Source organism: Actinoplanes sp. NPDC049668, from assembly GCF_044465445.1.
Taxonomy (GTDB): domain Bacteria; phylum Actinomycetota; class Actinomycetes; order Mycobacteriales; family Micromonosporaceae; genus Actinoplanes.
In genome coordinates, this window is record NZ_JBITLR010000012.1 from 1 (window position 1) to 112,663 (window position 112,663).

The 112,663-nt window shown below is 72.5% G+C and carries 108 protein-coding genes, 1 pseudogene and 1 riboswitch (1 of these 110 cut by a window edge); of the genes and pseudogenes, 35 read left to right on the forward strand and 74 right to left on the reverse strand.

Going from position 1 to position 112,663, the window contains the following annotated elements; all coding sequences use genetic code 11:
- Positions 1 to 342: 342 nt before the first annotated feature.
- From ACIBSW_RS38735 to tyrS, 3 genes are all read right to left on the reverse strand, one after another.
- Positions 343 to 1,188 (reverse strand): hypothetical protein, encoded by an 846-nt coding sequence (locus ACIBSW_RS38735; protein ID WP_354728635.1) that lies wholly within the window; start codon positions 1,186 to 1,188, stop codon positions 343 to 345.
- Positions 1,181 to 1,678 (reverse strand): SigE family RNA polymerase sigma factor, encoded by a 498-nt coding sequence (locus tag ACIBSW_RS38740; protein ID WP_354728633.1) that lies wholly within the window; start codon positions 1,676 to 1,678, stop codon positions 1,181 to 1,183. The genes ACIBSW_RS38735 and ACIBSW_RS38740 overlap by 8 nt, the downstream gene beginning before the upstream one ends.
- Before the next feature lie 110 nt (positions 1,679 to 1,788).
- Complete coding sequence (gene tyrS / locus ACIBSW_RS38745) at positions 1,789 to 3,048, reverse strand: tyrosine--tRNA ligase (RefSeq protein ID WP_404799597.1); 1,260 nt, start codon at positions 3,046 to 3,048, stop codon at positions 1,789 to 1,791.
- A 91-nt stretch (positions 3,049 to 3,139) separates the two neighbouring features.
- Here tyrS and ACIBSW_RS38750 point away from each other — a divergent pair, with 91 nt between their 5' ends.
- Entirely contained in the window at positions 3,140 to 3,901 is a 762-nt protein-coding gene (locus tag ACIBSW_RS38750) for a UDP-galactose-lipid carrier transferase (RefSeq protein ID WP_354728629.1), read from the forward strand.
- An 11-nt stretch (positions 3,902 to 3,912) separates the two neighbouring features.
- Here ACIBSW_RS38750 and ACIBSW_RS38755 read toward each other — a convergent pair whose 3' ends face one another.
- From ACIBSW_RS38755 to ACIBSW_RS38765, 3 genes are read right to left on the reverse strand one after another with little or no spacing between them, the layout of a single operon-like run.
- Positions 3,913 to 4,566, reverse strand: a complete 654-nt coding sequence (locus ACIBSW_RS38755) for a nucleoside monophosphate kinase (protein WP_354728628.1) — start codon at positions 4,564 to 4,566, stop codon at positions 3,913 to 3,915.
- 18 nt (positions 4,567 to 4,584) lie between these two features.
- Entirely contained in the window at positions 4,585 to 5,166 is a 582-nt protein-coding gene (locus ACIBSW_RS38760; protein ID WP_354728626.1) for a hypothetical protein, read from the reverse strand.
- A complete protein-coding gene (locus ACIBSW_RS38765) occupies positions 5,166 to 5,636 on the reverse strand; it encodes a type II toxin-antitoxin system PemK/MazF family toxin (protein WP_404799598.1) in 471 nt (156 codons plus the stop codon). The genes ACIBSW_RS38760 and ACIBSW_RS38765 overlap by 1 nt, the downstream gene beginning before the upstream one ends.
- A 148-nt stretch (positions 5,637 to 5,784) precedes the next feature.
- Between ACIBSW_RS38765 and ACIBSW_RS38770 the strand changes: the two genes are divergently transcribed.
- From ACIBSW_RS38770 to ACIBSW_RS38825, 12 genes are all read left to right on the forward strand, one after another.
- Entirely contained in the window at positions 5,785 to 6,573 is a 789-nt protein-coding gene (locus ACIBSW_RS38770; protein ID WP_354728624.1) for a CAP domain-containing protein, read from the forward strand.
- Positions 6,570 to 6,731, forward strand: a complete 162-nt coding sequence (locus ACIBSW_RS38775; RefSeq protein WP_354728622.1) for a hypothetical protein — start codon at positions 6,570 to 6,572, stop codon at positions 6,729 to 6,731. Before ACIBSW_RS38770 ends, ACIBSW_RS38775 begins: the two co-directional genes overlap by 4 nt.
- A 43-nt stretch (positions 6,732 to 6,774) precedes the next feature.
- Positions 6,775 to 7,410, forward strand: a complete 636-nt coding sequence (locus ACIBSW_RS38780) for a DNA-3-methyladenine glycosylase (protein ID WP_354728620.1) — start codon at positions 6,775 to 6,777, stop codon at positions 7,408 to 7,410.
- Between the two features lie 11 nt (positions 7,411 to 7,421).
- Entirely contained in the window at positions 7,422 to 7,886 is a 465-nt protein-coding gene (locus tag ACIBSW_RS38785) for a hypothetical protein (protein ID WP_354728618.1), read from the forward strand.
- Between the two features lie 115 nt (positions 7,887 to 8,001).
- A complete protein-coding gene (locus ACIBSW_RS38790) occupies positions 8,002 to 11,097 on the forward strand; it encodes a GH92 family glycosyl hydrolase (RefSeq protein WP_354728616.1) in 3,096 nt (1,031 codons plus the stop codon).
- Between the two features lie 183 nt (positions 11,098 to 11,280).
- Entirely contained in the window at positions 11,281 to 11,949 is a 669-nt protein-coding gene (locus ACIBSW_RS38795; RefSeq protein ID WP_354728614.1) for a hypothetical protein, read from the forward strand.
- 112 nt (positions 11,950 to 12,061) lie between these two features.
- The gene (locus ACIBSW_RS38800) at positions 12,062 to 13,381 is read left to right on the forward strand and encodes an extracellular solute-binding protein (protein ID WP_354728612.1); all 1,320 of its coding nucleotides are present in this window, start codon (positions 12,062 to 12,064) and stop codon (positions 13,379 to 13,381) included.
- Positions 13,382 to 13,392: 11 nt separating this feature from the next.
- A complete protein-coding gene (locus ACIBSW_RS38805; protein ID WP_354728610.1) occupies positions 13,393 to 14,328 on the forward strand; it encodes a sugar ABC transporter permease in 936 nt (311 codons plus the stop codon).
- A 4-nt stretch (positions 14,329 to 14,332) separates the two neighbouring features.
- The gene (locus ACIBSW_RS38810) at positions 14,333 to 15,175 is read left to right on the forward strand and encodes a carbohydrate ABC transporter permease (RefSeq protein WP_354728608.1); all 843 of its coding nucleotides are present in this window, start codon (positions 14,333 to 14,335) and stop codon (positions 15,173 to 15,175) included.
- Positions 15,176 to 15,177: 2 nt separating this feature from the next.
- Positions 15,178 to 16,659 carry an alpha-N-arabinofuranosidase gene (locus ACIBSW_RS38815; RefSeq protein WP_354728606.1) on the forward strand — a complete coding sequence of 494 codons (1,482 nt, stop codon included), beginning with the start codon at positions 15,178 to 15,180 and terminating at the stop codon, positions 16,657 to 16,659.
- A gap of 113 nt (positions 16,660 to 16,772) precedes the next feature.
- Positions 16,773 to 17,153, forward strand: coding sequence for a hypothetical protein (locus ACIBSW_RS38820; protein WP_354728605.1), 381 nt, complete (start codon positions 16,773 to 16,775; stop codon positions 17,151 to 17,153).
- A 134-nt stretch (positions 17,154 to 17,287) separates the two neighbouring features.
- Positions 17,288 to 18,070, forward strand: coding sequence for a transposase family protein (locus ACIBSW_RS38825; protein WP_354728603.1), 783 nt, complete (start codon positions 17,288 to 17,290; stop codon positions 18,068 to 18,070).
- Positions 18,071 to 18,153: 83 nt separating this feature from the next.
- Here ACIBSW_RS38825 and ACIBSW_RS38830 read toward each other — a convergent pair whose 3' ends face one another.
- The 4 genes from ACIBSW_RS38830 to glpK (ACIBSW_RS38845) form a co-directional block, all read right to left on the reverse strand.
- Positions 18,154 to 18,873 (reverse strand): SMI1/KNR4 family protein, encoded by a 720-nt coding sequence (locus ACIBSW_RS38830; protein ID WP_354728601.1) that lies wholly within the window; start codon positions 18,871 to 18,873, stop codon positions 18,154 to 18,156.
- A 540-nt stretch (positions 18,874 to 19,413) separates the two neighbouring features.
- Positions 19,414 to 19,989, reverse strand: coding sequence for a hypothetical protein (locus ACIBSW_RS38835; RefSeq protein WP_354728599.1), 576 nt, complete (start codon positions 19,987 to 19,989; stop codon positions 19,414 to 19,416).
- 117 nt (positions 19,990 to 20,106) lie between these two features.
- Entirely contained in the window at positions 20,107 to 21,822 is a 1,716-nt protein-coding gene (locus tag ACIBSW_RS38840; RefSeq protein WP_354728597.1) for a glycerol-3-phosphate dehydrogenase/oxidase, read from the reverse strand.
- 29 nt (positions 21,823 to 21,851) lie between these two features.
- Entirely contained in the window at positions 21,852 to 23,339 is a 1,488-nt protein-coding gene (gene glpK / locus ACIBSW_RS38845) for a glycerol kinase GlpK (RefSeq protein ID WP_404799599.1), read from the reverse strand.
- Positions 23,340 to 23,424: 85 nt separating this feature from the next.
- Here glpK (ACIBSW_RS38845) and ACIBSW_RS38850 point away from each other — a divergent pair, with 85 nt between their 5' ends.
- The 3 genes from ACIBSW_RS38850 to ACIBSW_RS38860 all read left to right on the forward strand — a co-directional run bounded on the left by ACIBSW_RS38850 (position 23,425) and on the right by ACIBSW_RS38860 (position 27,219).
- Positions 23,425 to 24,192, forward strand: a complete 768-nt coding sequence (locus ACIBSW_RS38850; RefSeq protein ID WP_354730819.1) for an IclR family transcriptional regulator — start codon at positions 23,425 to 23,427, stop codon at positions 24,190 to 24,192.
- Positions 24,189 to 25,697, forward strand: coding sequence for a glycerol kinase GlpK (glpK, locus tag ACIBSW_RS38855; protein WP_404799600.1), 1,509 nt, complete (start codon positions 24,189 to 24,191; stop codon positions 25,695 to 25,697). The genes ACIBSW_RS38850 and glpK (ACIBSW_RS38855) overlap by 4 nt, the downstream gene beginning before the upstream one ends.
- Before the next feature lie 181 nt (positions 25,698 to 25,878).
- Positions 25,879 to 27,219, forward strand: a complete 1,341-nt coding sequence (locus ACIBSW_RS38860) for an NAD(P)/FAD-dependent oxidoreductase (protein WP_354725829.1) — start codon at positions 25,879 to 25,881, stop codon at positions 27,217 to 27,219.
- Between the two features lie 55 nt (positions 27,220 to 27,274).
- On the opposite strand, the gene ACIBSW_RS38865 is transcribed toward ACIBSW_RS38860, so the two are convergent.
- The gene (locus ACIBSW_RS38865; RefSeq protein WP_354725831.1) at positions 27,275 to 28,288 is read right to left on the reverse strand and encodes a LysR substrate-binding domain-containing protein; all 1,014 of its coding nucleotides are present in this window, start codon (positions 28,286 to 28,288) and stop codon (positions 27,275 to 27,277) included.
- A gap of 262 nt (positions 28,289 to 28,550) precedes the next feature.
- On the opposite strand from ACIBSW_RS38865, the gene ACIBSW_RS38870 reads away from it, so the two are divergent.
- On the forward strand, positions 28,551 to 29,474 hold the full coding sequence (locus ACIBSW_RS38870; RefSeq protein ID WP_354725833.1) for a sulfite exporter TauE/SafE family protein: 924 nt from the start codon (positions 28,551 to 28,553) through the stop codon (positions 29,472 to 29,474).
- Between the two features lie 24 nt (positions 29,475 to 29,498).
- Here ACIBSW_RS38870 and argH read toward each other — a convergent pair whose 3' ends face one another.
- Positions 29,499 to 30,929, reverse strand: a complete 1,431-nt coding sequence (gene argH, locus ACIBSW_RS38875; RefSeq protein ID WP_354725835.1) for an argininosuccinate lyase — start codon at positions 30,927 to 30,929, stop codon at positions 29,499 to 29,501.
- A 69-nt stretch (positions 30,930 to 30,998) separates the two neighbouring features.
- Between argH and dapE the strand changes: the two genes are divergently transcribed.
- Positions 30,999 to 32,066, forward strand: a complete 1,068-nt coding sequence (gene dapE, locus ACIBSW_RS38880; RefSeq protein ID WP_354725837.1) for a succinyl-diaminopimelate desuccinylase — start codon at positions 30,999 to 31,001, stop codon at positions 32,064 to 32,066.
- Between the two features lie 6 nt (positions 32,067 to 32,072).
- On the opposite strand, the gene argG is transcribed toward dapE, so the two are convergent.
- The 8 genes from argG to argC are packed head-to-tail and all read right to left on the reverse strand — an operon-like array spanning position 32,073 to position 39,837.
- Complete coding sequence (gene argG / locus ACIBSW_RS38885) at positions 32,073 to 33,323, reverse strand: argininosuccinate synthase (protein WP_354725839.1); 1,251 nt, start codon at positions 33,321 to 33,323, stop codon at positions 32,073 to 32,075.
- Positions 33,324 to 33,336: 13 nt separating this feature from the next.
- Positions 33,337 to 34,227 carry a hypothetical protein gene (locus ACIBSW_RS38890; RefSeq protein WP_354725841.1) on the reverse strand — a complete coding sequence of 297 codons (891 nt, stop codon included), beginning with the start codon at positions 34,225 to 34,227 and terminating at the stop codon, positions 33,337 to 33,339.
- Positions 34,224 to 34,724 (reverse strand): arginine repressor, encoded by a 501-nt coding sequence (locus tag ACIBSW_RS38895; protein WP_354725843.1) that lies wholly within the window; start codon positions 34,722 to 34,724, stop codon positions 34,224 to 34,226. The genes ACIBSW_RS38890 and ACIBSW_RS38895 overlap by 4 nt, the downstream gene beginning before the upstream one ends.
- On the reverse strand, positions 34,721 to 35,656 hold the full coding sequence (argF, locus tag ACIBSW_RS38900; RefSeq protein ID WP_354725845.1) for an ornithine carbamoyltransferase: 936 nt from the start codon (positions 35,654 to 35,656) through the stop codon (positions 34,721 to 34,723). The genes ACIBSW_RS38895 and argF overlap by 4 nt, the downstream gene beginning before the upstream one ends.
- The gene (locus ACIBSW_RS38905) at positions 35,653 to 36,810 is read right to left on the reverse strand and encodes an acetylornithine transaminase (RefSeq protein WP_354725847.1); all 1,158 of its coding nucleotides are present in this window, start codon (positions 36,808 to 36,810) and stop codon (positions 35,653 to 35,655) included. The genes argF and ACIBSW_RS38905 overlap by 4 nt, the downstream gene beginning before the upstream one ends.
- Complete coding sequence (gene argB / locus ACIBSW_RS38910; RefSeq protein ID WP_354725849.1) at positions 36,807 to 37,673, reverse strand: acetylglutamate kinase; 867 nt, start codon at positions 37,671 to 37,673, stop codon at positions 36,807 to 36,809. The genes ACIBSW_RS38905 and argB overlap by 4 nt, the downstream gene beginning before the upstream one ends.
- The gene (gene argJ / locus ACIBSW_RS38915; protein WP_354725851.1) at positions 37,670 to 38,842 is read right to left on the reverse strand and encodes a bifunctional glutamate N-acetyltransferase/amino-acid acetyltransferase ArgJ; all 1,173 of its coding nucleotides are present in this window, start codon (positions 38,840 to 38,842) and stop codon (positions 37,670 to 37,672) included. Before argJ ends, argB begins: the two co-directional genes overlap by 4 nt.
- On the reverse strand, positions 38,839 to 39,837 hold the full coding sequence (gene argC, locus ACIBSW_RS38920) for an N-acetyl-gamma-glutamyl-phosphate reductase (protein WP_354725853.1): 999 nt from the start codon (positions 39,835 to 39,837) through the stop codon (positions 38,839 to 38,841). Before argC ends, argJ begins: the two co-directional genes overlap by 4 nt.
- A gap of 256 nt (positions 39,838 to 40,093) precedes the next feature.
- Here argC and ACIBSW_RS38925 point away from each other — a divergent pair, with 256 nt between their 5' ends.
- The 7 genes from ACIBSW_RS38925 to ACIBSW_RS38955 all read left to right on the forward strand — a co-directional run bounded on the left by ACIBSW_RS38925 (position 40,094) and on the right by ACIBSW_RS38955 (position 48,424).
- Positions 40,094 to 42,376 (forward strand): glycoside hydrolase family 3 N-terminal domain-containing protein, encoded by a 2,283-nt coding sequence (locus ACIBSW_RS38925; RefSeq protein WP_354725855.1) that lies wholly within the window; start codon positions 40,094 to 40,096, stop codon positions 42,374 to 42,376.
- 43 nt (positions 42,377 to 42,419) lie between these two features.
- Positions 42,420 to 43,265 carry an NAD(P)-dependent oxidoreductase gene (locus ACIBSW_RS38930; RefSeq protein WP_354725857.1) on the forward strand — a complete coding sequence of 282 codons (846 nt, stop codon included), beginning with the start codon at positions 42,420 to 42,422 and terminating at the stop codon, positions 43,263 to 43,265.
- A 49-nt stretch (positions 43,266 to 43,314) separates the two neighbouring features.
- Positions 43,315 to 43,953: an ElyC/SanA/YdcF family protein gene (locus tag ACIBSW_RS38935; protein ID WP_354725859.1), complete on the forward strand. Its 639-nt coding sequence runs from the start codon at positions 43,315 to 43,317 to the stop codon at positions 43,951 to 43,953.
- A 76-nt stretch (positions 43,954 to 44,029) separates the two neighbouring features.
- Complete coding sequence (locus ACIBSW_RS38940) at positions 44,030 to 45,277, forward strand: sensor domain-containing protein (RefSeq protein WP_354725860.1); 1,248 nt, start codon at positions 44,030 to 44,032, stop codon at positions 45,275 to 45,277.
- Position 45,278: 1 nt separating this feature from the next.
- Positions 45,279 to 45,923, forward strand: a complete 645-nt coding sequence (locus tag ACIBSW_RS38945) for a response regulator transcription factor (RefSeq protein ID WP_354725862.1) — start codon at positions 45,279 to 45,281, stop codon at positions 45,921 to 45,923.
- A 46-nt stretch (positions 45,924 to 45,969) separates the two neighbouring features.
- On the forward strand, positions 45,970 to 46,956 hold the full coding sequence (locus ACIBSW_RS38950) for a serine hydrolase (protein ID WP_354725864.1): 987 nt from the start codon (positions 45,970 to 45,972) through the stop codon (positions 46,954 to 46,956).
- A 61-nt stretch (positions 46,957 to 47,017) separates the two neighbouring features.
- Positions 47,018 to 48,424, forward strand: a complete 1,407-nt coding sequence (locus ACIBSW_RS38955) for a M28 family metallopeptidase (protein WP_354725866.1) — start codon at positions 47,018 to 47,020, stop codon at positions 48,422 to 48,424.
- Between the two features lie 17 nt (positions 48,425 to 48,441).
- Here the strand turns inward: ACIBSW_RS38955 and ACIBSW_RS38960 are convergent, their stop codons facing one another.
- The 3 genes and pseudogenes from ACIBSW_RS38960 to ACIBSW_RS38970 form a co-directional block, all read right to left on the reverse strand.
- Entirely contained in the window at positions 48,442 to 49,233 is a 792-nt protein-coding gene (locus ACIBSW_RS38960) for an SDR family oxidoreductase (RefSeq protein WP_354725868.1), read from the reverse strand.
- 29 nt (positions 49,234 to 49,262) lie between these two features.
- Complete coding sequence (locus ACIBSW_RS38965) at positions 49,263 to 49,616, reverse strand: TetR/AcrR family transcriptional regulator C-terminal ligand-binding domain-containing protein (protein ID WP_354725869.1); 354 nt, start codon at positions 49,614 to 49,616, stop codon at positions 49,263 to 49,265.
- Between the two features lie 6 nt (positions 49,617 to 49,622).
- Positions 49,623 to 49,956: pseudogene (locus ACIBSW_RS38970) on the reverse strand (ArsR/SmtB family transcription factor).
- Between ACIBSW_RS38970 and arsM the strand changes: the two are divergent.
- On the forward strand, positions 49,955 to 50,641 hold the full coding sequence (gene arsM, locus ACIBSW_RS38975; protein WP_354725905.1) for an arsenite methyltransferase: 687 nt from the start codon (positions 49,955 to 49,957) through the stop codon (positions 50,639 to 50,641). The pseudogene ACIBSW_RS38970 and the gene arsM sit on opposite strands and share 2 nt — an antisense overlap.
- A gap of 47 nt (positions 50,642 to 50,688) precedes the next feature.
- Here the strand turns inward: arsM and pheT are convergent, their stop codons facing one another.
- Complete coding sequence (pheT, locus tag ACIBSW_RS38980) at positions 50,689 to 53,166, reverse strand: phenylalanine--tRNA ligase subunit beta (RefSeq protein ID WP_354725871.1); 2,478 nt, start codon at positions 53,164 to 53,166, stop codon at positions 50,689 to 50,691.
- Between the two features lie 2 nt (positions 53,167 to 53,168).
- Positions 53,169 to 54,230, reverse strand: coding sequence for a phenylalanine--tRNA ligase subunit alpha (pheS, locus tag ACIBSW_RS38985; RefSeq protein WP_354725873.1), 1,062 nt, complete (start codon positions 54,228 to 54,230; stop codon positions 53,169 to 53,171).
- 280 nt (positions 54,231 to 54,510) lie between these two features.
- Here pheS and ACIBSW_RS38990 point away from each other — a divergent pair, with 280 nt between their 5' ends.
- Positions 54,511 to 55,794, forward strand: coding sequence for a methyl-accepting chemotaxis protein (locus ACIBSW_RS38990; protein WP_354725875.1), 1,284 nt, complete (start codon positions 54,511 to 54,513; stop codon positions 55,792 to 55,794).
- Between the two features lie 2 nt (positions 55,795 to 55,796).
- On the opposite strand, the gene ACIBSW_RS38995 is transcribed toward ACIBSW_RS38990, so the two are convergent.
- The 7 genes from ACIBSW_RS38995 to ACIBSW_RS39025 form a co-directional block, all read right to left on the reverse strand.
- Positions 55,797 to 56,597, reverse strand: a complete 801-nt coding sequence (locus tag ACIBSW_RS38995; RefSeq protein WP_354725877.1) for an RNA methyltransferase — start codon at positions 56,595 to 56,597, stop codon at positions 55,797 to 55,799.
- Between the two features lie 46 nt (positions 56,598 to 56,643).
- Complete coding sequence (rplT, locus tag ACIBSW_RS39000; protein WP_184991627.1) at positions 56,644 to 57,036, reverse strand: 50S ribosomal protein L20; 393 nt, start codon at positions 57,034 to 57,036, stop codon at positions 56,644 to 56,646.
- A gap of 39 nt (positions 57,037 to 57,075) precedes the next feature.
- The gene (gene rpmI, locus ACIBSW_RS39005) at positions 57,076 to 57,270 is read right to left on the reverse strand and encodes a 50S ribosomal protein L35 (protein ID WP_125806262.1); all 195 of its coding nucleotides are present in this window, start codon (positions 57,268 to 57,270) and stop codon (positions 57,076 to 57,078) included.
- A 24-nt stretch (positions 57,271 to 57,294) separates the two neighbouring features.
- Positions 57,295 to 57,915 carry a translation initiation factor IF-3 gene (gene infC / locus ACIBSW_RS39010; RefSeq protein WP_354725880.1) on the reverse strand — a complete coding sequence of 207 codons (621 nt, stop codon included), beginning with the start codon at positions 57,913 to 57,915 and terminating at the stop codon, positions 57,295 to 57,297.
- 310 nt (positions 57,916 to 58,225) lie between these two features.
- Positions 58,226 to 58,684, reverse strand: a complete 459-nt coding sequence (locus ACIBSW_RS39015; RefSeq protein WP_404799601.1) for a PH domain-containing protein — start codon at positions 58,682 to 58,684, stop codon at positions 58,226 to 58,228.
- Between the two features lie 11 nt (positions 58,685 to 58,695).
- Positions 58,696 to 59,541, reverse strand: a complete 846-nt coding sequence (hisG, locus tag ACIBSW_RS39020) for an ATP phosphoribosyltransferase (RefSeq protein ID WP_354725884.1) — start codon at positions 59,539 to 59,541, stop codon at positions 58,696 to 58,698.
- Between the two features lie 43 nt (positions 59,542 to 59,584).
- On the reverse strand, positions 59,585 to 59,848 hold the full coding sequence (locus ACIBSW_RS39025; RefSeq protein WP_184991619.1) for a phosphoribosyl-ATP diphosphatase: 264 nt from the start codon (positions 59,846 to 59,848) through the stop codon (positions 59,585 to 59,587).
- A 78-nt stretch (positions 59,849 to 59,926) separates the two neighbouring features.
- Between ACIBSW_RS39025 and ACIBSW_RS39030 the strand changes: the two genes are divergently transcribed.
- Genes ACIBSW_RS39030 through ACIBSW_RS39040 form a run of 3 tightly spaced genes read left to right on the forward strand, consistent with a single transcriptional unit; the run spans position 59,927 to position 62,387 of the window.
- Positions 59,927 to 60,802: an ABC transporter substrate-binding protein gene (locus ACIBSW_RS39030; protein ID WP_354725887.1), complete on the forward strand. Its 876-nt coding sequence runs from the start codon at positions 59,927 to 59,929 to the stop codon at positions 60,800 to 60,802.
- A complete protein-coding gene (locus tag ACIBSW_RS39035) occupies positions 60,799 to 61,647 on the forward strand; it encodes an amino acid ABC transporter permease (protein ID WP_354725889.1) in 849 nt (282 codons plus the stop codon). The genes ACIBSW_RS39030 and ACIBSW_RS39035 overlap by 4 nt, the downstream gene beginning before the upstream one ends.
- A complete protein-coding gene (locus tag ACIBSW_RS39040) occupies positions 61,647 to 62,387 on the forward strand; it encodes an amino acid ABC transporter ATP-binding protein (RefSeq protein ID WP_354725891.1) in 741 nt (246 codons plus the stop codon). The genes ACIBSW_RS39035 and ACIBSW_RS39040 overlap by 1 nt, the downstream gene beginning before the upstream one ends.
- A gap of 4 nt (positions 62,388 to 62,391) precedes the next feature.
- Here ACIBSW_RS39040 and ACIBSW_RS39045 read toward each other — a convergent pair whose 3' ends face one another.
- The 7 genes from ACIBSW_RS39045 to rpe form a co-directional block, all read right to left on the reverse strand.
- On the reverse strand, positions 62,392 to 63,495 hold the full coding sequence (locus ACIBSW_RS39045) for a PQQ-dependent sugar dehydrogenase (RefSeq protein WP_354725893.1): 1,104 nt from the start codon (positions 63,493 to 63,495) through the stop codon (positions 62,392 to 62,394).
- Positions 63,496 to 63,533: 38 nt separating this feature from the next.
- Positions 63,534 to 64,007 (reverse strand): 6,7-dimethyl-8-ribityllumazine synthase, encoded by a 474-nt coding sequence (gene ribH / locus ACIBSW_RS39050; protein WP_354725895.1) that lies wholly within the window; start codon positions 64,005 to 64,007, stop codon positions 63,534 to 63,536.
- A gap of 55 nt (positions 64,008 to 64,062) precedes the next feature.
- On the reverse strand, positions 64,063 to 65,268 hold the full coding sequence (locus ACIBSW_RS39055) for a bifunctional 3,4-dihydroxy-2-butanone-4-phosphate synthase/GTP cyclohydrolase II (protein ID WP_354725897.1): 1,206 nt from the start codon (positions 65,266 to 65,268) through the stop codon (positions 64,063 to 64,065).
- A complete protein-coding gene (locus ACIBSW_RS39060; protein WP_354725899.1) occupies positions 65,258 to 65,860 on the reverse strand; it encodes a riboflavin synthase in 603 nt (200 codons plus the stop codon). The genes ACIBSW_RS39055 and ACIBSW_RS39060 overlap by 11 nt, the downstream gene beginning before the upstream one ends.
- Complete coding sequence (gene ribD / locus ACIBSW_RS39065) at positions 65,860 to 66,915, reverse strand: bifunctional diaminohydroxyphosphoribosylaminopyrimidine deaminase/5-amino-6-(5-phosphoribosylamino)uracil reductase RibD (protein ID WP_354725907.1); 1,056 nt, start codon at positions 66,913 to 66,915, stop codon at positions 65,860 to 65,862. The genes ACIBSW_RS39060 and ribD overlap by 1 nt, the downstream gene beginning before the upstream one ends.
- Positions 66,916 to 67,043: 128 nt before the next feature.
- Positions 67,044 to 67,229, reverse strand: a riboswitch (FMN riboswitch).
- A gap of 61 nt (positions 67,230 to 67,290) precedes the next feature.
- Positions 67,291 to 68,328, reverse strand: coding sequence for a response regulator (locus ACIBSW_RS39070; RefSeq protein ID WP_354725901.1), 1,038 nt, complete (start codon positions 68,326 to 68,328; stop codon positions 67,291 to 67,293).
- Positions 68,325 to 69,002 carry a ribulose-phosphate 3-epimerase gene (gene rpe / locus ACIBSW_RS39075; protein ID WP_354725903.1) on the reverse strand — a complete coding sequence of 226 codons (678 nt, stop codon included), beginning with the start codon at positions 69,000 to 69,002 and terminating at the stop codon, positions 68,325 to 68,327. Before rpe ends, ACIBSW_RS39070 begins: the two co-directional genes overlap by 4 nt.
- Positions 69,003 to 69,068: 66 nt before the next feature.
- On the opposite strand from rpe, the gene ACIBSW_RS39080 reads away from it, so the two are divergent.
- On the forward strand, positions 69,069 to 69,935 hold the full coding sequence (locus ACIBSW_RS39080) for a septum formation family protein (protein ID WP_404799602.1): 867 nt from the start codon (positions 69,069 to 69,071) through the stop codon (positions 69,933 to 69,935).
- Positions 69,936 to 70,160: 225 nt separating this feature from the next.
- Here ACIBSW_RS39080 and ACIBSW_RS39085 read toward each other — a convergent pair whose 3' ends face one another.
- The 17 genes from ACIBSW_RS39085 to pyrR all read right to left on the reverse strand — a co-directional run bounded on the left by ACIBSW_RS39085 (position 70,161) and on the right by pyrR (position 90,912).
- A complete protein-coding gene (locus ACIBSW_RS39085; RefSeq protein WP_354721856.1) occupies positions 70,161 to 71,681 on the reverse strand; it encodes a transcription antitermination factor NusB in 1,521 nt (506 codons plus the stop codon).
- The gene (gene fmt, locus ACIBSW_RS39090) at positions 71,678 to 72,607 is read right to left on the reverse strand and encodes a methionyl-tRNA formyltransferase (protein ID WP_354721857.1); all 930 of its coding nucleotides are present in this window, start codon (positions 72,605 to 72,607) and stop codon (positions 71,678 to 71,680) included. Before fmt ends, ACIBSW_RS39085 begins: the two co-directional genes overlap by 4 nt.
- A 4-nt stretch (positions 72,608 to 72,611) precedes the next feature.
- The gene (gene def / locus ACIBSW_RS39095; protein ID WP_354721858.1) at positions 72,612 to 73,169 is read right to left on the reverse strand and encodes a peptide deformylase; all 558 of its coding nucleotides are present in this window, start codon (positions 73,167 to 73,169) and stop codon (positions 72,612 to 72,614) included.
- Positions 73,170 to 73,939: 770 nt separating this feature from the next.
- Positions 73,940 to 76,417, reverse strand: coding sequence for a primosomal protein N' (locus ACIBSW_RS39100; RefSeq protein WP_354721925.1), 2,478 nt, complete (start codon positions 76,415 to 76,417; stop codon positions 73,940 to 73,942).
- A gap of 152 nt (positions 76,418 to 76,569) precedes the next feature.
- A complete protein-coding gene (gene metK, locus ACIBSW_RS39105) occupies positions 76,570 to 77,760 on the reverse strand; it encodes a methionine adenosyltransferase (RefSeq protein WP_354721859.1) in 1,191 nt (396 codons plus the stop codon).
- Positions 77,761 to 77,837: 77 nt separating this feature from the next.
- Positions 77,838 to 79,061 carry a bifunctional phosphopantothenoylcysteine decarboxylase/phosphopantothenate--cysteine ligase CoaBC gene (gene coaBC, locus ACIBSW_RS39110; protein ID WP_354721860.1) on the reverse strand — a complete coding sequence of 408 codons (1,224 nt, stop codon included), beginning with the start codon at positions 79,059 to 79,061 and terminating at the stop codon, positions 77,838 to 77,840.
- A 67-nt stretch (positions 79,062 to 79,128) separates the two neighbouring features.
- The gene (gene rpoZ / locus ACIBSW_RS39115; RefSeq protein WP_015623990.1) at positions 79,129 to 79,392 is read right to left on the reverse strand and encodes a DNA-directed RNA polymerase subunit omega; all 264 of its coding nucleotides are present in this window, start codon (positions 79,390 to 79,392) and stop codon (positions 79,129 to 79,131) included.
- 21 nt (positions 79,393 to 79,413) lie between these two features.
- A complete protein-coding gene (gmk, locus tag ACIBSW_RS39120) occupies positions 79,414 to 80,016 on the reverse strand; it encodes a guanylate kinase (RefSeq protein ID WP_354721861.1) in 603 nt (200 codons plus the stop codon).
- 32 nt (positions 80,017 to 80,048) lie between these two features.
- Positions 80,049 to 80,366, reverse strand: coding sequence for an integration host factor, actinobacterial type (mihF, locus tag ACIBSW_RS39125; RefSeq protein ID WP_023560715.1), 318 nt, complete (start codon positions 80,364 to 80,366; stop codon positions 80,049 to 80,051).
- 183 nt (positions 80,367 to 80,549) lie between these two features.
- Positions 80,550 to 81,380, reverse strand: a complete 831-nt coding sequence (gene pyrF, locus ACIBSW_RS39130) for an orotidine-5'-phosphate decarboxylase (protein WP_354721862.1) — start codon at positions 81,378 to 81,380, stop codon at positions 80,550 to 80,552.
- 22 nt (positions 81,381 to 81,402) lie between these two features.
- Complete coding sequence (locus ACIBSW_RS39135) at positions 81,403 to 82,674, reverse strand: adenosylmethionine--8-amino-7-oxononanoate transaminase (RefSeq protein ID WP_354721863.1); 1,272 nt, start codon at positions 82,672 to 82,674, stop codon at positions 81,403 to 81,405.
- Positions 82,671 to 83,687: a quinone-dependent dihydroorotate dehydrogenase gene (locus ACIBSW_RS39140; RefSeq protein WP_354721864.1), complete on the reverse strand. Its 1,017-nt coding sequence runs from the start codon at positions 83,685 to 83,687 to the stop codon at positions 82,671 to 82,673. The genes ACIBSW_RS39135 and ACIBSW_RS39140 overlap by 4 nt, the downstream gene beginning before the upstream one ends.
- The gene (gene carB, locus ACIBSW_RS39145) at positions 83,684 to 86,995 is read right to left on the reverse strand and encodes a carbamoyl-phosphate synthase large subunit (RefSeq protein ID WP_354721865.1); all 3,312 of its coding nucleotides are present in this window, start codon (positions 86,993 to 86,995) and stop codon (positions 83,684 to 83,686) included. The genes ACIBSW_RS39140 and carB overlap by 4 nt, the downstream gene beginning before the upstream one ends.
- Positions 86,995 to 88,122: a glutamine-hydrolyzing carbamoyl-phosphate synthase small subunit gene (gene carA / locus ACIBSW_RS39150; RefSeq protein WP_354721866.1), complete on the reverse strand. Its 1,128-nt coding sequence runs from the start codon at positions 88,120 to 88,122 to the stop codon at positions 86,995 to 86,997. The genes carB and carA overlap by 1 nt, the downstream gene beginning before the upstream one ends.
- Before the next feature lie 20 nt (positions 88,123 to 88,142).
- Complete coding sequence (locus ACIBSW_RS39155) at positions 88,143 to 89,408, reverse strand: dihydroorotase (RefSeq protein ID WP_354721867.1); 1,266 nt, start codon at positions 89,406 to 89,408, stop codon at positions 88,143 to 88,145.
- Positions 89,405 to 90,328, reverse strand: coding sequence for an aspartate carbamoyltransferase catalytic subunit (locus tag ACIBSW_RS39160; protein ID WP_354721868.1), 924 nt, complete (start codon positions 90,326 to 90,328; stop codon positions 89,405 to 89,407). The genes ACIBSW_RS39155 and ACIBSW_RS39160 overlap by 4 nt, the downstream gene beginning before the upstream one ends.
- Positions 90,325 to 90,912, reverse strand: coding sequence for a bifunctional pyr operon transcriptional regulator/uracil phosphoribosyltransferase PyrR (pyrR, locus tag ACIBSW_RS39165; protein WP_354721869.1), 588 nt, complete (start codon positions 90,910 to 90,912; stop codon positions 90,325 to 90,327). Before pyrR ends, ACIBSW_RS39160 begins: the two co-directional genes overlap by 4 nt.
- A 290-nt stretch (positions 90,913 to 91,202) precedes the next feature.
- On the opposite strand from pyrR, the gene ACIBSW_RS39170 reads away from it, so the two are divergent.
- Complete coding sequence (locus ACIBSW_RS39170) at positions 91,203 to 91,691, forward strand: transcriptional regulator (RefSeq protein WP_015624001.1); 489 nt, start codon at positions 91,203 to 91,205, stop codon at positions 91,689 to 91,691.
- A gap of 223 nt (positions 91,692 to 91,914) precedes the next feature.
- Here the strand turns inward: ACIBSW_RS39170 and nusB are convergent, their stop codons facing one another.
- The 4 genes from nusB to aroB form a co-directional block, all read right to left on the reverse strand.
- The gene (gene nusB / locus ACIBSW_RS39175; RefSeq protein ID WP_354721926.1) at positions 91,915 to 92,325 is read right to left on the reverse strand and encodes a transcription antitermination factor NusB; all 411 of its coding nucleotides are present in this window, start codon (positions 92,323 to 92,325) and stop codon (positions 91,915 to 91,917) included.
- A gap of 23 nt (positions 92,326 to 92,348) precedes the next feature.
- Complete coding sequence (gene efp, locus ACIBSW_RS39180) at positions 92,349 to 92,906, reverse strand: elongation factor P (protein WP_354721870.1); 558 nt, start codon at positions 92,904 to 92,906, stop codon at positions 92,349 to 92,351.
- Between the two features lie 77 nt (positions 92,907 to 92,983).
- Positions 92,984 to 93,412 carry a type II 3-dehydroquinate dehydratase gene (gene aroQ / locus ACIBSW_RS39185; protein WP_354721871.1) on the reverse strand — a complete coding sequence of 143 codons (429 nt, stop codon included), beginning with the start codon at positions 93,410 to 93,412 and terminating at the stop codon, positions 92,984 to 92,986.
- Entirely contained in the window at positions 93,409 to 94,485 is a 1,077-nt protein-coding gene (gene aroB, locus ACIBSW_RS39190; protein WP_354721872.1) for a 3-dehydroquinate synthase, read from the reverse strand. Before aroB ends, aroQ begins: the two co-directional genes overlap by 4 nt.
- 71 nt (positions 94,486 to 94,556) lie before the next feature.
- On the opposite strand from aroB, the gene ACIBSW_RS39195 reads away from it, so the two are divergent.
- Positions 94,557 to 95,264, forward strand: a complete 708-nt coding sequence (locus tag ACIBSW_RS39195) for a Clp protease N-terminal domain-containing protein (protein WP_354721873.1) — start codon at positions 94,557 to 94,559, stop codon at positions 95,262 to 95,264.
- Positions 95,265 to 95,275: 11 nt separating this feature from the next.
- On the opposite strand, the gene ACIBSW_RS39200 is transcribed toward ACIBSW_RS39195, so the two are convergent.
- On the reverse strand, positions 95,276 to 96,334 hold the full coding sequence (locus ACIBSW_RS39200) for a YafY family protein (protein WP_354721874.1): 1,059 nt from the start codon (positions 96,332 to 96,334) through the stop codon (positions 95,276 to 95,278).
- A gap of 64 nt (positions 96,335 to 96,398) precedes the next feature.
- Here ACIBSW_RS39200 and ACIBSW_RS39205 point away from each other — a divergent pair, with 64 nt between their 5' ends.
- The gene (locus ACIBSW_RS39205) at positions 96,399 to 97,100 is read left to right on the forward strand and encodes an alpha/beta fold hydrolase (protein WP_354721875.1); all 702 of its coding nucleotides are present in this window, start codon (positions 96,399 to 96,401) and stop codon (positions 97,098 to 97,100) included.
- Here the strand turns inward: ACIBSW_RS39205 and ACIBSW_RS39210 are convergent.
- The 12 genes from ACIBSW_RS39210 to ACIBSW_RS39265 all read right to left on the reverse strand — a co-directional run bounded on the left by ACIBSW_RS39210 (position 97,071) and on the right by ACIBSW_RS39265 (position 111,524).
- Entirely contained in the window at positions 97,071 to 97,580 is a 510-nt protein-coding gene (locus ACIBSW_RS39210; RefSeq protein WP_354721876.1) for a shikimate kinase, read from the reverse strand. The two genes, ACIBSW_RS39205 and ACIBSW_RS39210, sit on opposite strands and share 30 nt — an antisense overlap.
- Positions 97,580 to 98,758 (reverse strand): chorismate synthase, encoded by a 1,179-nt coding sequence (gene aroC / locus ACIBSW_RS39215; protein WP_354721877.1) that lies wholly within the window; start codon positions 98,756 to 98,758, stop codon positions 97,580 to 97,582. Before aroC ends, ACIBSW_RS39210 begins: the two co-directional genes overlap by 1 nt.
- A 90-nt stretch (positions 98,759 to 98,848) precedes the next feature.
- Positions 98,849 to 99,688, reverse strand: a complete 840-nt coding sequence (locus ACIBSW_RS39220; RefSeq protein WP_354721878.1) for a shikimate dehydrogenase — start codon at positions 99,686 to 99,688, stop codon at positions 98,849 to 98,851.
- On the reverse strand, positions 99,685 to 100,872 hold the full coding sequence (gene mltG / locus ACIBSW_RS39225; protein ID WP_354721879.1) for an endolytic transglycosylase MltG: 1,188 nt from the start codon (positions 100,870 to 100,872) through the stop codon (positions 99,685 to 99,687). The genes ACIBSW_RS39220 and mltG overlap by 4 nt, the downstream gene beginning before the upstream one ends.
- Positions 100,869 to 101,330 carry a Holliday junction resolvase RuvX gene (gene ruvX / locus ACIBSW_RS39230; protein WP_354721880.1) on the reverse strand — a complete coding sequence of 154 codons (462 nt, stop codon included), beginning with the start codon at positions 101,328 to 101,330 and terminating at the stop codon, positions 100,869 to 100,871. The genes mltG and ruvX overlap by 4 nt, the downstream gene beginning before the upstream one ends.
- A gap of 16 nt (positions 101,331 to 101,346) precedes the next feature.
- The gene (gene alaS / locus ACIBSW_RS39235) at positions 101,347 to 104,031 is read right to left on the reverse strand and encodes an alanine--tRNA ligase (protein WP_354721881.1); all 2,685 of its coding nucleotides are present in this window, start codon (positions 104,029 to 104,031) and stop codon (positions 101,347 to 101,349) included.
- Positions 104,028 to 104,330, reverse strand: coding sequence for a hypothetical protein (locus ACIBSW_RS39240; RefSeq protein ID WP_354721882.1), 303 nt, complete (start codon positions 104,328 to 104,330; stop codon positions 104,028 to 104,030). The genes alaS and ACIBSW_RS39240 overlap by 4 nt, the downstream gene beginning before the upstream one ends.
- Positions 104,331 to 104,359: 29 nt before the next feature.
- Positions 104,360 to 104,824, reverse strand: a complete 465-nt coding sequence (locus tag ACIBSW_RS39245) for a DUF948 domain-containing protein (protein ID WP_354721883.1) — start codon at positions 104,822 to 104,824, stop codon at positions 104,360 to 104,362.
- 77 nt (positions 104,825 to 104,901) lie between these two features.
- Complete coding sequence (locus tag ACIBSW_RS39250; RefSeq protein ID WP_404799603.1) at positions 104,902 to 109,122, reverse strand: hypothetical protein; 4,221 nt, start codon at positions 109,120 to 109,122, stop codon at positions 104,902 to 104,904.
- Positions 109,119 to 110,606, reverse strand: a complete 1,488-nt coding sequence (locus ACIBSW_RS39255) for a replication-associated recombination protein A (protein WP_354721885.1) — start codon at positions 110,604 to 110,606, stop codon at positions 109,119 to 109,121. The genes ACIBSW_RS39250 and ACIBSW_RS39255 overlap by 4 nt, the downstream gene beginning before the upstream one ends.
- A 78-nt stretch (positions 110,607 to 110,684) precedes the next feature.
- On the reverse strand, positions 110,685 to 110,894 hold the full coding sequence (locus ACIBSW_RS39260; protein ID WP_354721886.1) for a hypothetical protein: 210 nt from the start codon (positions 110,892 to 110,894) through the stop codon (positions 110,685 to 110,687).
- Positions 110,895 to 110,957: 63 nt separating this feature from the next.
- Entirely contained in the window at positions 110,958 to 111,524 is a 567-nt protein-coding gene (locus ACIBSW_RS39265) for a helix-turn-helix domain-containing protein (protein ID WP_354721887.1), read from the reverse strand.
- Between the two features lie 57 nt (positions 111,525 to 111,581).
- Between ACIBSW_RS39265 and ACIBSW_RS39270 the strand changes: the two genes are divergently transcribed.
- A complete protein-coding gene (locus ACIBSW_RS39270) occupies positions 111,582 to 112,040 on the forward strand; it encodes a GNAT family N-acetyltransferase (RefSeq protein WP_354721888.1) in 459 nt (152 codons plus the stop codon).
- Here ACIBSW_RS39270 and ACIBSW_RS39275 read toward each other — a convergent pair.
- Positions 112,024 to 112,663, reverse strand: the 3' portion of a protein-coding gene (locus ACIBSW_RS39275; protein WP_354721889.1) for a hypothetical protein. 38 nt of this gene lie beyond the right edge of the window; only the last 640 of its 678 coding nucleotides appear in the window; the start codon falls outside the window, past its right edge; the stop codon is at positions 112,024 to 112,026. The two genes, ACIBSW_RS39270 and ACIBSW_RS39275, sit on opposite strands and share 17 nt — an antisense overlap.

A 112,663-nucleotide genomic window follows, 5' to 3' on the forward strand; every position in this document is an offset into this window, starting at 1 on the left:
TTGGCAGGACGGCCGGTAGCTGATCTCCCCGATCTCTCGGTTCGTTCTGCTTGCCTCGCCCGTTTCCCTGCCGGCTCGCAAAACATTACCCGGTCCGTCCCAGAGCGCCAAATCGGCCCCCCGTGTCCCGAACCACACGCCCTCGCCCGACCCGCCGATGCCTCGCCAGACCCTTTCTGACCTGGCCCTGAAGCCACCGCGAGCACCGTCCAGGACTCCGTCGGCCGGTGAGCGGTCGTCAACCTGGCCTCGGGACAGCGGCATCCGGGCCGCTGACCGCCGTCAGGAGCGTCCGTCCGGGCCGCGTCGAAAGGCTCACCGGTGCTCCTGGAGCGCGGTGATTCAGCAAGGGGGATCGGCGGTCGCGCACAGCCGCTGAGCGGCGGTGGCGGCGAATCGGCGCAGGTCATCGGCGGAGGTGCCGATGCGGGGGACCAGCACCGTGACCAGGTCGCCGACCCGCAGGAACGCCGATGGCCGGCTCGACTCCCCTATCACCTCGCCGGTTTCCGCGTCGCGCACGACGGCGACGCCCCGTACCAGGATCGACTCGTCGCCTGCGAAGCCGCTCGCCAAGATCGACCAGCTGTTCTGGCTGCGCACCTTGACCCTGCCGCCCGGCGGTTCGATCTCACCGGTCTGGAAATAGTCGGCACAGGCCTCGACCGCCACGCGCAGGTCCCGGACGAAGACCGCGGCCTCCGGTGCGGAGAGCCGGTACACCGTCTGATTGAGGAGGCCGGCCCGGGCCGGCCGGTGGGCCTCCGTGCCCAGCATCAGAGTCTGGCCCTGGGAATAGCGTGGGCGCAGGGCGAGCAACCCGGGGGCGCGCTCCCGGAAGCAGCTGTCGAGCATGACCTCGAACTGGATCGGCTGGAACGCGTCCGCCGGGTAGACCTCGCTGTCCGGCCCGGCGCCGACGTCCTCGGGCCGCAGCAGGACGGACGGGGGGATCCGCACCGGGGGCGCACCCACGGTCGGCGAGGTCGCGGGCCTCGGGGGCGGCTCCCGGTCGGGCCGGGCCAGGCTGGCGGCGCCGGCCGTCACCGCGGTCACCAGCGCCACGGCGGCGGCGATCGTGCGCTGCCGCCGGCGACGGGCCCGGCGGCGCAGTTCCTCGGCGGGCGGCCACCGGACGTCGGCGAGGTCGCTCGCCACGCTGTCGATGAGGTCACGCATCTCAGGCATCGGCGGGCTCCCCGGAGTCCACGGCCAGCAGGTCGGCGAGCGCCGCGCGGCCCCGGTGCAGCCGTGCCTTGACCGTGCCGACCGGCGCACCGACCTCCCGGGCGATGTCGGCGACCGGCATGCCGAGCAGGTAGTGCAGCGCGATCGCCACCCGTTGCTCGGTCGGGAGACGGCGCAGCGCCTCGACCACCGCCACCGTGTCGAGGCTGGGTGCCGGCACGGGGCCGGCCGCGCCGTGGCGCAGATACGCCCTGGCCCGGCCGCGCACCCGCCGCCACCGGGAGACCGCGATCCGGTTGGCCACGATCCGCACCCAGGCTTCCGAGTCGTCGTACCGGTTGATCGTGGACCAGTGCTGCCAGGCCCGCATGTACGCCTCCTGGACCACGTCCTGTGCCTCGGCCAGGTCGCCGGTGAGCAGGAAGACGTACCCGAGCAGCCGTTGCCGGCTGCCCTGGTAGAACTCGTCGAACCCTGCGATGTCCGCCAACGCACCTACCTCCGCGTGTTGATGCAAGGGAACACGCGCGGCGCCGGGAACGGGTTGCCGGGTGACGCACAACTTTTCCGCGATGTGCGGATGGCACGACGAGCCGGTTGTTACCTGACCGACTCGACGCCGGCGAAGGTGCGCTTGCCGCGGCGCAGGACCAGGAAGCGGCCCTGCAGCAGCGCCGACTCCGGGACCGTGGCCTCCGGGTCGGTGATGCGCTCGTTGTTCAGGTAGGCGCCGCCCTCGGCGATCGTCCGGCGCGCCTCGCCACCGCTCTTGACCAGCCCAGCGTTCTGGAGCAGCACCGTCACGGTCGGGAGCTCACCGCGTACCTCTGTGAGACCGGCCTCGGACAGTGCGGCCCGCAGCGTGTCCGCCGAGAGGTCGTCCAGGGATCCTCGGCCGAAGAGCGCCTGGCTGGCCGCGACCGCCTGGCGGGCCTCCTCCTCGCCGTGCACCAGGGCGGTGACCTCCCAGGCCAGCTCGCGCTGCGCCAGGCGGGCCTGCGGCCGCTCGGCGGTGGCCTTCTCCAGCTCCTCGATCTCCTCGCGGGTCTTGAAGCTGAAGTAGCGCAGGTAGCTCGACACGTCGCGGTCGTCGGCGTTGACCCAGAACTGGTAGAACGCGTACGGGGTGGTCATGGCCGGGTCGAGCCAGGTGGCGCCGCCCTCGCTCTTGCCGAACTTGGTGCCGTCGGCCTTCAGCACCAGGGGGGTGGTGAACGCGTGCACCGGGCCCGCGCCGCGCCGGCGGACGAAGTCGACGCCCGCGGTGATGTTGCCCCACTGGTCCGAGCCGCCGAACTGCAGCGAGCAGTCGTGGCGGCGGTGCAGCTCGTAGAAGTCGTTGGCCTGCAGCAGCTGGTAGCTGAACTCGGTGTAGCTGATTCCGGTCTCGAGGCGGTTCTTGACGACGTCGCGGGCCAGCATCTTGTTGATGGGGAAGTGCTTGCCGACGTCACGCAGGAAGTCGATCACCGACAGCTCGCCGGTCCAGTCCAGGTTGTTGACCAGCGTGGCCGCGTTCGCGCCCTCGTAGGTGACGAACGGGGAGAGCTGTTCGCGGATGCGCAGCACCCAGCCGGCGGTCACCTCGCGGGGGTTGAGCACGCGCTCGGCGGACTTGCCGCCCGGGTCGCCGATCTGGCCGGTCGCGCCGCCGACCAGCAGCAGCGGGCGGTGTCCGGCCAGCTGGAGGCGGCGGGCGGTGACGACCTGCATCAGGTTGCCGACGTGCAGGGACGCCGCGGTCGGGTCGAACCCCACGTAGAACGTGATCGAGCCGCCGTCGAGGTGCTTGCGCAGCTCCTCGGGGTCGGTGGAGTCCTGGATCAGTCCGCGCCACTGCATGTCGTCAACGAGAGTCACCGTCGAATTGTCGCGCATCCGGTAGACACGGTCACATCGGGTTTCGGGATGCGCCCTCCCCAGGAGCCCGCCGGGCGGGGAGGATGGCGGCATGACGCGCCTCGAACAGGTCGATCTGTCGGCCCGGCTCCCGAAGAAGGACGCCCTGCTGCGGCTGGAGGCCGCGCAGCAGCGCCTGCTGCGACTCCGGCTGCTCCTGGGCGGCCAGCTCGGCGAGCACCGGATCGGGCCGCCGCTGTGCGTGCTGTTCGAGGGCTGGGACGCCTCCGGCAAGGGTGGCGCCATCAAACGCCTGGTCGCGCCCCTGGATCCCCGGCACGTCCGGGTATCCCAGTTCGCCGCGCCGACCTATGACGAGAAGCGGCACCACTTCCTGCAGCGGTTCTGGCCGGTCCTGCCCGGCTGGGGCGGCATGACCGTCCTCGACCGCTCCTGGTACGGCCGGGTCCTGGTCGAGCGGGTCGAGGGCTTCGCCACCAAGGAGCAGTGGACCCGCGCCTATGACGAGATCGTCGAGTTCGAGCGCACCCTGGCGGCCGAGGGCATGATCCTCATCAAGTTCTGGATGCACGTCTCCCCCGAGGAGCAGCTGCGCCGCTTCCAGGCCCGCGCGACCGACCCGCTGCGCTCCTGGAAGCTCACCGACGAGGACTGGCGCAACCGCGAGCGCCGCGAGGACTACGCGGCGGCCATCGAGGACATGCTGATCAGGACGGACAAGAAGCGGGCGCGCTGGACGATCGTCGCCGGGGACAGCAAGCCGTACGCCCGGGTCGCCGTCGTCGAGCAGGTCTGCCACACCCTCGAGGCCGAGCTCACCCGGCACGGTCACGACCCGCACGACGCCGACTGACGGCGCCGGGGTCAGTCCTTCGGCCGGTAGGCCGGCAGTCCCAGGGTCTCCCGGATGCCGGCCTGCACCTGGTCCGCCGCCGCGGTCGCGTCGACGTCGTGCACCACCTCCTTGCGGCGGAACAGCTCCAGCACCGGCCTGGTCTTCTCGTGGTAGTCGTGCAGCCGGGCCGCGAGCGCCTCGGGGGTGTCATCCTCCCGGGTGATCAGCTCGGTGCCGCAGATGTCGCAGCGCCCCTCGACCTCCGGGCGGTCGGCGATCAGGTTGTAGTCCATGCCGCAGCCGGGGCAGAGCCGGCGGCTGAGCACCCGGCGGCGCACCTCGTCGTCGGGGAGTTCGAGGTGGATGACGCCGTCGATGTCGTAGCTCTCCATGAAGAACTCGGCCTGGCGGCCGTTGCGCGGGAAGCCGTCGATGACGAAGCCGAAGTTCCAGTCGTGCTGGTCGAGGCGGCCGCGCACGGCCGACTCCACCAGGTCGTCGCTGACGAGTTCGCCCGCCTTCATCGCCCGGCGTACCTGGGCGCCGAGCTTGGTGTGGCTCTGCACATGCCAGCGGAAGAGGTCGCCGACGCTGATGTGCACCAGGTCGAGGTCGGCGCAGAGCAGCGTGCTCTGCGTGCCCTTGCCGCTGCCCTGCACTCCCATGATCACGTACTTGCGCATGGTGTCGCCGTCCCTTCCTCAGGCCGCGGCGCCGACGCGCAGCCGGCCGGGCGCCTTCCCCTCGAGCTTTGCCGGATCGATGCTCCACCCGTCGGCGACGGTCAGCACGTCGTGTTCCGAGACGAGGACGGTGCTCTCCTCGTCCACGAAGGTCGCGGGCAGGCCCGCCGCGCGCTCGGCCGGGTCCGGGTCGCCGTACCAGGAGGTCACGTCGCCGGTCTGTCCGACGTAGCCGAACGTCCGCACGGGTTCGCCGTCGACGGCGCGCTGCCAGCGGTGCGTCTCGGTCACCCGGTGGGTGGCGAAGAACTGGACCTCGGTGCCCAGCCGCGCCGACAGGTCGACGACGTCGAGCGCCGTGTCCGGGCGCAGCAGGTACCGCCCGACGGCGAGCACCCAGCGGGTGTCGCGGGCGCCGGGCAGCAGCGGCGTCACCGCGACCCGGTCGTCGGTCAGGTGTGCCAGGTCGATGCCGTCGCGCCAGCGGACCTCGCCGAGGTCGCGCAGGCCGAGCGCGTCGAGCACCCGGGCGGGGTCGCCATCACGGACGGCCAGCCACGCCTGCTTGCCGCCGAAACCGACCATGACGTCGGCGCCCATCAGGCCCAGCCGTGGTCGCGGCGCAGCACGCCGGCGACGCGGTCGAAGCGGGCCTGGTCGAGGACCGCGCCCTCGCGGCGGATGCCGTCCTCGTCGACCTCGAGGACCCGGTCGAGCCGTACCCAGCTGGGGCGGGACTCGCGGTCCCAGGCGCCCGGGCCCAGCGCCAGCCAGCCGCGCTGGCCGTCGCGCTCCGACTGGCTGGAGAGCATCAGGCCGAGCAGCGTGCGGTCGTTGCGCCCGACCACCAGCACCGGGCGGTCCTTGCCCCGCGTCGGGTCGTCCTCGTACTTCACCCAGGTCCACACGATCTCGCCCGGGTCGGCGTCGCCGTCGAGGTTCGGCGAGTACTCGAGGTGACGGCCGCGGCGCGCGGACGGCGGCGCGGGCCGTGGCACGGGCGGGGTGGGTGTGCGGCGTCCCGCGACCCGGCGCAGCTTGCCGGCGATGCCCTTGAGGAGTCTGGTCACCCGGGCACTGTATCGGCCCGGGGGCCGCCTCCTTATGTCTTCGTGTGTCGATCCTTAAGCGCACCTGAGGTGACGCCTGCGCGCGGGAGCGAGGCCCCATAGTTCGGCAGACGTGCCGCGCCCGCGGCCAGCAGCCGCGATTCCCGAGGTGACCGAGCCCGTGTCGATGTCCGCCGCCAGCCGCGCCCGTTTCACCTTGGTGGCGGGGGCCACCGCCGTGGTCATCGGAGTCGGCTTCACCGCGGTGGGGCTCAACCGCAACGCGTCCGCCGCCGCGAACCGCGCCTCGGCCGACAGCCTGCTCGCGGCCGACGCGAACGGCGAGGCGAACGGCGACCCGACCGGCGACCCGGGCACCGACCTGCTGCTGGACGACGCCGCGCCGGCAGGCCCGGCCACGCCGACGTCGAAGCCGCCGGCGCCGAAGGCCACCACGACCGCCCCGAAGCCCAAGCCGACCAAGAGCAAGACCAGCGCGCCCGCGCGCAAGACGGCCGAGGCCGCGCCGGCGACCAGCGGCTCGGTCCTCGAGCAGGTACTCGCGCACATCAACGCGGCGCGCGCCAAGGAGGGCCTGCCGGCCTACCGCCTGGACTCGTCGCTGTCGAAGGCCGCGGCCCTGCACAACGAGGTGATGATCGACGGCTGCGGCCTGTCGCACCGGTGCTCCGGCGAGGGCGACATCGGCACCCGGTTCAGCGCGCAGGGCGTCGACTGGAGCTCGGCGGGCGAGAACATCGGCTTCGGCTCGTCGGGCGCCGGCAACTCGGCCATGGTCCGGGCCGCCAACGGGCTGACCGACAGCATGCTCGCCGAGGTCCCGCCGGAGGACGGCCACCGCAAGAACCTGCTGAGCGACAGCTTCAAGCGGATCGGCCTGAGCGTCGTGCGCGACGGCAAGGGCATCGTCTGGCTGACCCAGGACTTCGTCGGATGACCGGCCCGGTCGGTCCCAGCGGGCCCGCGCGGCGCCGCCGCCTGCGCCGGCTCTTCCTCTTCGGGCCGACCCGCCCGTTCGGGCCGACCCGGCCCGGCGGCCGGTGCGGCCCGGTGCGGCGTACCCGGCCGACGGGCCCGACCCGCCCGGCGAGGTGACCCGGACGGCAGGCGGCCGGTCCGGGCGTGTTTCGCTGTGGCGATGACATCGTGGCTCGAGCTGCCCGCCGCGGCCGTCGACGAGGCGGCGCGCCTGCTGCTCGGGTGGCGGCTCACCGCGAACGGGGTGACGGTGCGGCTCACCGAGGTCGAGGCGTACAGCGGGCTGGGCGCGGACCCGGCCAGTCACGCGCACCGGGGGGTCACCGACCGCAACGCGGTGATGTTCGGCCCGGCCGGGCGGCTGTACGTGTACCAGATCTACGGCATGTACTTCTGCGCGAACGTCGTGTGCGGCGAGGAGGGCGTCGCCGCCGCGGTGCTGCTGCGCGCCGGCGAGGTGGTCGACGGCCTCCCGCTGGCCCGGCAGCGGCGGCCCGCCGTGGCGCGGGACCACGATCTCGCCGCCGGGCCGGGCAAGCTCATGCGGGTGCTCGCCCTCGACCGGACGGCGAACGCCACCTCGGTCGTCGACGGCAGCGGGCCCGCGACGCTGCGACCGCCGGCGCCGGGGTCGGGCCGGTGCGACATCGCCGCCGGGCCGAGGGTCGGCGTCACCGCCGCGCACGACGTGCCGTGGCGGTTCTGGATAGCCGGGGACCCGACCGTCAGCGCGTACCGCCGACACACCCCGCGAAAAAGCCGCAATCTACCCACATCGGGGCGTACTGGGGAATAACGTCCTGGTTGGTGATCTCACGTCGGATGTTGCTGCTGCTCGACCTCATGTGCGTGGTCGGCGTCGCCTGGGCGGCGGTGCTCATCGGCGGGCTGTTCGCCGGGGTACAACTGCTGCCGACCGGCGTCGCCGTCCTGGTCACCGCGGTCCTCGTGCTGCCCGGGTTCACCGCGGGGCTGATCACCAACCGGCGCGTCGTGCTCGGCCGCAAGCCGCAGAGCGGCTGGATCCGTTCGGTCTGGGCGCCGCCCGACCTGCCGCACTGGGGGCTGGTTCTGAGTGGACTGGCCCTGCTCGCGTTCTGGGTCGCGGGGATGAGCGCGTTCATCCCGATGAGCGAGACGGCGCCCGCGGACGTCGCCACGGCCTATCAGCAACGGTTCGCGCTGGGGATGCTCGGCGGCGTCGGCGTCGGCGGCAGCACGCTCGCCGCCGCGTCACTGCTGCGCGTGCGGCGCGGGACGAGCGCCCGTTAATCGGGTCCAAAGGGGACCGGTGCGCGATCCCTGTATTGACAACTGGTTATATCTGCGTGCTTCTATAAGCCACGCTCTTGACATCGTTGTCACATTCGAAGGGACGGCACCCCCTATGCTCCGTACCCTCGCCGCGGCGGTCGTCCTCGCCGCCGCGGTCCTCTCGGTACCGCAGGCCGCCCAGGCGGCCGACCTCGACCTGGTCCAGTACGTCAATCCGTTCATCGGCACCGACGACAGCAACTCGCCCAACCCGGTCGGCGGCGGCGCCGGCGGCAGCACGTTCCCCGGCGCCACCGTGCCGTTCGGCATGACCCAGTTCAGCCCCGACACGCCCACCGGCTCGCCGTCGGGCTACCGGGACCGCGACCGCACCATCGAGTCGTTCAGCCTCACCCATTTCAACGGCGCCGGCTGCGCCAACAACGAGGACATCCCGATCCTGCCGATCACCGGCAACCTCGGCTCCTCCCCCGGCTCCAGCTGGACCAGCTACGCGTCCGCGTACACCAAGGCCAACGAGTCGGCGTCGCCCGGCTACTACCGCAACCGGCTCGACAAGTACGGCATCGACGCCGAGCTCAGCGCCACCAAGCGCACCGGCGCGCTGCGGCTGACCTACCCGGCCAGCACCACCGCCCGGGTGCTCGTCAACGCCAGCCGCTCGGCGACCGGCGACCGCGACGGCAACGTCACCATCTCCGGCAACCGGGTCTGGGGCGAGCACACCGCCGGCGGCTTCTGCGGCGGCAAGACGTTCAAGATGTACTACTCGATACTGTTCGACCGCACGCCGACCGGGTTCGGCACGTTCAAGGCCGGCACGGTCACCGCCGGTTCGTCGACCACCAGCGGCACCAGCACCGGCGCGTACGTCACGTTCGACACCACCTCGAACGCCGTCGTCAACGCCACGATCGGCATCTCGTTCGTCAGCGTCGCCAACGCGCAGAACAACGCCACCGCCGAGGCGGCGGCCTTCGCGACGGTACGCGCCAACGCGAGCGCCGCCTGGAACACGGCCCTGAACCGCATCCAGGTGACCGGCGGCGGCGCCACCGACCTGCAGAAGTTCTACACCGCGCTGTACCACGTGCTGCAGAACCCGAACCTGTCCAGCGACACCAACGGCGAGTACCGCGGCTTCGACAACGCCGTGCACACCGCCTCCCACCCGGTGTACCAGAACTACTCCGGCTGGGACATCTACCGCTCCTGGGCGGCGCTGGTCGCCCTGATAGCACCGGACGTGACCAGCGACATCATGAAGTCGATGGTCCTGGACGGACAGCAGGGCGGCCTGCTGCCCAAGTGGTCGCACCAGACCGTCGAGGACTTCGTCATGCCCGGCGACCCCGGCCCGATCATCGTGGCCAGCGCGTACGCGTTCGGCGTGCGCGGCTTCGACACCGCGGCGGCGCTGGAGCTGATGAAGAAGAGCGGCAGCGGCGGCTCGACCCAGGGCGTCGTGCTGCGCGGCAACCAGTCCGTCTACCAGACCAACCACTTCATCCCCGGCAACCCGTCGGAGACCCTCGAGTACGCGGCCTCGGACTTCGCCATCTCACAGTTCGCCGGCGCGCTCGGCGACACCGCCGCCCGCGACACGTACGCGAGCCGCTCGCAGTACTGGCGCAGCCTGTTCAACGGCGAGTCGTCCTACCTGCACACCCGCGACGGCGGCGGGGCCTGGTCGGCGCCGCTCAACCCGGCGCAGGAGAGCCCGTACGTCGAGGGCAACGCCGCGCAGTACTCGTGGATGGTGCCGCACAACCTCGGCGCGCTGGTCACCCTCATGGGCGGGCCGGCCACCGCGGTGCAGCGGCTCGACCACCACTTCACCGAGCTCAACGGCGGCCTGAGCCGGCCGTACTTCTACATCGGCAACGAGCCCGAGCACAACGTGCCGTGGACCTACAACGTGGCCCGCAAGCCGGCCGGCGCCAGCGACGCGGTGCGCCGGGTGATGGCCGAGTCGTTCACCACCGGCGCGGGCGGCCTGCCCGGCAACGACGACCTGGGCGCCACCTCCGCCTGGTACGTCTGGTCGGCGCTGGGCTTCTACCCGGTGACGCCGGGCGCGGACACGCTCGCGGTGCACGGCGGGATCTTCCCGAGCGCGCTGATCCAGCGGGCACCCGGCAACATCACGATCACCGGCGGCAGCGCGGCGAACCGGTACGTGCAGTCGCTGTCGCTCGACGGCGCCTCGATCAGCCGCAGCTACCTGCGCTACGGCGACATCGCGGACGGCGGGACCGTCGGCTTCACCATGGGCGGCAGCCCCTCGGCGTGGGGCACCGGCGCTGCCGACGTACCCCCGAGCTTCGCCGCGGGCGCCACCCAGCCGCCGGCGGAACCGGACCTCGGCCCGAACCTGGCCCTCGGTCGCACCGCGACCGGATCCACGGCCTGCGCGAGCGCGGAGAGCGCCGCAAAGGCGGTCGACGGCTCGCTCGTCGGCAACAGCAAGTGGTGCTCCGGCACCGCGCCGCGGCAGCTGCAGGTCGACCTCGGCTCGGCGCGGACGGTGTCCTCGTTCGTCGTCAAGCACGCCGCCCTCGGCGGCGAGGTCACCAACTGGAACACCGGCGCGTACACGATCGCGACCAGCACGGACGGCACGACCTGGTCGAACGCGGTGACGGTCACCGCGTCCAAGAGCAGCCGGACGTACACCCCGATCGCCGCGCGCACCGCGCGGTACGTGCGCTTCGAGACCAGCCAGCCGGCCAACGACACGAACGCGGCCGCCCGGATCTACGAGCTGGAGGTGTACGGCGAGAGCAGCGCGCCGACCGACCTGGCGCTGAACCGCCCGGCGACCGCGGACTCGTCCTGCGGTGCGAACGAGGGGCCGGCCAAGGCGTTCAACGGCAGCTGGCTGGGCGGCTGGAACGACAAGTGGTGCTCGCAGGGCGCGACCAAGTGGGTGCAGGCCGACCTGGGCACCCGGCAGCGCGTCGGCTCGGTGGTGATCCGGCACGCCGGCGCGGGCGGCGAGTTCCCGGCCTGGAACACCCGCGACTTCGACATCCAGACCTCGGACGACGGGTCCGCCTGGACGACGCGGTCGCAGGTGCGCGGCAACACGGCCGACTCGACCACCACGGCGGTGAACGTGGATGCCCGCTACGTCCGGGTCGCGGTCGTCACGCCGGCCTCCGACGGCAACGCCGCGGCGCGCATCTACGAGGTACTCGTCAATTAGGGACACCCGGGGGCGGGCGCCGGGTCCCGCGACTCCCGCCCCCGGGCCGCCGGCCGTGTCGGATTCGTCCGTAATGAACCGGTCGGTAGCCACGCCGTAGCCGTGTCTCAACCGTTATCAGGTTGGCCGGGCCGCAAGCCGGGCCCGGCCACGACGGCTCGTTGACGCGACTGGAGGTCTCCCGTGACGACTGACAATCAGATAAGGGCTCGTGTCAAGGCGGTGCTCGGCGGCACGACCCCGGACGGCGCGACCTCGGAACACCCCGCCATCCCCGGCGGACCGACGCGCTCGGACAACGCACTGCAGGTGCTGACGCTGGCCCAGCGCACGGCGGAGGAGCACATCGCCGCCGCCAACCGGCACGCGGAGAAGATCCGCACCGACGCGAAGGCCACCGCCGACCAGTCGGCCCGGGACGCGCAGGTACACGCGCACAACGTCCGCTGCGAGGCCGAGAAGGTGCTGACCGACGCCCGCAAGACCGCCGAGCAGGCGGCCCGGGACGCCCGGATCCGCGCGGACGAGGCGCAGCGCAAGGCCGACCAGATCCTCGCCGAGGCGAACGCGCAGGCCGAGTCGATCCTCGGCGACGCGCAGGGGCACTGCGAGCAGCTCAGATCGCAGGCGCAGCAGCGCTACGAGGACTCCGTCGGCAGCCTCATCGCCAAGCGCGAGTCCCTGCAGGTGCAGATCGAATCGCTGGAGCACTTCGACCGCGAGTACCGCCGGCGGCTCACCACGTTCATGCAGGGCCAGATGCGCGCCCTCTGGGCCGACCAGCCGCAGGTGGGCGACGAGCTGACCGCGGAGACGGCGGAGGCCGGCCAGCACCACTCCGAACAGGAGTAACCGGCGGCGGCGCCGGCCGCCGGGCGATCCTTCTCGATTCGCGTCCGGGCCTTCTCGTCTTGCGAAGGCCGATTCCTGGACTCGTTCCGAGCCGCGGCGGCAGGCTCCGTTCATGACACTGACCCGACGCGCGCTGCTGCGCGGCGCCGCCGCCGCGACCGGTCTCGGGCTGGTGGGCCTGGGGACGACGGGTTGCAGTGGCATCACCCCCGGGCGAGACGGCGGCGGAACGCTCGACTACTGGAACCTCTTCGGCGGCGGCGACGGCGTCCGCATGACCCAGATGCTCGACGCCTTCCGCACCGCCAACCCCGGCATCGCGCTCAGCGCCGTCACCCTCAACTGGGGAAACCCGTACTACACGAAGCTGTCGCTGGCGACGCTCGGCGACAAGCCGCCGGACGTGGCCATCTCGCACCTGACCAGGATGAAGACCCTGGTCGCCTCAGACCTCCTCGAGGAGCTGCGCCCCGAGGACCTGGCCCGGCACGGCATCTCCGCGGACAAGTTCACCGAGCGGGCCTGGCAGGCGGGGCTCGTCGACGGACACGCGTACGCGATCCCGCTGGACACCCACCCGTTCGTGATGTTCTACAACACCGACATCTGCGCAAAGGCCGGCCTGCTCGACTCCTCGGGCGCGCTCACCCCGCTGGACACCCCGGAGAAGTTCACCGACGCGATGCGCCGCGCCAAGGAGGCCTCCGGCGCGTACGGGGGCGTCGTCGCGATCGACAACGACACGTCGACGCCGTGGCGCATCTTCCAGTCGCTCTACAGCCAGCTCGGCGGCGAGACCCTCGCGGACGACGGACGCCGGGTGGTCATCGACGACGCCAAGGCCACCCAGGTGCTGACCTTCCTGCAGTCGCTGACCGCGGACGGGCTCTTCCCCGCCAGCATCGACTACCAGGGCGCCATCGCCACCTTCGCCAACGGCCAGGCCGGCTTCTACTTCCAGGGCGAGTGGGAGATCTCCACCTACCAGACCGCGAAGATGCCGTTCTCCATGACGCTCTTCCCCAACCTGTACGGCGGCGGCCGCTACGCGGTACAGGCGGACTCGCACACGCTGGTCATCCCCCGCCAGCCGGGCCACGACCCGGAGCAGATCGACCGCGCGCTGCTGCTGATCCGCTCGATGCTCGACCAGAGCAAGACCTGGGCCGAGGGCGGGCACGTGCCGACCTGGCTGCCGTTCCGCGACAGCGCGGAGTACCAGGCCATGACGCCGCAGTCGAACTACGCCGCGGCCGCCGACGCCGCGGTCTACGACCCGGACGGCTGGTACTCCGGGTCCGGCTCCAACTTCGAGATCATCACCGGCTCCGCGATCGCCACCGTCCTCGGTGGCCAGCAGTCCCCCGCGGACGCGCTCGCGCAGATGCGCGGCCAGCTCGAGAACCTGTCCAAGACCGCGTCGCCCATCTGAGGGGGTGCCTGGTGACCACCGAGACCGCCGTACGCCCTCCCGATGCCGCCGAGTCCGGAGCGCCGCCGGAGCGGCCCCGCTGGACCGGCCTGCCCGCGCTGGGCTTCCTGGCACCGTTCCTCGTTCTCTATCTGGCCTTCATCATCGGCCCGACCCTGTACGGCCTGGTGATGAGCTTCTTCGACACCAGCCTGGTCAAGCCCGGACTGTCGGGCTTCACCGGCTTCGGCAACTACGCCGAGGCGCTGCAGAGCGGCGACTTCTGGTCGTCGTTGTGGCACACCCTGTGGTTCACGATCCTGACCACCCCGCCGCTGATCATCCTCGCCTTCGCCTTCGCGCTGCTCGCCGACCGGGCCCGGTACGGCCGCTGGTTCTTCCGGCTGGCCTTCTTCGCGCCGTACATCCTGCCGTCGGCGGTCGTGGCCCTGATCTGGATCTTCCTGTACACGCCCGGCCTGGGGCTGCTCGAGACCGGCCTCGCCAAGATCGGCATCACCTCGCCGAACTGGCTCGGCGACCCGGTCTGGGCCATGCCGTCGCTGGCCATGACCACCCTCTGGTGGACGCTGGGCTTCAACTTCGTGCTCTACCTGGCCGGTCTCCAGGAGATCCCGCGCGATCTGTACGAGGCCTCCTCGATCGACGGCGCGTCGGTCTGGCAGCAGATCCGCAGCATCACCATCCCGATGCTCGGGCGCACCACCACCCTGGTGGCCGTGCTGCAGGTGATCGCCTCGCTCAAGGTCTTCGACCAGATGTACATCATGACCGCGGGCGGCCCGAACTTCGCCACCCGCTCGCTCCTGCAGTACGTCTACGACGAGGGCTTCACCAACTTCCGGGTCGGGTACGCGGCCGCCGTCTCGATGCTGTTCTTCCTGGTCGTGCTCGCGGTCTCGGCGGTCTGGTTCGCCCTGGTCCGGCGCCAGGAGAAGGGGGTTTGACACCATGACCGACCTCGCCCAACGGGCCGAGTTCCGCGTCAAGCTCTTCAACCGCATCTGCCTCGGCGTGCTGATCGCGTTCGCGCTGCTCTGGATCGTGCCGCTGGCCTGGGCGCTGGACACCGCGCTCAAGCCGAACGCCGAGACCACCAAGACCACCTGGGCGATCGACGACCCGACCCTGGACGCCTTCGCCCGGGTGCTGCGCGACACCGACATCCTGACCTGGTTCGGCTCCAGCCTGTTCATCGCGACGCTGTCGGCCGCCGGCACGGTGCTGGTGGCCAGCCTGGCCGCGTACGCGCTGTCCCGGATGAGGTTCCGCTACCGCAACGTGGTCTTCTGGCTGGTGCTGGCCGGCATCATGATCCCCGGCCAGGTGCTGATCGTGCCGTGGTTCCGCCAGTTCGACGCGCTGGGGCTGCTGAACACCTGGTGGGCCGTCAGCCTGCCGCAGATACCCACCGCGATCGCGGTCTTCATCTTCAAGCAGTTCTTCGACGGCCTGCCCCGCGAGCTGGAGGAGGTCGCCCGCATGGACGGCGCGGGCTACCTGCGCATCTACCGCCGGATCATCATGCCGCTGGCCCGGCCCGCCGTCGCGGCCGTCGCCATCTTCACGTTCGTGCAATCCTGGAACGACCTGCTCTGGCCGCTGCTCGTGCTCAGCAACCCCGACATCATGACGATCCCGGTCGGCCTCGCGACCGTGCAGGGCTCGTTCGGCATCCGGTACGCGGACACGATGGCCTCGGCGATCCTCGGCGCGGTGCCGCTCGTGGCAGTGTTCCTGCTGTTCCAGCGCAACATCGTCGAAGGAATCGCCGGCAGCGGCCTGAAGGGGTGAGCGTGCTCTTCTCCACCATGACCATCGACCCGGCGTTCCGGATCGGCGACGTCGACCCCCGGCTCTACGGCTCGTTCGTCGAGCACATGGGCCGCTGCGTCTACACCGGAATCCACGAGCCGGACCACCCGACCGCCGACGAGCACGGCTTCCGGCGCGACACCGCCGACCTGGTCCGCGAGCTCGGCACGCCGCTGGTGCGCTACCCCGGCGGCAACTTCGTCTCCGGGTACCGGTGGGAGGACGGCATCGGCCCGGTCGAGGACCGGCCGACCCGCCTGGACCTGGCGTGGCGCTCCCTGGAGACCAACCACGTCGGCGTCGACGAGTTCATGACCTGGGCGCGGACCGTCGGCGTCGAGCCGATGATGGCGGTGAACCTCGGCACCCGCGGCATCGACGCGGCCCGCTCCCTGGTCGAGTACTGCAACCTCGGCTCGGGCACCTACTGGTCGGACCTGCGCGGCGGGTCGCCGTACGGGATAAAGACCTGGTGTCTGGGCAACGAGATGGACGGGCCCTGGCAGATCGGCCACAAGACCGCCGGCGAGTACGCCCGGCTGGCGCTCGAGACGGCCAAGGCGATGCGCCAGGTCGACCCGTCGATCGAGCTCGTCGCCTGCGGCAGCTCGGGCCGGCAGATGCCGACGTTCGGCAGCTGGGAGGCGACGGTGCTCGGCGAGACCTACGACGCCGTCGACTACGTCTCCCTGCACGGCTACTACCAGCAGCACGGCGACGACCGGGACAGCTTCCTGGCCTGCGCGACCGACATGGACCAGTTCATCGACGAGGTCGTCGCCACCGCCGACCACGTGCGCGCGGTCGGCCGGCACCGCAAGCGCCTGTATCTCTCCTTCGACGAGTGGAACGTCTGGTACCAGAGCCGCTTCGCCGGCGAGACCAACCTGGAGATCGAGCAGGCACCCCGCCTCATCGAGGACGTCTACTCGGTCACCGACGCGGTCGTGGTCGGCAACCTGCTGATCAGCCTGCTCCGCCACGCCGACCGCGTGAAGATCGGCTGCCAGGCCCAGCTCGTCAACGTCATCGCCACGATCATGACCGAGCCGGGCGGCCCGGCCTGGCGGCAGGCGAGCTTCCACCCGTACGCGCTGACGACCCGCTACGGCCGCGGCACCGTGCTGCGCCCGGCGATCACCTCACCGACCCACGAGACCGCCCGCCACGGCGAGGTACCGCTGCTCGACGCGGTCGCGGTGCACTCTGACGCGGGCACCGTGGTGTTCGCGGTGAACCGCTCACAGACCCAGCCGATGACCCTGGAGGTCGACCTGCGCGCCCTGCCGGGCCTGACGACGGCGACCCACACGGTCCTCGCCGACGACGACCCGGACGCGGTGAACACCGCACGCCAGCCGGACCGGGTCACCCCCCGCGACCTCGACGACCCGAAACTCGACGGCGGCCGCCTCCAGCTCACCCTCCCCGCCCTCTCCTGGAACATGATCCGCCTCAGCTGATCGCGGGTTGAGGTCCTGATGTCTGCGGCGAGGCCGAGGCCCGTGGCAGTAGCCTCCGCAGATACGGTGGATCCCAGGTGGGATGCCCTCGACGCAGTCAGAGTGGGATGAACGTGGCGTATGAGGCGATGACCATGGTCGGTCTCGCCGGCCATCTGGCCGGTTGCGGCGACGAGAAAACCAACTGGAAGTACGTCTGGGAGTTCCTCGAGGAGTACCGGTGGGAGCCGGTCGAGCGAAAGCCCCGGCTTTTCCAGGCGGAGCCGCCGTCGACCGGTGACGAGCAGTGGGACGCACTGCTGGCCGCGATGGCAGAACACCTCGCGGCCCAACTCGACCTGGCCCCGCCGGAGTGGTCACGTTCGCGCGTCCTGCGGACTCCCTGGTTCCCGTCATCGTTGCCGTCCAAGCGTATGGAGGCCCTCGTCTGGGCGCCGGCAGCGTTTCGCAAGCACGGTGTCTACCTGTCCGCGCGAGACCTCGAAGCCGCATGAGTGAAGACGGAGTCTTTCCAACCTGATCTTGCAGGTCAGTGCGGGTAAGTAGGGGCCGGAGATCGAAGACGGCGAGGCTCCAGGTAGGACGGCAAATCGACCAAGACCCGACGCCCCGACCGGGAGCCTCGCCTGTGCTGTCTAACCCGTCCACAATCTCGTTGTCCAGCCGGACCCTCAACCACCTCGCCGAACTCATCCGCAGCCACCGCAACCAGCAACGATCCAGATGGCGACGGCTGAATGCCGGTCGGCAGGCCCTGCTCGCCCTGGCTTACCTGCGTAACGGCGACACGTACACCCGGCTTGCGGCTGCCTTCGCGATCGGGGTTGCGACTGCATGGCGCTACGTTCAAGAGGCAATCGCCCTGCTCAGCATGGCCGCTGACGACCTGGACGCCGCGATGCGACGGATCCGCACCCTTGCCTACGCCATCCTGGACGGCACGCTGATCCCGATCGACCGCATCGCCGACCAGAAGCCCTACTACTCCGGCAAACACAAACGGCACGGAGTGAACGTGCAGGTCATTGCCGACGCGGCCGGCCGACTCGTCTGGGCGTCACCGGCGCTGCCGGGTAGGACGCACGATCTGACCGCCGCCCGCACCCACGGCATCATGGATGCTCTGACCCGGGCGAATGCGATGACCTTCGCTGACAAGGGTTATCAGGGAGCCCGCGGCAGCGTGCGAGCGCCGTTCAAGCGGCGCCGCTTCCGGCCGAAGCTGTCACGCCGGCAGAAGGCTGTCAACCGCGCCCACGGGAAGATCCGCGCCCGTGGAGAACGGGCGATCGCCACCCTCAAGACCTGGAAGATCCTGGTCAAGCTGCGTTGCTGCCCACGACGGGCGACCGCGATCGTGCAGGCCATCTCGGTCTTGCACCACGTCGAAGCCAACCGCTACGCAGGATGAAAGGCTCATTATCGAGGGGCAACACCGATCACCAGGGAGTCCACCGGTAGGGCGACCGCTTGCCGGTGGCCGGCGTCGCCCCGCTACAGCTCGTCCGTCGACCATTCTCCGGGCAATGCGCGCTGCACTGCGGCGATCGCCTCCGGCGACGGAGCGCGGACCCACAACCAGGTCTCGGCGTCCTCCTGGAGAATCGCCCCCGACCCCTCGAACCACCGCACCGACGGCCCGTCGGCCCACCTCGGATAGTCGGGTAGCGGCAGTCTGCGGAACCGGTTCCTCAGCAGTGCGACGGTCTCATCCTCGTAGAGGTGAAGGTTCGCGCCGAACCCGTCACCCGAGATCACCCACTCCGACAGGATCATCTCCACGCATGCCAGCGAGACCCGTTCAAGGAACGGATGCCAGACGGGCTCCCCGTCATTCCGAGAGACGACCGGCGGGTCGGACTCGGTTATCGCCGACAGCGGAATACCCCACTCGGCGACGTGCTGGCACTCCCAGCGGAAGACCAGCACACGGCCCGTGTCGTCGACGCCGACCGAATGCGGAGCGAGCAGTTGATTCTGGCTCCGGGTGAGGTCGAGACGCCTGCCGATCAACGTATAGACCTCACGAAGCGCCGCCGGCAGCGGGAACCCCAGCCGGGTTTCCGCGGCGCGCAACTCCTCGTCGTCGCAGCCGTCGCCGGTAACCACCGGTCTCGCGTAACGGGCGGCGAACAGCCGGATGAATCGCCATGCCCCGGCGGCATCGCGCACGCCCCCGGCAAGTTCGGAGTGGAGATCGAATCCGTCATTCACGAGGGACACCATATGGGCGACACCGCGATTTCCCCTGGTCGACACCGGGCTCCCGCACAAGATCGTCAGTGAACCGTTCAACCTGGCATCGAGCCCGTAGGGGCCGGGCCGCTGGCCGGCGCCGGCCGCTGCCAGCCTCGCCGCGTTGAAAAAGGTTCAATGATCAGGCCAGCGCGTATGTGTCAGCACAGAAGGACGACGGCAAAAGGGAAGTCTTCGACCATCCGGGAATACGCATCATGGCGGCCTCGCCGGAACACGTCTTCGCGATGAAGGCTTTCGCCGCCCGCAGCCGCGACGAAGAAGACCTACGCGCTCTCGCGGGAATCATCGGCATCGCCGACATGGCCGCGGCGCTTGAGATTTGTGAGTGGTTCTTCCCCGCAGAGCCATTGCCACCCAGGTCTCGGGCAATGCTGGAGGACTTGTTCGGGCAGTATGAGCCGGCAAAGCGCCCTGCCCGCCCTCTCCTGCAGCCTCGCGTCAGGCCTGCGGGGGCTGCTGCGCCGCGCCGGGTGCGTAGGCGGTGTGCGGCGCCGCCTACTGGGCCTGCGCCGCCTGCTGGCTCGCCTGCCACGCGGCGTGCTGCTGCGCGGCGTGCTGCTGGGCGGCCCGCTCGTACGCGGCCTGCGCCTCGGCGGCGAAGGCGGGGTGTGCCTCCTTGAAGACGACCGAGCTGCCGTCGGCGGCGACGTCGCCCCGCGTCAGCATTCGGTAGCCGCCGCGAGCCAGGAAGCCGAAGCCGACGGCGCAGGCGATGATGGCGACGAGCAGCAGCCAGACCCCGGTCTGGCCCAGCTCCACCCCCGCGAACGTGATCGCGATCAGCAGGGCCAGCGGCAGGAGCAGGCCCAGCCCGATCAGCGTTCGCTGCTTGTGCAGGTCCCGGCACTGGGCGCAGAACGGCCAGGCCTCCGCCTTCACCTCCTTGCGCAGCACCATGACCGCGATGAGGAACGGCACGGCGCCGATGAGGAGCAGCACGTAGGTCCAGCCCGGCGGCTTGGAGATGAACCTGACCTGCTTGCGCAGGACGGCGAGCTCGCCGTGCCGGGCGCAGACACCCGGCACGCCGTCGCCGGACGAGACCAACGAGGAGAAGATGCCGATGCTCACGAATGCCTCACAAGGGGAGATGCCGGGGAGCGGCCGAACTGAAGATCGCCAATGCCGCCCGGCGCGAGACAATAGCAGCTCAGGGCCGGGCGGGCGGCGGTCGTGTCGGGGGTGTGGTCAGGCGAAGGCGGCGGCGAGTGGTGGGGTTTCGCGCTGGGTGGCGTCGGCGGTGAGGTCGTCGGGTTGTTCCTGGGCGGCCAGTTCGGCCGCGACCCGGGACTCGTAGCGGCTGATCTCGTACGCGGTGTCCTGTGCGGTCCAGCCGAGCGGGCCGGCGATGAGCGGGCCGACCGCGTGCGCCGCCCGTACGCCCCGGTCCGGGGTCTCGAACGAGATGCGGGTGCGGCGGGTGAGCACGTCGTCCAGGTGGCGCGCGCCCTCGTGGGTCACCGCGTAGACCACCTCGGCCCGCAGGTAGTCGCCGGCGCCGTCCAGGGGCTCGCCGAGCGTGGGATCGGCCTCGATCAGGGCCAGTACCTCGTCGACCAGGGTGCCGTAGCGGTGCAGCAGGTGCTCGATGCGCGAGACGTGCAGGCCGGCCCGGCGGGCCAGTACGCCGCGGCGGTTCCACGCCGCCTGGTAGCCGGACGCGCCGAGCAGCGGTACCTGGGCCGTGCACGAGGCCGGCACGCGCGTGGTGAGGTCGCGCGTCGCGGCGTCGACGGCGTCGCGGGCCATCACCCGGTAGGTGGTGTACTTGCCGCCGGCGATGATGACCAGGCCGGGTGCCGGGGTGTCCACCGCGTGTTCGCGCGACAGCTTCGAGGTCAGCTCGGCGTCGGCCGAGAGCAGCGGGCGCAGGCCGGCGTAGACGCCCTGGACGTCCGCGCGGGTCAGCGGGGTGACGAGCGCCTTGTTGACCTCTTCCAGCAGGTAGTCGACGTCGCGGCCGGACGCCGCCGGGTCCTGCTTGTCGAGGTCCCACGGGGTGTCGGTGGTGCCGATGATCCAGTGGCGGTCCCACGGGATGACGAAGAGCACGCTGGTCGCCGTACGCAGGATCATGCCGGTGGTGGCCGGGATGCGGTCGCGCGGCACGACCAGGTGGACTCCCTTGGACGCGGTGATGTGGAACTGTCCGCGCTGGGCCAGCAGCGCCTGGATGTCGTCGGTCCAGACGCCGGTCGCGTTGATGACCGTGCGGGCGCGGATCTCCAGTTCGGTGCCGGACTCGGCGTCGCGGGCGCGGACGCCGACGACCCGGCGGCCCTCGCGCAGGAAGCCGACGACCTCGGTGCGGGACGCGACGTGCGCGCCGTGCGCCGCGGCGGTGCGGGCCAGGAACAGGGTGTGGCGGGCGTCGTCGACCTGAGCGTCGTAGTAGCGGATCGCGCCGACCAGCGAGTCGGGGCGCATCCCCGGGAAGGCGCGCAGGGCGGCGCCGCGGCTCAGGTGGCGGTGCCGGGGCAGGCCCGCGCCGAAGCCGCCGGAGATGCCCAGGGTGTCGTAGAGCAGGACGCCCGCGCCGGCGTAGAGGCGTTCCCAGGCGCGGTGGCGCAGCGGGTAGAGGAACGGGATCGGGCGCACGAGGTGCGGCGCCAGCCGCTGCACCAGCAGGCCGCGTTCGCGCAGCGCCTCGCGGACCAGGCCGAAGTCGAGCATCTCCAGGTAGCGCAGGCCGCCGTGGATCAGCTTGCTGGACCGGCTGGACGTGCCGCTGGCGAAGTCCCGGGCCTCCAGCAGGCCGACCGAGAGTCCGCGGGTGGCCGCGTCGAGCGCGCAGCCCGCGCCGACCACGCCGCCGCCGACGACGAGCACGTCGAGTTCCTCGCCGGTCGACATCGCGGCCAGGGCCGCCTCGCGCGCCTGCGGCGCCATCACTGCCGTGTTCATGGAGTGTCCTCTTTTCGTGTCGGGTCGCGTCAGCTGACGCTGACCCAGTTGAGGCTGCGGTCGACGGCGGCCTTCCACCGCGCGTACCCCTCGTCGCGCCGGTCCTGTGACCAGGCCGGCTGCCAGCGCCGGTCCTCGCGCCAGTTGGCCCGCAGCTCCGATGTGGAGCGCCAGAGGCCGACCGCGAGGCCGGCCGCGTACGCCGCGCCGAGCGCGGTGGTCTCGGCCACGGCGGGCCGGCTGACCGGCACGCCGAGGATGTCCGCCTGCAGCTGCATGCAGAGCGCGTTGGCGGTCACGCCACCGTCCACCTTGAGGCTGTCCGGTGACGTGCCGGCGTCGCGGGCCATCGCCTCGGCCACGTCGCGGGTCTGGTAGCAGATGGCCTCGAGCGCGGCCCGGGCGATGTGCGCGGCGGTGTGGTAGCGGGACAGCCCGACGATGGCCCCCCGCGCGTCGGAGCGCCAGTACGGCGCGAACAGCCCGGAGAACGCCGGCACGAAGCAGACGCCCTCGGTGTCGTCGACCCGGGCGGCCAGGGCCTCGCTCTCGGCGGCGTCGCCGATGAGGCCGAGCTGGTCGCGCAGCCACTGCACGGCGGAGCCGGTCGCGGCGATCGAGCCCTCCAGGGCGAACACCGGCTCCTCGTCGCCGAAGCGGTAGCCGACGGTGGTGAGCAGCCCGTGCGCGGAGCGGACCGGCTTGGTGCCGGTGTTGAGCAGGACGAAGTTGCCGGTGCCGTAGGTGCATTTGGCCTCGCCGGGCGCGAAGCAGGTCTGGCCGAACAGCGCGGCCTGCTGGTCACCGATCGCCGCGGCGATGGGCACGCCGGGCAGGACCGCGTCGGCGTGGCCGTAGACCTCGGAGGAGGAGCGGATCTCGGGGAGCATGGCGCGGGGGATGTCGAAGAAGCCGAGGAGTTCGTCGTCCCATTGCAGGGTGGCGAGGTTCATCAGCATGGTGCGGCTGGCGTTGGTGACATCCGTGAGGTGCCGGCCGGTGAGGTTCCACAGCAGCCAGCTGTCCATGGTGCCGAACAGCACCTCGCCGCGCTCCGCGCGTACCCGAAGACCGTCGACGTTGTCGAGCAGCCACTGGACCTTCGCGGCGGAGAAGTAGGTGGCCGGCGGCAGGCCGGTGCGGTCCCGGATCACGTCGCCGCGGCCGTCGCGGTCGAGTTCGGCGACGATCCGGTCGGTCCGGGTGTCCTGCCAGACGATCACGTTGTGGCACGGCAGGCCGGTCGCGCGGTCCCACACCACGACGCTCTCGCGCTGGTTGGTGATCCCGACGGCGGCCAGGTCGCCGGCGACCAGCCCGGTCTCGGCGAGCGCTACCGCGATGCACCTGCGGGTGTTCTCCCAGATCTCCAGCGCGTCGTGCTCGACCAGCCCGGCGCCGGGCAGCAGCTGCCGGTGCTCGATCTGGTGCCGGCCGATCTCGGTGCCGGCCCGGTCGAAGACCATGAAGCGCGTGCTGGTGGTGCCCTGATCGATCGCGCCGACGAACTCCGCCACGGTTCCTCCCGGTTGCCGCCTACGTGCCGGGACGTTATGAAGCGGGCGGGGCGGGGTCAACGCGGAGCGTGCGACAATGTCGCACGTGCCGGGTCTGATCCAGTCCATCGAACGCTCGTCGGCAGTGCTCCGGCTGCTGGCGGCCGGTCCGGACCGGCTGCGGGTCAAGGAGATCGCGGACTCCCTCGGCCTGGCCAAGTCGACCGCGCAGAGCATCCTGCGCACGCTGGAACACATCGGTTTCGTCGAGCGGGACCCCCGGACCACCCGCTACCGGCTCGGCCGCGGCCTGATCGAGCTCGGCTCCGGCGGCCTCGACGTCAACGAGCTGCGGTCGCGGGCCCTCGACTGGGCGGACACGCTCGCCTCCCGCAGCGGCGAGGAGGTCCGGATCGGCGCGCTGCACGACGGGAGCGTGATGGTGGTGCACCACGTGTTCCGGCCCGACGACTCCGCGCAGTCGATGGACACGGGCAGCCTGCTGCCCGCGCACGCGACCGCGCTGGGCAAGGTGCTGCTCGCCTACGACCCGGTGGCCGCGGACGCCGTGGGCCGGGGCGCGCTGGACGCGTACACCCGGCGGACCGTCGGCTCGGCCCGGGACCTCGCGCGGTCGCTGGCCGAGATCCGGTCGCGCGGCTGGGGGCTCTCGGTCGAGGAGCGGGCGCCGGGGCGGGCCGGGATCGCGGCGCCGGTCCGGACCTCCGGCGGGCTGGTGGTCGGCGCCATCGGGATCTCCGGCGGCATCGAACGGCTCTGCGACACCCGGGGCCGGCCCCGGCCCGCGCTGGTCGAGCACGTGTGCGACGCCGCCCGGGCGATCTCCCGCGACCTGGCCGGGCCGCGGCCGTGAGCGAGCGCTACGTCCTCGCCGTAGATCAGGGCACCACCTCCACCCGGTGCATCCTGTTCGACCGCCGCGCCACAGTGGTCTCGGTGGTCCGCAGCGAGCACCCGCAGTCCTACCCGAGGCCCGGCTGGGTCGAGCACGACGCGGCCCGGATCTGGCGCGACGTCCAGCGGCTGATCCCCCGGGCGCTGCGCGAGGCCGGCGCCGGCCCGGAGCAGATCGCGGCGATCGGCATCGCCAACCAGCGCGAGACCACCGTGCTCTGGGACCGCGCCACCGGCGCGCCGGTGGCGCCCGCGGTGGTCTGGCAGGACACCCGGACGGGCGAGCTGGTCGAGCGCCTCGGCAGGCGCGCGGACGCCGCGATCGTGCCGGAGCGCAGCGGCCTGCCCCTGGCGACCTACTTCTCCGCGACCCGCCTGCGCTGGCTGCTCGACAACGATCCGGGTCTTCGGGTACGCGCGGAGCGCGGCGAGGTGCTGTTCGGCACCATGGACAGCTGGCTGCTGTGGAACCTCACCGGCCGGCACCTCACGGATGTCACCAACGCCAGCCGCACCATGCTGATGAACCTCGCCACCCTGCAATGGGACGACGAACTCCTCGGCTTCTTCGACATCCCCCGCGCCATGCTCCCCGAGATCCGCTCCTCCTCCGAGGTCTACGGCCACGCCGACGCGGTCCTGCCCGGCGTGCCCATCGCCGCGGCGATCGGTGACCAGCAGGCCGCCCTGTTCGGCCAGACCTGCTTCGCGCCCGGCGAGGCCAAATGCACCTACGGCACCGGGAGCTTCCTGCTGCTCAACACCGGCACGGAGCTGGTCCGCTCGACGCACGGGCTGGTCAGCACCGTCGCGTTCCAGCGCGCCGGCGAGCCCGCGCGATACGCCCTGGAGGGCTCGATCGCGATCACCGGCTCGCTGGTCCAGTGGGTGCGCGACGGCCTCGGACTGATCGGCACCGCCTCGGAGATCGAGACCCTCGCCCGGACCGTCGACGACAACGGCGGCTGCTACATCGTGCCGGCGTTCTCCGGGCTGCTGGCGCCGTACTGGCGCAGCGAGGCCCGCGGCGTCATCGTCGGGCTGACCTCATACATCACCAAGGGCCACCTGGCCCGGGCCGTGCTGGAGGCGACCGGCTGGCAGACCCGCGACGTGGTCGACGCGATGAACGCCGACTCCGGCCTGGCGCTCGCGGCGCTCAACGTCGACGGCGGGATGACCTCGGACAACCTGCTGATGCAGTTCGTCGCGGACGTCGTCGGCGTCCCGGTGGTACGCCCGATGGTCGCCGAGACGGTGTCGCTCGGCGCCGCGTACGCGGCCGGTCTCGCCGTCGGCTACTGGTCCGACCTGCAGGACCTGCGCAACAACCGGCACCGGGCCGGGCAGTGGCTGCCCGCCATGGACCCGGAGCACCGCGCGGCCGAGTACGAGAACTGGCAGCGCGCCATCGAATGCGCCGTCGTCTGGAGCCGACCCCGGCCGGGAGCCGACGCACCCTGACAACCGCGACGTGTGCCTTTCCCTTTACCGAACAGGGGAATGAAACAGACCCGCCCGCCACAGGACCGGGGAATCTCCGCTATTCCTGCCTGGACGCGGGGAGGCTGGTTTCAAGCGCGTGACGATCAGCCGAGATTAGAAGGGGAATACGGTGGCTATAAGTGATTCAAGCCCGGATGTCGTGATCGTCGGTGGTGGATTCGCGGGAGTGACGGCGGCGCGCGAGTTGACGATGCGTGGGCGGACCGCGGTGCTGCTCGAGGCGCGTGATCGGCTGGGTGGGCGGACGTTTACGGCGGATCACGACGGGCATGCGATGGAACTCGGTGGCACCTGGGTCCACCCTTTGCAGCCGCACGTGTGGGCCGAGATCGACCGTTACGAGGTGGAGACCGAGACGTTCCCGGTGCTGGAAGGGCTGCGGCAGGCAGTCGTGTCCGGCGGCCGTGTGGTGGATCTGTCCGACGACGACGTCGCCCAGGCAGTCGACGCGCTCGCCCAGTACTGCGCGCCCGGCACGACCCTGTTTCCTGAGCCCTACTCGGGAACGTGGGGTCCGGACCCGCAGAACTTGGACAATCGATCGATGCGCCGGCACCTGGAAACGCTGAACGTGAAGCCGGAGCTGCGCGACTGGGTCGAGGGGATGTGCTGCGTGACCGCGTTCGGACCACTCGACCAGGCCGCCGCGACCGAGCTCTTCCGGTTCTACGCCTTGTCGGGGTGGAGCTCGGAACAGATGCTGGCCGCGTTGTCGGCCACGAAGCTGGTGAAAGGCACCCGTGAGCTGATCGGCGCCATCGCCGCGCAGGCGAGACTCACCGACATCCGCCTCAGCTCACCGGTACGGCGGATCGTGCAGAGCGGCGACCACGTCCGCGTCGAGATGACCGACGGCGAGACGATCAACGCACCGGCCGCCGCGATCACACTTCCGTTGAACGTGCTGAACACCGTCGAGTTCGACCCGCCCCTGTCGCAGACCAAGCGGACCGCCTCGGCGCAACGGCATGCGGGCGCCGGCATGAAGTGCTACGTGCGCGTCAAGGGCGACATCGGCAACGTCGCCGTCGTGGCCCCCGAAACACAGCCGGTCAACTGGGTGGTCACCTACGACCACGACGCGAACGGTTCGTGGCTGATCGTGTTCGCCGCCACCCCGAAGCGGCTACCGATGAGCAGCTTCGACGACGTCGCCGGCATGCAGCAGGCGCTGCAGCCGATGCTGCCCGGCGTCGAGGTGGAGAGCATCGTCGGCTGGGACTGGAGCAACGACCCGCACGCACTCGGCACCTGGTGCATCTTCCGGCCGGGGCAGCTGACGCAGGTGCTGCCGGAGCTGCGCACCGCCGAAGGCCGGCTGTTCTTCGCCAGCGGCGACTCCGCGGTCTCGTGGCGCTCCTCGATCGACGGGGCCATCGAAAGTGGCTACCACTCCGCCCACGACGTCGACGAGTATCTGACCGCGAGCGGGCACCAGACGCTGTCCCCCGCCGCGCTCTGGTCCCCGGCCAAGGCCTGACCTCGACGTTGAGAAATTTCAACCTGGCCTCGGGCCACGACGAAAGGCTCACCACCTAGCTGGCGCGTTCGCCGGGCGCGTCGCGCCAGCCCTTCTCGACCGAGAGCGCGCGGGCGGTGCGGACCAGGTCGAGCGCGAAGCGGGACGGGTCCTGCGCGCGCCAGAGGATCGACCAGGGGTAGCGCGGCACGGACGGGCCCAGCGGGCGCCAGGTCAGCTCGGAGCCGGGCGAGGTGCAGCCGTTGGACGCGGGGGTGCAGAGCACGCAGCGCCCCTGCGTGACCAGGTCCGCGGCCGCGCGCAGCGTCTGCACGCTGCCGGTGAACAGGGTCGGGAAGAAGCCCGCGGACCGGCACACCTCGGCGACGAACGCGTTGAACTCCGGCGCCTGCTCCTCGTCGGCGAGCAGCAGCGTCTCGCCGCGCAGCGCGGCGACCGGCACCTGCGGGAGCCCGGCGTACGGGTGACCGGACGGGACCAGGACGCCGAGCGAGTCGAGGCGGAAGATCTCGGCGGCGATGTCCGGCGCGGCGCCGGGCAGCCGTCCGACCCCGACGTCGAGGCGGCCGTCGGCGAGCAGGCGGCACTGCTCGGGCACCCCGGCCAGCACCTGGTGGATCTCCAGCTCCGGGTGGCGGGCCTGTATCGCGCGCAGCACCGGGCGGACGGCGTCGTAGCCCTCGTCCAGGACGCCGACGCGCAGGCTTGGCGCGGCCGGTGCCATGCCTTGGGCGAGCACGGCGGCGCGGTCGACGTGCTCGAGGATCTGCCGGGCCTCGATCAGGAAGCGGGCACCGGCCGCGGTCAGCGCGACGTGGCGGGTGGTGCGGTCGACCAGCAGGACGCCGACGGCCCGCTCGAGGCGCTGCACCTGTGCGCTGAGCGCGGACGGGACGATGTGCTCGCGGGCGGCGGCGCGGCCGAAGTGCAGCTCCTCGGCGAGGGTGACGAAGTAGCGCAGCTGGCGTAGCTCGATGCGGGCGCCGCCGACGGCGTCGGGCAGTGCCCGGATCGCGGACCGCGAGGGCCGCCGGCCGGCCGCCGCCGGCTGTCGGGGCAGGCCGCTCATGCCGAGACCTCCGATCACCGACCCCCGCATACATCGATACGTATCTCGCAGTGTTATCGCTAACATTCACGTCGTCAAGGCGCAACGGCCCCGAAACATGACATCCGCGCATCGACTGTTAGCGGTCACATCGGCACGCCGGATCGGCTTGGAAACGAAGAGGATGATCCTCCGTTTCACTGGGTGGGACGGCGGCGCGGGAAACTCCACAAAGTCGGCCAAGTTAGTAGACAAGGCAGGGATTCTCGCCGACACTCGTCCGATGGATCTCACCCTGGCGCTCGCCGGACTCGGCGTCGGCATCGTGGTCGGCCTCACCGGCATGGGCGGCGGGGCCCTGATGACCCCGATCCTCGTCCTGGTCTTCGGGGTGCCCCCGATCGCGGCGGTCTCCAGCGACCTCGCGGCCAGCGCCGTGATGAAGCCGTTCGGCGGCTGGGTGCACGCCCGGCGCGGCACGGTGAACTGGCGCCTCGTCGGCTGGCTCTGCGCCGGCAGCGTCCCGAGCGCGTTCCTCGGCGTGCTGCTGCTGCGCCTGCTCGGCGACGACGCGGCCGTCCAGCACACGATCAAGGTGTCGCTCGGCGTCGCGTTGCTGCTCGCCGCGGCCGGGCTGCTGCTCAAGGCCTGGGTGAGCCGCCGGCAGGGCGCGGGCGAGGGCCCGCCGGAGCCGATCCGGGTCCGGCCGGTGCCGACCCTGCTGCTCGGCGCCGTCGGCGGCGTGATCGTCGGGATGACCTCGGTGGGCTCCGGCTCCCTGATCATCGTGGCGCTGCTGGCGCTCTACCCGAAGCTGCGCGCCAACGACCTGGTCGGCACCGACCTGATCCAGGCGATCCCGCTGGTCGTCTCGGCGGCGCTCGGCCACGCCCTCTTCGGCGACCTCAAGCTCGACATCGCGGCCGCGGTCCTGCTCGGCTCGATCCCGGGCGTGCTGATCGGCGCCCGCATCTCCTCGCGCGCACCGGGCGGCATCGTCCGCGCGGCGCTGGTGATCGTGCTGCTGGCCAGCGCCCTGAAGCTGCTCGACGTGCCGACCCCGGCGGTCGGCGCCGCCTCCGCCGCGGCCGTGCTGGTCGCGGTCGGCCTGGCGGTCTACCGCCGGGTCACCGCCGGCCGGCAGGCCCGGGTCGTCGCCGCGCCGATCGGCGACGACGACCGCGAGAAGAGCATGGCGGCGGGCTGACCGCCCGCCGCCCACCCCGCGGGATCAGCGCGGCACGACCCGCTCGATGGACCACTCGCGCCAGAAGTCGAGCCGGTCCGACGCCGACTGCAGCTGGTCCGCCACCGGCCCCGGGCCGGTCGAGCCCGGCGTCGTGCGGGCCGCCAGCGCCGAGCGGACGCTGAGCACCTCGCGGACCGAGGGGTCCAGGTGCTCGCTCACCGTCTTCAGGTCGTCGTCCGAGACGTCCTCCAGCTCGCACTCGCGGGCCGCGCAGAGCGCCACCAGGCGGCCGGTGATCTCGTGCGCGTCGCGGAACGGCACGTGCTTGCGCACCAGCCAGTCCGCCACCTCGGTGGCCAGCGAGAAGCCGACCGGTGCCGCCGCCGCGAGCTTGTCGACGCGTACCGTCATGGTCGAGATCATGCCCGCCAGGGCGGGCAGCAGCAGCTGCAGCGTGTCGATGGCGTCGAACGCCGGCTCCTTGTCCTCCTGCATGTCGCGGTCGTAGGTCAGCGGCAGGCCCTTCAGCATGGTCAGCACCGCGACCAGGCCGCCGATCAGCCGGCCGGCCTTGCCCCGGGCCAGCTCCGCGATGTCCGCGTTCTTCTTCTGCGGCATGATCGACGAGCCGGTGGCGAACGCGTCGTCCAGGATCACCCAGCTGAACTCCTGCGAGGTCCAGAGCACCACCTCCTCGCCGAGGCGGGACAGGTGCACGCCGATCAGGCTGGTGATGAAGAGGAACTCGGCGACGAAGTCGCGGTCCGAGACCGCGTCCATCGAGTTCTGCGCCGGCGCCCGGAAGCCCAGCTCCTTCGCCACGGCGTTCGGGTCCAGCGGCAGCGACGAGCCCGCGAGCGCGCCCGAGCCGAGCGGGGAGATCGCCGTGCGCTCGTCCCAGTCGCGCAGCCGGTCCAGGTCGCGCAGCAGCGGCTGCACGTGCGCGAGCAGCCAGTGGCCGAAACTCACCGGCTGGGCGTGCTGAAGGTGGGTCATGCCCGGCGCGGGCGTGTCGACGTGCCGGCCCGCCTGCTCCATCAGCGCGTCGGCGAGCTCGACCACCGCCGCCGCCACGCCGCGGGCGTGGTCGCGCAGGTACATGCGCAGGTCGGTGGCGACCTGGTCGTTGCGCGAGCGGCCCGCGCGCAGCTTGCCGCCGAGCGCGCCGAGGCGCTCCAGCAGGCCCCGCTCCAGCGCCGTGTGCACGTCCTCGTCCTCGACGGTCGGGCGGAACTCCCCCGCCGCGCACGCCGACTCCAGGTCGTCCAGCGCGGCCAGCATCTGGCCCAGCTCGCCGGCGTCCAGCAGGCCGGCCCCGGCCAGCACGCGGGCGTGCGCCCGGGACGCGGCCAGGTCGTACGGCGCCAGTCGCCAGTCGAAGTGGACGCTCACGCTCAGGCGGGCCAGGGCGTCCGCCGGTCCGCCGGCGAAGCGGCCACCCCACAGCCTGGTCGGACCCTCGGTCTCCGGCACGTGCTCGCTCCTCAAGATCGGTGTTACTCGGTCGAAATGACCTTACCGACGGGCGGTAATCTCGCCCGCATGACGCTTGACCTGCACGACGACGTTGTCGCTCTCACCCGCGCGCTCTGTGACATCCCCTCGGTGAGCGGGGACGAGGCCCCGATCGCCGACGCCGTCGAGGCCTCGCTGCGCAAGCTCGGCCACCTCGAGGTGCTGCGCGACGGCGACGCCGTCGTGGCCCGGACCCACCTCGGGCGGGCCCGCCGGATCGTGCTCGCCGGCCACCTCGACACCGTGCCGATCAAGGACAACCTGCCGACCTGGACCACGGGCGCCGGCGCGGACGAGCTCCTGCACGGCCGCGGCACCGTCGACATGAAGGGCGGCGTCGCCGCCCAGCTGCGCATCGCCGCGACCGTCCCCGAACCCCGCAACGACCTGACCTTCGTGTTCTACGACAACGAGGAGGTCGCCTCGGTGCGCAACGGCCTCGGCCGGCTGGTGCGCAACCACCCGGAGTGGCTGGCCGGCGACTTCGCCATCCTCGGCGAGCCGTCCAACGGCACGGTCGAGGGCGGCTGCCAGGGCACGATGCGGGTGCGCATCACCCTGGCCGGCAAGGCCGCGCACGCCGCCCGGTCGTGGCGCGGCGTCAACGCCGTGCACGCCGCCGGGGACGTGCTCGCGATCCTCAACGCCTACCAGCCGCGCACCGTCATGGTCGACGGCCTCGAGTACCGCGAGGGCCTCAACGCCGTGAACATCTCCGGCGGCATCGCCGGCAACGTGATCCCGGACCAGTGCGTGGTCGACATCAATCACCGCTTCGCGCCCGACCGCGACATCCCCGCCGCCCTCGCGCACCTGCAGGAGGTGTTCGCCGGCTACGAGCTCGAGGTGCGCGACCAGGCCTCCGGCGCGCGCCCCGGCCTGGACCAGCCGGCGGCGGCCGAGTTCCTGGCCGCGGTGGGCCGGGCGCCCGCGCCGAAGTTCGGCTGGACCGACGTGGCCCGCTTCGCGAGCCTGGGCATCCCGGCCGTCAACTACGGGCCGGGCGACCCGCTGCTCGCGCACACCGACGAGGAGCACCTGCCGACCGCGGACCTCCGCGAGTGCGAGCGGGTACTCGCCGCCTGGCTGCGCTGACACGGCTCAGGGCTTCTGCTCGCCCAGGCCTGCGTTTTCGGCGATGGCGCCCGGGATGGCGTACATGTGCGCGAACGCCCGGGCCTGCTCGCCGGTCCACAGCGACGAGCCGTAGCCGTAGACCACGCCCTGCCGGGTGGCCGCGTCGAGCAGGCTGTACGGGCTGCGGCTGCCGAGCGGGATGACGTTGCCCTTCTGCAGCCGCACCCGCACCTCGCCGGTGACCCGGGCCTGGCTGGAGTCCAGGAACGCCCGCAGGTCGTCCAGGATCGGGTCGTAGTAGACGGCCTCGTGCAGCAAGTCGCCGTACGTGGTGCCCAGGGTGGCCTTGGTCGCCTGCTGGCGGTTGCTCAGGACCAGGCGCTCCAGCTCGCGGTGCGCGGCGATCAGCGTGAGCATGCCGGGCGCCTCGAAGCCGACCCGGGCCAGGTTGCCGACCATGGTGGTGCCCATGTGGATGCCGCGGCCGACGCCGTGCTCGGCGGCGAGCGCGTTGAGCGAGCGCAGGATCGCGTAGTTGGGCGCGCCCGGCCCGGTGCCCGCGATCGGGGCGCCGTCGAGCGTGGCCGCCGAGGTCACCTCGCCGCGCTCGAAGCCGAGGATCAGCTCGACGCCGTCCTCCGGCGCGTCCTTGATCGCCCTGGTGCTCTCCCAGGCGTCCTCGGGCAGGTAGTCCCAGGAGCCGTAGGTCTCCTTGCCGCCGATGGAGGTGCCGATCAGGCCCTCGTTGATCGAGTACGTGGTGACCTTGTCGCTGGTCTCGAAGCCGTGCTGCCTGAGGAAGTCACGCTCGTACTCGCGGGTCAGCCGGTCGTCGCGGATCGGGGTGATGATCTCCAGCTGCGGCGCGAGCGCGCGGATCACCGAGTCGTAGCGCACGTGGTCGGCGCCGGCGCCGGTCGAGCCGTGCGCGATCGCGTCCGCGCCGTTCTCCAGCGCGCACTGGACGACCTTCTCCGCCTGCACCAGGCGCTCCGCGCCGACGCAGGACGGGTAGCCGCCGTTGCGCAGGTAGTTCGCCTTGATCGCGTACGTGACGACGCGCGAGTACAGCTCCTCGCGGGCGTCGATGACGAAGTGCCGGGCCGCGCCGAGCTCCTCCGCGCGGGCCCGGACGACGTCGCCCTCGCCGCTGTGCAGGCCGCCGGTGTCGATGTTGGCGGTGAGCACCTCCCAGCCCTGCTCGCGCAGCGATACCAGGGCGTACGAGGTGTCGAGGCCACCCGAGAAGGCGAGGACGATCTTGCGCTTGCTCATCAGAACTTCCTTATCAGGACGCGGGGATCTCGAGGATGGGCACGTACGTGGTCCCGTCCTGGACGAGGTGGCCGGGCGCGAGCACGTAGTACGTGGCCTGCCGGGCCTCGATGGCCTTCTGCATGGCGCGCTGCCGCTCGTAGTCGAACGGGTCGAGCAGGAACGTCGGCGCGGGCTCCGGCACGGTGGCCGAAGCGGTGAAGTCGTTCTCGTAGACGAACGAACCCGGCGAGGTGTGGAACGGCACGGTGGCGACCATGATGCGCAGCCGGCCGAAGCGGGTGTGCACCCGCAGCGCGCTGTTGTCGTACTGGGTGACGCCGTCGAGCTTCTCCGCCTGGTACGCCGACAGGGCGAGCGCCTTGAGCGCGCGGCCCAGGCCGACGTTGGTCATCACCGACCACAGCGACCAGCCGACCCAGGTGCCCGGCGCCGCGCTCGGCGCCGCGCAGTAGCCGCCGATCGGGATCGGGCCGTTGTACTCGCTCTGCTTCGCCCGCTCGAAGACCGCCCGCAGGTGGCGCTTCGCGTCCTCGTCGAACGCGCTGGTCTCGAGGATCTCGGTGAACGAGGACTGCGGCAGGGCGGCGATGACCGCGGCCGAGGGCATCAGGATCAGGTCGACCATCACCCACTGCGGCATCGGGATGCCCCGGTCGCCGAACGCGATGCCGTTGATCACGTTGAACAGGTTGAGGAACTCGCCGGTGTCCCAGCCCTTGTCGGCCGTGTCGGTGAAGTCCAGCCAGGTGAGCTTGTGGCCGTACGGCGCCTCGTTGAGGAACGGGCGCAGCGACTCGTTGGACGCCAGGTAGAACTCGAGGCCGTGGCCGAGCAGCTTCTGCATGTTGTCGGCGAAGCCGGGGAAATGGGCCTCGACGGCGGGCGGAGAATTCCTGGTCAAGGTTGGCTTCCTTCGTGCGGGTCGGCACGGCTCCAGGCCGTGAGTTTCTCGGCGAGCGCGGCGCCCGGCCCGTCGCCGGAGTCGCGCGCCACCACGAGGATGGTGTCGTCGCCGGCGATGGTGCCGACGACGTCCGGCAGGCCGGAGCGGTCGAGCGCGCTGGCCAGGAACTGCGCGGCGCCGGGCGGCACCCGCAGCACGACGAGGTTGCCGCTGACGTCGACCGAGTTGAGCAGCTCGCGCAGCAGCCGGACGAGCCGGGCCGGCGCCTGCTCGACCGGGCGCAGCGCGGGCAGCCCGTCCTCGGGGATGACGTAGACCCCGCCGACCTTGACGGCCCGCAGCTCCTCGAGGTCGCGCGACAGCGTCGCCTGGGTGGCCTGCACGCCGTCGAGGCCGAGCAGCTCGGCGAGCTCGGTCTGCGAGCGGACGGCCTTGTCCCTGATCAGGTCGACGATGCGCGCGTGCCGCGCGGCGCGCGTGCCGGGCCCGGTCATGCCCGCCCGCTCCCGGCCGCCAGCAGCCAGGCCAGCAGCGCCTTCTGCGCGTGCAGGCGGTTCTCGGCCTGGTCGAAGACCGCGCTCTGCGCGCCGTCCATCACCTCGTCGGTGATCTCCTCACCCCGGTGGGCGGGCAGGCAGTGCAGCACGATCGCGTCGGCCGCGGCGGCGGCCAGCAGCTCCTTGTTGATCTGGTACGGCCGGAACGGCGTACGCCGGTCGATGCCGTCGTCCTCCTGGCCCATCGACGTCCACGCGTCGGTGGCGAGCACGTGCGCGCCGGCCGCGGCCTGGTAGGGGTCGCGCAGCACCCGGACCGAGCCGCCGGTGGCCGCGGCGATCTCGGTGGCCCGCGCCACCACCTCGGGGTCCGGGTCGAAGCCCTCGGGGCCGGCGACCCGCACCCGCATGCCCGCGGTCGCGCCGGCCAGCAGGTACGAGTGGGCCATGTTGTTCGCGGCGTCGCCGACGTAGGCGAGCGTGCGGCCGGCCGTCGCGCCGAACCGCTCGCGGATCGTCTGCAGGTCGGCCAGCAGCTGGCAGGGGTGGAACCCGTCGGTCAGCGCGTTGACCACCGGTACCCGCACGTCCGAGGCGAGCTCGGCCAGCCGCTCGTCGCCGGAGGTGCGGAAGACGATGGCGGACACGTACCGGGAGACGACCCGGCCCGCGTCCAGCAGCGACTCGCCGCGGCCGAAGTGGGTGGCCTGGGTGTCCACCACGATCGCGTGACCGCCCAGCTCGGCGATGCCGGCCTCGAACGACAGCCGGGTGCGCAGGCTGACCTTGTCGAAGAAGACCGCCACCGACCGCGGCCCGTCCAGCGGCCGGTGCCCGAACCGGTCGGCCTTCATCGCCGCGGCCAGGTCGAGCACCTCGGCCTGCTCGGCCGGCGAAAGGTCGTCGTCACGCAGGAAGTGCCGGGTCATGTGAGTGCCTCCCCCAACGCGGTCACGAACGACTCGGCCTGTGCCGTGGTCAGGATCAGCGGCGGCGCGAGCCGGATGACGTCCGGCTGTACCGGGTTCACCAGGAACCCGGCCTCCATCAGCGACGCCGAGACCCGCGCCGAGACCGGCTCGGTGAGCACGATGCCGAGCAGCAGGCCGGCGCCGCGTACGCCGGCGATCCTCGGGCTGCCGAGCCCTTCGACGCCGCGCCGGATCAGCTCGCCGACCCGCTTGACGTGGTCGAGCAGGCCCTCGCCGGCGATGGTCCGGATCACCGCGAGGCCGGCCGCGCAGCTGATCGGGTTGCCGCCGAACGTGGTGCCGTGCGAACCGGGCCCGAACAGGTCGGCGGCGGGGCCGAACGCGATGCACGCGCCGATCGGCAGCCCGCCGCCGAGGCCCTTGGCCAGGGTCACCACGTCGGGCTCGACGCCCTCGCCCTGGTGGTGGAACCAGTGCCCGGTGCGGCCGATGCCGGTCTGCACCTCGTCGAGCACCAGCAGCGCGCCGGCGGCCGTGCAGATCTCCCGCGCCGCGGCGAGGTAACCGGGCGGCGGCACGACCACGCCCATCTCGCCCTGGATCGGCTCGAGGATGACCATGGCGGTCTCGCTCGTCACGGCGGCCCGCAGCGCCTCGCTGTCGCCGTACGGGACATGGGTGACGTCGCCGGGCAGCGGCCGGAAGGGTTCCCGCTTGCCCGGCTGGCCCGTCAGGGCCAGGGCGCCCATCGTGCGGCCGTGGAACGCGCCCTCGGCCGCCACCACGTGGGTCCGGCCGGTGAGCCGGGACAGCTTGAACGCGGCCTCGTTCGCCTCGGCGCCCGAGTTGCCGAAGATGACCCGGCCGGGGCGGCCGGCGAGGACGAGCAGCAGCTCGGCCAGGGCCAGCGTCGGCTCGGCCATGTAGAAGTTGGAGACGTGGCCCAGCGTGGCGACCTGCTGGGAGACGGCGGCGACGACGGCCGGGTGCGAGTGGCCGAGCGCGTTGACGGCGATGCCGCCGAGCAGGTCGACGTACTCCCGGCCGTCCTCGCCGACCAGCACGGACCCGGAGCCGGCGATCAGGCCGAGCGACGGCGTCCCGTAGTTGTTCATCATGCTCTGCGACCAGCGGTCCGCGAAAGACGTCATGGTGCCACCACCATCGTGCCGAATCCCTCCGAGGTGAAAACTTCGAGCAGCGTCGAGTGCGGTACCCGGCCGTCGACCACGTGCGCGGCGGGCACGCCGCCCTGCACCGCGCGCAGGCACGCCTCCATCTTCGGCACCATGCCGGACTGGAGGCTGGGCAGCAGCTTCGCCAGGGCGTCGGTGTCGATCTGCGAGGTGAGCGTGTCGGTGTCGGGCCAGTTCGTGTAGAGGCCGGGCACGTCGGTGAGCACGACCAGCTTGCGGGCGCCGAGCGCGACGGCCAGGGCGGCCGCGGCGGTGTCGGCGTTGACGTTGTGCACGACCCCGTCGGCGTCCGGCGCGACGGAGGCGACGACCGGGATGCGCCCGGCGGCGATCAGGTCGTCGACGGCCGAGGTGTCGACGTGCCCGACGTCGCCGACCTGGCCGATGTCGACCGGCTCACCGTCGACGACCGCGTGCCGGCGCACGGCGGTGAAGAGCCGGGCGTCCTCGCCGGACAGCCCGACGGCGAACGGGCCGTGCTCGTTGATCAGCCCGACCAGCTCCCGGCCGACCTGGCCGACCAGGACCATCCGGACGACGTCCATCGCCTCGGGCGTGGTGACCCGCAGGCCGCCGCGGAACTCGCTCTCGATGCCGAGCCGGCCCAGCATCGACGAGATCTGCGGCCCGCCGCCGTGCACGACGACCGGCCGGATCCCCGCGTAGCGCAGGAAGACCATGTCGGCGGCGAACGCCCGCTGCAGCTCCGGGTCGATCATCGCGTTGCCGCCGTACTTGATGACGACGGTGCTGCCGTGGAACCGCTCCAGCCACGGCAGCGCCTCGATCAGCGTCGCGGCCTTCTCGTTCGGGGTCACGACGAGTACGCCGAGTTCTCGTGCACGTAGGCGTGCGACAGGTCGGTGGTCCAGATGGTCGCGGACATCTCGCCCTCGTGCAGGTGCACGGTGATGGTGACGTCCCGGCCGGTCAGGTCCACCTTGGAGCGGTCCTCGGCCGCCGCGCCGCCGCGGCACACCCACACGCCGTTGACGGCGACGTCGACGCGGTCCGGGGCGAACGCCGCCTGCGTGGTGCCGACCGCGGCCAGGATCCGGCCCCAGTTCGGGTCGTTGCCGAACAGCGCCGTCTTGACCAGGTTGTTGCCGGCGACGGTGCGGCCGACCTCGACCGCGTCGCGCTCGCTCTCGGCGCCGAGCACCTCGATGGCGACGTGCTTGGTCGCGCCCTCGGCGTCGGCGATGAGCTGCTGCGCCAGGTCGTGGCAGACGGCGGTGACCGCCGCGGTCAGCTCCTGCTGGGTGGGCTGGCGGTCGGAGGCGCCGCTGGCCAGCAGCAGCACCGTGTCGTTGGTGGACATGCAGCCGTCCGCGTCGATCCGGTCGAAGGTGAGCCGGGTGGCCTCGCGCAGCGCGATGTCCAGCGACTCGGAGCCGGCCACCGCGTCGGTGGTCAGCACGACCAGCATCGTGGCCAGGGCGGGCGCGAGCATGCCCGCGCCCTTGGCCATCCCGCCGATCGACCAGCCGTCGCCCTGGAACACCGCGTTCTTGGACACCGTGTCGGTGGTCATGATCGCGGTCGCGGCGTCCGCGCCGCCGCCGGTGTCGAGCGCCTTGACCGCGGCGTTCACCCCGGGCAGCAGCTTGTCCATCGGCAGCAGCTCGCCGATCAGGCCGGTGGAGCAGACCGCGATGTCGCCGGGCCCGACGAGCAGCGGCCTGGCGCCGCCGCGCAGCACGGTCGCGGTGTGCTCGGCGGTCGCGTGGGTGTCCCGGAAGCCCTGCGTGCCGGTGCAGGCGTTGGCGCCGCCCGAGTTGAGCACCACGGCCCGCACCACGCCGCCCTTGAGGACCTGCTGGCTCCACATGACGGGCGCGGCCTTGACCCGGTTGGCGGTGAAGACGCCGGCCACGGTGGCATCCGGCCCGTCGTTGACGACGAGCGCGACGTCGAGCCCGCCGTCGCTCTTGAGCCCGGCGGCGACGCCGCTGGCCCGGAATCCCTTGGGGGTGGTGACGGTCATGGCGCGACTCCGAATACCGAGAGGCCCGTCGTCTCCGGCAGGCCGAGCATGAGGTTGGCGCACTGCACGGCCTGGCCGGCGGCGCCCTTGCCGAGGTTGTCCAGCGCGCTGACGACGACGATCCGGCCGGAGTCGACGTCGAGGGTGGCCTGCAGGTGGCAGGAGTTGGAGCCGGCGGTCGCGGCGGTGCGCGGCCAGACGCCGGCCGGCAGGACGTGCACGAACGGCTCGTCGGCGTAGGCGGCGGCCAGCACCTCGCGGGGGTCGGCGTCGCCGAGCGGCCGCGCGGTGACCGTCGCGAGGATGCCGCGCGGCATCGGCGCGAGCACCGGGGTCATCGACAGCGAGGTGGCGCCGCTGGCCTGCTTGATCTCGGGAACGTGCTGGTGCGCGCCGACCTTGTAGGGCGACAGGTCGCCCATGACCTCGCTGGCGAGCAGGTTCACCTTCGCCGAGCGGCCCGCGCCGGACGTGCCGGAGGCGGCGACGACCACGACGTCGGCCGGGTCGGCGGCGCCCGCGGCGATCAGCGGGGCCAGCGCGAGGGTGATCGTGGCCGCGTAGCAGCCGGTGCTCGCCACCCGGCCGCTCGCGGCGATCGCGGCCCGCTGCCCCGGCAGCTCCGGCAGGCCGTAGGTCCAGGTGCCGGCGTGCGGGCCGCCGTAGTAGCGGTCCCACGCGGCGGCGTCCCGCAGCCGGAAGTCGGCGCCCAGGTCGACGATCTTCACCCCGCCGGGCAGCTGCGCGGCGACGGCCGCCGACTGCCCGTGCGGCAGCGCGAGAAAGACCAGATCGGCGTCGGTCAGCGCGGCCGCGCTGCCGCCGAGGACCAGATCCAGGCCCGCGAGCTGCGGGTGTACGGCGGACACGGGCTTGCCCGCGCTGCTGTGCGCGGTGGCGGCGACGAGGTCGAGCTCGGGATGCCCGGCGATCAGGCGCAGCAACTCGCCCCCGGCATACCCGCTCGCCCCGGCGACGGCGACCCTGATTCCCATTCTTACCTCCGCATGACTATGCAGCGAACCGTATCAACGCGCATAGCCATGCGGCAACTTTATATATTTATGCAGTCACCCGATCGAGTGGAACGCACAAATTCGCTCCTGTTCGATCCGGTTCCGGTACTGATTGACCAAAGATCCGACCCCTGCGGGCGCCGGTACCGGTTCCGGCTTGTGCGACACTTCCGAACGCTTACCGATGTGTTGCGCTCGAGGACCGTGTGTCGCGCGGTCGATCCGGAGGAGACTCGTGGCCGCTGACGACCCGTACCGTGATCCCAGCCTGTCCGTTGAGCAGCGCGTCGACGATCTACTGGGCCGGATGAACCTGGCCGAGAAGGTCGGCCAGATGCTCCAGCTCGACGCGCGGCAGGATCTCAAGGACTCGGTCAGCACCCGGCTTGCGGGCTCGATCCTGCACGCCTCGCCGAAGCGCATGCTCGAGGCCGTCGACCTGGCCGCCGGCACCCGGCTCGGCATCCCGCTGATCACCGCCGAGGACTGCATACACGGGCACGGCTTCTGGCCCGGCGCCACCGTCTTCCCCACCCAGCTCGCGATGGCCGCGAGCTGGGACGCGGAGCTGGTCGAGCGGGTCGCCCGGGTCACCGCCGTCGAGGTCTCCGCGACCGGCATCCACTGGACCTTCTCCCCCGTCCTGTGCATCGCGCGCGACCTGCGCTGGGGCCGCCTGGACGAGACCTTCGGCGAGGACCCGTTCCTGATCGGCGAGCTCGGCGCCGCGATGGTCCGCGGCTACCAGGGCCGCGGCCTCGACGACCCGACCGCGATCCTGGCGTCGGCCAAGCACTTCGCCGGCTACTCCGAGACCCAGGGCGGGCGCGACGCCAGCGAGGCCGACCTGAGCCGGCGCAAGCTGCGGTCCTGGTTCCTGCCGCCGTTCGAGCGGGTCGCCCGCGAGGGCTGCCGCACGTTCATGCTCGGCTACCAGTCGATGGACGGCGTGCCGATCACCCTGAACCGGTGGCTGCTGCACGACGTCCTCAAGCAGGAGTGGGGCTTCACCGGCACCCTGGTCACCGACTGGGACAACGTCGGCCGGATGGTCTGGGAGCAGCAGGTCTGCGCCGACCTGGTCGACGCCGCGGCGCGGGCGGTGCGCGCGGGCAACGACCTGGTGATGACCACCCCGGGCTTCTTCGAGGGCGCGCAGACCGCCGTCGAGCGGGGCCTGATCGCCGAGGAGGAGATCGACGCCGCGGTCCGGCGGATCCTGCGGCTCAAGTTCGAGCTCGGGCTCTTCGAGAACCCGCGGGCGCCCGACGCCGCCCGGCAGGCCGCCGTCATCGGCCACCCCGACCACGCCGCGCTCAACCTCGAGGTGGCCCGCCGCTCGCTGGTGCTGCTGACCAACGACGGCACGCTGCCGCTGGCCGGCGGCCTGACGCCGGGCGACGACGGCCGGGCGACCGGCGCGGGCGCGGCCCGGACCATCGCGGTCATCGGCCCGAACGCCGACGCACCGCAGTCCCAGCTCGGCGACTGGGCCGGCGCGTCCGGCCAGGTCGACTGGATGCCCGACGGCCAGCCCCGCGAGCTGATCGAGACCGTGCTGGACGGCTTCCGGGCCGTCGCGCCGGCCGGCTGGAACATCACCACCGCGCTCGGCGCCGAGATCGAGCGCCTGGTGCCCGACCCCGCCGGCGCCGCCTACCCCGACGGGCAGCCCCGGCCGCCGATCTCCGAGCCGGCCACCGCCGACCCGGCGCTGATCGCCGAGGCCGTCGCGGTCGCCCGGGCCGCCGACTACGCGGTCGTGGTCGTCGGCGACACCGTCGCGCTGACCGGCGAGAGCAAGTCCACCGCCACGCTGGACCTGCAGGGCGGCCAGATCGCGTTGCTCGACGCGCTCGCCGGCACCGGCACCCCGGTGGTGCTGGTGCTGCTGAACTCCAAGCCGGCCGCGCTGCCGCCGTCCGCGCTGGGCGCCGCCGCGATCGTGCAGGCGTTCAACCCGGGCATGCGCGGCGGCCGGGCCCTGGCCGAGCTGCTGCTCGGCCTCATCGAGCCGACCGGCCGGCTGCCGATCTCCGCCGCCCGGCACGTCGGCCAGCAGCCGGTCTACTACAACCAGGTACGCGGCCAGCACGGCACCCGCTACGCCGACCTCACCCAGGACCCGCTCTTCGCGTTCGGCCAGGGCCTGAGCTACACCACCATCGAGTACGCGGACCTGCGCATCGCCGAACCCGAGGTCAGCGCGGCGGGCGTCGTGCGGGCGAGCGTGCGGCTGACCAACACCGGCACCCGGCCGGCGCTGGAGACCGTGCAGGCGTACGTCAGCGACCTGGTCACCAGCGTCACCTGGGCGGACCGGGAGCTGAAGGCGTACCGGCAGGTGCTGGTGGCGCCCGGGGAGAGCGTGACAGTGCAGATCGAGGTGCCGGCCGCCGACTGCTCCCTGGTCACCGCCGACGCCCGCCGGGTCGTGGAGCCCGGCGACTTCGACCTGCTGGTCGGCCCGGACTCGCGACCGGAGAGCCTGATCCGCGCCCGCTTCCGGATCGGCTGACGCGGGGCATACTGCTCAGCAGGCTCGGCGGAGGAGGATCGGCATGGCCCGGATCGCGGTCACCGGCGGAAGCGGCAAGCTGGGGCGCGCCGTGGTCGCAGACCTGGTCGCGCACGGCGACGAGGTGGTCAACCTGGACGTCGCCGCGCCGCGGCCGGCGCTGCGCATCGACCTGACCGACTACGGGCAGACCGTCGAGGCGCTCACCCGCATCGACGACCGGTACGACCGGATCGACGCCGTCGTGCACCTGGCCGCGATCCCCGCGCCCGGGCTCATCCCGAACGCGGCGACGTTCCACCACAACATCACCGCCACCTACAACGTCTTCTCGGCGGCGCGGCTGGCCGGGATCACCAACGTGGTGTGGGCGTCCAGCGAGACCGTGCTCGGCCTGCCGTTCGCCGCGCCGCCGCCGTACATCCCGGTCGACGAGGCGTACGCCGCCCGGCCGGAGTCGACGTACTCGCTGGTCAAGCACCTCGAGGAGCAGATGGCCGCGCAGTTCTGCCGGTGGGACCCCGAGCTCAAGATGATCGGCCTGCGGTTCTCCAACGTCATGGACCCGCAGGACTACGCCGAGTTCCCGTCGTTCGACGCGGATCCGCGGGCCCGCAGCTGGAACCTGTGGGGCTACATCGACGCGCGCGACGGCGCACAGGCCGTCCGCCGGGCGCTGGCGCACGAGGCGCGCGGCATGGACGTCTTCGTGATCGCCAACGCCGACACGGTGATGAGCCGCTCCAGTGCGTCGCTGGCGGCCGAGGTCTTCCCCGGCGTACCGGTGACCAGGGAGCTCGGGGAGCACGAGACGCTGCTGTCGATCGACAAGGCCCGCCGGGTCCTGGGTTACGAGCCCGAGCACACCTGGCGGGTTGACGCGGCCTGACAGGGTTACCCACATGCTCAGGTTCAGAACGTGGCTCCGACGTGCCGTCATGGCGGGCGCACTCGGCGTCGCCGCGGCGGTGCTCGCCATGGCGACCGGCGACCTCTGGGTGCGCGCGGAGGCCTCCGGCCACGTGTACGGCGTCGCGGACGTCCCGGCCGCACCGGTCGCGCTCGTGCTCGGCTCCGAGGTCTACCCCGACGGCAGCCCGTCGCCGTTCCTCGCCGCCCGGCTCGAGATCGCCCGGCAGCTGCTGGCCGCGGGCAAGGTCCAGGCGATCCTCGTCTCCGGCGACCACATGGACTGGGGCTACAACGAGCCCGGCGCGATGTTCCGGTGGCTGATCGATCGCGGCGTGCCGAGCCACCGGGTGGTGCTGGACCACGCCGGTTTCGACACCTACGACTCGTGCGCCCGGGCCAAGGAGGTCTTCGGGGTCGACTCGGCGATCGTGGTGACGCAGAGCTACCACATCGACCGGGCGGTGGCACTGTGCCGGCGCCTCGGTGTCGACGCCAGCGGCGTCGGCGACGACACCGTGCGCATCTACACCGCGCCGTGGCGCAAGTGCGTCGTCCGCGAGCGCGGCGCGGTGGTCAAGGCCCTGTTCGACGTGGTCTCGGGCCGCGACCCGGTCTTCCTCGGCCCGCTCGAGCCCGGCGTCGGCGCCGCGCTCGCGAACGGCTGAGGTTCGGTTTCCCGCACCAGAGCCCGGCGGGCCTGCCGGGCTGACCGCGGCGGCGCTCTTCTGCGAGGCTCGGGCTGTGACGGGGTACAACGCCGGCGGTGGCCGGGTGATCATCCTGCGGGCCTGGCTGACGGCGCGCACCTGGCGCGAGTTCGGCTACCTGATCACCGGGGTGCTGGTCGCGGCGCCCCCGTTCGTGCTCGGGTTGCTCAGCATCGTCGCGGTGTTGTCCTCGACGGTGCCCCTCGGCCTGCCGATCCTGGTCGGGGTGCTGGCCCTGGCCCGGCACATCCCGCGCTGGTTCCGCGGCCACGCCCACTGGTTCCTCGGCCGGCGGTGGGACGACCCGCCGCCGCTGCCGGCCGGCACGCTCTGGCAGCGTTCGCTGGCGCTGCTGCGGGACCCGGCGGCCTGGCGGTCGCTCGGCTACTGCCTCGCCCGCTGGCCGCTCACGCTCGTCGGCGTGTACCCGGCGGCGCTCGGCCTGATCGCCGGGGGCTCGGCGCTCACGTATCCGCTGTGGTGGTTCGTGACGCCGACCGGTCTCGGCGCGTTCGACGCCGACACCTGGGCGGGCACCTGGCTGGTCGCACCGGCGGGCGCGCTGCTCCTGCTCGCCGTGCCGTGGTGGCTGCGGCTGGTCGTCTGGACCGACGGCGTCCTGGTCCGGACGCTGCTGCACCCCAGCCGGTCACAGCGGCGCATCGCCGAGCTGGAGGCCGGCCGGGCCGCCCTGCAGGCCGACGCGGCGGCGCTGCTGCGCCGCATCGAGCGCGACCTGCACGACGGCACCCAGGCCCGGCTGGTCACCCTCGGCGTCGCGCTGTCGCGGATCGAGCACCGCAGCACCGAGGAGGCCGTGCGCGCGTTGGCCACCGACGCCCGGGGCACGGTCACCGAGGCGCTCGCCGAGCTGCGCGACATCGTCCGCGGCATGCACCCGCCCGCGCTCGACGACGGCCTCGAGGTGGCGCTGGCCACCCTCGCGGGCCGCAGCGCCGTCCCGGCCGAGGTCACCGTCGCGCTGGCCGCGCGGCCGCCGGACGCGACCGCCTCCGCGCTGTACTTCGCGGTCGCCGAGCTGCTCACCAACGTCGCGCGGCACGGGCGGGCGAGCCGGGTCCGCATCGACCTGCGCACGGACCAGACCCGGCTGCTGCTCACGGTCACCGACGACGGGCGCGGCGGTGCGAGGATCGACTCCACCGGTACGGGGCTCGCGGGCCTCGCGCGCCGGGCGTCCGCGCTGGACGGCACCCTGACCGTCGACTCGCCGCCGGGCGGCCCGACCACCGTGACCATGACCCTGCCCGTGGAGGCCTGAGATGCGTGTGGTGATCGCCGAGGACAACGCCCTGCTGCGCGACGGCATCGCGCTGCTGCTCGGCGAGCACGGCATCGAGGTGTCCGCCGCGGTCGCCGACGCCGGCGCGCTGCTCGCCGCGGTCGCCGAGGATCCGCCGGATGCCGCCGTGGTCGACGTGCGGATGCCGCCCACGCACACCGACGAGGGGCTGCGGGCGGCGCTGACCATCCGGTCCGCGTACCCGAAGGTCGGTGTCCTGGTCTTCTCGCAGTGGGTCGAGACCAGCTACGCGCGGCAGCTGCTCTCCGAGCACGTCGGCGGCGTCGGTTACCTGCTCAAGGACCGGATCGTGAGCACGGACGAGTTCGTCGGCGCGCTGGGGCGGGTCGCCGCCGGCGGGACGGCCCTGGACCCGGAGGTGGTCCGGCAGCTGCTCGCCGCGCCGGCCGTCGACGCCGGCCTGGCCCGGCTCACCGGGCGGGAGCGGGAGATCCTCGGCCTGCTCGCCGAGGGGCGCTCGAACGTGGCCATCGCGGACGCGCTGCACGTGGTCGAGCGCAGCGTCGAGAAGCACGTCACGGCCATCTTCACCAAGCTGGACCTGCCGCAGGCGCGCACCGACCACCGGCGCGTCCTGGCCGTGCTGCGCTATCTCCGATCATGAGCGGGCGTGTTGTACCTTCCACTCGACCGTCCACTGGGGGAGAACGATGTCATCCAATGTGTCCCGTCGCGCGGCGCTCGGCCTGGGTGCGGCCGCGGCCGCGATCGTCAGCATGAGCTCGCCCGCCGAGGCGTCCGGCTCCGGCCCGGCGCGCATCAGGAAGGTCTACGGCCGGGAGAAGGTCAAGGCCGGCGGCGTGTGGCACACGCACATCGCCGCCGTCGACCCGGCCGGCGCGCTCCGGCCGATCGTCGAGGACGACGCCGACCACGTCACCCAGGGCTACAGCGTGCAGAAGCTGGCCGTGGCCACCGCGGTCATGGACAAGATCGACCGGGGCGAGCTGACCCTGGGCACCAAGCTCGACCTGCCGGCGAGCATCATCCTCGGCGGCTCGGGGATCTACCACCTGCACCGGGTCTGGGGCGACGACATCACGGTCGCCAACTTCCTCACCGCGATGCTGCTGGTCTCCGACAACACCGCAGTGCGCATGTGCGGCCGCGTCGTGCCGGCCCTGGAGATCAACGAGATCCTCGCGGCCAAGGGCTTCGTGCACACCCGGGTCGAGCCGGTCGCCAACCCGAACCGGTTCTTCCTCGGCACCACCACCCCGCGCGAGATGCACGACCTGCTCTGGCGGCTCGGCAACCGGACGCTGCTCGCGGAAGCCTCCTGCGACTTCCTGCTGAGCATCACCCGCTGGCTCAACGGCTACCACGACGGCGTGCGGCGGGTGATGTCGTCGGGCGAGCGCCAGCGGGTCGCGACGAAGTACGGCGCCGACTTCAACACCCTCGGCGAGTCGCGGCACGAGGCCGGCATCATGTTCGACACGCAGGGCGCGCCGGTGCTGACGTACGCGATGTTCGCCGAGGGCCTCGACGAGCCGGAGAACTACGGCGCGACCCACCCGGCGGTGCAGGCGCACGCGAAGATCGGCCGGACCATGATGGACAACCTGCCGGCACCTTCGCGGGAGTCGCCGAGGGTTATGAAGCCGGCGCCGTTCCGTCCGGTCAACGGGGGCTGACCGCCGAGATTCGACATCGATGGGCATGGACATGTGCCCACGGTTGGAGAAGCATCGTGGCATGACGGACCAGCGCGAAAGGCCCACGTCCTCGCGACGCGCGTTCCTGTCGGTCTCGGCGGCCGCCGCCGCGACCCCGATGCTCGGCGGCGGCCGCGCACAGGCCGCCGGCCGCGGCCCCCGCGGACAGACGCCCGGCGCCGACCTCAAGGCGATGCTCCGCGAGATCGATCCGCACCGGATCGGCGCCACCGTGGCCCGGCTCGCCGCCTTCGGCACCCGGCACACCCTGTCCACCCAGGACGATCCCGCCCGGGGCATCGGCGCGGCGCGGGACTGGATCTTCGAGCGGCTCAGCGCGTACGCCGCCGCCTCGGGCGGCCGGATGACCGTCGAGCTGCAGTCCTTCATCCAGCCGGTGTCGCCGCGCGTACCCGTGCCGACCCGGATCACCAACGTCGTCGCCACCCTGCGCGGTGACGCCGAACCCGACCGGGTGTACGTGGTGACCGGCCACTACGACTCGCGGGTCACCGACGTCATGGACGCCACCAGCGACGCGCCCGGCGCCGACGACGACGCGTCCGGCGTCGCGGTGATCATGGAGCTGGCCCGGGTGATGGCCACCCGGCACACCGAGGCGACCATCGTCTTCGCCGCCGTCGCGGGCGAGGAGCAGGGCCTCTACGGCTCCGACCATCTGGCGCAGAGCTTCCGGGACGCGGGCGCCGACGTGCAGGCCATGTTCAGCAACGACATCGTCGGCACCGGCGACGCGCACGACGGCACGGCACCCGACTCGCGGACGGTGCGGCTGTTCGTCGAGGGCGTGCCCACCGCCGAGACCGCCGCGGAGGCCAACGTCCGCAGGTCCGTCGGAGGCGAGAACGACGGCGCGTCGCGGCAGCTGGGCCGCTTCGCGAAGGACGTCGCGGAGAACCCGCAGACCGGGATGAAGATCCGCGTCGTCTGGCGGCGCGACCGCTACCTGCGCGGCAGCGACCACATCTCGTTCCTGCTCCGCGGCTACCCGGCGGCCCGCTTCACCGAGCCGCGCGAGAACTTCGCGCACGAGCACCAGGACGTCCGCGTCGAGAACGGCATCCAGTACGGCGACCTGGTCGAGTTCTGCGACTTCGCCTACATCGCCCGGGTGGCCCGGGTGAACGGGGCGGTGCTGTGGTCGCTGGCGCAGGCGCCGGGCACGCCGAAGGGCGTGGTGATCGACACGACCCAGCTGACCAACGCGACCACGCTGCGCTGGACGGCGTCGACGGCGGCGGACCTGGCGGGCTACGAGGTGCTCTGGCGCGAGACGACCGCACCCGACTGGACCAACGTGCTGGCGGTGGGGAACGTGACCACGGTGACGATCGACCTGTCGAAGGACAACGTCTTCTTCGGGGTACGGGCACTGGATCGCACCGGCCACCGCAGCCCGGTGGCAGCACCCCGCCCGTCGAGCTGAGCTCAGCCGTTCCGGTCTCACCCCACCGCGTTGACGCTCGGTGCGGTCAGACGACCGGCCAGCGCGATCACCACGCGCCGCGGCGCCCATCTGGTCACCACCGCGACCAGCGCGTTGGCCAGGCCGTCGACCCGGCTCGGCCGGCTTCGCCGCAGGGCCGACAGGGTCGTCGCCACCACCTGTTGCGGGGTGCGCTTCCGGCCGACCGCCGCGTCCTCCCCGGCCACGTCGAAGAACGGTGTCCGCGTCGCGCCCGGGCAGATCGCCAGAACCTTGACCCCGGCGGGCCTGGCCTCGGCATACAACGCCTCGCTGAACGACAGCACGAAGGCTTTCGTCGCACCGTAGACCGCCATGTGCGGCAGCGGCTGGAACGCGGCCGTGCTCGCGACATTGACGATCGCGCCCCGCCCCCGGGCCGCCATGCCGGGCAGGAATCGCCGCGTCAGGTCGACCAGCGCGACGCAGTTGAGCTGGATCTGCGCGGTGATCCGGCCGGCGTCGGCGCCGATGAAGTCGCCGTGCATCCCGAAGCCCGCGTTGTTGACCAGCAGGTCGATGTCGATCCCGAGCGCGGCCACCCGCTCGGCCACCAGGTCGGCGGCGCCGGGTTCGGCGAGGTCGACGGATAGGACTTCGACCCGGCGGCCGTGTGCGCCGCGCAGTTCGCCGGCCAGCCGCTGCATCGCGTCCTCGCTGCGGGCGACCAGCACGAGGTCGGCGCCACGGGCCGCGAACTGCCGCGCGTACTCGGCGCCGATGCCGCTCGAGGCCCCGGTGATCAGGGCGGTCTGTCCGTTGAGTTCCATGGGCTACTCCTGGAGTGAGGTTCGAGCGGTCAGGCCGGGGTGAACAGTGCGAGCTCCACGATGGCGAGCAGGGTCCGCACCCGGTCGGCGAACGCCGCCACGTCACCACCGGGCTCCAGTACGTCGGTCAGGTCCTTCAACCCGTCGAAGGCCCCTACCAGCACGGAAGCGACCAGCTCGGGCTCCAGGCCGGCGCGCAGGCCACCGTCGGCCTGACCACGCCGGACCAGATCGGCGATGAACGCGATCCACTCGGCGGGAACCTTGGCGATCTCCGCCGACAGATCGGGGTCGGCCGACAGCTCGCGGGTCAACCGCGTGACGCTCCACGCCGCCGGTTCGCGCGAGATGAGGTCGAGCATGGCCGGCACGAGCGCCCGCAACTGGCCTCAGGGAACGGTGAGCAGCGTGGCGAGCCGGCGCATGAGCTCCGGCCGGGGCCGGTAGTAGACCCAGCTCGCGCGGCGCTCGGCGTCGACCAGGCCGGCCTCGCGCAGGGTCTTGAGATGGTGCGAGATGGTCGAGCCGGACACCTCGAACGCGGGGGTCAGGTCGCAGACGCAGATCTCCCCGCCCGGCGCCGAGGCGATCATCGACATAAGCCGAGGGGGCCTGCTGCGCGAGCGCGGCCAAGGCCGAGGCCGTCGCCGCCGGCGCGACCTGCTGCGGCACCGCCACCGCCACCGCCACCGGCGGCGGCGGCGACGGCGACGGCGCGTCGATCCGGGAGCAGGTCCGCGCCCGCTACGCCGACGCCGCCACCCGCGCCGCCGAGGGCGCCGAGTGCGGCAACGAGGAGCTCTACGGCGCCCAAGAGCGCGGCGAACTGCCCGAGGCGGCGCTGCGGGCCAGCCTGGGCTGCGGAAACCCGCTGCGGGTCGCCGACCTCAATCCCGGCGAGACGGTCCTCGACCTGGGCTCCGGCGGCGGCATCGACGTGCTGCTGTCCGCGCGCCGGGTGGGGCCGACCGGCCGGGCGCACGGCCTGGACATGACCGACGAGATGCTGGAGCTGGCGCGCCGCAACGCCGCCGAGGCCGGCGCCACCAACGTCGAGTTCCACAAGGGCCACATCGAGGAGATCCCGCTACCCGACGGCTCCGTCGACGTGATCATCTCCAACTGCGTGATCAACCTGTCCGCCGACAAGGCGTCGGTCTTCGCCGAGATGCACCGGGTGCTGCGCCCCGGCGGGCGGATCGGGATCTCCGACGTGGTCGCCGAGGACCACCTCACCCCCGAGCAGCGCGGCGTCGTCGGCGACTGGTCGTCCTGCATCGCCGGCGCACTGTCCCGGGCCGAATACCTCGACGGCCTCGCCACGGCCGGCTTCACCGACGTCAGCGTCGAGTTCACCAGCGCGTACGCCGAGAGCATGCACGCCGCGATCATCCGCGCCCGCCGATAGGAAAGCGGCCGGGTCCCGGCTGAGGGACCCGGCCGCCTTCGAGTGGATCAGGCGCCGCGGAGCGTGGCTCCCACCCGCGACGACGCCAGCGCCACCGCCGCGTCCCGGGCCGCGACGGCCTCCTCGACCGTCAGCGTCCGGTCCGGCGCGCGGAACGTCAGCTTGTACGCCAGGCTCTTCAGCCCCGCGCCGAGCTGCTCCGAGGCGTAGACGTCGAAGAGCCGCACCGATTCCAGCAGCTCGCCCGCGCCCGCGACCAGCGCCGCCTCGACCTCGGCCGCCGGCACCGCCGCGTCGACCACCAGCGCCACGTCGATCAGCGCCGCCGGGAACGTGGAGATCCGGATCGCCTGGGTCACCGGCGCCGCCGGGATCGCGTCCAGGTCGAGCTCCATCGCGCAGGTGCGCCTCGGCAGCTCCAGCGCCGCGACCACGCTCGGGTGCAGCTCGCCCGCGTACCCGACGACCGTGTCGTCGACCGCGATCGCCGCGCACCGGCCCGGGTGCCACGGCGGGTGCTCCGCCGCCCGTACCGTGATCCGGTCGGCGGTCAGGCCGGCCGCCGACAGCGCGATGCGCGCCGCCTCGATCGCGTCCGACCAGGTCGCCGGGCGGCCCGCGCCCCACCAGCCGGCCGGCGCCGCGTCGCCGGTCAGTACCGCGGCGAGGTGCCACGGCTGCTCGGGGACGATCGCGTTCGCCGCCGACCAGTCCTCCTCGGACGGGCCGTGGTCCACGCCGAGCACCGGCGGCGCGACCGCCGTCAGGTGCGGCAGGAAGACCGTGCCGGTCTCGTACAGCGCCAGGTCGCGCTCGCCGCGGCCCAGGTTGCGCTTGAGCGTGCCGAGCAGCGGGACGAGCAGCGACGTGCGCAGCAGCGGCTCCTGCTCGGAGATCGGGTTGGTCAGCCGCACCGCGCTGCGCCGCGGGTCGTCCGCGGCGAGCCCGAGCACGTCGGCCGCGCCCGTCGCGATGAACGGGTACGACAGCACCTCGACGTAGCCGTTCTCGGCCATCGCCCGGCCGACCATCCGCCGGCGGCGCTGCGTCGGCGTCAGGACGCCGCCGCCGCGGGTCGGCGGCAGGACGCTCGGGATCACGTCGAAGCCGCCGAGCCGGGCCACCTCCTCGACCAGGTCGATCGGGGCGACCAGGTCCGGGCGCCAGGTCGGCGGGGTCACCTCGAGCGGCTCGACGCCGCGCACCGAACAGCCGATCAGGCCGAGCAGCGTGGTCACCTGCTCGACCGTGTAGCCGACGCCGATGCGCCGGGCCGGCAGCGTGGTGTCGAGCAGCACCGGGGTGGGCGCGACGACGTGGTCCTGGTCGAGCACCCGCTCGTCGACGGTGCCGCCGGCGTGCGCGGTGAGCAGCTCGACGGCGCGCTGCAGGGCGACCAGCGGCAGCTGCGGGTCGACGCCGCGCTCCCAGCGCTTCGCCGCCTCGCTGAACAGCTTGTGCCGGCGGGCCGTGCGGCCCACCATCACCGGGTCCCAGTGCGCGGCCTCCAGCAGCACGTCCACGGTGTCCGGCTGGAACTCGGTGGTCTCGCCGCCCATGACCGCGGCGAGGCAGATCGGCCCGGAGTCGTCGCAGATCACCATGTCCTCGGCGTCGAGCACCCGCGCGACACCGTCCAGGGTGGTCAGCTTCTCCCCCGTACGGGCCCGGCGTACGACCAGCCCGCCGCGCACCAGGTTGAGGTCGAAGACGTGCATCGGCTGGCCGAGCTCGAGCATCACGTAGTTGGTGATGTCGACGGCCAGCGAGATCGTGCGGATCCCGGCGGTGATCAGCCGGCGCTGCATCCACTCCGGCGACGCCGCGGACGGGTCGATGCCCCGCACCACGCGCGCCGCGAAGCGGTCGCAGCCGATCGTGTCGTCGATCCGCAGCTGGTGCGGCGGCTCGGGGGTCGCGCCGGGCACGTCGCGCACGCCCGGATCCGTGTACGCCGACTCGTAGGCGTGCGACAGCTCGCGGGCCACGCCGCGGACGCTCATCTCGTACCCGCGGTCGGGGGTGATCTCCAGGTCGAGGATCACGTCGTCGAGCCCGACGATCGGGCGGGCGTCGGCGCCCGTCGCCGCCGAGTCCGGCGGCAGCACGATGATGCCGGAGTGGTCGCCGGACAGGCCGAGCTCCGCGGCCGAGCAGATCATGCCGTTGGAGTTGCGCCCGTAGGTCTTACGCGCACCGATCTTGAACCCGCCGGGCAGCTCGCCGCCGGGCAGGATCACCACGACCAGGTCGCCGACCGCGAAGTTGCTCGCGCCGCAGACGATCTCCTGCGGCGCGGCGGCGCCGACGTCCACCCGGGTGAAGCGGATCGGCTTCTTGAAACCGGTCAGCTCCTCGATCTCCAGCACCCGGCCGACGACCAGGTCGCCCTTGACCGTGGCGGCCTGGTCGACGATCGACTCGACCTCGATGCCGATGTCGACCAGCTTGCGCTCGAGCTCGTCGGCGGAGAGCACCGCCGGCAGGTCCACGTACTCGCGGATCCAGGACAGAGACAGCTTCATGATCAGACCGCCATCCCGAAGTTGCGGGTGAACCGGACGTCACCCTCCACCATGTCGCGCATGTCGCTTACGCCGTTGCGGAACATCAGCGTGCGCTCGACGCCCATCCCGAAGGCGAACCCCGAGTAACGCTCCGGGTCGACGCCGCAGGCCGTGAGCACCCGCGGGTTGACCATGCCGCAGCCGCCCCACTCGACCCAGCGCGGCCCGTCGCGGTGCTGCGCGAACCACACGTCGAACTCGGCCGACGGCTCGGTGAACGGGAAGTGGTTGGGGCGCCACCGGGTGCGGGCGTCCGGGCCGAACATCGCCCTGGCGAAGTGGTCGAGGGTGCCCTTGAGGTGCGCCATCGTGATGCCCTCGTCGACGACGAGGCCCTCGATCTGGTGGAACACCGGGCTGTGCGTGGCGTCCAGGTCGTCGGTGCGGTAGACGCGGCCCGGGCACACCACCCGGATCGGCGGCTGCCGGGTCAGCATCGTGCGCACCTGGCCGGGCGAGGTGTGCGTGCGCATCACCAGGCCGGGCAGGTCTACGTAGAACGTGTCGATGAGCCCGCGGGCCGGGTGGTCGGGGCCGATGTTGAGCGCGTCGAAGTTGACCCAGTCGAGCTCCAGCTCGGGGCTCTCCACGACGTCGTAGCCCATGCCGACGAACAGGTCGCCCATGTGCTCCATCAGCGTCGTCAGCGGGTGCCGGGCGCCGCGCGGCGCCCGGTCCCAGGGCAGCGAGACGTCGACACGCTCCTCGACCAGGACGCGGGCGGCGCGCTCGAGCTCCAGCTCGGCCAGCCGGGCGTCGTACGCGCCCTGCACGGACTGCCGGGCCACGTTGACGCGCTTGCCGGCCTCCGACTTCGCGTGCGGCGGCAGCGAACCGATCTCGCGCCGGGCCAGCGACACCGGTGACCGGTCGCCGAGGTGAACGGACTTCAGCGCGCCGAGCGCGTCGAGGTCCGGCGCGCCGGCGAAGGCCTGCCCGGCCTCGGCGACGGCGGCCTCGAGTGCCTCGGGGGCGAGCAGGGCGGCCTGCTTCGGATCGTACGGATCGTTGCGGTAGGACATGATCGGGCGAACTCCCTCACACCGGATGAGCCATCGGGCAGTGTACGGAGGCGCGGCTGGGCCGCCGCCCGCCGGTCAGGAAAGTTCGCGCAGGAGTGTCAGACCCGGCGCCCGCGACCAGCGGGCCGGATAAACATCGGAAGCACTCGGCGCATGGGCTCAGCATATCGCGGCCGGCAACCTCATTGGTGCCAGGCCCGCGGATGGCATGCGGTCCAAAATGTGGGACACCGCCGGTGCGTGCCTCAGTGCTGAGCGGCGTGCGGTCGATGGGCAGGGCATGATTCGCGCCAAAGCCATCACTCCGGGACGACGTAGTCCGCTGGAAGACCGGTCCATCTCCGGCAAGTTGCTGCCCCGCCTGTACCTGCCCGCCGGCCTGGCCGGACTGGTGATCGCGCTGTCCAATGTCGACGGGCACCAGGGTCTCCAGCTGATCCGGGCGCTGGCGGCCTGTGCGATCGCGGCGGCCACCTGGCGGGTGAACTGGGACCGGGTACCACCCCTGGCGTTGCGGACCATGGCCTACCTCGGCGTGGTGCTGATCGGTATCGGATCCGTCACCGTTCCCGCCACCTACTACATGGGCCTGCTGTCCTCGGCCATCGGCCTGGTCTGGGCCGGGTTCGCCCTCGGGCGGCGTGATCTGGTGGCGCTGTCCGCCCTCATGGGCGCGCTGACCCTGGCGGCGCAGTGGCAACTGGCCCCACCCTCGGTCGCGGTCTGGCGATCGGTGGCGATCTGGTTGGTGCTGACCGGGATGGGCGCCGCGACGCACTGGCTGCGCGGACTGCTCGACGACAGTGCCGCCCAGGTCGCCCGGGCTCAGGCTGAGGTCAGCGAGCTGCAGGTGCGTACGCTGACCGAGCAGCAGCAGGCCGAGGCGCACCGGGCCGAGCTGGCCGCCGCGCGGGTGGCCGAGCAGACCCGCCTGCAGCAGCAGGTCGCCGAGCAGGCGGCCGTGCTGGCCCAGTCGGCCGCCGAGGTGAGCCAGAACACGACCGTCGCGGCCACCGCGACCGAGCAGATGTCCTCCGCGCTCCAGGACCTCTCGCGCACGGCACAGTCCACCGAGCAGGTCACGGTCTCGGTGGTGCGGCAGGCCGACGACGCCGCCACGGTGATCAAGGCGCTGGCCGCGTCGAGCGAGCAGATCATGGCCGCCAGCGACATCATCCAGTCCATCGCCGAGCAGACGAACCTGCTGGCGCTCAACGCCACGATCGAGTCGGCCCGCGCCGGGGAGAGTGGCAAGGGATTCGCGATCGTGGCCAACGAGGTCAAGGAGCTGGCCCGCCAGTCCGGCGCGAACGCCGACTCCATCAACCGAACCCTGACCGACGTGCGCGCCCAGGTCGACGTCGCGGTCACCCAGGTCACGGAGATCGCCGGAAGCATGACCGCCCTGTCGGCGCACCACAGCACGCTCGCCGCCGCGATCGAGGAACAGACCGCCGCCGTGGCCGAGGTCACCCGGACGGTCACCCAGACCGCCGGCGAAACCCACACGATGGCCACCGGCATCCGGACCCTGGAGCAGATCTCCCGGACCGCCGGGCGGTAGCCCTAGCGCTGGGCGCGGGCCGAGGCGTACAGGCAGACCGCCGCGGCGGCGGCCAGGTTCAGGCTCTCGGCGCCGCCGTAGATCGGCACCCGGACCCGCTGGTCGGCGGCGCTGAGCAGCTCGGCGGGCAGGCCGTGCGCCTCGGAGCCGAAGAGCCAGGCGGTCGGGCGGGCCAGCGAGCCGTCGTCGAGCAGGTCGTCGAGGCCGGCGTCGCCGGTGCCGGTGGTGGCCAGGACCTGCAGGCCGAAGTCGCGCAGCTGGTCGACCACCGCCAACGGGGTCCGGACCACGTCCAGGTGGAAGAGGCTGCCCGCCGAAGCCCGGACGCACTTGCCGTTATAGGGGTCGACGGCGTCGCCGGCGAAGATCACCGCGCCCGCCCCGGCCGCGTCGGCGGTACGCAGGATGGTGCCGGCGTTGCCGGGGTCGCGGATCTCGGCGGCCACCGCGACCAGGCGCGGCCCCTTGGACAGCGCCTCGGCCAGCGGCACGTCGATCTGCTCGCAGACCGCGACCAGGCCCTGCGGCTGGACCGTCTCGGCCAGCGCCGCGAGGCCCGGCTCGTCGACCGGGGACACCACGGGCGCCTGCGCCGCCAGGTCGGCGTGCCGCGACAGCGCCGCGTCCGTACCGAAGAGCTCGAGGACGACCCCCGCGGCCAGGGCGGACCGCACGGCCTGCGGGCCCTCCGCCAGGAAGCGGCCGGTCTGGTCGCGGTCGCGGCGGCGCTGCAGGCGCCGGGCGGCGACGACCCTCGGGGTACGGGGCGAGAAGGTCACGTTTCCTCCGGGAGGGAACAGCATCGGGGCGCCTTCCGGAAATCCGGAAGGCGCCCCGACGACGAGTTGCTCAGGCAGCCTGCGCGGCGGCGCCGCCGGTGCCCTCGGCCGCGACGGCGGCCCGCGCGATCTCGACGATCGCCGCGAACGAGGCGGCGTCGTTGACGGCCATGTCGGCCAGGATCTTGCGGTCCACCTCGACGCCGGCCAGCTTCAGGCCTTGGATCAGGCGGTTGTAGGTCAGGCCGTTGGCCCGCGCGCCCGCGTTGATGCGCGTGATCCACAGCTGGCGGAAGTCGCCCTTGCGGTCACGGCGGTCACGGTACGCGTACTGCATCGAGTGCAGCACCTGCTCCTTGGCCTTGCGGTACAGGCGCGAGCGCTGCCCGCGGTAACCGCTGGCGGTCTCCAGCAGCGTACGGCGCTTCTTCTGGGCGTTCACTGCCCGCTTGACGCGTGCCATTTCGGTACTCCTAACAGGGGAACGTGTGTGGCGCGCGCGTCAGCGGCCCAGCATCTTCTTGACTCGCTTGGTGTCGGCCTTGGCCACCGTGACCGTACCGGTCATCCGGCGCGTGACGTGGGAGGACTTGCCCTCCAGCAGGTGGCGCTTACCGGCCAGCTCCCGGACGATCTTGCCCTTGCCGGTGACCTTCACCCGCTTGCCCATGCCGGTGTGGCTCTTCATCTTCGGCACTTAGAACGCCTCTTCCTTAATTACTTACTCTGCAGTGGCGGCGGTGCTGTCGACCGGCGCGGCGGCCGGGGGTGCCTCGACGACGTCACCCTCGCGCGGCTCGCGCGGCGGACGCGCGTTGGCGGCGATGACGGCCGCGGCGGCGGCCTTGGTGGCGCGGTGCGGTGCCAACACCATGATCATGTTTCGGCCGTCCTGCTTCGGACTCGCCTCGACGAAACCCAGCTCCGAGATCTCTTCGCTGAGCCTGCGCAGGAGCCGGAAACCCAGCTCGGGGCGGCTCTGCTCACGACCGCGGAACATGATCGTCACCTTGACCTTGTCGCCCGCCTTGAGGAACCGGACAACGTGACCCTTCTTGGTCTCGTAGTCGTGCGGGTCGATCTTCGGCCGAAGCTTCATTTCCTTGATGACGGTCTGTTGCTGGTTGCGCCGGGCTTCGCGCGCCTTGAGTGCACTCTCGTACTTGAACTTGCCGAAGTCCATGAGCTTGCACACCGGCGGGCGCGCCATCGGCGCTACCTCGACCAGGTCCAGGTCGACGTCCGCGGCCAGCTGCAGGGCGCGCTCGAGCGGGACGATGCCCACCTGCTCACCCTCAGGGCCGACAAGGCGGACTTCCCTCGCCCGGATCTGCTCGTTCACGCGTGGTTCGACGCTGATGGGGCCTCCTCAGAACGATCTAGTACTGCCAATGTCGGTCGGCCCCCTCGCCCTCTTATGCGGGGCGACAGGAAAGCAGAAGGCCCCGGCACGCATGCCAGGGCCCGCTCGACCGGTCATCGGCGTCCATGAGGACGCACACCACACCCGGATGACTCCGGGGCGGTTGACCGGACCCAGCCGCTCAAGAAGCGACTTGGGTGGGAACCAGCGGGCTCCTCTTTCGCGCCTGTCCGAGGCTCCCGAGGGAGATTCGCGCAGGCGTGGTCGACTACCGGTGGAGTCTACCAGCTCAGGACGTCGCCGCCGAATGGAGGGCGCGAAGTGCGCGAACGCCCTCGACCGCGTACTCCTTGTCGACGGCCTGGAGCGCATGGACCGGGACCGTGTCGTCGTCGAGCATCTCCAGCGTCGCCCACGGCGAGTTGCGGTCGAAGCGCACCGCCCGCACCGCGGTCCAGGGCAGCTCGTAGCCGCCGATCACGTTGCGGACCTGCACGCCCGCCGCGTCCGCGATCACCCGCGGGCGGGTGAAGGCGAGGATGCCGAGCCCGATCAGCACGCCCAGCCCGATCATCGCGCCCTGGTCGCCGCGCTGGAACCGGCCCATCGTGTCGCCGGTCGACCCGTGCAGGCCGAAGCTGAGCACGGTGAAGAGCACGACGACGGCGACCGCCGTCGCGCCGGCCACCCAGCGGATGCGGCGGGGCCGGAACACCACGGTCGCCTCGGTAGAACTCACGTCCACCACTGTCCCACCCCCTACAACCGGCAGTTCGAGATGTCCGTCACCAGGATCGCCCGGGCGCCGAGATCGTAGAGCTCGTCCATGATCTGGTGCACGTCGTCGCGCCGGACCATGGCCTGCACCGCCACCCAGCCCTCGCGGTGCAGCGGCGACACCGTCGGCGACTCGATGCCCGGCGTCAGCGCGGTCGCGCTCTCCAGCAGGTCGGCGCGCACGTCGTAGGCGAGCATCACGTAGCCGCGGGCCACCAGCACGCCCTGCAGGCGCCGCATGAGCTGCGCGGACGCGCCGGGGTCCGCGGCCGGCTCGGGCCCGATCAGGATCGCCGAGGAGCGCATGATCGGCTCACCGACGGTGACCAGGCCGGCCTGACGCAGCGTGGTGCCGGTCTCCACCACGTCGGCGATCAGGTCGGCGACGCCCAGGCGCACGGCGTTCTCCACCGCGCCGTCGAGGCGCACCACCTCGGCCTTGAGGTCGTGCTCGTCGAGGTAGCGCTCGACCACCCCCGGGTACGCGGTGGCGATGCGCCGCCCGCCGACCTCCGTGGCGGAGGCGAGCGAGCCGGCCGGGGCGGCCCAGCGGAACGTGGCCCCGCCGAAGCCCAGGTCGAGCAGCTCCCGCGCGGGCACGCCGGAGTCGACGAGCAGGTCCCGGCCGGTCACGCCGAGATCGAGATCACCCGAGCCGACGTACGTGGCGATGTCGCGCGGCCGCAGGTAGAAGAACTCGACGTTGTTGGCCTCGTCACGGCAGACGAGCTCCTTGGGATCGGTGCGCTGGCGGTAGCCGGCGTCGCGCAGCATCTGCGCGGCCGGTGCGGAAAGGGTGCCTTTGTTGGGAATGGCGATGCGCAGCATCGACGTGCTCCTTCGATCGGATTCGATTGAGGCGGAGGGCACGTCAGAGATGTCGGTATACGTCCTTCAGCTCGAGCCCGGTGGCGATCATCAGGACCTGCGCCTGGTAGAGCAGCTGGGAGATCTCCTCGGCGGCGCGCTCCGGCCCCTCGTGCTCGGCGGCCATCCAGGACTCGGCCGCCTCCTCGACGACCTTCTTCCCGATGAAGTGCACGCCACGGTCCAGCGCCGCCACGGTGGACGAACCCTCGGTCCGCTGCACCGCCTTCGCCTGCAACTCGGCGAACAACTCTTCGAACGTCTTCACGGGAGACGATTGTGGCAGCTCATCATGGGATGGCGGCGGGCCACCCCAATGAGTGGGACGTGGCCTAGGCTCGCCTGCATGGTCAGCAGATACACGATCGCCGCTGTTGGCGGCGCGGCCGTGCTCCTCACCACACTCGCGGGCTGCGCGCCCGCCGACGAGGGCAAGCCCTCGGCCGGCGCCTCCGCCTCACCCTCCGGCTCCGCCTGCCCGGCCGGCGCCCTCGACACCCGGACCGCCGGCAAGCTCACGATCGGCACCGACAACCCGGCGTACGAGCCGTGGTTCTCCGACAACAAGCCCGGCAACGGCAAGGGCTTCGAGTCGGCGGTCGCCTACCAGGTCGCCGAGCGGCTCGGCTACCCGGCGCAGAACGTCGTGTGGACCCAGGTGACGTTCAGCAACGCCATCGCACCGGGCCCGAAGACGTTCGACTTCGACATCAACCAGTTCTCGATCACGCCCGAGCGGCGCAAGGCGGTCGACTTCTCCTCGCCGTACTACCTGGTCCGGCAGACGGTGATCACGACCAAGGGCTCGAAGATCGCTTCCGCGAAGTCGCTCGCGGATCTCAAGACGGCCAAGCTCGGCGCGCAGGTCGGCACCACCAGCTACCAGGCGATCACCGATGTGATCAAGCCGGACACCAAGCCACTGGTCTACAACAACAACGACGACGCCAAGGCGGCCCTGGAGAACGGCCAGGTCGACGGCATCGTGGTCGACCTGCCCACCGCGTTCTACATGACCGGCGCCGAGCTCGACGACGGCGTGATCGTCGGGCAGTTGCCGCAGGTGGGCGTACCGGAGCAGTTCGGTCTCGTCCTCGACCTCGACTCGCCGCTGACCGGCTGCGTCTCACAGGCCGTCGACCAGTTGCGCCAGGACGGCACCCTCGCGGTGCTCGAGAAGCAGTGGCTGGCCGGCACGAACGGTGCTCCCGAACTGTCGTGAGCACCGAGCTGTACCGGCCGTCGGAGATCCAGCGCGGGCGGATCGCCTACCGGCGACGGCAGACGATCCGCTCCGTGCTGCTCGCGGCCCTCTCCACCGCCGTCGTCGGCGTGCTGCTGGTGGTCACGATCACCGGCGCGCCCGGCTGGGACCGGGTCAAGCAGTCGTTCTTCGACCCCGAGGTGGCCCGGCGCTACCTGCCGGCCATCCTCGAGGGCCTCTGGCTCAACATCCGGCTGCTGGTCGTCTGTGCGGTCCTGGCCCTGGCCCTCGGCCTGCTGATCGCGACGCTGCGTACCCTGCGCGGCCCGGTCTTCTTCCCGGTGCGGGCGCTCGCGACGGGCTACACGTACACGTTCCGGGGCCTGCCGCTGATCATCGTGATCTACCTGGCCGCCTTCGGCGTGCCCGGCCTGCGGCTGCAGGGCACCCCGGGGGTGCTGGTGCTCGGCGGGGCCGCGCTGATCATCACGTACGGCGCGTACCTGGCCGAGGTCTTCCGGGCCGGCATCGAGTCGGTGCACCCGAGCCAGCTCGCCGCGGCCCGCTCGCTCGGGCTGACCTACCGGCAGACGATGCGGCACGTGGTGCTGCCGCAGGCGATCCGCCGGGTGGCGCCACCGCTGCTCAACGACACGGTGGCGCTGCAGAAGGACGTCGGGCTGGTATCGCTGGCCGGCCCGATCGACGCCGTGCGCGCCGCGCAGATCGGCGTCGCGCAGGACGCCAACTTCACGCCGTACGTCGTGGCCGGCGTGCTCTTCGTGCTGCTCGCGCTGCCGCTGATCGCCGTCACCGACTGGGTCACGCTGCGCGCGGCCCGCCGCCAGTCCGCGGGGGCCTGATGCTGCTGTCCTGCGAGCACGTCCGCAAGACCTTCGGCGCCGGCGTCGTGCTCGACGACCTGTCGCTCGAGGTCGCCGAGCACCGGGTCGTCGCGCTGATCGGCGCCTCCGGATCGGGCAAGTCGACGCTGCTGCGCTGCATCAACCTGCTCACCGAGATCGACGACGGGGTGATCCGGCTCGACGGCGAGGACATCACCGACCCGCGGGTCAACCCGGACCTGGTGCGCCGGCGCATCGGCATGGTGTTCCAGTCGTACAACCTCTTCCCGCACATGACCGTGCTGCGCAACATCACGCTGGCACCCGGCCGGGTGCACCGGCGGGCCGCCGCCGAGGTCAGGGAGCAGGCCATGGAGTGGCTCGGCCGGGTCGGGCTGGCCGACAAGGCGGACAGCTATCCCGACCGGCTCTCCGGCGGCCAGCAGCAGCGGGTCGCGATCGTCCGCGCGCTGGTCAACAGCCCCCGGCTGCTGCTGCTCGACGAGGTCACCTCGGCGCTCGACCCGGAACTCGTCGGCGAGGTGCTGACGATGATCCGCGGCCTCAAGGACGACGGCATGACGATGGTGCTCGCCACCCACGAGATGGGCTTCGCCCGGCAGGTCGCCGACCAGGTGGTCTTCCTGGACGGCGGCCGGGTGCTGGAGGCGGGCCCGCCGGACCGGGTGCTCGGCGACCCGTCGGAGCCACGGACCCGGCAGTTCCTGGCCCGGATCATCGAGGCCGGCCGGCTGTAACCGCTCAGCGCGCCGGGAAGCGCAGGATGCGGTCGTCGCCGTCGCGGGTGTCCCCACGGCCGTCGGTGTTCGAGGTGGTCAGCCAGAGCGCGCCGTCCGGGGCGACCTCGACGGTACGGAGCCGGCCGTAGCGCTCCTCGAACACCGCCGTCGGCGCGCCGACGGTGTCACCGCGCAACGGAACGGTCCACAGCCGCTCCCCGCGCAGGGCGGCGACGTAGGCGGTGTCACCGGCGATCGCCATCCCGGACGGCGAGGCGTCGCGCACCGACCAGGTGAGCAGCGGGTTGGTGTAGCGCCCGCCGTCGGTGTCGCCGGTCCCCTCGACCTCGGGCCAGCCGTAGTCGTGACCGGGCCGGATGAGGTTCACCTCGTCGAGTTCGTTCTGCCCGAACTCGGTGGCGAAGAGCCGACCCTCGGAGTCCCAGGCCAGGCCCTGCACGTTGCGGTGGCCCAGGCTGTACACCGGCGAATCCGCCACCGGGTTGCCCGGCGCCGGCGCGCCGTCCGGCGTCAGACGCAGGATCTTGCCGTTGGGGCTCGCCGGGTCCGGCGACCGGGAGGTCTCGCCGGCGTCCCCGGTGCCCACATAGAGCATGCCGTCGGGCCCGAACGCGATCCGCCCGCCATTGTGGTTCCCGGCCTTGGCGATGCCGTCGAAGACCACCTCGGGCGGCCCGCCGCCGAGCCGGAACCGCACGATGTGGTTGTCCCGGGCCGCGGTGAAATAGGCGTAGACCAGGCCGTCGTCCGCGAAGGCCGGCGAGACGGCGAGGCCGAGCAGGCCGCCCTCACCGCGTGCCCTGACGCCCGGCACCCGGTACACCTCGCGGGCCGCGCCGCCGCCGGGCGTCAGCCGCAGCACCCGGCCGGTGTCCCGCTCGGCGACCAGGGCGTCGCCGCCCGGCAGAAACGCCAGCCCCCACGGCACGTCGATGCCCCGGGCGATCTCCTCGCCGGCGCCGAGATCCGGCGTCGACCGCGGCGTGCTGACCGCGGTGCTCGTGGCGACGACGACGGGCCCGCCGTCGGCGCCGCCGCCGTCACAGCCCGCGAGAAGGCAGCCGGCGACAACCGCGGCGACGCCCGCCCGCGTGAAGGTTGCCATGACGTCACACGTAAGCACCAACGGGGCCAGATCGCCAGTTACCCGCCCAGGTTGCGGATCGCGATCGCCGCGTCGAGCACGGCGATCGTCGACTGCCAGCCCTTGTCCTCGATCGAGTCCTCCAGACCCGCGCGGTCCTTCGCCTGGCCCAGGCTCTCCACGGTCAGCACGCCGTGCGCGACCGGGGTCCGCTCGTCCAGCGAGACCCGGGTGAGGCCCATCGTCACCGCGTCGTTGACGTAGTCGAAGTGCGGCGTCTCCCCGCGGATGACCACGCCGAGCGCGACGACCGCGTCGCAGCGCTTGGCCATCGCCTGCGCCACGACGGGCAGCTCCACCGAGCCGACGACCCGCGCCACGATCACCTCGGCGACGCCGGACGCCTTGGCGGCCGCCTGCGCACGCTCGACCATGTGGTCGACCAGGTCGGAGTGCCAACGCGAGCCGACTATGCCGAGCTTGAGCCCGGCTGCGTCGACGGAGGTCAGGTGCGGATCACCGAAACCGGCCATTGTTGCCCCCTTTTTGCCTAATCTTGCGCCCGGCCGCGGTCGCGGCGCCGGGGATTCAGCCCAGTGCCTCGAACAGGTGGCCCATCCGGTCCCGCTTGGTCCGCAGGTAACGCACGTTCTCCGGGTGCAGGCGCACCGGCATCGCCTCGCGCCCGCTCACGGTCAGGCCGTAGCCCTCCAGCCCGGCCCGCTTCGCCGGGTTGTTGGTGAGCAGCCGCATCGAGCGCACGCCCAGCTCGTAGAGAATCTGCGCGCCGGTGCCGAAGTCGCGGGCGTCGGCGGGCAGGCCGAGCTCCAGGTTCGCGTCCACGGTGTCCAGGCCCCGGTCCTGCAGCTGGTACGCCTGCAGCTTGTGCAGCAGCCCGATGCCGCGCCCCTCGTGCCCGCGCATGTAGAGCACGACCCCGCGCCCCGCCGCGGCCACCCGGTCGAGGGCCGCGTCCAGCTGCGGCCCGCAGTCGCAGCGCACCGAGCCGAAGACGTCGCCGGTCAGGCACTCCGAGTGGACCCGGACCAGCACGTCCTGGCCGTCGCCGAGGTCGCCGAAGACCAGGGCGACGTGCTCGGCCCCGTCCACGTCGCCGCGGAAGCCGACCGCGGTGAAGTCGCCGTGCTCGGTCGGCAGCCGGGTCTCGACGACCCGCTCGACCTGCCGCTCGTGGCGCCGCCGGTACGCGATCAGGTCGGCGATGCTGATCAGCGCCAGGTCGTGCTCGACGGCGAACTTCTCCAGGTCGGGCATCCGCATCATGGTGCCGTCGTCGTTGACCATCTCGCACAGCACGCCGGCCGGGCGCAGGCCGGCGAGCACCGACAGGTCGATCGCGGCCTCGGTGTGACCGGGCCGGCGCAGCACACCGCCGGCCTTGGCCCGCAGCGGCACGACGTGCCCGGGGCGCGACAGGTCGTCCGGCCTCGTGTCGGCCGAGGCCAGCAGCCGGATCGTGTGCGCCCGGTCGGCGGCCGAGATGCCGGTGCTGACGCCCTCGCGGGCGTCGACCGTCACCGCGTACGCGGTGCCGCGACGGTCCTGGTTGGTGTGGAACATCGGCGGCAGGTCGAGCCGGTCCGCCTCGTCCTCGGTCATCGGCACGCAGATGTAGCCGGACGTGTAGCGGACCATGAACGCCAGCAGTTCGGGCGTGGCGTGCTCGGCCGCGAAGATCAGGTCACCCTCGTTCTCGCGGTCCTCGTCGTCCACCACGATCACCGCGCGGCCGGCCGCGATGTCCGCGACGGCCCGTTCGATGTCAGCCAACATGGCGGTCTCCCAGCATCTTCTCGACATATTTGGCGATCACGTCGACCTCGAGGTTCACGGGGTCGCCGACGGACTTGGCGCCCAGGACGGTGAGCTTGAGCGTGGTCGGGATGAGCCCGACGCTGAACGTGTCGGCGGTGACCTCCATGACGGTCAGCGAGACGCCGTCCACGGTGATCGAGCCCTTCTCCACCACGTAGCGGGCCAGCTCGGGCGGCAGCGAGAAGCGCAGCACCTCCCACTCGTCGGCGGGCTCGCGGGCGACGATCCTGCCGACCCCGTCGACGTGGCCCTGCACGAGATGCCCGCCGAGCCGGCTGCCGACGGTCGCCGCGCGCTCCAGGTTGACCTGGCTGCCCGCGCGGAGCACGCCGAGCGAGGAACGGCGCAGGCTCTCGCCCATCACGTCGGCGGTGAAGACGCCGTCGACGTTGTCGATGACGGTCAGGCAGACGCCGTTGACCGAGATCGAGTCGCCGTGCCGGGCGTCGGACGTGACGACGGGACCGCGCACGGCGATGACCGCCGAGTCGCCGCCCGCGTCGGTGAGGTAGACGACCTCACCGAGTTCCTCGACGATGCCTGTGAACATCAGCTCTCCTTTTTTCGGAGCGATGCGGTGAAGCGCAGGTCGGGGCCGATCTGCGTGATGTCGGTGAGGTCCAGTTCCAGCGCCTCGGCGATGGTGGTGACGCCCGCGCCGACCAGCGACGGCTGGCCCGCGCCGAGCAGCTTGGGCGCGATGTAGCCGACGATCTTGTCGACCAGCCCGCCCGCGAGGAAGCCGCCCGCCAGGGTCGGGCCGCCCTCCAGCAGCACCGCGCGGACGCCGCGCAGGTAAAGCTCGTTGAGCAGGGCGGCGAGGTCGACCCGGCCGTCCGCGCCGGCGCCGACCTCGGACGCCGTCGCGATCCAGGTCGGCGCGGCCTGGTCGCGGACCCGGGCACCCGCCGGGGTACGCCCCGAGGAGTCGACGACGACCCGCCAGGGTTGCTTGATCGCGAGGCTGCCGTCGCGCAGGTCGCGGACCGTCAGCTGGGGGTCGTCGGCGATGACCGTGCCGACGCCGGCGACGATCGCGTCGACGGTGCTGCGCAGCCGGTGCACGTCGGTGCGGGAGATCGCGGAGGTGATCCACTGGCTGGTGCCGTCCGCCGCCGCGGAGCGCCCGTCGAGCGTCGCGGCGTACTTCCAGGTCACGTACGGCCGGCCGCGGCGCACGGCGGTCAGCCACGCGACGTTGCCGTCCTCGGCCTCCTGGCGGCGTACGCCGGTCTCGACGTGGACCCCGGCGCCGCGCAGCGTGGCCGCGCCGCCGGCCGCGACCGGCGTCGGGTCGTCGACGGCGATGACCACCCGGGTGATCCCGGCGTTGATCAGCGCCTGCGCGCAGGGCCCGGTGCGGCCGGTGTGGTTGCAGGGCTCCAGGGTGACTATCGCGGTGCCGCCGCGGGCCCGCTCGCCGGCCTGCGCCAGGGCGACTATCTCGGCGTGCGGCCCGCCGACGTACGCGTGGAAGCCCTCGCCGACGACCTCGCCGTCCGCGCTGAGCAGCAGGCAGCCGACGACCGGGTTGGGGCTGGTGGTGCCGAGCCCCCGGGCGGCGAGCGCGATCGCGCGGCCCATCGCCTCGTCGTCGGTGACCATCTGCGTCCTCTCCATGCGCGGTGCGGTCACGCGCTGAAGAGGGGAGGACACAGCGGAAACAGGACATGAGGGGACGCTTCGCGCCGCCCCGGCGAGAGCACGCCGCGACGAGCCCTCATCCTGCTCCCGCGCGCTGTCTCCCATCCGGACTGTCTGACCGATCGGCCCGCAGGGGCCGTCCGATCAACCGTCGGCTCTGGAGTCTCACCAGATCCACCGTCCGTCTTGGTATCGACGTCCGGGTCGCGGGCTCAGCCCTGCCGGAGCAGGGCATTACCGCCGGTTCGGAATTTCACCGAGTCCCGCCAGCGCGTGGTGGGTCACCCATGAGTCTTGCACGCGAATCGCGGGTTGCCACCTCCGGGGCGACCCAGGTCACAAACCCATTCCCGCCGCCGACGGGTCCTCCGGGTCCTCCGAGTCCGCGCGGCGCCGGTCGATCGCCACGTACGAGCCGGGCTGACTCTTGGCCACCTTCTTCATCTCGGAGGCCACCGCGACCACCTCCCGGGCGTCCTCGAACCGGCGGCCCTCGGCCGTGGCCTGCGCGACGCCGATCGAGAGCGTGACCAGGGCCGCGCGCTGCTTGTTGCCGCGCCGGTCCGGCACCTCGATGTAGCCGCGCCGGGCGTCCTCGGTGTCGTAGAGCTGGTCGGCGACGGTCTCGAAGTCGTTGACGGTCCGCTTGGTCAGCGGCAGGACCTGCTCGGGCGTACAGATGAAGACGAAGTCGTCGCCGCCGATGTGGCCCAGGAAGATCGGCGGGCGCCCGGTGCTCGCGACCGCCCGGTGCAGGCTGCCGGCCAGGGCCGTGATGAACTCGTCGCCGCGGTCGAAGCCGTACACGTCGTTGACGCTCTTGAACCGGTCGATGTCGATGTAGCCGACCGCGTAGTCCTTGCCGGTCTTCATCCGGTCCACGATCTCGCGCCGCACCCGGGCGTTGCCGGGCAGGCCGGTCAGCGGGGAGACCTCGCGGAACTCCTTGTTGCGCCGCAGCGTCGAGGAGACCCGGGCGATCAGCTCGGCGGTGTCGAACGGCTTGACCAGGTAGTCGTCCACGCCGGCGGTGAGACCGACGACCTTGTCGACGGTCATGCCCTTGGCGGTCAGCATGATCACCGGCAGCGCCGAGGTGAGCGGCTCGGCGCGCAGCCGGCGGGTCAGCTCGACGCCGTTCATGTTCGGCATCATCCAGTCGACCACCGCGAGATCGGGGCGGCGGGTCTCCATCACCTCGAGGGCGTGCTGGCCGTCGCGGGCGCGCATCACCTCGAAGCCGTGCACCTTGAGGTTGAAGGCCACGAAGCTGGCGATGTCCTCGTCGTCGTCGACGACCAGGATCAGGTCGGGCCGCTCCTCGGGCTCAGCCGCGGTCGCATCCACCTTGTGCCGCACCACCCCAGTGCTCATGACCCCGCCATCGCGCTTTCGGCGAGGGCCCGCAGCTTGCGGCAGGCCTCGGCCGGGTCCTCGGCGCCGTAGACGGCGGTGCCCGCGACGAACGCGTCGGCGCCGGCCTCGGCGGCCTGCTCGATGGTGTCGGCGGCGATGCCACCGTCGACCTCCAGGCGTACCTGAAGGTCCTTGGCCTTGATCCGGCGCCGCACGTCGCGGACCTTGTCGAGCATCTCCGGCATGAACTTCTGGCCGCCGAAGCCGGCCTTGATCGTCATGATCAGCACCGTGTCCACATAGGGAAGGAGCTCGAGGTACGGCTCGACCGGGGTGTCCCGGTCGATCGCCAGGCCCGCCTTGGCGCCCGCCGCGCGCAGCGTCTTGGCCAGCGCCACCGGGTTGTCGCAGGCCTCGGCGTGGAACGTCACGTTGTGCGCGCCGGCCTCCGCGTAGCCGGGCGCCCACCGCTCGGGGTCGGTGATCATCAGGTGCACGTCGAACGGGATGGTCGTGGCCTTGCGCAGGTTCTGCACGACCGGCAGCCCGATGGTCAGATTCGGGACGAAATGGTTGTCCATGACGTCGACGTGCACCCAGTCCGCGGCACCCTCGATCTCGTGCACCGCGGTGGCGAGGTGCGCGAAGTCCGCGGCCAGAATGCTGGGGGCGATGATCAGCGATGGCTCCACCGGTGAAGTGTATGGCCTGTCCGGGGTCGCCCGGGATACTCATGGTGTTCCCCGGGGAGGCTTGGCATGCGAACCACGGTTGCCCTGCTGGCGGTGCTGCTCGCCGCCGGCTGCTCGGCCACGCCCCCGGCCGGCACCGACGGTGACCTGGCCGACGACTGGGCCGTGCCGGGCGCGCCGGCGCCGTTCCGGCCCGCGGCCGGGCAGTGTCACGAGCACCTGACGACCAACGCCGCGCCGGACGACTACCGGCCGGTCGACTGTGGCGAACTGCACGTCTCCGAGACCGTCCGGGTGGGCACCGCCGCCGACGCCGACGTGGCGCCGGCGGCGGGGACACCGGGCGCGAAGGCGGCGTACCGGGATTGTTCGGACGCCGCGGCCGATTTCCTGGGCGGGCCGGTGCGCGGCGCCCGGGTCGCGGTGCAGGTGGTGTGGCCGACCCGGGCCGGGTGGGCGGGCGGCGCCCGGTGGTTCCGCTGCGACGTCACCACCGCGGACCTCGACGGGCGGGGCCGGGTCAGCCGCACCGGGAGCCTGGCCGGGGAGCTGACCCACGCGTCGCCGCTGCGGCTGGCCTGCTTCGATCCGGAGGTCTCGGGCGGAACGGTGACGGCCATGACCGCCGTGGCGTGCGGCGAAGCGCACCGGGCCGAGTTCGCCGGGCTGTGGACCGCGCCGGACATCTCGTACGCGAGGCTGGAGTCCGACACCGGGCTCAGCGCGGGCGGGTGCCGCAGTGCGATCGCGCGGTTCGCGGGGCTGCCGGACGACTCCGAGCTGCAGTTCCGCAGCGGCTGGATCTCGTACAACCCGACGCGCGCCGAGTGGCTGTCCGGCGAACGCCTGGTCCGCTGCTTCATCTACTTCTCCGAGCGCACGTTCAACCGCTCGCTGAAGAACGCCGGCCCCGGCGTCCTACCGGTCAGATAGCCACCACCAACCACCGACCGGCCGCGCCGCGCCGCGCCGCGCCAGGCCAAGCCGAGCCAAGCCGGGCCAAGCCGGGCCAGGCCAAGCCGGGCCAAGCCAAGCCAGGCCAAGCCGGGCCAGGCCAAGCCGGGCCAGGCCAAGCCGGGCCAGGCCAAGCCGGGCCAGGCCAGGCCGCGCCGGGCCAAGCCAGGCCGCGCCGAGCCAAGCCGCGCCGGGCCGGGCCCGTCAGCCGGTGCGGCGTAGGACCGCCAGGAACATCGCGTCGGTGCCGTGGCGGTGCGGCCACAGCTGCACCGTCGGGCCGGGGCCGAGCTTGGGCATGCCCGGCGGCAGCAGCGGACGGGCGTCGACGAAGTCGACCTCGACGCCGCTGCGGCGGGCGCCCTCGCTGACCGTCACCTGGGTCTCCACCATGTGCGGCGAGCAGGTCACGTAGGCGACCACGCCGCCGGGCCGGACCGCGCGCAGGGCCGCGACGAGCAGCTCCCGCTGCAGCCGGGTCAGCGGCGGCAGGTCGGCGGGCGTGCGCCGCCAGCGCGACTCGGGCCGCCGGCGCAGCGAGCCGAGGCCGGTGCAGGGCGCGTCGACCAGCACCCGGTCGAAGCCCTCCTCCGGCAGGTCGGGGTCGCGCCCGACGGTACGGCCGTCGGTCGGCAGCACCGTGACGGGCAGCCCCGCCGTCGCCTGCTCGACCAGCCGGGCCCGATGGTCGGCGATCTCGACGGCGGTGACCTCGGCGCCGCGCAGCGCGGCGATCGAGCCGATCAGGCCGGCCTTGCCGCCCGGGCCGGCGCACAGGTCGAGCCAGCGGTCGTCCCGGCCCTCGACCGGCGCGGCCAGCAGCGCCGCGGCCACCAGCTGCGAGCCCTCGTCCTGCACGTGCGCGCGGCCGTCCCGGATGGCGGCCAGCTCGCCGGGCGCGCCGCCGCTGAGGTACACCGAGTACGGCGAGAACGCGCCGGGCACGCCGCCGACCTCGTCGGCCAGCTCGACGGCGTCCGCCCGGCCGGGCCGCGCGCACAGGTGCACGCTCGGCGGCTGGTTGTCCTCGATCAGCAGCCGGGCGGTGTCGTCAAGGTCGCCGCCGAGCGACTCGGCGAACGACCGGATGATCCACTCCGGATGGTTGTGCACCACGGCGAGGTTGGCGGCCGGGTTCTCCGCGTAGTCGGGCGCAAGCTTGGTCAGCCAGTCGTCCAGGCTGGTCTCGGAGATCCCGCGCATGACCGCGTTGGCGAAGCCGGCCGCGCCGGGCGCGACCGAGCGGACCAGGTCGACGGTCTGGTTCACCGCGGCGTGCGACGGCACCCGGGTGAAGAGCAGCTGGTACGCGCCGAGGCGCAGCGCGTCCCGCGCGGGCGGATCGATGCGGGCCACGTCCCGGCCGGCCGCGTCCGCGATGATCAGATCGAGGGTGCCGAGCGTGCGCAGCGTGCCGTAGGTCAGCTCCGTGGCGAACGCCGCGTCCCGGCCGTGCAGGCGCGACTCCCGCAGGATCTGGGAGAGCACCAGATTCGCGTACGCGTCATCGCGATGCACCGCCGCGATCGCCTCGTACGCGGCCTGCCGGGCCGGGTCGGACGGCGGGCGGCCGGCGCGCGGAGCCCGGCCGGAACGGGCGTCCCGGTTCTGATCCCGGCCGAAGCCGGGGCCGCCGGGGCGGCGCGGACCGGCGTTGTGCGGCCGATCGGCGCTGTGCCGGCGGTCGGTGTGGCGCGGCTGATCTGCGGGATTCGAGTCTGTCATCGAAGGGTCTCCCCCGGGTTGAGGCGCAGGCCACGCGCCCAGTCGGAGGCCGACATCGGCTTCTTGCCGGCGGCACGGACCTCGCCGAGGATCACCGGGGTGGTCGCCGTGCCCACCAGCACCTGTGCCCGCTCGACGAGCAGTTCACCGGGCCCGAGCGTGACGGCGGCGTTGGCGACCGGGCGGACCGGTCCGAGCTTGAGGCGCTCGTCGCGCAGGGTCGTCCACGCGCCGGGCGCCGGGGTGCAGGCGCGGATCCGGCGGTCGACGGCGAACGCCGGATCGGCCCACCGGACCCGGGCGTCGTCGACGGTGATCTTCGGCGCCATCGAGATGCCGTCGAGCGGCTGCGGGTGCGCCCGCGCGGTCTTCGCCTCGATCGCGTCGAGGACGGCGACGAGCAGACCGGCGCCCTCGGTGGCGAGCCGGCCGAGCAGGTCGCCGGAGGTGTCCGCGGACCGGATCCGCTCGGTCAGCGTGCCGTAGACCGGGCCGGTGTCCAGGCCGGCCTCGAGCTCGAACACGCTGGCCCCGGTCACCTCGTCGCCGTGCAGGACGGCGTGCTGCACGGGCGCGGCGCCGCGCCAGGCGGGCAACAGGGAGAAGTGCAGGTTGATCCAGCCGTGCTCGGGGATCTCCAGCGCGGCCGGCGGCACCAGGGCACCGTACGCGACCACGGGCACGCAGGCGGGCGCGATCTCTCGCAGCCGCTCCAGGAACTCCGGCTCGCGGGGGCGCTGCGGGGTGAGCACCTCGATGCCGCGCTCATCGGCCCAGGCACCGGCCGGGGAGCGCACCAGGCGACGGCCCCGGCCCGCGGGGGCGTCGGGGCGGGTCAGCACGGCGACGACCTCGTGCGAGGACGCGGCCAGCGCGTCGAGCGAGGGCACGGCCACCTCGGGGGTGCCGGCGAAGACGATGCGCATCAGCTCACCGCCCCAGGCCGAAGATGCCGCGACCGTGCGGGCTCGTCTTCACCGTCGGCGGCGCGCCGGCGTCGTACCAGTCGGCGGCACGGATCTGCTTCATCGCGTCCTTACGTGCGGCGGCGTCGAGCCGGTCCAGGAAGAGCACCCCGTCGAGGTGGTCGGTCTCGTGCTGCACGCAGCGCGCCATCAGGCCGGTGCCGATCAGCTGGATCGGATCGCCGTGCTCGTTGAAGCCCTGCGCGACGACGTTCTGCCGGCGCTTGGTGTCGACGTAGACGCCGGGAATGGACAGGCAGCCCTCCGGGCCGTCCTGCTCCTCCTCATCGGGAAACGACAGAACCGGGTTGACGATGTGGCCGACCACGTCGTCGACGTCGAACGTGAACACCCGCAGCCCCACGCCGAGCTGCGGCGCGGCCAGGCCGGCACCGCCCTCGTCCTGCATCGTCTCGGTCAGGTCCTTGACGAGCCTGCGCAGTTCCTTGTCGAAGTCGACGACCGGGTCGGCCTGCGTGCGCAGCACCGGGTCGCCGAACAGACGGATGGGCTGGACGGTCACGCGGTGCCACTCCTGACGATCGACTCGAACTCCGGTCAGCCCTAGTCTACGGAGCCCGGCGAGACCCGCGGCGCCGCCCGTCCGCCCAGCGTGAGCCGGTCACAACGGACCGCCGAACATGCCCAGCCGGGCCCTCGGTCGACCGGCCGGCGGTCAATTCTTGAAGGTTTGCGGTGTGGAGCAGACCCGAACTCGTCAAGGTCGCGGATTCCCGGGTTGACATGGGCGCTATTCCCGGTTTGCGGGGTGGTGGGCCGGGATGTGGGATCGGTGATCTGAGGGGTGGGAGCTTCGTCCGGCGGGTGGGACGGCTGCCCGTTGTCCGGGACTGCGGTCCATCAGACACCGAGGCCGACCCGGTGATCGTTACCGGCCGCCGCACCACATTCAGACCGGCAACGCGTCCCGGCAAACCACGGAGCAATCGACCCGTTCGGCGGGCGGTCCGGATCAAAAGAACTCGGCCGGATCCAGGTGAAGACAGGCACCCCCGGCTGACCCGGACCACTCCACCCACAGAGCGGCGCGGGTCAGAAGAACTCGGCCACGCCCAGGTGAAGACAGGCACCCCCGACTCACCCGGACCACTCCACCCACAGAGCGGCGCGGGTCAGAAGAACTCGGCCACGCCCAGGTGAAGACAGGCACCCCCGACTCACCCGGACCACTCCACCCACAGAGCAGACCGGGTCAGAAGAACTCGGCCACGCCCAGGTGAAGACAGGCACCCCCGACTCACCCGGACCACTCCACCCACAGAGCAGACCGGGTCAGAGGAGTTCGGCCGGGTCGATCTGGATGCGGACCGGGAGGGCGGACTTCTTGACGCTGCGGACCGCCGCGGCCTGGTGCAGGGTGCGGGCCAGCTCGGCGGCCCGGCCGCGGGAGACCCGCAGCAGCATGCGTTCCTGGCCTTCCTGTGCCGGCACCGGGCCGAGAAGTTCCACGTCGTCGGGCAGGCGGGCCGCGTCGAGGAACTCGGCCATCGCCTCCGCGGTGCCTGTCACGCTCGCCATCCGGGCTGCCGGGGGGAAGCCGAGCTCGCGGCGTTCGGACAGCTCGCGGGCGGCGAACCAGCCCGGGTCCCAGCGCAGCAGCGCCTGCACCGGCGCCAGCGAACCGTCGGCGACCACGACCACTTTGCCGCCCGCGGATCCGGGTCGGGCCAGCGCCGCCGCCGACAGCCAGCGCCGCATCGTCTCCTCGGCGGCGCGCAGGTCCGCACGGGAGAGCAGCGCCCACGTGTCCAGCAACAGGACCGCGCCGTAGCCGCCCTCGGCGACGGGCTCGGCGCCCGGTGTCGCGACTACGACGGCGGCCTCGCCGGGCACGGAGTCGAGGATCCCGTCGCGGCCGGACGTGCGGACCGGCACGCCCGGGAACGCGCGGCCGAGCTCCTCGGCGGTCCGGCGCGCGCCGGTCACCGACGCCCGCAGGCGTCGGCCACCGCAGGCCGGGCAGGCGTAGCCGGCCGCCGCGCGGCCGCACCAGTGGCAGGCCGGTACGTCGCGGGCACCGGCCAGGCCGAGCGGGCCGGAGCAGTGTGGACAGCGGGCGGGCGTGCGGCACTCGGCGCAGGCCGTCGACGGCAGGTAGCCGCGGCGGGGCACCTGCACCAGGACGGGCGCGCCGGCCTGCAGGGCGCCGCGGGCCGCCTGCCAGCAGAGGCTCGGCAGCCGCGCGGTGACCGCGCCCGGATCGCGCGCCAGCTGCGGGTCGTCGCCGGTCGGGGCGATGGCCGGGCTCCGCGACCGCAGGGTCTGCCGGCTCGCCGCGATCTCCTTGGCCCACCCGGTCTCCAGCAGCAGCTGCGCCTCCCCGGTGCGGGCGAAGCCCCCGACGAGGGCGGCGCAGCCGGCCAGCTGTGCCCGGGTGAGCAGCACCTCGCGGGCGTGCGGATAGGGCGCCCTCGGCTCGGCGTGCAGATCGTCGCCGTCGTCCCAGATGACGACCAGCCCGAGGTCGGCGACGGGCGCGAACATCGCCGCCCGGGTCCCGACCACCACCGGCACCCGATGCCGGCTGGCCGCCAGGAAGCGCCGGTAGCGTTCGGCCGGGCCGGCCGCGGCGTTGAGTGCGACATGCCGGCCGGCACCGAGGACCACGGTCAGCGCCCGGTCCAGCCGATCGAGGTCCCGGGCATCGGCGACGACGATGACCACGCCCCGCCCGCCTCGCACGGTGGCGCCGGCGGCCTCCGCGATCCGGGCCGGCCAGTCCTCACCGGGCAGCGCGGACCAGACGGCCCGGGCGGCACGCCCCTGCTCGATCGCGTGCAGATAGGCGGCCCCGGCCGGATAGACACCCCACCTGTGCCGCGCCGCCGCACCCGCATCCGTCCGGGACGCGACCGCGCCCACATTCGTCACACCAGCCGCGGAGGCCGGCCGGGCCGTAGCCGCGCCCGCCGAAACCAACCCATCCGCCGGGGACACGATCGAACCAACACCCATCACACCGGCCGCGGAAGCCGGTAAGGCCGCGGTCCCGCCCGCCGAATCCACAACATCCGTCTGCGAATCGATCGAGCGAGGTTCGGAGACCTCCCGACCGGCCGGATGCTCGATGGCGGGATCCGCGGCGTCCGTTTCGCCGGCCGGCATCGGGAGTCCCGCGCGCGGACGGCCCCCGGACGCCCGGACAGCTGCCGCGCCGCCGGCCCCACCCGAGGAGCCCGAAACCGGCACAGCAAGCATCTCCCCCGCGCCCCCGGCGAAGGCCGCATCCTCGGCAGAGGCCGCACCTTCGGCGAAAACCGGGCCCTCAGCAGAGACCGCACCCTCAGCAGAAGCCGCACCCTCAGCAGAGACCAGGCCCTCAGCAGAGACCGCACCCTCAGCAGAGACCGCACCCTCAGCAGAGACCGCACCCTCAGCAGAGACCAGGCCCTCAGCGGAGGCCGGGCCGGTCGTGGCCGGTAATGACTGGGACTCGGCGCGGGCGTGGCGGGGTGGGACCGCCAGGCGCAGGACATCGGAGAGGTTGCCGGCGTAGCGGTCGGCCACCGCCCGGGCCAGCCGGGCCACCTCCGGATCCAGGACCCGTTCCGGCGAGACCACCTTGTCGAGGAAGGCCAGCCGGCCACCGTGCGGACTCGACTCCGCCCGCTCCAGCAGGAAGCCGTTCACCAGCTGGCCCGCGAAGCGGACCTTGACCCGCACCCCGGGCTGGGCCGCCTCGTCGTCCGCCGCCGGGACCAGGTAGTCGAAGGGCCGGTCCAGGTGGGCCAGGGGCACCTCGACGCACACCCGGGCGACCGGCAGCCGCCCCGCCGGCTCGCGGTCCGGTTTCGCCTTGGCCGCCCTCACCCGCACATTCTGGCGCGCGGGTACGACATCCTCGGAAAACAGGACGGGTGCCTCGACCGAAGTCGGGGCACCCGTTCCTGGCGCTGGCAAGCTCAGGCCGCGGCGGACTTCAGGTCCTGGGCACGGTCCGTGTTCTCCCAGAGCAGGTCGGGCAGTTCGCGGCCGAAGTGGCCGTAGGCCGCCGTCTGCTGGTAGATCGGGCGCATCAGGTCGAGGTCGCGGATGATCGCGGCCGGGCGCAGGTCGAAGACCTCGTTGATGGCCTTCTCGATGCGCTCGACGGGCACGTTCTCAGTGCCGAACGTCTCGACGAACAGGCTGACCGGGTGCGCCTTGCCGATCGCGTACGCGACCTGCGTCTCGCAGCGCTCGGCGAGGCCGGCGGCGACGACGTTCTTGGCGACCCAGCGCATCGCGTACGCCGCGGAGCGGTCCACCTTGGACGGGTCCTTGCCGGAGAAGGCGCCGCCGCCGTGGCGGGCGTACCCGCCGTACGTGTCAACGATGATCTTGCGGCCGGTGAGGCCGGCGTCGCCCATCGGGCCGCCGATCTCGAAGCGGCCGGTCGGGTTGACCAGGAGCCGGTAGTTCGCGGTGTCCAGGCCGAGGCCCTCGAGCTCCGGGGCGATGACGTGCTCGCGGACGTCCGGGGTCAGCAGCGACTCGAGCGAGATGTCGGCGGCGTGCTGCGACGAGACCACGACGGTGTCGAGGCGGACCGGGCGCAGGCCGTCGTACTCGATGGTGACCTGGGTCTTGCCGTCCGGGCGCAGGTACGGGATGGTGCCGTCCTTGCGCGCGGTGGAGAGCCGGCGGGCCAGGCGGTGCGCCAGGGCGATCGGCAGCGGCATGAGCTCCGGGGTCTCGGAGCAGGCGAAGCCGAACATCATGCCCTGGTCGCCGGCGCCCTGCGCGTCCAGGACGTGCTCGGAGTTGCCCTCGCGCAGCTCGACCGCGCTGTCGACGCCCTGCGCGATGTCGGGCGACTGCGAGCCGATCGAGACGCTGACGCCGCAGGACGCGCCGTCGAAGCCCTTCTTGGACGAGTCGTACCCGATGCGGAGGATCGTGTCGCGCACGATGCTCGGAATATCCGCATATGCCTGGGTGGTCACCTCGCCGGCGACGTGCACCTGGCCGGTCGTGATCAGCGTTTCCACCGCGACGCGGCTGCGGGGGTCCTGCGCCAGGAGCGCATCGAGAATACCGTCGCTGATCTGGTCAGCGATCTTGTCCGGGTGGCCTTCCGTGACCGACTCGGAGGTGAACAGGCGGCGTGCCACGGTGCTCCTCAGAATGTTTGTCGAAGTTTCGTTCGGCGGCAGTGTAGTCACCGCCGCTGGGGTTCGCTGTTCCGGTCTCAGACCGTCCCAGCATCACCGACCTGGGAATCGAGGCGGCTGACCACCTGATCCCATATCGCATCGGCTACATCGTCTTTGGGGAGTTCCCCGAGCGCCGTCGTGGTTCCGTCGGCGCCCAGAATCGTGACCGTGTTGTGGTCGGCCCCGAAGACCAGGTCGACGCCCACCTCGTTAACGACGATCAGGTCCGCACGTTTCTTCACCAGTTTGCCGCGGGCGTTCTCCAGCACGTCGTGCGTCTCCGCCGCGAACGCCACAAGCAGCTGACCGGCGCGTTTGGCGGCGCCTAGTTCGGCGGCGATGTCCGGATTCGTCACGAGTTCGATCGTGGGCACCGTACCGCCGTCACTCTTTTTGATCTTCTTTTCGGCCACCGTCGCCGGCCGGAAGTCGGCCGGTGCCGCGGCCATGACCACGACGTCCGCCGCGGCCGCGGCCTCCACAGTAGCCTTGCGCAGCTCCTCGGTCGTGCCGGCGCGGACCACGTCGGCGCCGGCCGGATCGGGCAGAGTGACGTTCGCCGCAATCAGCGTCACGCGCGCGCCGCGGGCCACCGCCGAGCGGGCCAGCGCGTAGCCCTGCCGGCCCGACGAGCGGTTGCCGAGGAAGCGGACCGGGTCGAGCGGCTCGCGGGTCCCACCTGCGGTGACGACCACGTGGCGGCCGGCCAGGTCGGCCTGCGCCGCCGCGCCGCGGCGCAGCACGCGCAGGGCGGCGGCGAAGATCTGGTCCGGATCGGGCAGCCGGCCCTTGCCGGTGTCGGCGCCTGTGAGCCTGCCCACAGCCGGCTCGATCACGACCGCGCCGCGGGACCGCAGCGTCGCGACGTTCGCCTGGGTGGCCGGGTTCTCCCACATCTCGGTGTGCATCGCCGGCGCGTAGACCACCGGGCACGTCGCGGTCAGCAGCGTGTTGGTGAGCAGGTCGTCGGCGAGGCCGTGGGCGGCCTTGGCCAGCATGTCGGCGGTGGCGGGCGCGACCAGGACGAGGTCGGCCTGCCGGCCGACGCGCACGTGCGGCACCTCGTGCACGTCTTCCCAGACCTCGGTGGACACCGGCCGGCCCGACAACGCGGCCCAGGTCGGCGCGCCGACGAACTTCAGCGCCGAGGCCGTCGGCACGACGCGGACGCCGTGGCCGGACTCGGTGAACAGGCGCAGCAGCTCGCAGGCCTTGTAGGCGGCGATGCCGCCGCAGACGCCGAGGACGACCTCGGGCATGACGCACGCTCCCGGAAATGAAGAACCCGCGCCCGCAGAGGCGGGCGCGGGCGCAGGCGTTGCTCGATCAGGGGTTGTCGGTCGCCTCGGCCGTGAGCAGGCCGGCGTTGATCTCACGCATCGCGATCGACAGCGGCTTCTCCTGCGGCGTGGTCTCGACGAGCGGACCGACGTACTCCAGGAGGCCCTCACCGAGCTGGCTGTAGTAGGCGTTGACCTGGCGGGCGCGCTTGGCCGCGAAGATCACCAGCGAGTACTTCGACGAGGTCTTGTCGAGCAGCTCGTCGATCGGCGGGTTGGTGATGCCTTCGGGGTTGGCGATGGTTCCCACAGTGATTTACGTCCTTAATTCTCAGACACCGGGCCGCGGCTGAGCGGGAGTCAGAAACGACGAACCGAGCAATCCTACCAGTTCGTCCGCTGCCCGCTCGACGAAGTCGTTGACGACCGTGCGGTCGAACTCCTTCTCGGCGGCCAGCTCGAGGTCGGCGTGCTGCAGGCGGCGGCGGATGGTCTCCTCGTCGTCGGTGCCCCGGCCGATCAGCCGGCGCTTGAGCTCCTCGACGCTGGGCGGGGCCAGGAAGACGAGCTGCGCGTCGGGCTTGGAGGCCCGCACCTGCCGGGCGCCCTGCAGGTCGATCTTCAGCAGGACCGGGCGGCCCGAGGCCAGCCAGCCCTCGACCTGCGCCCGGGGCGTGCCGTAGAGGTTGCCCGCGAACTCGGCCCACTCGAGCAGCTGGTCGCCCTCGACGAGGCGCTGGAACTCCGAACGGGTGACGAAGTGGTAGTGCTCGCCGTCGGTCTCGTAGTCGCGCTTCTTGCGGGTCGTCACCGAAACCGACAGCTTGATCCATGGCGAGCGCGCCCGGATCAGCTCGATCACGCTGTCCTTGCCCACCCCCGAGGGGCCGGAAAGGACGGTGAGTCGGGCCGCCGGGCGCGCGTCGTCATCCATGCTCACGGCTCATTCCTACACGAGCCGGTGAGTCAGTTCGCAGCGAACTCCCCCAGGAGGGCCTTACGCTGCTGCTCGCCGAGGCCACGAAGACGGCGGCTGTCGGCAATCTTGAGCTTCTCCATGATCTGGGTCGCCCGGATCTTGCCGATGCCCGGCAGCGCCTGAAGCACGGCCGAGACCTTCAGCTTGCCGACGACGTCATCGCCTTCCGCCCGGTCGAGCACGGCGGCGAGGGTGGTCTTGCCCTGCTTGAGCTGATCCTTCAGCTCGGCACGGGCCTTGCGAATCTCCGCAGCCTTCTCCAGCGCGGCTGCACGCTGCTCGGGGCTCAGTGACGGGAGCGGCACCAGTTCTCCTCAGGTCCCTATCGCACCGGTAGTCCAATACCGGCACTCTGTGAAACGTGGTGTGCCAGGGAACCAAAGGGGCATGTGGTTCCCGGCGCGGGGAAAACTAGCGGTCAACGGCGGTTTCGGCAACGTGGGGGTACCCCCCACCCGAGCTGGGGCAGGCCTGGTAAGCAGGCTGTTTCACCCGATCACGGCCCTGCAGGCGGCCGCCGCGCGGTCCGCGGCGGCCCGCAACGCGGTCACGTCGGGTCCCGCTTCGAGAACCTCGCGTGAGTACGAGGGCAGCACGTTCCGCAGGCTTTCGCCGAAGATCGCGCGCAGGTCATCGGGGCTGCCGCCCTGCGCGCCGAGGCCCGGCGCGAGCAGCGCGCCGTTCACCTTGGACAGGTCGTGGCCGGTCTCGCCGATCGTCGCGCCGACCACCAGGCCGACGCTGCCGAGCGGGTCCGCACCCGCGTTGAGCTGGGAAATCTCGTCGATCACGGATTGCGCGACGGTCCGGCCGCCGGCGCCGACGGCGTGCTGGACGCTCGGTCCCTCGGGGTTCGAGGTGAGCGCGAGGACGAAGACTCCGCCGCCGTGAGCGGCCGCCATGTCGAACGCGGGACGCAACGAGCCGACTCCGAGGTAGGGACTCACAGTAATCGCGTCAGCACGCAGAGAACTCTCCGGATCGAGATAGGCGCTCGCGTACGCGGCCATCGTCGAGCCGATGTCGCCGCGTTTCACGTCGAGCAGGACCAGCGCCCCGGCCTCGCGTGACTGTCGGATAATTGACTCAAGAACGGCGACTCCACGTGACCCAAATCTCTCGAAGAAGGCCGACTGCGGCTTGAGCACGGCGACCCGATCGGCCAGTGCTTCGACAACCGTACGGGCGAAGCGTTCCAGGCCGGCGACGTCGTCCGGCAGACCCCACCGGGCGAGCAGCGCGGCGTGCGGATCGATGCCGACGCAGAGCGGCCCGCGGGCCCGGGTGGCGCGGTGCAGGCGGCTTCCGAAGGTCTCCATAGGGTGCGTTGTCCCTTTCGTGTCAGGTGGCGGACACCGCCGCGGCGATTCCTCGGGTAATACGGGCGACGTCGGCGTCGTCCGTGACGAACGGCGGCATCGTGTAGATCAGGTCCCGGAACGGCCGCAGCCACACCCCGGTGTCGACCGCGGCGGCCGTCGCCCGGGGCACGTCGACCTGCCGGTCCAGCTGCACCACCCCGATCGCGCCCAGCACCCGGACGTCAGCGACCCCGGCAACGCCCCGCAGCGGCTCGAGACCGGCCCGGAGGCCCTCGGAGATACGCCTGACCTGCCCCGGCCAGTCCTGGGCCCGGAGAAGGCCGATGGAGGCGTTCGCGACCGCGCAGGCGAGCGGGTTGCCCATGAAGGTCGGGCCGTGCGCCAGCCCGCCGGCGTCGCCGGCGGAGACGGCGTGCGCCACCGCGGAGGTGCACAGCGTCGCCGCGAGGCTCAGGTATCCCCCGGTGAGTGCCTTGCCGAGACACATGATGTCGGGGGTCACCCCGGCGTGTCCGGCGGCGAACAGCTCACCCGTACGGCCGAAGCCCGTCGCGATCTCGTCGAGGATCAGCAGGACGCCGTGTGCCGCGGTCGCCTCGCGCAGCACCCGCAGGTACCCCGGATGGTGGAACCGCATCCCGCCGGCGCCCTGGACCACCGGCTCGACGATGACGGCGGCGAGCTCGTCCGCGTGCCGGGCGATCAGGTCGGCGAGCTCGGCGGCGTACTCCTCGCGGTAGTCGGCGGGCGGTGCGCCGGCGAACACCTGCGCCGGCAGGACGCCGGTCCAGAGCCGGTGCATGCCGCCGTCCGGGTCGCAGACGCTCATCGGGTGGAACGTGTCGCCGTGGTAGCCGCCGCGCCAGGTGGCCAGGCGCCGCCGGCCGGGGAATCCCCGGGCGAGCTGTGCCTGCAGCGCCATCTTGACCGCGACCTCGACGCCGACCGAGCCGGAGTCGCAGAGGAAGACGTGCTCCAGGCCGTCCGGGGTGAGCTCGACCAGGGTGGTGGCCAGCTCGACGGCGGGAGCGTGGGTGAGCCCGCCGAACATGACGTGGCTCATCCGGCGCGACTGGTCGACGAGCGCGGCGTCGAGCACCGGGTGCCGGTAGCCGTGGATCGCCGCCCACCAGGACGACATGCCGTCGACCAGCTCGCGCCCGTCGGCCAGGCGCAGCCGCACACCCTGGGCGCCCTCCACCACGTACGGCTCGCTGCGCCCGGGCATCGGGCCGTACGGGTGCCAGACGTGCGCCCGGTCCAATGCCAGCAGGCCGGGCTCCTCGATCATGACCGGGTGTCCGCGCAGGCCTTGGCCGCCCCCTTGACCAGGGACGGGCCGCGGTAGATGAAGCCCGTGTAGAGCTGGACCAGGCTCGCGCCGGCGTCCAGCATCCGGGCCGCGTCGTCCGGCTCGGCGATGCCGCCGACGCCGATGATCGGCAGGCGCCCGCCGGTCTCGGCGTGCACGAAGCGGACGACCTCGCGGGCGCGGGCGGTCAGCGGCCGGCCGGAGAGGCCGCCGGCCTCGGCGGCCCGCGGCCGGTCGGCCTCGGCCAGCCCGTCGCGGGCCAGGGTGGTGTTCGTCGCGATCACCCCGGCCGCGCCCCGCGCGAGGCAGACCTCGAGCAGCTCCGCGACGGCCTCGTCGGTCAGGTCCGGGGCGATCTTCACCAGCACCGGCACCCGGCCGACCAGCGCGCCGAGCAGGGCGCCGATCGCGGCCTTGTCCTGCAGCGTGCGCAGCCCCGGCGTGTTCGGCGACGACACGTTGACCGCGATGTAGTCCGCGAACTCGTGCAGCAGGTTGTACGAGGTCAGATAGTCCTCTACCGCCTCGTCCAGCGGCGTCACCTTGGACTTGCCGAGTGAGATGCCCAGCGGCACGCCGACCGGCCCCAGCGCCTTCAGGCGCGCCGCGAGCGCGGCCGCGCCCTCGTTGTTGAAGCCCATCCGGTTGATCACGGCCTCGCTGTCGCGGAGCCGGAACAGCCGGGGCCGGTCGTTGCCCGGCTGCGCCCGCGCGGTGACCGTGCCGACCTCGACGAAGCCGAAGCCCAGCGCCGGCCAGGCCGGCAGGGCGACGCCGTTCTTGTCCATCCCGGCGGCCAGCCCGACCGCGTTGGGGAAGCGCACCCCGAACGCCTCGACCGGCGCCTGGACCGCGTACCTGCGGTGCAGCAGGGCCCGCGAGCGGGCGCCGAGCGCGGCCAGCCGGGCGAGGGTGAACTCGTGCGCCTTCTCCGGGTCGCCGCCGCCCAGCCGGAACAGGACCGGCCGGACGGCGCCGGTGAATACGCTCACTCGCTCTCCCGGAGCATGGCGTGCAGCTCCTGCAGCGGGCGGACCGTCATGTCGCCGCGCATCAGGGCCTCGATGCCCATCACCGCCGCGGCCGCGCCCGGCACCGTGGTGATGCTCGGGATGTCGTGGATGACGGCGGCGCTGCGGATCTCGTACCCGTCGGAGCGTGCGCTCGCGCCGGAGCCCTGCGGCGTGTTGATGATCAGGGCGATCTCGCCGGTGCCGATGAGCGCCACCGCGTTGCGGCCCGGGCTCTCGAAGTGCTTGGGGACGATCTCGCACTCGATGCCGTGCCGGCGCAGCACCTCGCCGGTGCCGGCCGTGGTGACGATCGTGAAGCCCAGGTCGGCGAGGCGCTTGACCGGGAAGATCATCGAGCGCTTGTCGCGGTTGGCCACCGAGACGAAGATCTTGCCGCTGGTCGGCAGCGAGCCGTACGCGGCCGCCTGCGACTTGGCGAACGCCGGGCCGAAGGCGGGGTCGATGCCCATGACCTCGCCCGTCGACTTCATCTCGGGGCCGAGCAGGCTGTCGACGCCCTTGCCGGCCGGGGTGCGGAACCGCTTGAACGGCAGCACCGCCTCCTTGACCGCGATCGGCGCGTTCGCCGGGGTCTCGCCGCCGTCGCGGCTGCGCAGCAGCATGCCCTCGGCGCGCAGCTCCGCGATGGTGGCGCCGAGCATGATCCGGGCGGCCGCCTTGGCCAGTGGCACCGCCGTCGCCTTGGAGACGAACGGCACGGTCCGCGACGCCCGCGGGTTGGCCTCCAGGACGTACAGGGTGTCGTCCTTGAGCGCGTACTGGACGTTGAGCAGGCCGCGGACGCCGACGCCGCGGGCGATCGCCTCGGTGTAGCGGCGCACCTCGGCCAGGTGCGAACCGGCCAGGGTGACCGGCGGCAGCGAGCAGGACGAGTCGCCGGAGTGGATGCCGGCCTCCTCGATGTGCTCCATCACGCCGCCGAGGTAGACCTCGCCGGTCGCGTCGCAGAGCGCGTCCACGTCGATCTCGATCGCGTCGTCCAGGAAGCTGTCGACCAGCACCGGGTGGTCCGGCGAGATCTCGGTGGCCCGGGCGATGTAGTCGGCGAGCGTCGGCTCGTCGTAGACGATCTCCATGCCCCGGCCGCCGAGCACGTAGGAGGGCCGGACCAGCACCGGGTACCCGATCTCGTCGGCGATGGCCTTGGCCTCGTCGAACGAGGTGGCCGTGCCGTGCGCCGGCGCGCGCAGGCCGGCCTTGGCCAGCACCGAGCCGAACGCGCCGCGGTCCTCGGCCAGGTCGATCGACTCGGGCGAGGTGCCGACGATCGGCACGCCGGCGGCCTTGAGCCGCTTGGCCAGCCCGAGCGGGGTCTGCCCGCCGAGCTGGACGATGACGCCGACCACGCCCGGGCCGCCGGCGGCCTTGCCGGACGAGTCCTCGGCGTGGAACACCTCCAGGACGTCCTCGAAGGTGAGCGGCTCGAAGTAGAGCCGGTCGGCGGTGTCGTAGTCGGTGGAGACCGTCTCGGGGTTGCAGTTGACCATGACGGTCTCGAAGTCGACCCCGCGCAACGCCATCACCGCGTGCACGCACGAGTAGTCGAACTCGATGCCCTGGCCGATCCGGTTCGGCCCGGAGCCCAGGATCAGCACCTTGGGCCGGTCCGAGGGTGCGACCTCGGTCTCGGAGTCGTACGTCGAGTAGTGGTACGGCGTGTTCGCGGCGAACTCCGCGGCGCAGGTGTCGACCGTCTTGTAGACCGGCCGAACGCCCAAGCGGTGACGCAGGGTGCGGACGCCGTCCTCGCCGGCCAGCTCGGGACGCAGCGCCGCGAGCTGTCGGTCGGAGAGCCCGGAGCGCTTGGCCACCCGCAGCAGCGCCTCGTCGAGCACCGGCGCGTCCAGGATCCGGGCGCGCAGCTCGACCAGCGCCGCGATCTCGTCCAGGAACCACGGGTCGATGCCGCCGCTGGCCTCGTGCACCTGCTCGACGCTCGCGCCCAGACGCAACGCCGCCTCGACGGTGTACAGCCGCCCGTCGTGCGGGATGCGCATCGCCTCGAGCGCCTCGTCCGCGGTCTGGAACGTCGGCGACGTCCAGAAACCCGCCGCCTTGGTCTCCATCGAGCGCATCGCCTTGTTGAGCGCCTCGGCGAAGTTGCGGCCCAGGCTCATCGCCTCGCCGACCGACTTCATCGTGGTGGTCAGCTCGGGGTCGGCGCCGGGGAACTTCTCGAACGCGAACCGCGGGATCTTGACGACCACGTAGTCCAGCGCCGGCTCGAACGCGGCCGGCGTCTTGAGCGTGATGTCGTTCGGGATCTCGTCGAGCGTGTAGCCGATGGCGAGCTTCGCGGCGATCTTCGCGATCGGGAAGCCGGTGGCCTTCGACGCCAGCGCCGAGGAGCGCGACACCCGCGGGTTCATCTCGATGACGACGAGCCGGCCGTCGCGCGGGTTGATCGCGAACTGGATGTTGCAGCCGCCGGTGTCGACGCCGACCTCGCGCAGCACGGCGATGCCGAGGTCGCGCAGCCTCTGGTACTCGCGGTCGGTCAGGGTCATCGCGGGCGCGACGGTGACGCTGTCGCCGGTGTGCACGCCCATCGGGTCGACGTTCTCGATCGAGCAGACGACCACGACGTTGTCGTGCTTGTCGCGCATCAGCTCGAGCTCGTACTCCTTCCAGCCGAGCACGCTCTCCTCGATGAGCACCTCGTGCACCGGCGAGGCGGCCAGGCCGGAGCCGGCGATGCGCTCCAGGTCCTGGTCGGTGTGCGCCATGCCGGAGCCGAGGCCGCCCATCGTGAACGACGGGCGGATGACGACCGGCAGGCCGAGCTCGGCGACGGTCGCGTGCACCTCGTCCATCGAGTGGCAGACCCGCGAGCGCGGCGTCTCGCCGCCGGCCCGGGCCACGATGTCCTTGAAGAGCTGGCGGTCCTCGCCCTTGCGGATGGCGTCGATGTTGGCGCCGATCAGCTCGACGCCGTACTTGTCCAGGACGCCGTTCTCGTGCAGGGCGACCGCGGTGTTCAGCGCGGTCTGCCCGCCGAGGGTCGCCAGGATCGCGTCGGGGCGCTCCTTGGCGATGACCAGCTCGACGAACTCCGGCGTGATCGGCTCGACGTAGGTGGCGTCGGCGAACTCCGGGTCGGTCATGATCGTCGCCGGGTTGGAGTTGACCAGCGAGACGCGCAGCCCCTCGGCGCGCAGCACCCGGCACGCCTGGGTGCCGGAGTAGTCGAACTCGCAGGCCTGGCCGATGACGATCGGCCCGGAGCCGATCACCATCACGTGCTGGAGATCAGTGCGCTTCGGCATCAGGCATCCACCCTCTCGACAAGCTCCACGAAGCGGTCGAACAGGTAGTCCGCGTCATGCGGGCCCGCGGCCGCCTCGGGGTGGTACTGGACCGTGAACGCGGGCACATCCAGCGCCCGCAGCCCTTCGACCACGTTGTCGTTGAGGCAGACGTGCGAGACCTCGACGCGGCCGAACTCCGTGTCGATGATCGTGTCGAGCGGGGCGTCGACCGCGAAGCCGTGGTTGTGCGAGGTCACCTCGACCTTGCCGGTGGTCCGGTCGAGCACCGGCTGGTTGATGCCGCGGTGGCCGTACCCCAGCTTGTAGGTGCCGAAGCCGAGCGCCCGGCCCAGGATCTGGCTGCCGAAGCAGATGCCGAACAGCGGCATCCGGCGGCGCAGCACCTCCCGCGCGAGGGCGACCGGCCCGTCGGCGGTCGCCGGGTCGCCCGGGCCGGGCGACAGGAACACCGCGTCGGGTTCGACCGCGAGCAGGTCCTCGATCGTGGACGACGCCGGGAAGACGTGCGTGGTGACGCCGCGCTCGGCGAGGCGCCGGGAGACGTTGCGCTTGATGCCCAGGTCGAGGGCGGCGACGGTGTAGCGCCGCTCGCCGACCGCCTCGACGGTGTAGCGCTCGGCCGTGGTGACCTCGGCGGAGAGGTCGGCGCCGGCCATCTGCGGCTGGGCCAGCACCCGCGCCGTGAGCGAGGCCGGATCGAGGTCGACCGTCGAGACGCCGACGCGCATCGCGCCGCGCTCGCGCAGGTGCCGGGTCAGCGCGCGGGTGTCGACGCCGCTGATCCCGACGATCCCCTCCGCGGTCAGCCGCTCGCCCAGGTCGCCGGTCGCGCGCCAGTTCGAGGGCCGCCGGGCCGGGTCGCGGACCACGTAGCCGGCGACCCAGATGCGGTCGGACTCGTCGTCCTCGGTGTTGACGCCGGTGTTGCCGATCTGCGGCGCGGTCTGCACGACGACCTGCCGGTGGTACGAGGGGTCGGTCAGGGTCTCCTGATAGCCGGTCATGCCGGTGGTGAAGACCGCCTCGCCGAAGGTCTCGCCCTCGGCGCCGTAGGAGGTGCCATGGAATGTGCGCCCATCTTCGAGCACAAGGATCGCTGGGTTGCCAAGGCGGCTTCGCCGCACTGCATCAGAAAAATTGGAGTTCACTTGACGGCCTTCCCGTCCAGGACTGTCGGCTCTCCCCGGAGGAATGTCGCGACGATGCGACCCGGCAGGGTGGTGCCCGCGTACGGTGTGTTGCGGCTGCGGCTCGCCAGGCCGGACGGGTCGACGACCCGCCGGGCGGACGGGTCCACCAGAGTCAGGTTGGCCGGCGAGCCGACCGCGAGATCGGTGCCGTGCCCGGCCAGCCCGGCGATGCGGGCCGGCGCGCGGGACATCCGCTCGGCGATCAGGTCCCACCGCTCGCCCAGCACGGAGAGCACCACGGGCAGGGCCGTCTCCAGGCCCACCATCCCGGGGCGGGCGTAGGCCCACTCGCACTCCTTGTCCTCGACGGCGTGCGGCGCGTGGTCGGTGGCCACGATGTCGATCACGCCGTCCACCAGCGCCTGGCGCAGCGCCCGCACGTCGGAGGCGGTGCGCAGCGGCGGGTTGACCTTGTAGACCGGGTCGTAGCTGGCGGCCAGTTCGTCGGTGAGCAGCAGGTGGTGCGGCGTGACCTCGGCCGTCACCCGTACGCCGCGGGCCTTGGCCTGGCGCAGCACCTCGACCGAGCCGGCCGTGGAGACGTGGCAGACGTGCAGGCGGCTGCCGACGTGCTCGGCCAGCAGCACGTCGCGGGCGATGATCGCCTCCTCGGCGACCGCGGGCCAGCCGGTCAGGCCGAGCCGGGTGGAGACCTCACCCTCGTGCATCTGGGCGCCCTCGGTCAGCCGCGGCTCCTCGGCGTGCTGGGCGATGATGCCGTCGAACGCCTTGACGTACTCCAGGGCGCGGCGCATCAGGCGCGGGTCGGCGACGCAGAACCCGTCGTCGGAGAAGATCCGCACGTTCGCCGCCGAGGTGGCCATCGCGCCGAGCTCGGCGAGCTGCTTGCCGGCCAGCCCGACGGTGACCGCGCCGATCGGCTGCACGTCGACCAGGCCGGCCTCGCGGCCGAGCCGCCAGACCTGCTCGACCACGCCGGCGGTGTCGGCGACGGGCGACGTGTTGGCCATCGCGAAGACCGCCGTGTAGCCGCCGAGCGCCGCGGCCCGCGAGCCGGTCTCGACGGTCTCGGCGTCCTCGCGGCCGGGCTCGCGCAGGTGGGTGTGCAGGTCGACGAGGCCGGGGAGCGCGACCAGGCCCTCGGCGTCGATCACGTCGGCGCCGGCCACCGGCCCGTCGGCGATCACCCCGTCGGCGATGTGCAGATCGGCCGGGTCGCCGCCGAGCAGACGGACACCCCTGATCAGGTACGCGGTCATGCCTTGCCTCCGAGTAGCAGGTAGAGAACCGCCATCCGCGCGCTGACGCCGTTGGCGACCTGTTCGACGATCGTGGAGCGGGTCGAGTCCGCCACCTCGGGCGCGATCTCCATGCCCCGGTTCATCGGGCCGGGGTGCATGACGATCGCGTGCTCCGGCAGCTTGCGCATGCGGGCCACGTCGAGGCCGTAGCGCCGGGAGTACTCCCGGGCGGAGGGGAAGAAGGAGTCCTGCATCCGCTCGGTCTGCACCCGCAGCATCATCACCACGTCCGCGCCGGGCAGGACGCTGTCGAGGTCGTAGGACACCTTCGTCGCCGGCGACAGCGCCGCGGCGATGTCCACCGGGATCAGCGTCGGCGGGCCGACCAGGGTGATGCTGGCGCCCAGCGTGGTGAGCAGCAGGACGTTGGAGCGGGCGACCCGGCTGTGCAGCACGTCGCCGACGATGGCCACGTTGAGGCCCTCGAGCGTGCCGAGCCGCGACCGCATCGTGTACGCGTCCAGCAGCGCCTGCGTCGGGTGCTCGTGGGTACCGTCGCCGGCGTTGATCACCGAGCCGTCCACCCAGGAGGCGAGCCGGTGCGGCGCGCCGCTGGCCGGGTGCCGGATGACGACCGCGTCGGCGCCCATCGCCTGCAGGGTCAGCGCGGTGTCCTTGAGGCTCTCGCCCTTCGAGACGCTCGACCCCTTGGCGGAGAAGTTGATGACGTCCGCCGAGAGGCGCTTGGCCGCGGCCTCGAAGGAGATCCGGGTACGGGTGGAGTCCTCGTAGAAGAGGTTGACGACCGTGCGGCCCCGCAGCGTCGGCAGCTTCTTGACCTCGCGGCCGGCCAGGGCGGCCATCTCGCCGGCGGTGTCGAGGATCAGGGTGGCGGTCTCGGCGTCGAGGTCGGCGGCCGAGCGCAGATGCTTGATCATCGGGAAACCTCGGATCCGGAGAAGAGCCTGACCTCGTCGGCGCCCTCGTCGGTCTCGGAGAGCGAGACGCGCACGCTCTCGGTCAGCGCGGTGGGAATGTTCTTGCCGACGTAGTCGGCGCGGATCGGCAGCTCCCGGTGGCCGCGGTCGACCAGCACGGCGAGCTGCACGGAGCTGGGCCGGCCGACGTCGCCGAGCGCGTCGAGGGCGGCCCGCACCGTACGGCCGGAGAAGAGCACGTCGTCGACCAGGATCACCCGGCGGCCGTCCAGGCCGCCGCCCGGTATCTCGGTCTTGCCGAGCGCGCGGGTCGCGTGCAGCCGCAGGTCGTCGCGGTAGAGCGTGATGTCCAGGGCGCCGACCGGCACGTCGATGCCCTCGAAGGCGTGTATCCGGGCGGCCAGGCGGCGGGCCAGCGGCACGCCGCGGGTCGGTATGCCGAGAAGTACGGTGCCGGTCGCGCCGGAGGTCTTCTCGAGAATCTGGTGCGCGATCCGGTCGACGACCCGGTGCAGGTCCGATCCGGAAATGATGATCTTCGCGGAGCCCTGCTGGGCCGCGGTGTCGGCGCGTGGGTGTGCCACGGCGGACCTCCTTCCCCGCCTCACAGGACGGGTCGTTAAAGGATGTCGGTCAGGCGCCCTGGCGGGGGCGGCCTGATGGCTGACGCAACGTTATCAGTGTGGATCGGGATGACCATGGTGACGTGGCCAACCCTCGGACCAGACGGGTCGAATACGGACAACTCGCGCACCGGCCCGGCGACTCATCGGTAACCGACACTTGACCAGGGGTCGCAAACTCCGTACCGTCACGCAGCGTAGCGATCCTGAGGAAGAACCCTCCGGGCCAGCACAGTACTGGGAGTGTCCGAATGCCGTCTGAGTACGCCAAGTCGTTGGGCGCCCGCCTGCGCTCCATCCGCCAGCAGCAGGGCCTTTCCCTGCAAGGTGTGGAAGAGAAGTCGAACGGCCGGTGGAAAGCCGTCGTGGTGGGCTCGTACGAGCGTGGCGATCGCGCCGTCACCGTTTCCCGCCTCGCCGAACTGGCCGACTTCTACCGGGTCCCCGTTTCGGAGTTGCTGCCTGACGGCAGCGGTGTCCGGCTCGAGGCCACCAACAAGATCGTCCTGGACCTGGAGAAGCTGTACGACGCCGCCGGTGAGGACCTGGCCTACGTCGCGCGCTACGCCCGGGCCATACAGCAGCAGCGCGGCGACTACAACGGTCGTGTGCTGTCGATCCGCGCGGATGACCTGCGCGCCCTCGCCATCGTGTACGACATCTCGCCGTCCGGCCTCATCGAGCGCCTGACCGAGCAGGGCGTGCTCGTCGCCGACCCGCGGGCGTTCTTCGCATCCTGATCAAGAAGTAGCGAAAAGGGGGCCCACCGGGCCCCCTTTTCGTGTGCCCGCAGGCTCGCAAAGAATGATCAAATTAAGCCGGGCAACTACGAAGCGCGACGCTGCCCCGGGACCGCGACGACTACAAAGCGCGAGGTCAACGCACAGTCACCGCCCCGCGAACCCCGTACTCGACGGGGACCGCGGGGACCGCCGGCAATTGGCGAAAGGTCGGCGCGGGGGCCTATCGGGTGGCGAATTCCGCGATTCTGCCCAGGATGCCATTGAGGAATCTCGGGCTGTCGTCCGTGGACATCTGCTTCGCCAACTCGACCGCCTCGGAGATCGCGACGGGGTCGTCGATCTCGCCGACGTAGAGCAGCTCGAAGACCGCGATCCGCGCCAGGTTACGGTCCACGACCGGCATGCGGTCGATGGTCCAGCCCTCCGCGTAGCTGCCGATCAGCTCGTCGATGCGGTCGAGGTTCTTCGCCACGCCCTCGACCAGGCTGACCGTGTAGTCCAGGTGGTCCGGGTGGGGCTTGGCGATGCGGTCCAGGTAGGTCGTCAGGACCTGGGTCGGCGGCAGGTCACGAAGGTCCGCCTCGTAGAGGACGTCCAGCGCCCGCTTGCGCGCCTTGCGGCGCGCCGGCATCTGGGTTTTGGGGCCCTCCGCCATCAGCTACGGCCGAGGTAACGGCCGTCGCGGGTGTCGACCTTGATCTTCTCGCCGGTGGTGATGAAGAGCGGGACGTTGACCGTCGCGCCGGTCTCGACCGTGGCCGGCTTGGTGCCGCCGGTGGAGCGGTCGCCCTGCAGGCCCGGCTCGGTGTAGGTCACCTCGAGGAACACGCTGGTCGGCAGCTCGATGTAGAGCGGAACGCCCTCGTGCGTCGCCACCGTGGCCTCGGCCTCGGGGAGCAGGTAGTTGGCGTTCTCGCCGACGGTGCCGCCGGGCACGTGGATCTGCTCGAAGGTGTCCAGGTCCATGAAGACGAAGTCGTCGCCGTCCTGGTAGAGGTACTGCATCGTGCGCTTGTCCACGGTCGCGGTCTCGACCTTGGTGCCGGCGTTGAACGTCTTGTCCACGACCTTGCCGGAAAGGACGTTCTTGAGCGTGGTGCGCACGAACGCCCCACCCTTGCCCGGCTTGACGTGCTGGAACTCGACGACGGCCCACAGGTCGCCATCGAGGTTGAGCACGAGGCCGTTCTTCAGGTCGTTGGTGGAAGCCATGTCCTGCCTTGGTCTAAGGAGCGCGTGAAGGTGACCGAGCGAGTTTACCGGCGTGGGTCATGAACCGGCGAATCGGGTCAACCACGTCCCGCGATATGCCGCAGCGCCAGCCGGTAGCCGTCCACCCCGAGGCCCGCGATGACGCCGGTGGCCACCGCGGAGATCACCGAGTGGTGCCGGAACTCCTCACGGGCGTGGATGTTGGAGATGTGCACCTCGACCAGCGGCGCGCGCAGGATCGCGCAGGCGTCCCGGACCGCGTACGAGTAGTGCGACCAGGCGCCCGGGTTGAGCACCACCGGGGCCTCCTCGTCGGCGGCGGCGTGCAGCCAGGCCAGCATCTCGTGCTCGGCGTCGGTCTGCCGGACCTCGACGTCCAGGCCGAGCGACTTGCCCTCCAGCTCGCACGTCGCCACCAGGTCGGCGTAGGAGGTGACGCCGTACACGTCGACCTGGCGGGTGCCGAGCCGGCCGAGGTTCGGGCCGTTGAGGACGTAGACCTTCATGCGGACACCGCCCGGTATGCCGCGATCAGGGTCTCCTCGGCGGGCCCGGCGAGGATGCCCGGCTCGGCGAGGCCGTCGAGCACCACGAAGCGCAGGGTGTTCCCGCGGGTCTTCTTGTCGACGCGCATCGCGGCGAGCAGGTCGGGCCAGGCGCCGGCGGGGTACGAGACCGGCAGGCCGAGCAGCGACATGACGGTGCGGTGCCGGGCGGCGGTCGCGTCGTCGAGGCGGCCGGCCAGGCGGGACAGCTCGCCCGCGTAGACCACGCCGACGGCCACCGCGTGGCCGTGCTTCCAGCCGTAGTCCTCGCGCTTCTCGATCGCGTGCGCGAGGGTGTGCCCGTAGTTGAGGATCTCCCGCAGGCCGGACTCGCGCAGGTCGTTGCCGACCACGTGGGCCTTGACCCGGATCGCGCGCTCGACCAGCTCGCGCAGCGCCGGGCCGCGCGGGTCGACGGCGGCGGCCGGGTCGGCCTCGACCAGGTCGAGGATCGCCGGGTCGGCGATGAAGCCGCACTTGACCACCTCGGCGAGGCCCGCCACCAGGTCGTCGGCGGGCAGCGTCTCGAGCGCGCCGAGGTCGCAGAGCACGCCGGCGGGCGGGTGGAACGCGCCGACCAGGTTCTTACCCGCGGCCGTGTTGACGCCCGTCTTGCCGCCGACGGCCGCGTCGACCATGCCGAGTAGCGACGTGCTCACCGGGATCCAGCGCACCCCGCGCAGCCAGCTCGCCGCGACGAACCCGGCCAGGTCGGTGACCGCTCCCCCGCCGACGCCGACGACCACGTCGGTCCGGGTGAAGCCGGCCGCGCCGAGCTCGTCCCAGCAGCGCGCGGCCACCTCGATCGACTTGCCGGACTCGGCGTCGGGCACCTCGACCGGCAGCGGCCGGATGCCCGCCGCGGACAGCGCGTCGGCCACGGCCGCGGCGCGCTCCTTGAGCGGCGGTGCGTGCAGGATGGCGGCGCGCGCGGCACCGCCGGCCAGCTCCGGCAGGGCTTGGATCAACCCGCGACCGACGAGCACGTCGTACGGCCGGTCGCCGGGCACGGGGATTCGCGTCACGTCATCCATCGGCCCCGATCCTAGTGAGAGGGAATTGGGGTTATAGACACCTAACCCCAATGGGGGTTATAACTTTCGACATGCCGAAAATCAACGTCTACCTGCCCGACAGCCTCGCCGACGCGGTCCGCGACACCGGCGTACCCGTCTCCGCGGTCTGCCAGCGCGCCCTGGAGCAGGCGGTCCGCCGGATCACCGGCGTCCGGCAGACCGTCGTCGGCGAGCTCGACAGCGCCGAGCTCGCCGGCCGGCTGCCGCTGTTCACCGCGCGGGCGGTCACCGCGCTCACCCTGGCGATCGACCGGGCCCGCGACACCGGCGCGCCGAACGTCACCACCCGCCATCTGCTGCACGGCATGCTCGCCGAGGGCGGCAACCTGGCCCTGCAGATCCTCACCGCGATGGAGATCGACCCGGGCACGATCACGGTGCCGGACGGCGCCGAGCCCGGCGGGGGCGAAGGCCTGCGGTTCAGCGCGCCGGCGGCGAACGCCGTCGAGCTGACCGTCGCCGAGGCGACCGGCCTCGGGCACAACTACGTGGGGTGCGAGCACCTGCTGATCGGCCTGGCCGCCGAGCCCGACGGGCAGGCCGGGCGGACCCTGCGGGACCTGGGCGCGGACGCCCGCGCCACCCGCCGGGCGGTGTCGGTCGCCCTGGCCGGCTACGCGCACCTGCGCGCGAGCGCCACCGACCCGGCCGCGGCATCCGGGCTGCGGACCGCGGTACGCGCGGAGCTCGCTCCGCTGCTGCGGCGCATCGAGCGTCTCGAGGAGAGCCGGGGCTGAGGGGTACGGCCTCAGCGCTCGGCGCACCGGACCAGCTCGGCGGCGTGCGCCACGACGGCGGCGCGCAGCTCGTCCGGCCGGACCACGGTGAACGGCAGGCCCAGGCCGGCCAGCAGCTGCGCCATGCCCGGCAGGCTCTCCACCCGGCAGCTCAGCCGCGCACCCTCGACCGCCTCCGTGACGTCGGCGACGGACGCGGGGATCCGGCGCCGCACCTGCGCCACGTCCGCGTCGATCAGCACCTCGACCTCCCACTTCCAGGGCAGCCCGGCCCACTGCCGGGTCACGTGGGCCACCGCGTCGAAGTTCGGCGGCGCCTCGAAGACCGCGCCGGTGGGCCGCACGGCGACCATCCGGTCCAGGCGGAACGAGCGGATCTCGTCGCTGCGATGGTCGTGTGCCACGAGGTACCAGCGGCCGCCGTGGAAGACCAGGCCGTACGGGTCGACCAGCCGGCGGGTCACCGGGAGCCGGCCGGCCTGCGGTCCGGACCCGTCGTCGCCCGGCTCGGTGGCGGTGACCGGCCGGCGGCCCGCCCGGTAGGCCAGGTCGAGGCGCCGGCCGCCGCGGGTCGCCGCGCCGAGGGTGAGCAGCAGATCCGCGTCGCTCGACCCGGCGGCGGCCGGGTGCTCCCCGGCCCCGGGCGGGGCCTGGGGCTCCCGCGGCGCCGGGCCGCGGATCGTCAGGCCGAGGCTGGCCCGCAGCGCCGCCAGCCGCTCGGCCAGCGCGGCCGGCAGGACCCGCGTGATCTTCGCGTCGGCCGCGGCGTTCGCCGTCGAGCCGGCGGCCAGCCCGATCCGGTCGGCCGCGATCAGCCCGAGCATCACCGCGACCGCCTCGTCGTCGGTGAGCATCAGGGGCGGCAGCTTGAAGCCCGGCAGCAACCGGTAGCCGCCGTACCGGCCGCGCTCGGAGGTCACCGGGATGCCCAGCTCGGCGAGGGTCCCCGCGTACCGGCGGACGGTGCGCTCGTCGACGCTCAGGCGCGCGGCGAGGTCTCCCCCGGTCATCCGCCGGTGCGCCTGCAACAGCTCCAACATGGCGAGGACGCGCGAGGCGGGATGCGGCATGTCCCCGATTCTGCTCCTTGAAACCGGGCGGGAACTGTCCGGTATTGGTTCTAACGTGGTGGGCATGACGACATACGTACTGGTTCCTGGCCTGTGGATCGGCGCCTGGGCGTGGCGCGACGTGACCGCGACCCTGCGCGACGCCGGGCACGAGGTGTACCCGCTGACGCTGACCGGGGTCGCCGACCGCGCGCACCTGCTCGGCCCCGGCACCGACCTGGACCTGCACACCGAGGACATCGTCCGGCTGGTCCTGGCCGAGGACCTGCGCGACGTGGTGCTGGTCGGGCACAGCTACGGCGGCCTGCCGGTCAGCGCCGCGGCCCTGCGGCTGCGGGACCGGGTCGCCCGGGTGGTCTATGTGGACAGCGGGCCGCTGCCCGTCGGCACGAGCCAGGACTCGACCACGCCGGGGCCCGCGCCCGAGGGCGACGCGGTGCCGCCGCGCGAGTGGGACGCCGAGAAGGACCCGGTGCTGCTCGCCGGGCTCGACGAGGCCGCCCTGACGCTGCTGCGGACCCGCGGCACGCCGCACCCGGCCGCGTCGGTGTTGCAGCCGCTCGGCGCCCGGGCCACCTCCGAGGACCTGCCGACCACGCTGGTGGCGTGCAGCTACCCGATCGAGGCGGTCAACGAGATGATGGCCGCCGGCCACCCGTTCTTCGCGGGTCTGACCGAGGCCGAGATCGTCCCGCTGCCCACCGGGCACTGGCCGATGCTCAGCGAGCCGGCCGCGCTAGCCGGCGTTCTTGAGAAGTGCCACTAGCTCGGCCGCGATCTCGTCGGGCTCGCGGGCGTCGGTGGCGATGGTGTGCGTCGCCACCGACGCGTACAGCGGGCGGCGCTCCTCCATCAGGTATCTCAGGGTCGCCCGCGGGTTGATGCTGAGCAGCGGGCGGCCCGCGCCGAGCCCGACCCGCTTGACCGCGTCGGACAGCTCGACCGACAGGAACACCACCGTGTGCCCGCGCAGCGCGTCGCGGGTGCCCTGGTGCAGGATCGCGCCGCCGCCGAGCGCCAGCACGCCCTCGAAGGAGCCGAGGGACTCGGCGATCACGGCCCGCTCGAGGGCGCGGAAGGCCGGCTCGCCGTCGTCGAAGAAGATCTCCGGGATCGGCTTGCCCGCCCGGGCCTCGATCAGGTGGTCGGTGTCCGCGAACTCGACGCCGAGCAGCTCCGCGGCCGCCAGGCCGACAGTGGTCTTGCCCGCGCCGGGCGGCCCGACGACGACCGCGACGGGCGCCATCAGCGGATCAGCAGACTGTCGAGGTAGCCGGCCAGGTTGCGGCGCATCTCGGCGACCGAGTCGCCGCCGAACTTCTCCGTCGCGGCCTCGGCCAGCACCAGCGCGACCATCGCCTCCGCGACCACCGCGCCGGCCGGCACCGCGCAGACGTCCGAGCGCTGGTTGATCGCGGTGGTCGCCTCGCCGGTGTTGACGTCGACGGTCTGCAGGGCGCGGTTCAGCGAGGAGATCGGCTTCAGCGCGGCGCGGACCCGCAGGTTCTGCCCGTTGGTGATGCCGCCCTCCAGGCCGCCGGCCCGGTCGGTGATCCGGCGCACCCCGTCCGCGGTCGGGACGATCTCGTCGTGGGCGACCGAGCCCCGCGAACGGGCCTGGGTGAAGCCGTCGCCGATCTCCACGCCCTTGACGGACTGGATCGACATCAGGGCCGTGGCCAGCCGGGCGTCCAGCTTGCGGTCCCACTGCACGTGCGACCCGAGGCCCGGCGGCACGGCCCAGGCGAGCACCTCGACGATGCCGCCGAGGGTGTCCGCGTCCTTCTTCGCCGCGTCGACCTCGGCCACCATCCGGGCGCTCGCCTCCGGGTCGAGGCAGCGCAGCGGGTCGGCGTCGATCCGGTCGGCGTCCTCGGGCCGGGGAATCAGGCCCGCCTTCGCCGCGACCGAGCCCAGCTCGATGACGTGCGAGACGATGTCGATGCCCAGCGCCTGCTGGACGATCGCCTTGGCGACCACGCCGACGGCGACGCGGGCCGCGGTCTCCCGGGCGCTGGCGCGCTCGAGGATCGGCCGGGCGTCGGTGTGGCCGTACTTCTGCATGCCGGCCAGGTCGGCGTGGCCGGGCCGGGGCCGGGTCAGCGGCGCGTTGCGGGCCTGCGCCGCGAGTTCGTCGGGGTCGACCGGGTCGGCGGACATGACCGTGCGCCACTTCGGCCACTCCGAGTTGCCGACCCGGATCGCGACCGGGCTACCGAGCGTGACGCCGTGGCGCACACCGCCGATGATCTCGATCTCGTCCTGCTCGAACGCCATCCGCGCGCCCCGGCCGTAGCCGAGACGGCGGCGCGCGAGGTCGCGGCCGATGTCGGAGCTCGTCACCCGCACGCCGGCGGGCACCCCCTCGAGGAGCGCGACGAGCGCGGGGCCATGGGATTCACCTGCGGTAAGCCAACGCAACACGAGTCACAGTCTGGCACGGTCGCCGCGCCGGACGCCTCCCGGTGGCCGCCGTCCCGCCTTACGGACCCGTCGCCGGCCGCCGGCCCCGGCTCACCTGCTGCCGGCGGCCGCGGTCAGCGCCGCGCGCATGGCGCCCTCCGGCGCCGGTACCACCCCGGTGAACTGCTCGAACTGGCCCAGCGCCTGGGCCAGCAGCAGGTCGAGCCCGGACACCACCCGCACGCCCTGGCGCTGCGCCGCGGCGGCGAGCGGGGTCGGCCAGGGGTCGTAGATCGCGTCGAACAGCACGGCGCCCGGCGACCACCGCACGGCGTTCGCCAACTCGTCCGCCGCGCCCTTCGGCACCGTCGAGATCACGGCGTCCGCGTCGAAGGCGGCCGGAGCCTGCGACCAGTCCCGGCCGACGATCGTCACGCCGAGGGCCGCCGCGGCCGGTGCCAGCTCGTCCCTCGCCTCCGGCCGGCGGGTCACCACCGTCACCTCGGTGGCGCCGAACCCGGCCGCCGCCGCGAGCGCCGCGCGGGCCGTACCACCGCCGCCCAGGACGGTCACCGCCGGCCTGCGGTGCAGGCCGGCACCCTCCAGCACGCGGATCATCCCCGGCACGTCGGTGTTGTCGGCATACCAGGTGCCGTCCGGCCGCCGTACCAGAGTGTTGGCCGCGCCGGTCGCGACCGCGACCGGCGACGCCGCCGCGGCGAGCGCGAGCCCCGCCTCCTTCAGCGGCATCGTCAGCGACAGGCCGGCCCACTCGGGGCCGAGCCCGGCCACCAGGCCGGCCAGCTCGGCCTCGGCGCACTCGAACGACGTGTACGTCCAGCTCCGCAGCCCGGCGGCCGCGAAGCCGGCGTTGTGGATCACCGGGGAGAGCGAATGACCGATCGGCTTGCCGCAGACCGCGGCGCGACGGGGCTCAACCGGGTCCGTCAACAGAGCGGGATGCCGTTCTTGCAGGCCTTCTGGATGTTGGCCTCGTGCTCGGCGTTGGTGGTGGCGAACGCCGACCTGCCACTCTTGTCCACCGCGACGAAGAACAGCCACGGTCCCGCGGCCGGCGCCTCGGCGCCCTTGAGCGCCGCCTCGCCGGGGCTGTTGATCGGCCCGAGCGGCAGCCCGACCCGCAGCTCCGTGGTGTACGGGTTCTTCGGGTCCTCCAGCTCGGCCTGGGTCATCTTGCCGGAGTGCTTGCCGCTCTTGTCCTGCAGGTCGAGCCAGTAGTTCGTGGTCACGTCGAACTGCAGCGGCATCTTTTCCTTGTATGCCCGGTTGTAGGCCACCCGGGAGACCTTCGGCAGGTCCGCCGTGATGCCCGCCTCCGCCTGGCTCAGCGACGCCACGATCAACGCCTCGTACGGCGAGACCGAGAGGTTGTTCTGCACCTTGTCGACGAACTTGAGGTCCCCGGTGACGGTGAGGAACCGCTGCACCATGATGCCGAGGATCTCGGACGCGCTCGACTTCGGCGGGAACTCGTAGGTGTCCGGGAACAGGAAGCCCTCGATGCTGGTGGTCGCCGCCTTCTTGCCGTCGCGGCGCTTGAACCAGAAGTCGGGAACGCCGAGCTCCGCCGGATCCTTCGCCGCCTCCTGGAAGTCCTTCAGCGGTATGCCGGTGCCCTTGGCGAGCAGCTCGAAGGTCTGCCGGGCGGTCGTGCCCTCGGGGATCACCACGCCGGCGACCACCCGGGACTTCGGGTCGAGCAGCAGCGTCACCGCCTGCTCGGCGGCCATCTGCTTGCGCAGGTTGTAGGTGCCCGACTGGATGTTCTTGCCCTTGGGGTTCTCGTCGGCCGCCTCGGTGAACGCGGCAGTGCTCTTCACGACGTCGGCGTCGACCAGGGTGTTGCCGATGTCGGTCAGCGTGGCGTTCTTGGCGATCGAGACCTGCACCGGGTCGGTGCCCGGGCCGTCGTAGTCGGCCGCCGTGAAGAAGCCCTTGACCTTCTCGTAGCCGAGGTATCCGCCGACGCCGAGGACGCCGAGCAGGATGAACACCATCAGGAAGGCGACGGTGGATCGGCCACCCTTGCCCTTCGAGCCGCGCGAGCCCCGCCGGTGGCGTGGCTTGGTCTTGTCGACCTGCTCGTCGAACGCCAGGTCCAGCTCGTCGATCATCTCGTCTGCCTCCGCTGCGCGTCCAGCCAGCTCTGCAGGATCTCCACCGCGGCCGCCTGGTCGACGACCGCCCGCTGGCGCTTCCCTCGGACGCCACGTTCGGCCAGCCTACGGGTCGCGACCACGGTCGACATCCTCTCGTCCGTCAGAACGACCGGAACATGCCCGAGCGCACGTTCCAGTCGCCCAGCGTACGCACGAATGTCGATGGCGGCAGCCCCCTCGGCGCCATTGAGGCGCACGGGGAGACCAACCACGATCTCCACTGCCTCGTGTTCCCCCACGAGGCGCACGAGCTCAGCTATGTCGCCGGGCACGGCGTCGGGCGCCGCGCCCATGTCACGGGCAACTGTGACCAGGGGGGTGGCCAAGATCCCGTCAGGGTCACTGAGTGCGACCCCGACGCGGACCTTACCCACATCTACGCCCAGCCGCCTACCCCGCGGCAACGGGTTCATTGAGCCGGCTTTCCCTTCAGGCGGCTTCGCCGACGGCCTTCTCCACCGCGGCCAACAGTTGATTTACCTGGTCAGCGGGCACGCCACCGCCCTGCGCGAGGTCCGCGTTGCCGCCGCCCCGCCCGGAGAGGGCGCCCTTGACAAGATCGGCCGCCGACAGACCGCGACTCCGCGCCGCTGGGTTGATCGCTACAATCAGTGACGCTTTGCCGTTCGACCGGGCCGCGACCGCGACCACCGCCGGACGGGCAGAGTCGATCTTTCCCCTGATCTCCTGGGCCAGGGTACGCACGTCGTTCGTCGCCGCGCCCTCCGGCGCCTCGGTGCCGACGTACGCGACGCCGCGCAGATCGCGCGCCTGCTCGGCCAGCGCGCCCGCGCCGCCGAGCACCAGCTGCGCGCGCATCTTCTCGAGCTCCTTCTCGGCGTCGCGCAGCGCCGTCACGGTCTGCTCGACCCGGTCGGCCACCTGGTCGCCCGGCACCCGGAACAGCTCCGCGAGCCGCGAGACGAGCAGGTGCTCCTTGGCCAGGAAGCCGAACGCGTCGATGCCGACCAGCGCCTCGACCCGGCGCACGCCGGAGCCGATCGACGACTCGCTCAGGATCTTCACGAGGCCGAGCTGACCCGAGCGGGCCACGTGCGTGCCGCCGCAGAGTTCACGCGCGTAGTCGCCGACTTCAACCACGCGGACCTCATCGCCGTACTTCTCCCCGAACAGGGCCATCGCGCCGAGCCGGCGCGCCTCCTCCTGGGTGGTGACGAACGCATGTACCTCGAGGTCACGCAGCAGCACCTCGTTGACCTGCTGTTCGACGTCGTGCAGCACCGAGGCGGAGACCGCACCCGGGGTGTTGAAGTCGAAGCGCAGCCGGCCCGGCGCGTTCAGCGAACCCGCCTGGGTCGCCGACTCGCCGAGGAACGCGCGCATGGTCTGGTGGATCAGGTGCGTCGCGGTGTGCGAGCGCGAGATCGCCTTGCGCCGGGTCACGTCGATCTCGGCGAAGCCCGTCTCGCCCGCGCGCACCTCGCCGCGCAGGACCCGCGCCTTGTGCACGATCAGGCCCGGCAGCGGCTGCTGCACGTCGACGACCTCGACCTGGCCGCCGCCGAGGTTGATCACGCCGGTGTCGGCCTGCTGGCCGCCGCCCTCCGCGTAGAACGGGGTCGTGTCGAGCACCAGCTCGACGTAGTCGCCCTCGGCCGCCGCCGCGACGCTCTTGCCGCCCGCGCCGAGCAGCGCGCGCACCCGCGACTCGCGGGTGACCTCGGCGTAGCCGGTGAACTCCACCGGGCCGCCGTCGTCGAGCATCGACCGGTACGCCGAGAGGTCCGCGTGGCCCGACTTGCGCGCGGCCGCGTCCGCCTTCGCGCGGGACCGCTGGTCCGCCATCAGCCGGCGGAAGCCCTCCCGGTCGACGTCGAGGCCCTGCTCCGCCGCGATCTCCAGGGTCAGGTCGATCGGGAAGCCGTACGTGTCGTGCAGCTGGAACGCCTGCGCGCCGCTCAGCTTCGCCCCGCCCGACCGCTTGGTCTCGGTGATCGCCGAGTCGAGGATCGTCGTGCCCGCGCGCAGCGTGGACAGGAACGCCTCCTCCTCCGCGTACGCGTACGTGGAGATCCGGACGAACTCCTCCGCCAGCTCCGGGTACGAGGGCGACATGCAGTCGCGGGCCACCGGCAGCAGCTCGGGGAAGGTCGCGCCCTGCCAGCCGAGCAGGCGCATCGCCCGGATCGCGCGGCGCATGATGCGGCGCAGCACGTAGCCGCGGCCCTCGTTCGACGGGGTGACGCCGTCGCCGATGAGCATCAGCGCGGTGCGGACGTGGTCCGCGATCACCCGCAGCCGCACGTCGTCGGGGTGTGACGTGCCGGCCTCGTGGCCCGAGTGCGCGCCGTACACCTTGCCGGACAGCTCCGCCGCCCGCGCCAGGATCGGCTTGACCTCGTCGATCTCGTAGAGGTTGTCGACGCCCTGCAGGATCGACGCGACGCGCTCCAGGCCCATACCGGTGTCGATGTTCTTCTTGGGCAGATCACTGACGATCGTGAAGTTTTCCTTGCTCTTCACGTCGGTGATCTCGTACTGCATGAAGACGAGGTTCCAGTACTCCATGTAGCGGTCCTCGTCGACCTCCGGGCCGCCCTCCTTGCCGTACTCGGGGCCGCGGTCGTAGAACAGCTCGGAACAGGTGCCGCCGGGCCCGGGAATGCCCATGTGCCACCAGTTGTCCTTCTTGCCCCGGCGCACGATCCGCTCGGCGGGCACGCCGGTGGCGCGCCACATCTCGAAGGCCTCGTCGTCGTCGAGGTAGACGGTCGCCCAGACGCGCTCCGGGTCGAGGCCGAAGCCGCCCTTGTCGAGCGGGTTGGTCGACAGCTCCCAGGCGAGGCGGATCGCCTCGGCCTTGAAGTAGTCGCCGAACGAGAAGTTGCCGTTCATCTGGAAGAACGTGCCGTGCCGAGAGGTCTTGCCGACCTCGTCGATGTCCGGCGTCCGGATGCACTTCTGCACGCTCGCCGCCCGCGCGTACGGCGGGGTGCGCTGGCCGAGGAAGAACGGCACGAACTGCACCATGCCGGCGTTGATGAACAGCAGGTTCGGGTCCTCGATGGCAGGCAGCGGGGCACTCGGCACGACCGTGTGCCCGTTGGCCTCGAAATGCGCCAGAAAGCGCCGCTTGATCTCCGCCGTCTTCATCGCTGACCTTCCTGGGCTTGCCGCCCGGGTGTGCCGTCCGCGTCCTCGCGCAGCTCGGCGAACTTGTCCTGATAGAGCTCGCCCGCGGCGAAGGCCTCGTGGATCTCCTCCTCGCGCTCCGCCATCCCCTCGCGGACGTCCTCCACGAAGTTACGCAGCGACTCGACGAGACCGCCAGCGGATTCCGAAAGCGAGGTGGCGATGCCGGTCGGAGTGAACTCGTTGGCCTTGCGGGTGACCTTGCGCACGATGATGGCGCCGACGGCCAGACCGACGCCCAGCCAGAGCAGCCGCTTCATGGCGGTCTTCCTTCCCGGTTCGAAAATGGTCAGCGGGCCGCGCGGGCGGCCTTGCGGCGCTGCTTGAGCGTGGCGCGGACCTCGCGCTCATCCTCGGCGTGCCGGCGGGCGGCGGTCGCCTTGCGCAGGCCGTACCCGAACGAGGCCACCTTGATCAACGGATTGGCCGCCGCGGCGGACACCACGGTGGCCAGGTTCGCCACGCTCGCGGTGACGTTCTGGGCGTGCTCCGTCATCGTGTCCACCTTGGCGAGCTGCACGTTCACGCCGTCCAAAGTGACCTGAACCTGGCCGAGCGCGGTGTTGACGTTCTCCACCGTCTCGTTGACGTTGCCGAGCACCGGGCCGGTCCGGTCGTTCAGGTCGTTGATCGCCTGGGTGGCGGCGTCGACCGTGTGCCGCAGCTTGAGAATCGGCACGGCAAGCACCAGGACGAGCATCAGAAACGCGCCCGCCGCGATCAGGCCTGCGATTTCTCCGGCGGTTACGTCCATCTACACGTCTCCTCTACTGACGATGCCCTTACAGCGTGACAACGTGCAGACCCTACCGTCAGTGACCGGCAAGCGCGTCACGAAGCCGTGGGTGTCGGGTCCAGCAGGGGATCGTTCGTCAGCACGGGGTCGGGCGTCTCGCCGATGAGGGAGGGATCGACGGCCGGTTGGGGCTTGCCACGCTGGTCGGTGATCGCGTTCTGCACCTTGATGCTGACGGTCGATCCGGTGCACTTCGACGGGTCGGCGGTGGCCACCACCCCGTCGGGCCCGGTGGACGGCAGGGTCGCCGGGTCCTGCGCCGCGACGGCGTCGACGGCGCACTCGGGCAGCCCGACCCACAGGTCCAGAGTGAACTCGTCCCGGGTCCAGCAGGTGTACTTGCCGGAGGTGGTCGGCTGCTCCGCGCACTCGCCGCCGCGCGCCTTCCAGCCGGCCGAGGCCAGCGCCGCCGAGTAGACCTTGTCGGTCTCCTCGAACGGCCGGTCGGACTGCGCGGTGCGCTCCCGGAACCGGCAGTCGAGGAAGCACCACCGGCTGCCGCTGCTGCGGTCCTCGACGTCCTTGCCCGCCCAGCCGGGCACGCTCAGGGCGTCGAGGGAGTTGAAGACCGGATCGCGGGTCGTCGAGCGGATGCCGAAGACCAGCGGGAGCAGCCCGAGCACGACGACGCTGAGCGTGACCAGGGTCAGCACCCGCAGGCGGCGCTTCTCGCGCAGCTGCGCGCGCAGCTCGGATCCGGCGCCCCGCAGGCCGCCCGGCGAGTCGTCGTCCTCGGTGACCGCCACCGCGGGCCGCGGCGCGGTCGCCCGCCCGGCCCCGGAGGGTTCACCGATCGGGGGTACGGCCACCGCGGCGGCCGCCTTCGCCCGGACCGGCGGCGGCGGGACCTGCCCGGTGCCCCGCACCGGCCGGCCGGACGCCTCGGCGGAATCCCCGGCGCGACCGGGCGGCACGTCGGCCGTGCCACGTCCCGGCAGGAGATCGGCACCACCGCGACTGCGCGGGACGTCAGGGCCGCCACGAGCGGGCGACACCGGCCTGACCGCGCCGCCGGGCGGCACCTCCGCCGTGCCACGGCCCGGACCGCGCGGGACGTCGGGGCCGCCGCGAGCGGGCGACACCGGCCTGACCGCGCCGCCGGGGGGCACGTCGGCCGTGCCACGTCCCGGCAGGAGATCGGCACCACCGCGACTGCGCGGGACGTCAGGGCCGCCGCGAGCGGGCGACACCGGCCTGACCGCGCCGCCGGGGGGCACGTCGGCCGTGCCACGTCCCGGCAGGAGATCGGCACCACCGCGACTGCGCGGGACGTCGGGGCCGCCGCGACCGGGCGAGACCGGCCTGACGGCGCCGCCGGCCGGCGGGACCTGGCCGGCACCCGGTACGGGCGGCACCGCGCCGGTGCCGCGAACCGGGGGAACCGCGCCGGCGCCGCGGGCGGGCCGGCCGGTGTCGCCGAGGCTGGTGGGTCGGCGCGCCGAAGCGCCGCCGAAGTCGTCGCCGTCCGGCTGGCCGGTGCGCGGCGGGCCGTCCGGCCGTCCGGCGGCCGGGCCGGGCTGACCGGGAAAGCCGCCAGGCTGTCCAGGCAGGCCGCCGGGCTGACCAGGCGGGCCGCCGGGCTGACCGGGCAGGCCGCCAGGCGGGCCGCCGGGCTGACCGGGCAGGCCGCTTGGCCGGCCCGGGCCGGAGAGGCCGCCCGGCTTGCCGGGACCGCCGAAGGTGCCGGGCTGACCGGGTCGCGGGGCGCCGGGCTGGCCCGGTGCGGGCAGGCCGCTCGGCTGGTCCGCGGTGCCCTTCGGGCCGCGGCCGGGTGCGTTCGGGGGCTGGCCCGGGCCGGCGCCGCCGGGCGCCGGGCGGGCCAGGCCGGTGCTGTGCTGGCCGGCCTCGACCGGACCCGTGCCCTGCTGGCCGGGGCCGGCGAACGCGGCCGGCTGGCCGGGGCCGGCCGTGCCGCGGGGCTGCTGTCCGGGCGCGGTGCGCCCGGCGCCGGGCTGCCGGCCCGGTACCGCGCGGCCACCGGACTGCTGACCCGGCCCCTGCTGTACGCCCGGCCGGCCCGGCGGCTGCTGCCGCTGACCGGCACCGGGCTGCTGCCCGGTCCCGGGAGGGCCTGCGCCGGGCGGAAGGCCAGTACCGGGCGGAAGGCCGGCACCGGGCGGAAGGCCGGCACCGGGCTGACCCGCGCCGGGACGTCCCGGGCCCGGCTGGCCGCCGCCCGGGTGGCCCGCGCCGGGGCGACCGGCTCCGGGCTGGCCCAGGCCGGGGCGACCGGCGCCGGGCTGAGCCGGACCGCCAGGCTGCGCTGCGCTGTGCTGACCCGGACCGGACAGGCCCGCGCTGTGCTGGCCGGTGCCGTGCTGACCCGGGCCGGGCTGATTGGCGCCGTGCTGGCCGGTGCCGGGCTGGCCGGTGCCGGGCGGATTCGCGCCGGTGCGGCCCTGGCGGCCCTGCTGCGGACCCGTGCGGGGCGCGCGGCCGGCGCCGCGTGCCGCGGCGGCCCGGTCGGCGGCCTCGCCGGCGCGGGCGATCTGGCCGGTCGTGCCGATGACGCCCGAGGCGCTGCCCGCCATGGCGCCGGCCCGGCCGGGCACGGCCGGCGTCCGCACGCCCTCGCGCCCCGGCACGACGGGCGGCACCACCGACGCGGAAGCGCGCGCGGGCTGGGCGCCGGTGCCCGGCGGGGGCACGGCACCGCGCCCGCCGCGCGGGCCCGGTCCGCCGCGGCGTCCCGCGGCCGCGGTGCCGGGCTCGTCATCGGGGTCGGGGACGCCGTGCTGGCCGCCGGGACGGGATCCCGGCCGGCCCGTGGTCGGCATCGCGCCGGTGTGGCGGCCGAAGGACTCACCGGACTGCGGCGCGGAATCCGGGCGACCGTGCCGGCCACCCGGCTCCGCCGGCGGCTCGGGGCGGGCGTGCGCGGAGGCGGCGTTGCGCGAGCCGAACGACTCGTTGGGAACCGCCGAGACCGGGCGGCTGGAGCCGCCGGCCGGGCGCACGGCGCCCCGGCCGCCGGTCGCGAAGCCGCCGATCTCGTCGCGCGCGGCGTGGCCGCCGGTCTGCTCGGGCGCGGCGTGGCCGCCACGGACCGGGCCGGACGGCTCCGGCGCGGCGTGACCGCCGCGCACCTGGCCCATGCCGGGCTGACCCGTGCCGGGCTGACCCATGCCGGGCTGGCCCGGCGGGACCTGGGCGGCGCCGTCGGGGCGGGCCCGGCGGCCCGGGGCGGCACCCGTGCGGCCGCCGGACACCGGCGCGGCGCTGGGGCGGCCGGGCGGCGCAAACCCGGACGGGTCACCGCCGGGGCGGCCGGGCGGGTAGGCGCCCTGGTCGGGACGGGCGTGGCCGGGCACCGACGAGACCGGCCGCGGCGCGCCGCCCTGGTCGGGACGGGCGTGGCCGGCCGGGCGGCCGGGTTCCTGATGCCGTGCGGCCCGGCCCGCGGGCGAGACCGGGCGGCCCGGCAGCGGGCCCGCCTCGGCGGGCGGCGGCATCGCGCCGCGGCGGCCGCCGGACACCGGGGCGGCCGGGCCGGGGCGGCCGGGTGAGACCGGGCGCGGCGCCGGAACCTCGGGCGCGTTGCCCGTGGCGGGCACGCCCGGCGCGGGGATCGTGTTGAAGGATCCGGTCGGCAGGCGACCGCCGGCCGGGCCCGGATCGATCTGCCGGCGGCCGTGACCGGGTGCCGGCGCGTCGTTCGGGTCGGGCACCGCCGCCGCGGCGCGGCGGCCCGGCGGCCGGATGCCCGGCTCGCTCCGGTCGATCGGCGCGTGCCGGCCGGCGGGCTCGGCCGGGGCCGCACCACGGCGGGGCGGCACCTGACCGGGCATGGGCTGACCGGGCACAGGCTGACCGGGCACGGGCTGACCGGGCACGGGCTGGCCGGGCGCGGGCCGGCCCGGCCCGGGCTGGCCGGGTGGCGACTGCCAGGCGCCGGTCGCGCGCTCACCGGGGCCGGGCGCCCGGCCCGGCGGCCGGGCACCGCTGACGGGAGCCGAGGCGGGCGGCGCCGCCGGTGACCGGGGCGCGACCGGGAACGGGGCATCGTCGACCGGGTCGTCCGGTCCGGGCGCGCTGCGGCCGCTCTTGCTGGTGCGGGCGCCGGAGGCGCCGGGGCCGATCGCCGAGCGCTCCTCCTTGGCGGTGCGCAGGTCGTCGAGCCAGCCGGTCTCCTCGCGGGGCACCTCGGCGGGCTCGACGGCCTCCGGCCGACCGCGACCGAAGAGGCGACGGCTCTTGCCGGCCTGTTCGCGCTGGTCGGCGTCGTCGTCGGGCCTGTCGGCACCGCGCCTGCTCACGGCTGGTCCTCTCCGGCGGCTACGCCGCTGTCGTTCGCCTCGGGCCCGCCGGCAGACGGGCCGTTCGCCTTGCTCCCGCCCGTGGGCGAGCCGCTCCCACCCTGGTAGGACGGGCCCCGGACGATTCTGCGCAGGCGGGGCAACCGCTCGCCGACCGCGCGTTCCGCGCCGTGGTCCGTCGGGTCGTAGTAGTCCACGCCGATCAGATCATCCGGCACATACTGCTGCCTAACAACACCCTTGGGGTCGTCGTGTGGGTACCGGTAGCCGGCGCCGTGACCGAGGCCACGCGAGCCAGCGTAGTGCGAGTCGCGCAGCGCGGCCGGTACGGCGCCGCCGCGGCCGGCGCGGACGTCGGCCATCGCCGCGCCGAGCGCGGTCGTCACGCTGTTGGACTTCGGGGCCGTCGCCAGGTGCACCACCGCCTGCGCGAGGTTGAGCTGCGCCTCCGGCAGGCCGACCGACTGGACCGCCTGCGCGGCCGCCGTGGCGACCAGCAGCGCCTGCGGATCGGCCATGCCGACGTCCTCGCTCGCGAAGATCACGATGCGCCGGGCGATGAACCGCGGGTCCTCGCCGGCCACCAGCATCCGGGCCAGCCAGTGCAGCGCCGCGTCCGGGTCGGAGCCGCGCATGCTCTTGATGAACGCGCTGGTCACGTCGTAGTGGGCGTCGCCGTCGCGGTCGTAGCGGATGGCGGCGACGTCGACCGCCTTCTCCGCGGTGGCCAGGTCGATCTCGGTGACCTGCTGCGCCTGCGCGGACCCGGCCGCCGCCTCGAGCGCGGTCAGCGCCTTGCGGACGTCGCCGCCGGCCAGGCGTACCAGATGGTCCTCGGCGTCGGCGGCGAGCGTGACCGCGCCGCCCAGGCCACGCGGGTCGGTGACCGCGCGGCGGATCAGCTGCCGCACGTCGTCCTCGCCGAGGGCCTGCAGCGTGAGCAGCACGCAGCGGGAGAGCAGCGGCGAGATGACGGAGAAGTAGGGGTTCTCGGTGGTCGCCGCCAGCAGCGTCACCGTGCGGTCCTCGACGGCCGACAGCAGCGAGTCCTGCTGGGTCTTGCTGAAGCGGTGCACCTCGTCGATGAACAGCACGGTCGGCGGGCCGCCGGCGCGGCGCTGGCGGCGGGCGGTGTCGATGACCGCGCGGACGTCCTTGACCCCGGCGGTCAGCGCCGACATCGCGACGAACCTGCGGTCGGTCGCGCCGGCGACGAGGTGGGCGATCGTGGTCTTGCCGGTGCCGGGCGGCCCCCAGAGGATCACCGACATCGGCGTGCTGCCGGTGACCAGCTGCCGCAGCGGCGCGCCGGGCGCGAGCAGGTGCTGCTGGCCGACGAGCTCGTCCAGGCCGGCCGGGCGCATCCGGACGGGCAGCGGCGAGTCGTCCGACCAGGCGGTGAAGCCGGCGGACTCCGCACCGGCCGGTGGCGCGGTGCGGATGCCGCCCGGCTCGTTCAGTGGGAACAGTCCGTCGAATTCCATGTCGGCAACGACAGTACCGGCCCGCCCTCGAGTGCCGGAAATGCACGGGAAAGCGGGCCGGGTGCCGTGATGGTCTGATCAGCCGCGCCCGGGGCGGCGGCCGTAGAAGCGGCGGCCGGTGCCGGTGCCGCTGCGCGGCCCGGCGCCGACGCCGGCCAGGTAGAGGGAGAGCAGCAGCAGCCCGAGCGACGCGAACGTCGGGAAGTTGAACAGGTCCGTGGTGCGGACGTCGAGCAGGTCGAGCAGCAGGTAGATGCCGAAGACTACGGCGGCGGCGATGGCCAGCATGGGTTCCTCCGGGGGGACGAGAGCACTTGTGGTGCTGATACCCCGGTGGTGGTCATGCGCAAACTACTCCACCCGCGGCACCGCGTGGAGGTAGAGCAGGACCTGGCGGGCGTCCGGGGCCGGGTCGGTGCCGCCGAGCGCGCGGTACTTCTCGATGACCGTGTCGAGCTCGGCCGACAGGGCCGTGAGCTGCTCGGTTCCGAGATTGAGCAGGTAGTCGGAGAAGCCGGCCGCGGCGCGCCATCCGGGCGGCTCGTCGGCCCGGACGCCCTGCCAGCGCTCGACCCGGTCGACGAGGTGCCGCAGGTGGAAGCCGTCCAGCCAGTCGGAGGCGGCGAGCGCGTCCGGGTCGCCGGCGAACGCGTCGCGCTGCCAGCTGCTGATGTCGTGCGCCGAGCGCCACCACCGCTCGCGGCCCCGCCCGGCGCCCGGCTCCTCGACGACGAGCCCGGCCTCGGCGAGCCGGCGCAGGTGGTAGCTGGTCGCGCCGGTGTTGGTGCCGAGGTCCGCGGCCAGCTTCGTGGCGGTCGCCGCGCCGTCGAGCCGCAGCCGGCTGAGCAGACGGGCACGCAGCGGGTGGGCCAGCACCTGGATCTGCTTGTTGTCGAGCCGGACCAGGGTGCGCTCCATGGCCACATGCTACTTGTGCATACATGTTGTGCAAGCATCCTGTGCAATGATTTGATCATGGTCGATACCCGCCGGGCCGGCGTCGAGGACGCCGCCGAACTCATCCGCCTGCGCACCGTGATGCTGGAGGCGACCGGGCCCTGGCTGGCGCCGGGCGCCGACATCCTGCGCCGCCAACTAAGCGACCCGGCCGACCTCGTGGCCGCGTTCGTCGTGGACCGGCCGGACGGCTCGGGCCTCGCGGCCTGCGCGGTGGGTGCGATCGACGAACGACTGCCGGGCCCGAACGACCCGACCGGGCTTCGCGGCTACGTCTACAACGTCGCGACCGATCCGGAATACCGCCGCCGCGGATACTCGCGGGCCTGCATGGGCGCGCTGCTGAGCTGGTACGGCCGGCGCGGCGTCGCCGCGGTGGACCTGCGCGCCTCCCCGGAAGGCGAACCGCTGTACGCCGCGCTCGGATTCCGGCGCACCGCGCAGCCCGCGATGCGCCGCATCAGCCCAGGGCGTTGACCGCCTTCGCGATCACCAGGGCGGCCGTGACCAGCGAGATCGCCGCCTCCAGCATCATCGTCAGCTTCGCCCAGCGCGAGAGCGGCATCGTGTCGGTCGGGCTGAACGCGGTCGCGTTGGTGAACGCCAGGTACAGATAGTCGGCGAACTGCGGCCGCCAGTGCGGCGCCACCATGCCGGGCGAGGTCATCTGCGGGAAGAGGAAGTCCGGGTAGCGGTCGGTGCCGGCCGCCCGCGCCGGCGCGCCGCCCCGGTCCAGCTCCCAGTACCAGACCGCGAACGTCAGCACGTTGATCAGCCAGATCGCGGCGCCGCTGCCCAGCAGCCGGGCCGCGCTGCCGGCGCCCTCCCCGGTGGCGAGCTCCTCGACCAGCACGAACACCGACCAGGCGGTGCCGAGGCTGGCGACCCCGATCAGCAGGAGGCTGAGCCGGCGCAGCGCCGGCGTGCGGCGCTCCAGCCGGATCGGGTTCGCCGCCACCAGCAGCGCGATCATGACGATCTCGATCGCGGGCAGCGCCCACCACGCGCCGAGGTTGTAGCGGTCCGGCAGGGCGACCTGCAACCCGATCATCGCCAGGATCGCCGTGGTGTACGGCCAGTGCCGCTCCCCCTGGCTCAGC

Bases quoted from the DNA above. Each gene is read 5' to 3' on its own strand.
- ACIBSW_RS38735 (WP_354728635.1), bottom strand. From the start codon at position 1,188: ATGCCTGAGATGCGTGACCTCATCGACAGCGTGGCGAGCGACCTCGCC.
- ACIBSW_RS38750 (WP_354728629.1), top strand. From the start codon at position 3,140: ATGACGCGCCTCGAACAGGTCGATCTGTCGGCCCGGCTCCCGAAGAAG.
- ACIBSW_RS38755 (WP_354728628.1), bottom strand. From the start codon at position 4,566: ATGCGCAAGTACGTGATCATGGGAGTGCAGGGCAGCGGCAAGGGCACG.
- ACIBSW_RS38760 (WP_354728626.1), bottom strand. From the start codon at position 5,166: ATGGGCGCCGACGTCATGGTCGGTTTCGGCGGCAAGCAGGCGTGGCTG.
- ACIBSW_RS38775 (WP_354728622.1), top strand. From the start codon at position 6,570: ATGACCGGCCCGGTCGGTCCCAGCGGGCCCGCGCGGCGCCGCCGCCTG.
- ACIBSW_RS38780 (WP_354728620.1), top strand. From the start codon at position 6,775: ATGACATCGTGGCTCGAGCTGCCCGCCGCGGCCGTCGACGAGGCGGCG.
- ACIBSW_RS38790 (WP_354728616.1), top strand. From the start codon at position 8,002: ATGCTCCGTACCCTCGCCGCGGCGGTCGTCCTCGCCGCCGCGGTCCTC.
- ACIBSW_RS38800 (WP_354728612.1), top strand. From the start codon at position 12,062: ATGACACTGACCCGACGCGCGCTGCTGCGCGGCGCCGCCGCCGCGACC.
- ACIBSW_RS38810 (WP_354728608.1), top strand. From the start codon at position 14,333: ATGACCGACCTCGCCCAACGGGCCGAGTTCCGCGTCAAGCTCTTCAAC.
- ACIBSW_RS38840 (WP_354728597.1), bottom strand. From the start codon at position 21,822: ATGAACACGGCAGTGATGGCGCCGCAGGCGCGCGAGGCGGCCCTGGCC.
- ACIBSW_RS38865 (WP_354725831.1), bottom strand. From the start codon at position 28,288: ATGAGCGGCCTGCCCCGACAGCCGGCGGCGGCCGGCCGGCGGCCCTCG.
- ACIBSW_RS38870 (WP_354725833.1), top strand. From the start codon at position 28,551: ATGGATCTCACCCTGGCGCTCGCCGGACTCGGCGTCGGCATCGTGGTC.
- dapE (WP_354725837.1), top strand. From the start codon at position 30,999: ATGACGCTTGACCTGCACGACGACGTTGTCGCTCTCACCCGCGCGCTC.
- argG (WP_354725839.1), bottom strand. From the start codon at position 33,323: ATGAGCAAGCGCAAGATCGTCCTCGCCTTCTCGGGTGGCCTCGACACC.
- ACIBSW_RS38895 (WP_354725843.1), bottom strand. From the start codon at position 34,724: ATGACCGGGCCCGGCACGCGCGCCGCGCGGCACGCGCGCATCGTCGAC.
- argF (WP_354725845.1), bottom strand. From the start codon at position 35,656: ATGACCCGGCACTTCCTGCGTGACGACGACCTTTCGCCGGCCGAGCAG.
- ACIBSW_RS38905 (WP_354725847.1), bottom strand. From the start codon at position 36,810: ATGACGTCTTTCGCGGACCGCTGGTCGCAGAGCATGATGAACAACTAC.
- argJ (WP_354725851.1), bottom strand. From the start codon at position 38,842: ATGACCGTCACCACCCCCAAGGGATTCCGGGCCAGCGGCGTCGCCGCC.
- argC (WP_354725853.1), bottom strand. From the start codon at position 39,837: ATGGGAATCAGGGTCGCCGTCGCCGGGGCGAGCGGGTATGCCGGGGGC.
- ACIBSW_RS38930 (WP_354725857.1), top strand. From the start codon at position 42,420: ATGGCCCGGATCGCGGTCACCGGCGGAAGCGGCAAGCTGGGGCGCGCC.
- ACIBSW_RS38935 (WP_354725859.1), top strand. From the start codon at position 43,315: ATGGCGGGCGCACTCGGCGTCGCCGCGGCGGTGCTCGCCATGGCGACC.
- ACIBSW_RS38945 (WP_354725862.1), top strand. From the start codon at position 45,279: ATGCGTGTGGTGATCGCCGAGGACAACGCCCTGCTGCGCGACGGCATC.
- ACIBSW_RS38950 (WP_354725864.1), top strand. From the start codon at position 45,970: ATGTCATCCAATGTGTCCCGTCGCGCGGCGCTCGGCCTGGGTGCGGCC.
- ACIBSW_RS38955 (WP_354725866.1), top strand. From the start codon at position 47,018: ATGACGGACCAGCGCGAAAGGCCCACGTCCTCGCGACGCGCGTTCCTG.
- ACIBSW_RS38960 (WP_354725868.1), bottom strand. From the start codon at position 49,233: ATGGAACTCAACGGACAGACCGCCCTGATCACCGGGGCCTCGAGCGGC.
- pheT (WP_354725871.1), bottom strand. From the start codon at position 53,166: ATGAAGCTGTCTCTGTCCTGGATCCGCGAGTACGTGGACCTGCCGGCG.
- pheS (WP_354725873.1), bottom strand. From the start codon at position 54,230: ATGTCCTACCGCAACGATCCGTACGATCCGAAGCAGGCCGCCCTGCTC.
- ACIBSW_RS38990 (WP_354725875.1), top strand. From the start codon at position 54,511: ATGATTCGCGCCAAAGCCATCACTCCGGGACGACGTAGTCCGCTGGAA.
- ACIBSW_RS38995 (WP_354725877.1), bottom strand. From the start codon at position 56,597: ATGCTGTTCCCTCCCGGAGGAAACGTGACCTTCTCGCCCCGTACCCCG.
- rplT (WP_184991627.1), bottom strand. From the start codon at position 57,036: ATGGCACGCGTCAAGCGGGCAGTGAACGCCCAGAAGAAGCGCCGTACG.
- hisG (WP_354725884.1), bottom strand. From the start codon at position 59,541: ATGCTGCGCATCGCCATTCCCAACAAAGGCACCCTTTCCGCACCGGCC.
- ACIBSW_RS39030 (WP_354725887.1), top strand. From the start codon at position 59,927: ATGGTCAGCAGATACACGATCGCCGCTGTTGGCGGCGCGGCCGTGCTC.
- ACIBSW_RS39040 (WP_354725891.1), top strand. From the start codon at position 61,647: ATGCTGCTGTCCTGCGAGCACGTCCGCAAGACCTTCGGCGCCGGCGTC.
- ACIBSW_RS39045 (WP_354725893.1), bottom strand. From the start codon at position 63,495: ATGGCAACCTTCACGCGGGCGGGCGTCGCCGCGGTTGTCGCCGGCTGC.
- ribH (WP_354725895.1), bottom strand. From the start codon at position 64,007: ATGGCCGGTTTCGGTGATCCGCACCTGACCTCCGTCGACGCAGCCGGG.
- ACIBSW_RS39055 (WP_354725897.1), bottom strand. From the start codon at position 65,268: ATGTTGGCTGACATCGAACGGGCCGTCGCGGACATCGCGGCCGGCCGC.
- ACIBSW_RS39060 (WP_354725899.1), bottom strand. From the start codon at position 65,860: ATGTTCACAGGCATCGTCGAGGAACTCGGTGAGGTCGTCTACCTCACC.
- ribD (WP_354725907.1), bottom strand. From the start codon at position 66,915: ATGGTCACCGACGACGAGGCGATGGGCCGCGCGATCGCGCTCGCCGCC.
- ACIBSW_RS39070 (WP_354725901.1), bottom strand. From the start codon at position 68,328: ATGAGCACTGGGGTGGTGCGGCACAAGGTGGATGCGACCGCGGCTGAG.
- ACIBSW_RS39080 (WP_404799602.1), top strand. From the start codon at position 69,069: ATGCGAACCACGGTTGCCCTGCTGGCGGTGCTGCTCGCCGCCGGCTGC.
- ACIBSW_RS39085 (WP_354721856.1), bottom strand. From the start codon at position 71,681: ATGACAGACTCGAATCCCGCAGATCAGCCGCGCCACACCGACCGCCGG.
- fmt (WP_354721857.1), bottom strand. From the start codon at position 72,607: ATGCGCATCGTCTTCGCCGGCACCCCCGAGGTGGCCGTGCCCTCGCTC.
- coaBC (WP_354721860.1), bottom strand. From the start codon at position 79,061: ATGCCCGAGGTCGTCCTCGGCGTCTGCGGCGGCATCGCCGCCTACAAG.
- gmk (WP_354721861.1), bottom strand. From the start codon at position 80,016: ATGGATGACGACGCGCGCCCGGCGGCCCGACTCACCGTCCTTTCCGGC.
- pyrF (WP_354721862.1), bottom strand. From the start codon at position 81,380: ATGGAGACCTTCGGAAGCCGCCTGCACCGCGCCACCCGGGCCCGCGGG.
- ACIBSW_RS39135 (WP_354721863.1), bottom strand. From the start codon at position 82,674: ATGATCGAGGAGCCCGGCCTGCTGGCATTGGACCGGGCGCACGTCTGG.
- carB (WP_354721865.1), bottom strand. From the start codon at position 86,995: ATGCCGAAGCGCACTGATCTCCAGCACGTGATGGTGATCGGCTCCGGG.
- ACIBSW_RS39155 (WP_354721867.1), bottom strand. From the start codon at position 89,408: ATGACCGCGTACCTGATCAGGGGTGTCCGTCTGCTCGGCGGCGACCCG.
- ACIBSW_RS39160 (WP_354721868.1), bottom strand. From the start codon at position 90,328: ATGATCAAGCATCTGCGCTCGGCCGCCGACCTCGACGCCGAGACCGCC.
- ACIBSW_RS39170 (WP_015624001.1), top strand. From the start codon at position 91,203: ATGCCGTCTGAGTACGCCAAGTCGTTGGGCGCCCGCCTGCGCTCCATC.
- nusB (WP_354721926.1), bottom strand. From the start codon at position 92,325: ATGCCGGCGCGCCGCAAGGCGCGCAAGCGGGCGCTGGACGTCCTCTAC.
- efp (WP_354721870.1), bottom strand. From the start codon at position 92,906: ATGGCTTCCACCAACGACCTGAAGAACGGCCTCGTGCTCAACCTCGAT.
- aroQ (WP_354721871.1), bottom strand. From the start codon at position 93,412: ATGAAGGTCTACGTCCTCAACGGCCCGAACCTCGGCCGGCTCGGCACC.
- aroB (WP_354721872.1), bottom strand. From the start codon at position 94,485: ATGGATGACGTGACGCGAATCCCCGTGCCCGGCGACCGGCCGTACGAC.
- ACIBSW_RS39195 (WP_354721873.1), top strand. From the start codon at position 94,557: ATGCCGAAAATCAACGTCTACCTGCCCGACAGCCTCGCCGACGCGGTC.
- ACIBSW_RS39200 (WP_354721874.1), bottom strand. From the start codon at position 96,334: ATGCCGCATCCCGCCTCGCGCGTCCTCGCCATGTTGGAGCTGTTGCAG.
- ACIBSW_RS39205 (WP_354721875.1), top strand. From the start codon at position 96,399: ATGACGACATACGTACTGGTTCCTGGCCTGTGGATCGGCGCCTGGGCG.
- ACIBSW_RS39210 (WP_354721876.1), bottom strand. From the start codon at position 97,580: ATGGCGCCCGTCGCGGTCGTCGTCGGGCCGCCCGGCGCGGGCAAGACC.
- mltG (WP_354721879.1), bottom strand. From the start codon at position 100,872: ATGATCGACGAGCTGGACCTGGCGTTCGACGAGCAGGTCGACAAGACC.
- ruvX (WP_354721880.1), bottom strand. From the start codon at position 101,330: ATGAACCCGTTGCCGCGGGGTAGGCGGCTGGGCGTAGATGTGGGTAAG.
- alaS (WP_354721881.1), bottom strand. From the start codon at position 104,031: ATGAAGACGGCGGAGATCAAGCGGCGCTTTCTGGCGCATTTCGAGGCC.
- ACIBSW_RS39240 (WP_354721882.1), bottom strand. From the start codon at position 104,330: ATGAAGCGGCTGCTCTGGCTGGGCGTCGGTCTGGCCGTCGGCGCCATC.
- ACIBSW_RS39245 (WP_354721883.1), bottom strand. From the start codon at position 104,824: ATGGACGTAACCGCCGGAGAAATCGCAGGCCTGATCGCGGCGGGCGCG.
- ACIBSW_RS39255 (WP_354721885.1), bottom strand. From the start codon at position 110,606: ATGGAATTCGACGGACTGTTCCCACTGAACGAGCCGGGCGGCATCCGC.
- ACIBSW_RS39260 (WP_354721886.1), bottom strand. From the start codon at position 110,894: ATGCTGGCCATCGCCGCCGCCGTAGTCTTCGGCATCTACCTGCTGCTC.
- ACIBSW_RS39265 (WP_354721887.1), bottom strand. From the start codon at position 111,524: ATGGAGCGCACCCTGGTCCGGCTCGACAACAAGCAGATCCAGGTGCTG.
- ACIBSW_RS39270 (WP_354721888.1), top strand. From the start codon at position 111,582: ATGGTCGATACCCGCCGGGCCGGCGTCGAGGACGCCGCCGAACTCATC.